Genomic DNA, 113,668 nt, shown 5'->3' with positions numbered 1-113,668 from the left:
GCCATCCCGCAACCCTCTGGCCGTGGGCGACCAAGCGATCCGAACATAGAAGCACGTATTCTGTCCGCGACGCTGGAATTGTACGGGAATCTTGGGTGGGCAAGATTGAATCTCGACCTAATTGCGCGACACGCCAAGGTTGGAAAAGCAGCCCTGTATCGACGATGGCAAACAAAAGAACAGATAATGACGGCTGCGTTGCGATCCAGCAAAATTACCGTCGCTGACTTCGATACCGGAACCCTTCGTGGAGATCTGGTTTTTGTTGGCCAAGTAACGGTAGAAAGTCTGCTCGGCGAGCATGGCTCAGCACGAATGCGAGCCATGATTGATGCAAAGATATACCCAGAATTATTTGAGGGTGAAATAGCCGAATTTCGAAATGAACGCATCGTTGGTGGTCGTGAAATTGTCTTTCGCGCAATCGAACGCGGCGAGATCGCGAAAGGCACATCGCCAGCCTTGATACTTGATGCCGTGGCAGGAACAATTGAGCACCATTTTTTAATGACCCCGATGTCGAAACTCAAAGAATTCGAATCCGGCGCCGCTAAATACATCGAATCAGTGGTCGACCTGGTTCTCGGCGGCATCAAGTTCAACAGCAGTTCTTCTGAATCATAATCTCGAGTTGTAAAAAAACTCGACCGAACCGGGAGCTGACCATGTCAGCCCCGCTTGGTCCAATCTCCGGTTAGCGTTGAGATCCGATCGTCGCCGACCCGCATGGCCGGTACAAAGAATTGAGTATACTGTGGAAACACCAAAGCACAGAAACGTCACACCACTGAGATGGTCAGTGAAAGAGTCATTGCTGCAATACGTTCGAGCACTTGGCGAGATTACATATGTGTCTGCCGTAGTCGAGGAGAATGACGAACTGATCTGGCCATTCCTCGCAGATCGTCATGAACCCGATGGGACTCGGATCGCCCAGTACAGCGGCGAGATCCACCTCCGCGCGCACGACGGACTCCTGGATATCGTCATCGCCGATCCTGAGGTTCGTTTGGCCGAGTCGCAAGGGCAACTGAGTGTACGGACTGCCCTTGACGGGTCGGAACGCATCGTGATTGCGACCCTCGACAGCGTCGAGAGCTCGGAATCAGCCGTGCGCGCCCAGGTTCGGGTGACTGCCGCAGGCTCGATGGTCTTCGGCGCCAATTATCCTTCAGGAACAAAGCTTTCGCCGTTGACAATCGAAGTTGGCCCGCGCTGACAGAGCGCGGGTGGTCACTGGGGCTCACCGATACCGTCCAGGACCAAGAACTCGATCTTCCGCAGTTCGTCGTCCGCGTCGAAGTCGTTGTCGCGGGCGGCGATTCGGCTGATCAATTCCACCATGGTCGAATGGATTGTCTGGAACAGGAATGCACGCGGGTCGGAAGCATTCATCACGTCGGCACTGTTCATCTGAATCTGCGCCGTTGTCGTACGTCGCCTCAGAAACACGCGCGGAACCCGAAGGCCGGTCGGGTCGGTCACCACGGTGATGTCTCCACCAACGACGACGAACAGGTCGAAGTCGTACTGGAACTCCACACTTCTCATTCGGTTCCGGAGCCGAACCAACTCCTCGATGAAGTCTGGCGGTATCGAGGGCCCACCGAACACCGTTCTGAACGAGATCCTGCGAGTATCCATGGTCGAAACACTAGGACATATCTGTGACCTGGCCTTCGAGCAAGCGCTCGCCGAAATCACCTGACGACGCTCCCCCGATTCCAACTCGAACTATCGATCCTGAGTTTCGGGATCGAGACCCATTCCACCCTCTTCTCCCGCGCCAAGTGCTTGGGCGTAGCCCGCGGCATACTGCTCCAACGCGACGGTCGCATCTGCTTCACCCGCCCACTGGTCCGGCACCTCGAGCCCGTCGCTCGTCGTTCGCGACACCCGCGCGGTGGAGAACTCGACGACGGTGCGGGTGAAGGAGCACCGCAGGAAGCTCGAGGATGGGGAGAATCGCGCGGCGCCGAAGGTGCAATCTACGAAAGACGTGTCCGAGAACTGCGCACCGGTCAGGTCCGCGCCGTCGAATATGCAGCGCTCGAACACAGTATTGGGCACTGACCTGAGCCGCAGTGCTTTCGCTCCGGTGAAATCGCAATCGACGATCTGCGGCCCCAGAGCCAGACGGGAGAGCGTGGCACCGCGGAAACTGCACCGCTCGAATCTGCGATTGATGCGCGGCTGACCGGTCAACATGGCGAAATCGAAACGGCAGTCGAATAGTTCGGACTCGAAGACTGACAGTGCACCCTTGACGAAGCTCAGGTCGATGCGTTCCAGAGTGAGGAATCTGATATCGATACCACCGCTACCTGCCGTCAGGCCACGCAAATCCACCAACCCGTCGGCAGTCTCCGTCCATGGCGAGGTGAGCGCGTGAGGTGGCTTGACGATCCGCGACTGATCAAGCAACTCTGCCCGTAATTTCTCGACATCCTCGTCTGACCAACGGCGGCGCAGAACATCGATGTCGGATCGCTTCACAGCGGTCCCGCTGAATGGAGTATCAATCGAGATCGACCTTCCGTACGTGCGTATTTGCCACATCAAGTTCGATTTCCTGTGCATTGGCTAATCGCAGCGTCGGCACAGGATCTCCCGTCGCGTCGTCGACCAACGTCGAAAATGGTTCACCGTCGTCGAACGCGTGGCGCTCGCCCCACTGACGCAAACTCACGATCACGGTGAACAGATCCGCGCCACGTGCGGTCAAGACGTACTCGTTCCTGGTCCCCTGTTCGTTTGCTCGAACCTCCAGGATCTCCTGTTCGACAAGGCTCCGCAGCCTGTCGGTCAGAATGTTCTTCGCGATGCCGAGGTTGCGCTGAAACTGACTGAATCTGCGCGCCCCGTCGAAGGCATCCCGCACGATCAGCAGCGACCAGCGGTCCCCGATGATGTCGGCTGCTCTAGCCACCGGGCAGTGAGAGTCCGTCCACTGCATGCGATCAACCATCAAATTCCTCTTTGGTTGCGTTTTGAAACCGATATGACATAGCCTTCAAATGGTATCAAAACGCAACCAAATGGAGTGAAAGTGGTCAATCATGCCGCACACGAGGCCGCGCCGACCAGGCACGGGATGCCTCACAGACTGCGCATCCTTTTGGCTGTCCTCTGCGGGGTCTCGGTAGCAAACATTTACTACGCACAGCCACTTCTCGGCCAAATCGGGGCGGACCTGTCACTTCCAGCGGCCGGTCTCGGACTAGTCGTTGCACTCGCCCAACTCGGCTACCTCGCAGGGCTGATTGTGCTGGTGCCACTGAGCGACCTGGTGGACCGCAGGAATCTGATCGCACTCCAGATAGGTGCTGCCGCAACGGGAATGATGCTTGTCGCATTTTCCACCACGAGTCTTCAACTGTTGATCGGCACCACCGTCGCAGGCGCATTCTCAGTCGTCGTCCAAGTCATAGTTGCCTACGCCGCAGCGATCAGCCACCCGGAGGAGCGGGGCGCAAACATCGGCGTCATCACCAGTGGCGTCGTGGTGGGCATCATCCTCGCCCGCACCGTGGCGGGACTGGTTGCCGATCTGGCCGGCTGGCGGGCGGTCTATTCGGGGTCTGCCGTTCTCTCTCTTCTGATCGCCGCGGTCGCTTTGGCGATGTTGCCGAAAGACGTGTGCCCACGACGGAAGAAGGGCAGTTACGCGCGGGCAGTCGGGTCAGTCGTGACATTGACAACTACGAACCGAGTATTCCGCACCCGGGCGCTGATCACACTGTTCCTCTTTGCGTCCTTCGGTGCATTGTGGAGCGGTATGACCCTGCCACTGAGCGAGGAACCGTGGCGATTGTCCACAACACAGATCGGGCTGTTCGGTATAGCCGGACTTGTCGGCGCACTGGGTGCAATCAGCGCCGGCCGATGGGCAGACGAAGGCAAGTCGCAGCGCGTCACCGGCTTGTCCCTGATCGTTCTCGTACTCTCGTGGGTGCTGAGCGCGCAGGCTACGCACTCTCTTGTTCTGCTCGCGATCGGCGTGATTGCATTGGACTTCGCCGTCCAGGCTGTACACGTCACAAGTCAGAATCTCATAGTCGCCCATGCACCGGAATCGGCCGGCCGCATCATCGGCAGCTACATGGTGTTCTATTCGCTGGGCAGCGCAATCGGAGCGATTTCCACCACCATGGTCTTCCATGCCGCGGGTTGGGGTGCTTCGAGCGCCGTCGGGGGCGGGTACGCTGCCGCTGCATTGATCGTCTGGATCGTCGACCTGACGCGCACATCGCGGGCACGAAAACAGCCGGGCCGCAACACGGCCCGGCTGCAGAGTCCTCACGCACCAACTGGGATTCAGAATGAACGCAACTACTGAACGTGATCGAATACCAGTCGTCTACCCTCACTCAGCATCGAATCCTCCACTCTTACAGAGCGATTACGTCGCCCACGAAGATCTGATCGGGATTGACGATCTGTGGGTTCATGTCCCAAACCTGTTGCCAGGTGAGCCCCCTTTCGGCACCGAGGCCGAACAACGTATCACCGGCCGCGACGATCACCGCTTCACCCGACGTCTGAGACGCAGACTCCGGAATGCTCTCTGCCGGTGAAGATTCGAACGTTGCAGACTCGACTACCGGATCCGGCACGGATTCGGGTACCACTTCAGGCTCGGGTTCAGGTTCAGGTGCAGGCGCAGGTGCAGGTGCAGGTGCAGGCGCAGGCGCAGGAACAATGCTCGAGCCGGTGTCGCATGCGCCGACCGAACTCAGGAAGGCCATGGGATCGACGGCGCCACCATTGTGAATCCGCAGATGCAGGTGTGGCCCGGTGGAACTACCGGTGTTGCCCGTTGCCCCGATCTGATCGCCTACCTCGACATGCTGCCCCACACCGACCCATGTTTCGGAGAGGTGACCCATCTGAATCTGCGCGCCCGAGTCCGCTTCCAACTGGATGTATGTCCCGTATCCACCCGGATCGTTCGGTCCTGCAACCGAAATCGTGCCCGACGTCGGTGCGTGGAGCACGGTGCCTACGTTTACGGCGAAGTCGACGCCGTCATGTCCTGCATGGAAGCCCTGTGACAGCGCCCCGTCTACCGGCCACTCCCAGTTACAACTCGCCGACCAACCTTGCGCACCGGCGATACCTGCATTGACGACCGCTCCGGCACCCACAAGAGCACTCACGCCCGCAGTGGCAGCGATGAATCGTTTCGTGTTGGAACGCATGGGTTTTCTGTGCTTACTCATTTTTTCCTTGACTGATGTGATCGGAGCAGGTGCAACGCTCTACCTGCGGGCAGCACTCGGTACGTGCTGAGCGGTACGGCAGACAGCACCGACTCCGTTGGAGTGAATTTTTCGGAATGCGCCCCGGTGATAACCAGAGCGGCAACTCTAGCGACAGCGGGACGCATGGGTACTGATCGAAATGTCGAGAATCCGACGAGCTCGTGGATCTTCGACGGCATGGTCTGTGGCACGGAAACGGCCACAACAGCGAACACCTGAGCGCGCTAGCTCGCATCACGGACCACACTGTGGTGCGCTCGTCCTGTGCCCCGCGGACTTGTCACGCGGGTGGACGGAGAGCAGGTCCGGAGACTATTCCGTCAGTACTGGTGAAAGCACTGTCAAAATCCCGAGCCAACTCGCGGCAGGGCGGGAACCGATCCTTGATCGTGGGCCACGAATGTCGCCACGCCGAACCGAAGGAATTTCGGTTGCAGATCGACAGGGCGGGTGTCTGCACGGGCGGTCGAGATTGGGGTGGAACATGCGGATCCTTGCGTTGCGGATGAGAATCACCCCATACGCTGTCGCTTCATGGTGCTCCACACGACGGTTGAATTACCTGGATACATACCTGTTTTTGCCAGGTCGACCCGACCGGTCGAAATTGCACCCGCCTCGACGTCACCTGAACGTCGAACGGGAGACCAGTGCATGTCCCGGTATCGGAACGTGCGCTGATCTCCCGTTCAGGTAGATCTGTTGTTCGGTAGAGCTACCGCTCTGCTGCGTGATGCGCGGCGATGTATCCGTAAACCAAGCCCTGGCCGATCGTCGCGCCAGCGCCCGGGTAAGAGTGTCCGAATGCGTTGGCCGCGGTATTGCCGATCGCGTACAGGCCGTCGATGACGCTGCCGTCCTCACGAAGCACGCGCGCTCGATCGTCGGCCTCCACGCCACCGCAGGTGCCGAGGTCGCTGAGCGTCATCTTCACCGCGTAGAGGGCACTCGTGTCGAGCTTCCTCAGGTTCGGGTTCGGGGACACTGTCGGGTCGCCGTAGTACCGATCGTATGCACTTCCGCCGCGACCGAATTCCGCATCGCTACCGGCAGCTGCGGCCTCGTTGAACTTCTCGAAGGACTCGGCAAAAGCATCCTCGGGAAGTCCGACCTTGCGGGCAAGCTCGGCCGGACTGCTCGCCTTGTGCGCGATACCGGACTCGAAGAACGCTGGTGGAAGGGGCTGACGCGGGAAGATGCCGCCTGCGAACACGTAACTGTTGCGGTACTCCTGGTCGAAAACGAACCACATGGACTCGGCAGGGTCGCCCGCCTTCTCCCTTTCGAGCACGCGCTGACCGAACGTCATGTAGTCGGTTGCCTCGTTGACGAATCGACGACCGGTGTGGTCGACGATGAACGAGCCAGGCAGCGCACGCTCCGCGAGCATCACCATTGGCGGTCGTCCCTTGATGCTCGCCACTGCGGGGAACCACCATGACTGATCCATCGAGCCGATACCCGCGCCCAACTCCTGGGCAGCCTCGATCGCCTCGCCGATGTTGCCCTCTGCGCCCAGGCTCTCGTGCTCTCCGAGGCTCTCCGACTGGTACTTGTGACGCCATTCCATGTTGTGGTCGAACCCGCCGGCGGCCAGAACGACACCGCGGCGGGCCGTCACTGTCACCTCGCGACCGTCTTGCACGACGATCGCACCGGTCACGCGGTCGCCCTCGGTGACGAGCCGAACCAACGACGTTTCCGTCCACACCGGGATACCTGCTTGCACCACACCGGCGAACAGGCCCGCTGCGAGCGCCTGACCGCCGGCGATGTATTCACGCTTGAGGACGTACTTACCGTAAACGCCCTGCGCCAAGCGACGGATGATGCGCGGAAAAGCCTTGGTCGGCTTCTTCACCATCAGGTTCATCCATTTGTAGTCCGCGCCAGTGACCGGCATCGGAAGCCCGGCTTCCATCAGGCCGGGGCGCAGGCGCCCGCGTTCGGCGCCCAGTACCGACGCGTCGAAGGGCTGGCACTCGCAAGTGCGGCCGGCCGCGCTGCCGCCCGGCAGTTCGGGGTGGTAATCGGAGTATTCCTTGGCCCAGAAAAACTTCATGGGCGTCGTGCGACTGAGCATGTCGACCGTGGCGGCACTGTTGTCGACGAACGCCTCACCACGTGCGGCGGGTGCCGTATCACCAACCGCCGCATGCACATAGGTCTTCGCGCGCGCAACGGTGTCGCCCGCACCGGCTTCCGCCAGTACCGCGTTGGCAGGCATCCAAAACGCCCCACCGGACCGCGCCGTCGAACCGCCAACGTACTGCGTCTTCTCCACGATCAGCGTGGACAAGCCGAGCTCGTTCGCGGTGAGGGCCGCAGCCATGCCGGTACCGGACCCGATCACAAGCAGGTCGACAGCGATGTCATGGGCTCGAGTCGCGGGGGGTGCCTGATTCTTAGCCATTGAACGAATCCCTTCACGTGGTTTATCGACGCAAACGCTAGGGCAGTCGCGGCGCAGTAGGGTCCGAATGCCCATTCAGCGGGACACTGCACGCGGGGTGCTCAAACAGCACCCGGTCACGGTTGACGCATTGCGGCGCTCACCGCAGGGTCCCGTCGATCGCATCATCGCCAATCTCTGAATTCTCCGATTCGAGCGGATATGGTGAGGCTGTCCCTTCGATCACGACAGTGTTGGAAAGTGGCCACTGCAAACGACATTGCTGGACGAGTTCCGGGCACACGAAGAACCGAGCTGTGCGTCGGGGAATGAACAACCTGGACATTGGAGATCTCTCGTGATGAATCTCGTTCGCCGACTGAGCGTCTGCGCATCTGTCGCGATCGTTTCGGCTCTGACGCCGGTAGCGCTCGCATCTGCAGCGGTAACCATTCCATTCCAGGTCAACCCTGCGCCGTACGGCAACCCGAACGGCAGCTTCGACGCGCCCGCAGTCCGCTGCGTAGCTGTGGTCGGCGACCAACCCGGCACGGTGACGATCACCGGCGGCAAGGAAGACCGGTGGGGATGCCTGCTCTCGTCCGAAGTGCGCTGGCTGAACCTCTCGACCGGGGCCTCCGGTTCCGCCCGACTCTCGGACGGCCTGCACGGATTCCCGGCAGAGGCGATCGTTCAGACCGGAACCGGCCAAGTCGCTGTCGCCGTCCTGTCCGTCACCGGAACGATCACCCCAGGCGTCGCATCGTTCTACGTGCCGTAAGCATCCGAACTCCGAATCACGGCCGCGATGGGACCTAGGTCGTGTTTGCCGACACGTCATCCCGGTTAGCCTGAAAAGACGCTACCGAGAGGACGCTCATGACCTCGACTGTGCACGAAACCGTCGCCGTGGATCCAAACCTGATCGACGTCTACAAGGACCTCCACAGCCACCCGGAGCTGGGGTTTCACGAGGATAGAACATCCAAGATCGTCGAAAAACATTTGGCAGCATTGGGATTCGACATCACAACCGGGGTCGGCTCGACCGGAGTCGTCGCCGTCCTGAAGAACGGAGCGGGACCTACTGCGCTACTGCGTGCGGACATGGACGCCCTCCCGGTTCGAGAAGAAACCGGCTTGGACTACGCCAGCACGGTGACGACCACCGACGATCAGGGGAAATCCGTCTCGGTCAGTCACGCGTGCGGCCATGACCTGCACACAACCTGTCTACTCGGTGCAGCCCGAATTCTTGCTCAGGACACGACGACCTGGTCCGGCACTCTCGTCCTCGTCTTCCAACCGGCCGAAGAACTTGGCGCAGGTGCGCAGGCCATGGTCGACGACGGACTGTTCGAGCGATTCCCGAAGCCCGACATCGTCCTCGGACAACACGTGGCTCCACTACCGGCAGGCACCATCGCCGGGCATGCTGGGCCTTCGTACGCGGGATCGGACTCGTTGCGTGTGCGACTGGTCGGAAAAGGCGCGCACGGATCGATGCCGGAGAACTCCGTCGATCCCGTGGTCATGGCAGCCGAAACCGTGCTCCGCCTGCAAACTGTCATTTCACGCGAAGTGCCGAGCACCGCGACGGCGGTCCTCACCGTCGGCTCCATTCATGCTGGAGATGCCGCCAACGTCATTCCCGGCGAAGCGGAACTCCAACTCAACATCCGTAGCTACGACGCCGGTGTGCGTCAACGAATCCTCGACAGTGTCGACCGCATCGTCCGGGGCGAGGCGGCCACTGCCGGCGCACCCACCCCACCGACTATCACCGAGACAGAGCACTTTCCCATCGTCGTCAATGATCCGGCAGCGCTGGACAAGACACTCGATGCCTTTGCCGAATGGCTGGGGAACAACAAGATTCTCGATCCTGGCGCAGGAGCGGGAAGTGAGGATGTCGGCATTCTCGCGACCAGCGCCGGTGCCCCACTGTCGTACTGGTTGCTCGGCGGCACCGACCCTTCCCTGTTCACGACAGGTGACATGACCGACCCAGCCCTGCGAACCGTGCCGTCGAACCATTCGCCGCACTACGCTCCCGTAATCGAGCCGACCCTGACAATCGGCGTGAACGCCTTGGTCGTCGCGGCCAGGACGTGGCTACCAATTCCCTGACGTCATCGCGTCTCCACTGGGCTCCCTCCATGTGAATTCAAGGGAGCGAGGCAGTTGACATTGCATGACGCTGCAGCAGACCGATCGATGGACGTGCACGATTCGAAGTACGCGCATACCCGAGCAATGACAGTCGATCCCGAGTTTTCTTGGCGCAGTTTCTCTGGATCGTCTTCGTCGTCATCGGCGGACAGACCGGATACTGATGATTCTGCGCGGTAAGTGGTTCCGACGAAGCTGAATCATTGCCGGTTCAACCGCACACCATCAATAGCCGCAAGTAAAGAACTTGACAAGCTTTACCCATCTCCGTCTTCGAGTTTCACACTATTTACCTCGAAGAAATTCAATTCCAGATAGGCCACTCCTGACTACAAAACACTCCGAAGTATTGACGGAGACCATCAGGTCTGAAGCCTTATCGCATCCAGGCCAACCCTTTCACGCACCCGGATCATAAAATTCCTCGATCATCGCCGGTAAACACTGATCAGCGTGTGACTCACGGCATTTTCCGATTTACCACGGGAAATCGTGATAATTCATCACCGGCCTTGAACTGGAAGAACTGCAAAAGTCCTAGATTCAACTAATTCCAAACCGCAGGGTTCTCTTCACTTTTCGCGGCATTTCAACTGGCAATGCTTGACATCGAATTGTCTTTCGTTCTCAATTAGCGATGCCCACTGACGTGATGCTCCTTCGTGCATCAACGCATTAATTCCGCTATCGAATCCAGTGAAGGGATCAGCCGCGAAAATGACGGTTGCCGAGAGCTTGAAAGATAGGAACCTGTACTCGAACCTCAGGCGTGCTGCCGATTTGAGCAACCCATTCTGGGATCGCGCAGTCGGCGAGGGCCTGGCAGATATCACCGCCGACCGCGTCGCAGGCTTCGAACACCGGACGACCGAAGGGTACGAATTCGAGAACTTCTCCACCTACTCGTATCTGGGTCTCGACACCGACGATCGGATTCGGTCGGGTGCAATCGCCGCTCTCGAGCGCGAACGAACGTTGAACAGTTCCATCTCACGGATGAGGGTTCACTCCCGTCTCCTCGACGACACCGAGGCCGCACTGAGCGAACTGTTGGACGCGCATGTTCTCACGCTCGGGTCCGCGGCCAACGCGGCGTGGAGTCTGCTCCCCCTCGTCGCATCCGGATTGCTCACCGGCGGCGAACCTCCCCTCATGGTGTTCGACAAGAACGCACACTTCTGCCTGAATGCAATGAAGGCGAGCGTCGCCGACGAAACGACGATCGTGACCATTCGACACGACGACGTCGATGAACTCGAAAGTCTCTGCCGCACAAATTCTCAGGTGGCATACGTGGCGGACACCGTCTACAGCACCGGTGGAAAGGCACCGCTTAACGAACTGTTCGCATTACAGGCCAAATACGGACTGATTCTCGTTCTCGACGAGGCGCACAGCACCTCGGTCCTCGGACACAACGGCCGTGGTGCAGTACTGGATCTCATTGGCAGCTTGAATGATCGAACATTCTTGCTGACATCGCTGAACAAGGGATTCGGCGCTTCCGGCGGCGCGATCGCACTCAGCCGCACCAGTGGCAGCCGAAATCGTGATCTAGCACTTCGCTACGGCGGCCCACTGACGTGGTCGCAACGTGTGAATGTAGCCGGGCTGGGCGCTATCGCAGCGTCCGTGGAACTTCACCACAGCGGAGAGGTCGACAAGCGCCAACGGCGACTGCAAACGGTTGTGGAACAGTTCGATTCACTCGTCGACACGCCGGCATCGGGCGATGGCCTCCCGATCCGGTTCGTCACACTCCACGAGGAAGAAAGAACCATCGCTGCAGCAAAGGAACTGCTGAAACGCGGTTTCTACACCTCGGCGGTCTTCTTTCCGGTCATCGGTCGAGGCAAAGCCGGGCTGAGATTGATGCTTCGCGCGGACTTGCCTTCGGCAACGATCGAGCGTTTCGCCGACGTCCTACGAAGTGTCACCGAATGAGCGAAGGCCGCACTGTCGCAGTGACACCGCTGGCTTGTGCCGTCGTGTTGACAGCACAGATGGCGACGACCATCTATCTCCCTTCACTGCCGAAGATCGCCGCGGATTTGGGCATCGCGGATTCCGTCGTCAAGTGGTCGGTGACTTTGTTCGTGATCAGTGCAGCACTACCGGTGGTCGTGTGGGGGCGGTTGGCCGATCGCCTCGGACGTAGGACCGCACTGTTGTCCAGCTTGGCCCTGTTCGTGATCGCCTGCGTTGCTCTGGCCTTGGTCCAGAGCGCCGCCGTTCTACTGATCGGCCGGATCGTGCAAGGCATCGGGGCCGGAGGCGCGGCCATCGTCGTGCGAATGATGGTGAAGGACAGGTTCACCGGTTCGGAGCTGGCCAGCCGATTGTCACTGTTGTCGATGGCATTTGTGGTGGCGCTGGGCGGTGGCCAACTGATCGGCGGCGCACTCGCGTCGTTCACCTCGTGGCGCGCCGGCTTCGGAGTCCTCGGGGCGTTCGGCGTAGCACTGGCTGCAGTGGCGGTGAATACCGAGAACACCACGGTCCGCGACAACAACGAACGCGTCGTTCGGTGGAATGCCATAGTGCTGACACCCAAGTTCTACAAGCCGGCCATTGCGGGAGGTTTGGGTTTCGGCGCGATCGTCCTGGTCCAGCAATCGAGTCCCTTCCTGTTCAGCGATCGATTCAATTTGCAACCGTGGGCGTTCGGGGCCTTCGGAATCCTCTACGGAGCCGCCTACTTCGGCGGCGCGTTGTACGTCAACCGCAGGGCCACGGCCGTTGGTTCGGAAAAGCTGATGCGCAGAGGTGCGTTATGCATGCTGGTTGCAGGTCTCGTCCTCATGCTCTGCTGGTATCCCCCGCTTGGTTCCATTCCGTTGCTCGTCGTCTTCCTGATCGGATACGTCGCACTGACATTCGGGCAATCGCTGCTCTTCCCGAACTCGGCTGCATCAGCAGTGACACATTTTGCGGAAGGTGGAGCCATCGCCGTCGCATACTGCGGCCTCGTGCAGCAGGGGATTGCCGGCATCGCCTCCGTCGTCGGACCTCTCGCGTCCGACGAACGCGTGTGGTCGGCAATCATCGCACTCATCACCGCAGCAGCGACGGCGCTCGTCTTCTCCCTCCGTACAGCTTCCTCCGAACCGACAGTAGGTACGTCCCATGCCCGTCATTGAACGCACCGCACAACTCGACCCCGGAACCCGGGAGCAAAACTTGTTGGCATACAAGATGATTCGTGAGCGAGTCGCGGGCGCGCAACACTTGTCCGTTCACGGGGCACCCGAGCGGTCCGTCGCCAAGCATCGTGCTCGCGGCAAATTGCCCGCTCGCGAACGCATCGACGCTCTTCTCGACGTGCAGTCCCCATTCTTCGAGATCGGCCAACTGGCCGGATTCGAGGTGTACGACGAACAACTCCCGTCGGCCGGTCTGGTCACGGGAGTAGGTCTCATCCGCGGCTCACTCTGCGCCATCTTCGCAAACGACGCCACTGTCAAAGGCGGCACCTACTACCCGCTGACCGTCAAGAAGCAACTGCGATTGCAAGCTGTCGCCCGTCGATTGAGGCTGCCGTGTGTCTATCTCGTCGACTCGGGAGGTGTTTTCCTCCCCATGCAGGATGAGATATTCCCCGACGAGCACCATTTCGGCGAGATGTTCAAGAACATCGCCGAAATGTCGGCAGACGGAATCGTTCAGATCGCAGCCGTCATGGGCTCTTGCACCGCGGGAGGTGCGTACATCCCGGCGATGTGCGACGAGACCGTCATCGTCCGAGGCACCGGCACTGTCTATCTCGGTGGTCCTCAGTTGGTCAAGGCTGCTACCGGTGTCGACGTCGAACCGCAGGAACTCGGCGGTGCCGACGTGCACGGGGTGATCAGCGGCGTCGTCGATCACATCGCCAACGACGACATCGAGGCACTGACAATGATCGCCGACATCGTCGCCCGAGGTGATCGACGGGAAGTACGGGCACCGTCACGATCTCCGCGACCGCCTCTCCATTCCCCCGAGGCGCTCGACACGGTGATCCCGGCTTCTTCCAAAACACCTATCGTCGCGCGCGACGTTCTGGCCCACCTACTCGACGCGAGCGAATTGGTCGAGTACCGAGCAAATTACGGCCGAACCATCGTCTGCGGCACAGGCCACATCGAGGGGTACACCGTCGGAGTCGTCATGAACGACGGGGTGCTCTTTTCGGAGGACTCCCTCAAAGCCGCCAACTTCGTCGAGCTGTGTTCACAGCGAGATATCCCACTGTTGTTCCTGCACAACGTCAACGGATTCATGGTCGGGAAGCAGTACGAAGCGGAAGGTATCGCCAAGCATGGAGCGAAACTGGTCAACGCCGTTGCCTGCGCGAGAGTTCCCAAGCTCAGCATCGTCATCGGTGGAAGCTACGGGGCGGGAAACCTCGCAATGTGCGGACGCTCGATAGGCCCTGACTTCATGGCCGTGTGGCCGAACGCCAAGACAACCGTAGTTGGTGCGGAACAAGCAGCATCGGTGATGGCCTTGATGAAGATCGAATCTGCGCGCACACGCGGAACTCCGCTCACAGAAGAGGAAATAGAGGAAATCAAGCGGCCGATCCGTGAAGGTTACGACCGGCAAGGGGAATCGGTTTACGTTGCGTCCAGGCTGTGGGTGGACGCGATCGTCGACCCGGTCGACACGCGATCCTGGGTTTCGCTCGCACTGTCCATGCTTCCCCGCAATCACGGAACAACGCGCTTCGGCGTATTCAGGATGTGAGCACAATGACTCGACTTCTCATCGCCAATCGAGGTGAAATCGTCACACGCATCGCGCGAACAGCCCGCCGCCTGGGCATGTCGGTAGTGACGATCTCCTCCCCCGTCGATTCACACGCACAGTGGCATCGCCTTGCCGATCGCACGGTAATCCTGGACGGAGACCTTCCGTCTGAGTCCTATACCAATTCGGATCAAATCATTGCGGCCGCCCTCGGCGCCGGGTGCGATGCCGTGCACCCGGGCTACGGATTCCTTTCCGAAGACTCCGATTTTGCTACCGCAGTCGTCGCTGCAGGGTTGACATTCGTCGGTCCGGCCGCTGAATCCATCGCAATGCTCGGCGACAAGGCGAGGGCGAAGAAGGCTGCCGCAGATGCCGGCATTCCGACGCTCAATGCGTGGGGTGAGGCAAGTGCCGATCCCGACATCATCGTCGGTCATGTTCAGTCTCTCGACGTTCCGGTGCTGCTGAAACCGGTGTTCGGTGGCGGAGGCAAGGGGATGGTCCGCCTGCATCCGGGTGATGATGCCCGTGAGGTCATCACCTCCGCAATCGGTTTGAACAAAAGGAACTTCGGTCGCGGCGACCTCATGATCGAGACACTGGTGGAGCGTCCGCGTCACGTCGAGGTGCAGGTGTTGTTCGATTCCTACGGCACGGGAGTTCACTTCTTCACCCGCGAATGCTCACTTCAGCGTAGAAATCAGAAGATCATCGAGCAGGCACCGGCTACTTCCGTGCCCGAATCAGTCCTGGGTTCCATGCAGCACGACGCTCTCCGTCTTCTCGCAGGCGTCGGTTACGTGAACGCGGCCACCGTGGAATTCTTGGTCGACGCCGAAAACCGCTACTACTTCCTCGAAGTCAACACGCGCCTGCAGGTCGAACATACGGTCACCGAAGAAGTGACGGGCGTCGATCTCGTCGAACTGCAACTTGACATCGCCCTCGGCGCGCGCTTGCCTCTACAGCAGCGCGACATCGCACTGCGAGGCTTCGCGGTGCAAGCGAGAATCTACGCCGAGGATCCGTCCAACGGGTTTCGGCCCGCACCTTCACATTCCGTGAAGGTCTCCTGGCCGTCGAAGGTCCGCGTCGACAGTGCTTTCGAGGGCGTCGGCGCCATTCCGCCGTTCTACGATCCGATGATCGCAAAGGTGATAGCGCGGGGGCTGACACGGTCAGCGGCGCTGGAGTCGTTGGACCGAGCTTTGGCCCATGCGAGTTACTTCGGCGGAGCCTCGAACATAGGCTTCCTCCGATTACTCTTGGCGACAACGGCTGTGCGGACGGATGACATTCACACTTCCTTCGTCGACGAGCACCTCACTCGATTGGTCCCGGATTCGGAGCAACTCCAGGCCACCGCCGCGGCTGTTGCATTGGTATGGACTTCGGTCGAGGAACAGTTGCCGGTCACTACGTCGTCCTGGACCGGCGCTCACGGACTACATCGAGCAGCATTGCGCAAAGCGGGATCCGATCCGATCGGACGCGAACTAGTAGCTGACGGCCGAGTCGTAACGACAACGGTCATCTCACAACGACGCGACCAGTGGATTGTGGACGCCGACGGCCGGAACATTTCCGTGCTCGTCAGGGGCGGAACCGAAAAAATGACCCTCAGTCTGGTCGCCGACGGATTGGCAACCACCGCTGGACGTCTCGGAGTCGGCACCGGCGCGTGGGTATGCGTCGGCGGTTGGACCGTTCCGGTGAGCGAGAAGATCTATACAGCAAAGGATTCCGAATCCGGGGACGGAGAGATCACTTCGAAGATGCCGGGAACTGTACTGGCTGTACTCCAGACTGGAACACGGGTATCGGAAGGTGATGTCGTTGCGGTCGTCGAAGCCATGAAGATGGAGACTGCCCTCCGCGCGTCCTCTCCTGGGACAGTCTCGGCGGTGAGTGTGACGGTAGGAGACGTCATTGATGCCGGGCAAGTGCTGGCAGCGGTTGCGCCGTGACCAAGGATTACCGCGATCGTGTGACTACCGTCGCGAAAACAACTGCTGGAAAGTATCTTTCATGACTTCGACAGAGGGCGGCGAGCGAGACTCGGTGATCGTATCCGCCCACGAACTTTTCAGATTGATTCGGTTGGGCCAGGCACCGGTCGTCATCACAGTTGTGCGCGAACAGACAACGAGTGCATCCGAGATCGTGAGTTCACCAAATCATGTCACTTTGTCGATCAGGGACTTTCAAGGCGAAGGTGGTGGAACTCGCGGAGATCGCCCCTTGCCTGATCTCGACATCCTCACGAAGACTCTCACAGATCGACACATAGGGGCCGACGCAGACATCGTCGTCTACAGTCCCGACGGCCCACTGCTGGCCGCGCGTGCGTGGTTCACTTTGCACTGGGCGGGAAGGTCGGTGCGCTATCTGGACGGCGGAGTGGCGGCGTGGATGGCTGCGATCGAGCGGCAGACAGACGCGGACGGTCCGATAACCAACGCGCCGACTCGTTCGGTAGAAGTATCGCCGGCCGACGCAGACGATGCCGCGCGCGCGGCAACGACCGGCGTCTTGCTCGATTCTCGCAGTCCGAGCAGTTTCCACTTTCAAGGCCATATTTCCGGAGCAGTATCAGCACCTGCTCTCGATGTACTGGACGAAAGCGGTTTTCTGCTTCCCGACGCCGAGCTGCGAGAGCACTTCCGTCAGTTCGGGATCGAGAGTGGTACACCCGTCGTGTCGTATTGCGGCGGCGGCGTTGCCGCTTCGCACAATGCACTGGCGCTGGCAGCGATCGGCATCAGCTCCGCGGTCTACATCGCATCGTGGTCGGGGTGGAGCGCCGACCCTGAACGACCCGTCTCCACTCGCATCCATCACACACCAAGGAATTTAGAGAAGCGATGACACGACAGATGATCCTCGGCGCCTACATGGTGTTCCCGAGCATGCACAGTGCAGGAATGTGGCGACATTCCTACTCGGAGAATTCCTTCGAGGACAGGCAATTGTACGAGCGATACGCACAGGCGGCCGAACGAGCAAAATTCGATCTGATACTGATACCTGAGCGAGTGCACTATGTCGACGGCCACACCAAATACGGTCTGCTGACCGGCTTTCAACATGATCCGACGCAACTTGCGGCGGTCGTGGCCGGAGCGACGAAACGAATTGGTCTCGGCGTGACGCTTTCGGCTAGTTTCAACAGTCCGTACAACTTGGCGAGGACCCTCGGCAGCCTCGACCTACTCAGCGGCGGACGCGCAGCATGGAACATCGTCATGACGGCACCTGGCCCCGCGAACGACAACTTCCCCGAGGTCGACCGACTGCCCCGAGAGGAGCTGTACGAACGCGGAGACGAGGTCCTCGAAGCAACCACCGCACTTTGGTCGTCGTGGGAAGATGATGCCGTTCTGGCTGATCGCGACAGCGGAATCTACGCAGATACGAGCAAGATTCATGCCGCCGATTACAAGGGCAAGTACCTGTCGGTACAGGGACCACTCACCCTGCCGCAATCACCTCAAGGCCGGCCGGTCTTCATCCAGGCGGGTGAATCCGACCGAGGGCGCGAGTTCGGTGGGCGGTGGGCAGATCTGGTCTTTGCGATCGACCCGTTGGAGGAAGATCTTCGAGCGAAGCGCACGGCAATTCGCGGCTACGCGGAAGAGGCCGGACGCGACCCTGATTCGGTGCGCCTCGTCGCCGCTGTGCAACCAATTGTCGGCGAGACGACGAGCATCGCGAAGGAACGGCAGGAGTATCTGCGATCCCTTATCCATCCGGATGCAGCAATCGAGTGGGTCTCCCACTCCGCAGGGCTCAACTTGTCGGAGTTCGATCCGACCACTCCGATCGCCGAGGTTCTCAACCGCGGTAAGGGCCCCTCACGTCGATTGGCACGCCTGATCGAATCCCGAAATCTCACCATCGCCGAAACCGCAGAGTTGTTCGCGCGCAATGATCTCACTCCTGAAATAGTCGGCTCGCCGCAGGAGGTAGCCGACGAGTTGACACACCTCTTCGAATCAGGAGCGGCCGACGGTTTCATCCTCACCGCGACCCACTTCCCCAGAGGGCTCGACGACTTCACCAGTTCTGTTGTGCCACTGCTGCAAAAGCGGGGCGTGTTCCGGCGCGAATACACCGGCACGACCCTGCGGTCCCACATCTTCGATTCCACTCGCACTTCCACACGATGAACGGAACTCGGTCCATGACGACGTCGCGGTTTTCATCCATACAGATCCGAGTCGCCATTCTGGCGTCGACGCTTGCAGTTGCGACGAGTTGCAGCACTGCAACACCAGCTGCGAGCGCCGACTCCGAACCCACTTCAGGGGGCGATCTGACCTTTGCGATCAATACTTTTCCGCCGTGCATCGACAAGACGTTGAACGGTCAGACCGCTACTGCGTTCCATCCCCTGTACGACAAACTCGTCGACCAGAACCTGGACACCGGGGAGATCGTGCCTTGGTTGGCGACGTCCTGGGAGGTCCAGAACGACGGTCGACGATTCGTCTTCGCTCTCCAGGACGGCGTGACCTTCAGCAACGGCGAGCGTCTGGATGCGCGGGTTGTCGCGGACAACTTCGAAAGCCAGAAGAGACTGGGAGACAGTGGCTTCGCGACCACTGCGAAGTCACATCTTGCAAACTTCACTGGAGCGGAGGTACTCGACGCTTCCACTGTCGCACTCAATTTCTCGGAACCGTCAGCGGGTTTCCTTCAAGCCGCACGCTCCGACACACTCGCCATCATCGCTCCGGAATCCTTGAAGAAGACGCCCGAAGAACGCTGCGCGCAGGGCGTTATCGCCTCGGGGCCGTTCGTGCAGAAGGAACTGGAGACCAATGCGAAGGTCGTTCTCGCTCGACGCGACGGCTATCGCTGGGGATCTTCACTCAACAAGAACAAGGGAGAGGCATATCTGGATTCGATCACCTTTTTGGTCGTCCCCGAGTCCTCGGTGCGGATCGGTGGCTTGACGTCAGGGCAACTGGACGCCGCGATCGACATTCCGAGCACAGACGTCGATCGCACACAGGCCTCCGGACTCACTGTCATTCCGTCAATAGCTGCTGGCATCAACGATTCGCTCTTGCTCAACCCCACGTTTGCGCCAGTGCTCGCGGACCTGAACGTGCGGCGTGCGTTGGTGAAGGGCATCGACACCCAACAGATCATCGACACCACTTACACGCCGAGTGACGAGATTGCACGAAGCATCCTGTCGGTGAAAGCGCCTGGATACACCGATCTCTCGTCCGACTACACGTATGAGCCGGAGGGTGCGAAGTCGCTACTGGAAGCCAGTGGATGGACAGTCGGCGGTGACGGACTTCGCACGAAGGGCGGTGAGAAGTTGACCGTGGAGTTGGCGTACCGCAACCACCTCCCACAATCGCAGTTCGAACTGATCCAGTCTCAGCTGCGTGACATCGGCGTCGCGGTGAACTTGCAACCTCGCTCGACTGCCGAGGACAACGCTGCACGAACCGATGGCACATGGGAATCGATCTACTTCCAGAGTTTGCGTGCAGACGGTGACGTACTGCTGGTGTTCAGCCCCACTCTCGGCTCGACCAAAGGCATCGCCTCGACGCCTGAGCTGAATACGTTGCTGATCAAACAATCTCGAACCGTAGACGTAGATGCGAGGAACGGCGTGTTGAAAGAGATTCAGGAGTTGATTGCCGACCAGGCATTGGCGATCCCGTTGCACGCCTCCTCGTTGATCTTCGCGACGACTCCCGCAGTTCACGACTTGCGTATCCAGGCCGATCTCTACTCGGTGGACTTCGTGGATACCTGGAAGAGCTAGCTCGCACTTCGTCAACACATCAGCCTGTTTCGACAAAACCTCTTTATGGAAGGAACCCCATGTTCACCCGCCCTCGCTCCGCGACGCTGTTGATCGCTACCCTGGCCACAGTTGTCCTCCTGGGTACCGCTTGCGGAAGCCCAGATGAACAATCGACTGAGCAGCACTCCGGTGCAACAACATCCGGCATAAACTTGTCTGCCGAGCAGAACCGAATCACCACCGAGAAGGTTGATTCGATCGCAGCGAAGGTCCCTCAGGAGTTCCGAGACCGCGGCACGATCCGCATCACAGGCAATGCCGGAACCGCTCCTCCCTTACGCTTCTACGCCGACGACGACAAGACAGTCATCGGTTCCGAGACCGACTTCGCGTACTTGATTGCCGAGGTGCTCGGGCTGAAAATCGATCTTCAAGTCGCGGATTGGGCGCAGAATTCGGTGCGGATCGATTCGGGAGATGCTGATGCATTCGTCTCGAACGTGACGGTCACCGAGGAACGCAAGGAGAAGTACGATTTCGCGACGTACCGCCTCGACACTCTCGCTTTCGAGGTCAGGAAAGACAAGAACATCTCGCTCGACAAGCCGCAGGACATCGCCGGGCTGAAGGTCGGTGTCGGCGCCGCCACCAATCAGGAAGCGTTGCTGGTGAAGTGGAACGAGGACAACGTGGCGGCCGGTCTGGCTCCCGCTGAAATCACCGTGTACCAGAAGACCACTGACTACTACCTTCCCCTCTCGTCGGGTCGAATCGACGCATACTTCGGTCCGAACCCGTCATCCCAGTTCCACGCCGCCCAGACCGGTGAAAACGAAGTGATCGGTCAGTTCTCCGGCGCTGGAGAGGCTGCGTTGGGCCAGATCGGTGTATTGGTAAAGAAGGACAACGGATTGGTTCAGCCGATCAGTGAGGCAATCGATCATCTGATCGAAAACGGCACGTACGCCCAGGTCCTCGAGCGCTGGAAGATCACCAACGAAGCAGTGGACAAATCACTGGTCAATCCGCCTGGCCTCCCGAAGACGAACAAATAGGGAAAGGCGCGCTCAAACTCGTCTCGGGGCGACTATCTCGCCTGAACCGCGAGATCGACGGCGGACCATCGTATGCCTCGCCCGCTCCGTCGACCCGAGACCGTGCGCAGCGTGCTCCACCGACTTCATCGCTTCATCGAACATCGCCACACCCTTCATTTGTTGGGGTGAAGCCCATTGCTTACGAGCTCGGTGTGGCAGCCCCAGCGGACACGCAGTACCAGCTGTCTCCAAGATGATTCGAATGCTGAACTGGGAAGAACGCAGCAAGACAATGGAATCCGACCAAGGTGGTCAACCGAGTGCTAGCTTGGAGTTCCCGATTCAGGTCAGAGCAGGAGCTTCATCCATGAAACTGGCAGAGGCACTCGCGCTACGCAGTGACACCACCCGCAAGGTTGCGCACTTGCGCGAGCGGATCGTCGACAATGCACGCCACCAGGAGGGAGAAATTCCCGCCGAAGACGCTGCCGTCCTTCTCGAAGAGCTGACGTCAACTCTGAGCGAACTCGAACGGTTGATGCGCGCGATCAATCGAACCAATGCGCAGGCAATCCTCGGAAACGGCACTGTCACAGATGCACTCGCCCATCGAGATGTGCTGCGCCTGAGACACTCTGCAGTCAATGCCGCTGCGGACGCCGCGTCCGGGCGCGAAGAGCGAGGTTACGGTCGTCAACTCCGATCAGAATTGGTCTATGTCGCGGCAGTTCCCGTCACCGAACTTCGGGCAATCGCGGACGACCTCGCCCGCGAGATTCGTGAGGTCGATACACAGATTCAACGAACGAACTGGGAGGTGGATCTGATCGAGTAAGCACGGCAGCGTTGGAGCAGGTAGTCGTTCGGCGAAGCGAGCACACACCGCGACCGGCGGTCTATCCGGTCACCTCTGAGCGCGGCGGGCAGCGCACATACACATTGCAGCCCTGCACGTTGTACAGGTAAAAGTGCACTACGCACACATCACCACCACGTGCTGATCGTCGATAGACGAGGGCGGGTTCGGGGCATCCAGCACTGTCGGCGACTGCAGGTCGGTGCGTCTTCGATTGGGATGCAGGATGCGCCTCAGTAGCGCGAATAGTGCTGCATCTCCTCGCGATCTGCAGCGCAGATGCACTTTCGATCGAGACCGCGGTCGGCAGTCACTGCGCAGAAGCGAACTCCGAGCGGATCGTGGGATTCCATACTGTGCTGACACGCCGGGCAGATTGACGGCGTTTTCTGATCCGCGTCAGTCGACTCGGATTGCCCTCGTGCATTCGACACATCGGACGGGTTCGACGCCATACAGGCGCTCCAGTTCTCGGCCGTTCGACCACAGACCGGGTTGGCGTCGAGGACGACATGGCTTGACCGCGCATATTCGAATGACCCTCGACGTACCCCACGCTACTCGCTTCGACACACCGGTTTGTACCAATTTCTGCCCACGCGACAATCCCGGTCGAGCAGGATAGAACTACTGCACGCACCATTTACGTGCAGGATTCGAATTCGTGCAACATTCGTCGCGAAAGGGCTTCTCGTGAACACTTTCCAACGTGTATCCGCCGCCGTGAACGTAGTGGTCCAACCGCTGATCGGCGCTCCGATCGTAGGCAAACTACTCGGCCGTTCGATGACCGTCATCACCTACGTCGGCCGCAAGTCCGGTCGCACCTTCAGCGCGCCCGTGTCCTACAAACGAAAAGGCGACCATGTGACGATCGGGGTTGCCATGCCGGACAAGAAGAGTTGGTGGCGCAATTTCTATCCGGAACATGGTCCGATCGTTCTCCAACTGGACGGTATCGATCGCCCCGGCGAGGCACTCGCACATCGAAAAGGCAAGGGTGTCTACGTCTCCGTCGAACTCGCTCCCGTCGACTGAGCGGATCGAACAGACACCGGCACAATCACATTCAGCGCACACCCGCTACCTCACGAGATCGGGGTGATTCAGATCTCGTGACGGTCGGGACCTTTGGCTCTGTGCAATCGAGACTCGGTCTCGCACCCTTCGACGCGGGTTTTTTGTCGGCCATCGGTCGGACAACCCGATCCTGTCGGGACATTACCGTCCGGTAACATCGACGACAGGCGTGAGCTGGAAGAGGTGACCACCGTGACGATCGGCATCTATCTGGTCGACGACCACGAGATCGTCCGTCGTGGATTGGCAGACCTGTTGAATCAGGTATCGGGATTCAACGTCGTGGGCGAGGCGTCGTGTGTTCGCGAAGCCTCGGTCGGGATACCCGAATGCCGACCCGACGTGGTTGTCATGGACGTCAGGCTTCCCGACGGCAACGGTGTGGAACTGTGCCGAGAACTGGCGTCGACCTATCCGAACGCGGCGACGTTGATGCTCACGTCCTACTCCGACGACGATGCCCTCCTCGACGCCCTGATCGCCGGCGCACGTGGATTCGTCCTCAAGAACATTCGCGGCCATGACCTCGTTTCGGCGATCCGTACGGTTGCTACCGGCAAATCGCTGTTGAATACGCAGGCGGTGATCGGTTTGGTGCGGCGCATCCGATCCGAGCAGGAATCGGGTACTGCGGCGGCCCTGTTGACCGATCAGGAACTATTGATCTTCGAGTTGATCGGCAAGGGACTGAGCAATCGAGAGATCAGCAAGCACGCAGAGCTCTCGGAGAAGACAGTCAAGAACTACGTCTCACGCATCCTCGAGAAACTGGGCCTCGAACGCCGAACGCAGGCTGCAGTCTTGGCAACAAAGCTTCGCGCAGGCACTTCTCACCCGGATCCTTCGGGCCAGGCGACTACTCACCTGCTGACGCCGTCAGGCTCGCCCTTCTCCGCGACCACTGGCACGCACCATGCCAGGTAGCCGCGACGCTCTCATGCTCAGCCTATTCGGCGATATCGCCGGAAGCGCCGAGCTGGCTGCCCTGAACCCGAGTGCGATTCCCAAACTGCTGAGCGCCGTGTTGACTGTCGGATCCACCCTCCAGCTCGACGAAACCCTGCAACAGATAGTCGACGTCGCGCGTCATCTCCTCGAAGCGGACTACGGAGCGCTCGGCGTGAAGTCGCCCGACGGGCGCTTGTCGCGGTTCATCCACTCGGGTTTGGACCAGGGTCAGGTTGCCAAGATCGGGCACCTTCCCGAAGGGCACGGACTGCTGGGCCTGGTCGTTCAGGAACCCTGCCCGGTTCGAACCGACCACATCTCCTCGCATCCGTCCTCGGCAGGGTTTCCCGCCAATCACCCACCGATGGACACGTTTCTCGGCGTTCCGATCTTTGTCAGGGGCGAGGTGTTCGGAAGCATCTACCTCGCGGACAGCTCGGACCGAGCTGCATTCGACGATCGCGACGAGGCCGTGCTCCAGATACTGGCAAACGCTGCGAGCATCGCCATCGACAACGCGCGCCTGTTCGAGGAATCCCGGACGCGGGAGGCCTGGCTCAAGGCAGTCGCCGCCGTCAATGCACGTCTTCTCAGTGGCGGATCGCGCGACGAGACGCTGGCCGAACTGGTTCGGACGACGAGGCATCTCACGGATGGAAATCTGGTGTGCGTCGTTCGCTACGACCTGGGCAGAGAGCCAGTAGTCCACGTCGCAGATACTGCCGATTCCCAGCCTTTCGCCGCGACCGACTCTGCCGTCAATCTGTCCGGGACCGTGATCGACGACGCAGCGCGCAGCAGGCGACCGATCTCTGCACCACAGGGCAGTCCCGTTCCGGCACTGAATGTTTCCGGTGACGAATCGGTGATCGCACTCCCCCTCTCCGGAACCTCGTTCGGCGGCGGCGTTCTCTTCGCGTCACGCCGCAGCGACCGCCCGTGGGGAACAGAGGAGATCGAGCAACTGACGGCAATGGCAGACATCGCCTCTGTCACTGTCGAATTCGCTGAACAGCAACGAAAGGAAAGACTGATCGACGTGCTCGAAGATCGTGACCGCATCGCGCGTGACCTCCACGACCACGTCATTCAACAGTTGTTCGCCACCGGATTGAGTTTGCAGGGAGTACTTCAACGTCCAGGCGACGAGGCCACCGTTCGAACCGTTTTGGACACCTCTGTCGATCAACTCGACCGGACAGTCCGCGAAATTCGCACCGCAGTCTTCGACCTCCACACGAGCGAGATGTCCACTCCCACAAGCCTACGGCGGCGACTCCTCGACGCCGTCAACGGCCTGTCCGGCCACTCGCCGATCACTCCCAGCGTCACTTTCGAGGGAACCATCGACAGTTCCGTCCCGGCTCGACTAGCCCCGCACGCCGAAGCCGTTGTGCGCGAAGGCTTGAGCAATGCTCTGCGACATGCCCATGCCGATGCCATCGACGTCACCATCCGTGCCACCGAGGAGCTTGTCATCAGCATCGTCGACGACGGTGTGGGTATCGACCAGGCAACCAGAATCCACGGTCTCGACAACCTTGCGACCCGCGCTCGTCAGTGCGGAGGCTCGAGCAACATCACCAGCGAGAACGGTGTCACCGAGTTGGTGTGGCGCGTTCCGCTGAGCCGAAGGCCGAGCCTGTTACCGAGTCACGATCGTTGAGCGTCAGAGCGGAGATAGTCGAGCCTTGAGCAGACAAAACTCATTACCTTCTGGGTCCGCTAGGACATGCCACTGCTCCTGCCCTGTCTGGCCGATGTCAGCCGGGCGCGCACCGAGACCCAGGAGTCGTTCGAGTTCGGCCTCCTGATCGCGATCGGTAGCGTTGACGTCGATATGCAGGCGAGGCTTACCCTTCTCCGGTTCGTCTCTGCGACTGAGGATGATCGTCGGCTGTGGACCGCCAAAGCCTTCGCGTGGGCCGATCTCCAACGAACCGTCGTCCATTCGATCGAGCACGACGAAGTCCAGGACCTCGCACCAGAACCGGCCCAGCACCTCGGGTTCCCGGCAACCGAGCACCAGTTCACTGATGCGACACGCCATGACGATCTCGCTTTCTTTCCGCCCGTGAAGACAACTCTCTCGACCGTACCGGACCACGTGATCTACGCCATGCCTCTGTTCCGATCCTAGGGACCTTTTCCCCTCGTCCGAGTTCCCGGTCGCCACGATCATTGCGTTATGTTCCACAGTCCCAGGCATTCTCGATATTTCGTCACGTCGATTCTCGTAGGCGGCCGTCGTGGTTGATCTAGCACCCCGGCCGGTAGGTGAGGTCGATACGCACGCCGATGCGATTCCCCGAACCGCTCCGAAGGGTTCGAAACTGGTCGAGATCCTCAGGACCACCGATCACAAGATGATCGGCCTGATGTACATCGTGACATCGTTTGCCTTCTTCTTGATCGGCGGACTGATGGCGCTACTCATGCGCATGGAATTGACCGTTCCGGGAATGCAATTCCTGTCCAACGAGCAGTACAACCAGTTGTTCACCATGCACGGAACGATCATGCTCCTGCTGTACGCGACCCCGGTCTTCTTCGGATTCGCCAACTACCTCATGCCACTGCAGATCGGGTCGCCGGATGTGTGTTTCCCGCGACTCAACGCATTCAGCTACTGGCTCTATCTCTTCGGCGGCCTGATCGCCTCCGCCGGATTCGTAACACCTGGTGGTGCGGCAGATTTCGGCTGGACCGCTTACGTGCCGCTCACCAGCGAACTCCACTCCCCCGGCATGGGCGCCGACCTGTGGATCATCGGTCTCACGCTCGGCGGCGTCGGCACCATTCTCGGCGCAGTCAACATCGTGTCGACGATCGTCTGCCTGCGTGCCCCTGGGATGACGATGTTCCGCATGCCGATCTTCACGTGGAATGCGCTGGTCGCCAGCATGCTGATTCTCCTCGTTTTTCCGCTGCTCGCTGCTGCCTTGATCGGGCTGTGGGTGGATCGTCATCTGGGTGCGCACCTGTTCGACCCCGCCACCGGTGGAGTCATGTTGTGGCAGCACCTGTTCTGGTTCTTCGGCCATCCCGAGGTCTACATTCTGGCGCTGCCCTTCTTCGGCATAGTCTCGGAGATCTTCCCCGTCTTCAGCCGCAAGCCGATCTTCGGATATACCGGGTTGGTCTACGCAACGCTGGGAATTGCGGCACTGTCGATCGCGGTGTGGGCACACCACATGTACGCAACCGGCGCCGTTCTCCTCCCGTACTTCTCGTTCATGACCTTCCTGATCGCAGTTCCCACCGGAGTCAAATTCTTCAACTGGATCGGAACGATGTGGAAGGGGCAGTTGACCTTCGAATCGCCCATGCTGTTCTCCGTCGGCTTCCTGGTCACATTCTTGTTCGGCGGACTCTCCGGCGTGATTCTTGCCAGCCCGCCCTTGGACTTTCATGTCACCGACTCGTACTTCGTCGTCGCACACTTCCATTACGTCCTCTTCGGAACGATCGCCTTCGCGACATACGCCGGAATCTATTTCTGGTTCCCGAAAATGACCGGCCGGATGTTGGACGAGAAGCTCGCCAAGATCCACTTTTGGTTGACCCTGATCGGCTTTCACGCAACATTTCTCGTCCAGCATTGGCTCGGCGCCCAGGGTATGCCTCGGCGGTACGCGGACTACCTGCCGTCGGACAATTTCACTCTTCTCAACACGATCTCGACCATCGGCGCGTTTGTGCTCGGAGCCTCGACGATTCCGTTCATCTGGAATGTTTTCAAGAGCTACCGCTACGGCCGAATTGTGACCGTCGACGATCCCTGGGGGTTCGGAAACTCGCTCGAATGGGCGACGTCCTGCCCGCCACCGCGACACAACTTCACCGAACTCCCCCGAATCCGCAGTGAGCGGCCCGCATTCGAACTGCACTACCCCCACATGGTCGAGAGAATGCGCGACGAAGCGCACGTCGGACTGCTTGGCCACAAGTCGGTTTCCGAGGTAGACACCAAGGTGAAACAACATGAATGACGGCACGAAGTACCGAGCCTGGGCAGAAAAGCAGCAACACGAACGCCGAGCGAAACCCGGCCATCTTCTCGCCCCGTTGCTTGTGCTCATGTTCGCTGTCACGACGCTCGTGTGGTTGCCCCTGACGACTGCCGCGTGCTCGATAGTCGTCTCAGGATTGCTGTTCGGCACTGTCCTGCAAGCTAGTTCGCATTCAACAGACACAGCTCGAGGAGTTCACGATGAAGCCCGAACTATCGACTGACCTCATCACCTCGGAGTGGTCCGCGGACGGAGCGGTGGTCGTGTGCATCGACGGATCCCCGCTGCGCCCCGACGTGATCACGTGGGCGGCCGAGTTCGCGCATCGCCACAGTCTCTGGATGCGAATAGTTTTCGTAGCCCCGTTCACCGCCGATCCGAACACCTCGGCGTCACCGACCGGCCTGTTCATGGAAGCCATTCAGATCGCCGAGTCGGTGTCGCCAGATCTTCGGATCCGGACCGATCTGATCTCCGGGGAGAACACCGCAATCCTCACCGCGTTGACGTCCGAGGCCGCCTTGATCGTCGCACCACAGGACGATCCCGCCGCACCTGGACCGACATGTTCGTTCGCAAGAGTCGGAACACCGCGTGAAAGCAGCGCTGCGGCAGCCTTGCCGGTTGTCGTCGGTTTGGACGGAAGCGCCTACAGCGAAAGCGCTTTGGCAATCGCATTCAAGGAAGCGGACGCAGTGAACACCGAACTTGTCGTCGTACATGCTGCCTCGCCCGAAGCCGAGCTGCGTCGAGACTTCGCATCCGGGCACGCGCCCCAGCACCCGACGCCGCTGACGTGGCAACTGTCAGGTTGGGCCTCGCTCTACCCTGGCGTCACCATCCGTCAGATCGAATTCGACGGCCCTTCGGTAGCGATTCTGGAACAACTCTCCACCGAGGCAAGGCTTCTCGTCGTAGGTCGGCGTGGTCGAGGCTCGTTCGACGACGCCGGTCTCGGCACGACGAGCAGTGCGATGATTCGAAAAGCACACTGCCCGGTCATCGTTGCGAGCGAAGCCTGAATCAGATACTCACCCGGTCAGAAGCCGTAGCTGTGGATGGGTGCGAGCTGACCGGTGTGGTGGGCTTCGATCACGAAACGCTCGTGGTCGACCAGCTTCTCCGGGAGTTCGTCAATCGGCCACCACCGCAGATCTGCAGATTTCAACGGCTCCATCCGGCGTGGTTCACCCGACCACGTACGGCATTCGTAGAAGAAGTCCACTCGATGATCCACTGGTTCAATCCCTGCCGCGTGACGGCGATGCAACACGGTCAGCGGTTTCAGTTCCGAGGAGAGCAACTCAACGCCAAGTTCTTCCGCAGCCTCCCGAATGGCAGCGTCGAGTGCCGACTCCCCCAGTTCGACGTGTCCTGCAGCCGCGTGAGCCCAGTATCCGTCCATGAATCCCGTGCCCTCGCGCAATTGCAACAGCACCTCCGGGCGTTGTGCCAGGTTGCTTCGACAGAACATCACGTACACCGCTGGTACCAGCGCAAATTGATCGGCCACACGACCACGCTATCGTGCGCGTGAAATGACGGCGCCCCGCGAGAACAAGCTCGCGGGGCGCCGTCGACGATCTGCTGGATCAGTTGACGTCGAACCGGTCGAGGTCCATCACCTTGGTCCAGGCGGCGGCGAAGTCCTCGGCGAACTTCTGCTTGGCGTCTTCGCTGGCGTACACCTCGGAGAGTGCGCGCAGTTGCGAATTCGATCCGAAGACGAGGTCCACTGCAGTTGCCGTGTACTTCGGGTTGCCCGTCGCACGATCAACCCCGTCGTAGACGTTTTCGTCCGTCTTCGACGGCTTCCACTCGGTACCCATGTCGAGAAGGTTGACGAAGAAATCGTTGGTCAAGGTCTCGGGACGGTCGGTGAACACCCCGTGGCCGGTCTTGCCGAAGTTCGCGTTCAGCGCGCGAAGTCCGCCAACCAGCACTGTCACCTCGGGTGGGGTCAGAGACAGCATGTACGCGCGGTCCACCAGCAGAATCTCTGCCGGAATCTTCTCCCCACCCTTGAGGTAGTTCCGGAATCCGTCGGCCCGAGGTTCGAGTACCTCGAACGAGTCGACGTCTGTCTGCTCCTGCGTTGCGTCAGTACGTCCCGGAGTGAACGAGACCGTGATGTCCTGTCCCGCGTTCTTCGCGGCCTGTTCGACGGCCGCTGTACCACCCAGAACGATCAAGTCGGCGAGTGAAACCTTGGCTCCACCAGCCTGGTTGAAGTCCTGCTGAACCCGCTCGAGAGTCTCAAGCACCGCGGCGAGGGCTGCGGGCTCGTTGACTTCCCAGTTCTTCTGCGGCTCCAGTCGAATTCGCGCACCGTTGGCGCCGCCGCGCATGTCGGTGCTGCGGAAGCTCGCAGCCGACGCCCACGCGGTCGACACCAACTGCGAAATGGACAGCCCGGAGTCGAGAAGTCGACTCTTGAGGATCGCGATGTCTGCGTCCCCGATCAGTTGATCATCGGCCGAGGGAACCGGGTCCTGCCACAGCTGCGGCTCGGGAACCCAAGGTCCCAGGTAGCGCGTGACCGGTCCCATGTCACGGTGAAGGAGCTTGTACCAGGCCTTGGCGAACTCTTCGGCAAATTCTTCCGGATGATCGAGCCAACGCCGGGTGATCTTCTCGTACGTCGGATCCAGGCGTAGGGAGAGGTCGGTCGTCAGCATCGTCGGTGTGCGTCCGGCCGACGAATCGAACGGGTCCGGGATCGTGCCCGCCCCCGCGCCGTCCTTCGGAATCCACTGCCACGCACCCGCCGGGCTCTTGGTCAGCTCCCAGTCGTAGCCGTACAGAATCTCCAAGAAGGTGTTGTCCCACTTCGTCGGAGTGGGAGTCCACACGACCTCGAGACCACTGGTGATCGCGTCCTTACCCACACCCGTGCCGAAGGCACTCTTCCAGCCCAGTCCCTGCTGCTCGATGGGTGCGCCTTCGGGTTCCGGTCCGACGAGGTCGGCCGGTCCGGCTCCGTGTGTCTTGCCGAAGGTGTGGCCGCCGGCGATCAGCGCGGCTGTCTCCACGTCGTTCATCGCCATGCGCGCGAATGTTTCTCGGATGTCGCGGGCGGCCGCTACCGGATCCGGTTGCCCGTTGGGCCCTTCGGGATTGACGTAGATCAAGCCCATCTGCACGGCGCCGAGCGGTCCGGACAGCTCACGGTCTCCGCTGTAACGCTCGTCGCCGAGCCAGGTGTCCTCAGGACCCCAGTAGATCTCCTCGGGTTCCCAGATGTCTTCTCGGCCGAATCCGAAGCCGAAGGTCTTGAACCCCATCGACTCCAGGGCGCAGTTGCCGGCGAACACCAGCAGGTCAGCCCAGGAAACCTGCTTTCCGTACTTCTGCTTCACGGGCCAGAGCAGGCGCCGTGCCTTGTCGAGGCTGGCGTTGTCCGGCCAACTGTTGAGCGGGGCGAAACGCTGAGCGCCTTGACCGCCGCCCCCGCGGCCGTCTGCAATGCGATAGGTGCCGGCAGCATGCCAGCTCATACGCACGAAGAGTCCGCCGTAGTGGCCGTAGTCGGCCGGCCACCAATCCTGCGACGCCGTCATCAACGCGATGACGTCGCGCTTGAGTGCCTCGACGTCGAGTTTGGCGAATTCCTGGGCGTAGTCGAAGTCTGCACCCATGGGATTCGACTTCGACGAATGTGAATGCAGGACAGAGAGATCCGGCTGATTCGGCCACCAGTCGCTGTTCGTTCTCGGACGGTTCCCGGTGGGTGTCGGCGACGGGATTGCGGGGTTTTCACTTTCGCTGGTGCTCTCGGTGTTTCCATCGTGAGCAACCGGGCAACTATCGGACACGGTAATCCCTCCATGAGCGAGTAGAACGGACTTCGATCACGTTTGTGATCGCAAACTCTGAGTTGTCGAACAGTCGGCACACAGGCCCCAGTAGATGACCTCGGCTTCATCGAGGACGAAGCCGTTGTGCGTCGACGGCGTCAAACACGGCGCTTCACCTACGGCGCAGTCGACGTCCTCGACGACGCCACACGACCTGCAGACCACGTGATGGTGGTTGTCACCGACGCGAGACTCGTACAGCGCCACCGATCCGGACGGTTGTATTCGCCGTATCAATCCGGCGTCGGTGAGAGCGTGCAACACGTCGTAGACCGCCTGCCGAGATACCCCTGGCAGAACCGCCCGCACAGCATCGAAAATCGTCTCGGTGGCTGCATGTGGGCGTGCATGCACAACCTCGAGCACCGTGACTCGGGGGCGAGTCACGCGAAGCTCAGCGTCACGCAATTGGGCTGCGTAATCCGGCGTCGAAGGCACCTTTCCACTATTGCGCAATCTTCTGGACTGAACCCAGACTTTCGCGAAATTCTTGCCCGATCGAGCTAATCGGCCCTGTGAACAATCCGTCCGGTCACCCGTCACCTCAACAGGTAAAAGGCGGGCTCGCCTGCGATCCCCGAGTTATCGTCCGACACCTGAACCTAATGCGACGGTGGTCGGGCAACTCCGTTCACCGTCGTGACTTCGCCGCATTCAGCGCAGCGACGGCGGTGTTCAAGACTTCATCGGGACCAGTTCTACGATCGGGATCGTGCGAGATGTCTTGTTCTGGTAGGCGGAGTATCGCCCCTTGTTCACGACGTCGAGTGTCGACCACCGTCGCGCGTAATCCGGATCGGTCGGCGGGGTGACGCGCGCGCGAACTCGTGTACTGCGTAAGCCGATCTGCATCTCGCACACAGGTTGTGCGGTGAGGTTGGCAAGCCAGTCGGGTGGCTTGGCTGCTCCTCCGGCGGAGGCGACCACCAGATAGGTTCCGCCATCGCGTGCGTAGGTCAATGCCGAAGTTCTCGGCAGACCGGATTTGCGACCGAGGGTGCGTATCAGAAGGGTGGGGTTGCCGAAGAGGAGACGATGCCCGACCAGTCCACCTGTACGCATGTAGATCCATTTGTGGGCACGCAAGATGTGACGATAGATATCGCTCATGACGGTCCTGAAGTTCTCTCGCAGAGGGATTCTGTAGGTGGCGGCAGCTCACGTTGATTTCCCGCGGGTGCGCTCGAGTATGTGAAGGTCACAGGACCCGCGGCCGTAGACGGCTGGTCGTGAACAACGGAGTAAGTGGGCGTACCGGGACAGGCGGCACCCACACGCCCGGCAGGTCGACGCGGTGCAGCCGCGCTTCGACCACCCGGCCGATTCCCATCTGATCCAGAGGGTCTCGTTCTGAGCCAAACACTTCCAGCGCGAATTCGTCGATGCGCCGTACCTCGAGCACGCTCTCACGTGGAGTGAAGGCGACCAACCAGGGCGGCAGCATGCCCGCGACGCCGACGACATTGCGGTGCGGTCGGGCGAGGATCGGCGGTGGGTCGGTGATGACGTCGCCCATGCGGCCGCTCATGGTGAGCAGCTTGTGCCCACGCCGGGTTGCCGCAGCGCGGATATCGGTATCGGTGACCGTCCACTCGATCTCACCCAGTTTCTTCGGGTAGCCAAGAAGCTCACGGCCGATGATCAGGGCTACGTCGTCGTCGAGAATCATCCACGGGCAGTGAATTCCGGTGCCCTGCACTGTCTTGATGTGAACGAACAGTCCGGCCTCGTGATAGCCGGGTGACTCGAAATTGTTGTCCGGGAAACAGGCGGTGAAAAGGTCGGCGCGCGCCGGTTCGGCCAACCGTACCCCCGCAGGAAGCCACTGCTTCATGATGTCGGGGTCGATTTCGACGGTGGCGCTGAAGTAGTGGGCGTCGCGGTAGAGGCTGCGCCGCGGATCGCCGAGTGTCAGTGTGCGGCGCAGGTCCGTCCAGAGTGAGCGACCCGCAGTCCTGACGGCCGGTTCCCAGCCCATCTCATTTGACCCTTCGGTAGACGGTACGCAGAATCGGCCCGATCAGCCCTCGCGGGGTGTATTGGCCACTGACGGTCTGCAGTTTGGCGAACGCGCCGGGGACCACGCGGCGGCGACCAGCCGCCAGCCCGACGATTGCTGCCGTTGCGGCTTGTTCGGCACTGACCCACAGCGGGCCCGGCAACAGGCGGTCGAGCTTCGGGACCTCGGCTACCTCGGCGTATTCCGTACGTACTGGGCCTGGCGCGAGTAGCGTACATTGCACTCCGGTGCCGACGAGCTCACTGTGCAGCGATTCGGCGAGGGTGTTCGCGAATGCCTTGCTCGCCGCGTAAGTAGCGTTGTTCGGTCCGGGTTGGTTGCCTGCGGTGGATCCGGTGATCAGAATCGCGCCCACGCCGCGCGCCAGCATGGGTGGCAGTACAGCGAGGATGAGGTCGTGCACTGCAACGGAATTCAGTTCCACCTGTTGGCGTTCCCGCTCCGGGTTCGCGGTCGCGAGCTCGCCGTAGGTGGCGAATCCGGCGTTGTTGCACAGTATTACGACATCTCTGGTCGCGAGCTCGTCACAGAGCTTCGCGCGCTCGGCACGGTCGGACAGATCGACGCTTCGGATCTCGACCTCGATGCCGTAACGCTGGGCCAACCGCGCGGCCAGCTCACGCAATCGATCCTCGCGGCGGGCTACCAGGATCAACGAGTATCCACGCCGCGCCAGGCCTTCGGCGAGGGCGAGACCGATACCGGAGGACGCACCGGTGACGACAGCTCGCGTGGTTGATGTGGGTGGGGGAAGGCTCATGGTTCGCTCCTCGGTGATCAGAATTGGGTGAGCGCGCGGGCAGTCACGGCGGTACCAGCAGCGATCAGAGTGCGAACTGCACCCGGTTCACGTACTTGCTCCCTGCCTGCCGCAATCCGGCGGAAATTCGCCGCATGCCAGGCGAGTTGGAGGTAGGAATTGATTGGTGTGGCGCCGGCCAGCGGAATGCGTGGCGCAGTCGGAAGCACCTGCGGCTCACTGGTCCCGGACAGCAGGTCGGCCGCGATCGTCGGCCGCACGGCGAATGGTCGGCCGAGCCCGATCACATCCACGACGCCCTGAGCGAGCACGTCGCGGATGAAGTCGCGGGTCCGTACACCGCCGGTCAACATGAGCGGCATAGCAGTACGGGCGCGCAGGCTTTCGGCGTAGCGCAGGAAGTAAGCCTCCCGGACTCGGGTGCTGTCCTGCACGACGCCGGTCATGGCTGGAGCTTCGTAGTTGCCGCCGGAGACCTCGAGCAGGTCGATGCCGGCCTTTTCCAAAGCGAGCGCGACATCGAGCGACTCGTCTTCCCCCAACCCGCCGTGCTGGAAGTCTGCCGAGTTGAGCTTGACCGACACAACGGCCTCCGGGCCGATGGCTGCGCGAACGTCAGCGATCACCTCGAGCAACAGGCGACGCCGGTTCTGCGGGCTTCCGCCGTAGCTGTCGGTGCGCTTGTTCGCGACAGGTGAGAGGAACTGCGACAGGAGGTATCCGTGTGCGGCATGGATTTGCACTCCCGAAAATCCGGCTGCCACGGCCAGTTCCGCGGTTCGGGCGTAGCGGCGACGCAGGAAGGCGATGTCGCCGAGCGAGAGTTCCCGGGGTTTGCGCAGATTGAATCCGAGCGCCTGCGGCCGCAGCGCTGACGGGCCGACCGGGCGTCGGTGCAGTGGTCCGACGGCAACTCGTCCGGGGTGGTTGATCTGCATGATCATCACCGCACCCTCCCGGGATCCTGCCCGGGCCCAGTTGCCGACGGCTTCGAGGTGGCGGTCGTCTTCGAGGGTCACGTTGCGTGGCTCGACGTAGGCGCGACGGTCGATCATGACGTTGCCGGTGATGAGCAGGCCTGCACCGCCTCGTCCCCAGGCGCTGTAGAGGCGGGTCAGGTTCTGGCTGGGTGAGCCGTCGATCGCGGCGAGTTGTTCACTCATCGCGGCCTTGGCGATGCGGTTGGGCAGGGTAACGCCGCATGGCAGCGTGAGTGAACTGGCAGCGGTAGCAGTGCGGGGTGCGTGTTTCTTGGGTGGCATGGTTACTCCTGTTGTCGTGGTGGAGAATTGGAGGTCAGGCGTTGCGGTGCGCGGCAGCGAGGATCGGTCGCCGGACGTTGCCGGGCACAACAGGTCGCGGCTCGGGAATTCTCCGCGCGGTCGGTGGGCCGGCGAGTGCACCGAGGAGCTTCGAGCGGAGTGTGGCCAGTTGGGTCATGATCCGGACCGACCACCGGCCGCGCCGCATTTCCCAGCGCAATTCGGGGCCACCGGCGAGGATTTCTCCGGATGGCTTGGACAGATACGAGTAGAGATCACCGACCGGTGTATGCAGTTGTTGCTGCAGTATCGCGGCCTCGGCGAGCAGGCGTGAACTGTTCATCAGCAGCATTCCTGCACCCGAGCGCGGGGCGACCAGTCCCGCGAAATACAAGTTGGCCAACCCCGGGGCGAAGGTGTGTGACACCAGGCGCGGTTGCCCGTTATCCCACGTGAGCAGTCCGTCGCCTAGGAAGGGGAAGGTGGTCTTGAAGCCGGTGGCCCAGACGATGGTGTCGTATTCGCCGCTGGTGCCGTCGGTGAAATGCACTGTACGTCCGTCGAACCGGGATATTTCCGGCCTGACTGCAATGCGGCCGTGTTTGAGGAAGTAAGGCAGTTGCTGGTTGACTACCAGATCTTGGTCGAAGATACGGTGCTTCGGCTTTTCCAGCCCGAAACTGCGAAAACTTCCCATTCCGACAGCAACGATCATTCGGAAGACTAGCTCCTGCAACACTTTTGGAACTGGGATCGAGCCCACGTCGAACTTGCTGCTAGGGACACCGAGGACGTACTTCGGAATGAACCAGTAGCTACGGCGCAGTGAAATCTCCGCGGTGCCGAAGGTCAGCGCGGCTTCTACCGCCAGGTCACAACCGGAGTTTCCCGCGCCGACCACCAACGTGCGCGAGCCGTCGAGGTCGGCAGGGCGCTTGTAGTTCTTGGAATGGATCTGTTTGCCGGTGAATTCGCCCGGATACGCGGGAATGTTGACATCCCAGTAGTGACCGTTGGCGATCACGACGCCGGCGTACTCGCGCACCGTGCCGTCTCCGAATTCCACCAGCCACCCGGCTCTTCCCGAAGTATCGAGTGGCGCCACATCGACAACCAGCGTGTTGAATTCGATCCGGTGATCCAGGCCGAACTCGGCAGCGAAGGCGCGCAGATACTCGCACATCTGTTTGGCGCTGGGAAAGTCCGGGTAGTCGTCGGGCATCGGATAGTCCGGATACCCGGTGACGTCCTTCGAACTGATCAGATGCGTGGAGTCGTACACCCCGTGCGACCAGTTTCCGCCGATCGCAACGGCGGTCTCGACGTGGTCGTAGTCCAAGCCGAGATCCGCGTAGGCCTTTGCCACCGCCAGCCCGGTGTATCCAGCTCCGATGATGCAGTACCGAGTCACGGTTGCAACCTTTCCTCAAAGCTACAGTCAGTGTAGCTACAGTCAGTGTAGTATTTGCCAAGGCGTTGTTGCATGTCAAGCAACGCGGTGACGGAGGGGCGGCAAACGATCATGACCGAACGACGGAACCGGGCGTATGCACCGCGAATGGCTCCTGAACAACGTCGGGAGCAGTTACTGGACGCAGTCCTGCGGGTGATCGTCGAACAAGGCGTCCACAAGGTGTCCATCGACACGGTGGCGAAGGAAGCGGGCGTCAGTCGCCCCGTCGTCTACGGCCACTTCGACGACTCCGACCAACTGCTGCGCGCTTGCCTCGACCGCGAGGAGAACGCAGCACTGACGCAACTCGCCAACGTGGTGCCTCTTCACACGCAGGACCCGATCCACGCGATGACAGAAAGCCTCGAAGTTTTCCTTACGGCCGTCCTGGCCGCACCCAACCGGTGGCGAGCAGTCTTCCAGCTCGCCGACTCGAGCACGCCAACCTTTCGTAAACGCCTCGAGCACGGCCGCCAGGCGCTCATCGCAGCACTGACGGACTTCGTACGAGCGGCAACACCTCCGGATCGACTTCCCGCCGTCGATGTCGACCTCACCGCCCGCACCATGTATGCACTTTTCTGGGAGGCCGGTCGCTTGGTTTTGGCGGAACCGAAATCCTTTCCACCACAGCGTATTCGCGACTATGCCGACCTCCTCATTCCTGCACTGCCCGCATTCCACGAACCGAACAGGACCCCTGAACGATCCGCATGAGGAAACGCGAGAACTCCGATCGAACGCCTCCTGGCCCTCGGGCGTCCCCGTTGCGTCTTCAGGCGTGTTACGTTCCGGCGGATTGAACAGTCAACTCAGGGGAGCGCGACAAGTGGAGTTCAGCAGTACCGAACCGGACGAACGACGCGAGAATCATTGCCAGGGGAATTCCGAGTTAGTACGCACCCGCGACGGCCGATACCTGCACACGATGGTGCTGCCAGGGCCTCGCAATCGGTCGGTCACCGTCGTCTTCGAAGCCGGTGCTGCGGCAAGCCGATCCGGGTGGGCTTTGGTTCAACCAGCGGTCGGAAACTGGGCTCGCGCCGTCGTCTACGACCGTTCCGGAATGGGACGCAGTGCCGTCGATGCGCAGCCGCGGACGCTACGGCGGATGGCAGACGATCTGGGCGACGTACTCGATCACTTCGGCCCGGGCCCGTTCGTCTTGGTCGGCCACAGCGCCGGCGGACCCATCGTCCGGGCTGCAGCGGCCGCTCGCCCCCAACGGATTGCGGGCGTCGTGCTTGTCGATCCGACTGACGAGGCTGCAGATCTGCTGTTCAGCCGGATGTTCCGTCTGATGGAGCGGGTGGCCATCGCAGCGAACATGGTCTTGGCCCGAACCAAACTGATGCCGCGACTGTACAAGTCGATGACCGACGCCTTGCCGGACGACGCGCGCAGAGATATGGAGTTGGAGGGATTTACCGTCACGATGGTCCGCACGCATGCCTCGCAAGCCGAAACCTTCATCGACGACTTGTACAAGTTCAGAGCTGACCCACCCGCGCTCGGCGGGATTCCGGTCACCGTCATCTCCGGCGCGCGAACAGGATCCGGCATGAATGCCACAGTCAGGGCGGCTGCGAATGCTTCCCACGAGTACCGGGCCGAACAATCTCCACAGGGCCGCCACGTCATCGCCGAGCGCTCCGGCCACTACGTCCCCATCACCGATCCGGAAATCATCGCCCAGGAAATACACCGCCTCGTCGATGGCACGCAAGAGTCCTGAACATTCGAGATCAGCGTTGCGTTGAAGCCTGTTGCCACCTCGCGGTTCCACAAATTCCGACAATCTTTCGTTTGTTCCATCTACCGTGAAAGGGAGAATCCGCCGAGGTCAGGAGTGATCGTGCCCAAATTGGAGATCAAGAGGAAGTCAGAACTCTCGCGCCAGGAAGTCGCCGACCGACTCATCGCCCTCGGCCAAGCGCTCGCCAGTGGATCGGAAGTGGAACTGGGATCTGGCGGGGACTCGATCGAAATCAGTGTTCCGGAGCAGGTTCGGTGGGAACTCGAGATCGAAGTCGACGGCAATGAAGTCGAGATAGAAATCGAGATCCACTGGCGCGACGACCCTCAGGAAGAATCGGAAGTGAAGTCTCCGCCTCCCGCCAAAGCCGTCCGTCGCAGCCGACCACGCAAGAGCACTGCCAAATAGGCCGACTCGAATTCGGTTGACAGGCACTTAAGGAGACGCCGACACCTCGAGAGATACTACGCGCAGCAGTGCCCGGAGATCCCTTTCGATTCGTCGAAACAGTTGGTAGACAACGATGAATCCGGCGATACCGCCCAAACACAGCGCGCGGACGGTTGCGTTGAGTTCCTCACCGGCACCCGAACCGACAAAACTGAGCCCTGCGATTCCCACCAGGGGAACCGAGGCTGCCACCGCGAGGTACCTCGTGCTGCTCCGACCCAGTGAACGAATATCGCGGCCGTCGTCGCTTCGTAACTCTCCGTGTGACAACAAGATCGGATACAGACATCGAACCGAGTAGTAGGTCAGAATGAAGAACGGATACGCGACCGCGACGGCGCCGCACACGGCCAGCGACGACATCAGGTGCACGTAGGCTCGCTGCGGAATACCGCCGGCCGCAATCTGCAACGCAACTGGATATGCGATACCGGCCAGCACCCACAGACCGAAAGCGATCACCACCGCACGGTGTCCGACGTTCAGCGTCGCGGTACGAGCCTTGTTCAAGACCTCCGCACTGTACGTCTGACCGTTACGCAGTCCGTGAGGCACGGTGAGCGCAAGCCGACACCAATACAGGATCGCCGCAGCCCCGAGAGAGAACGCAGCCACCCCGATGACCAGATGAACCTGCTCGAGATGCTGCTGAGCCTGCGGCGAGAGCCCCGAGATGATCAGCATCTTGTTGTAATAGTAGTTGTAACCCGCCGCAAGGAGATTCGGAATTCCAATCGCGGCCAGCAGAATCGGCAGTGCCCACTTCCACAACGTCGAACGCGGGCTCCCTTCCGGTGGGTCCACCAGATTGCGGGCAGACCGGTCCAGACACAGAGCGAACTGACGGGCCAGCTTTCGGCCACCAGACCACCTACCGTCTCTCTCCGGCGAGAGAGACTTCACCAGAACCCGACGCAGCGCCGGCGGACAGTCGTCCGGCAACCGGGCCTCGGCCGCTGGGTCCACTCCGCGCCGACGGGCCTCGAGCGCCTTCTTGGGCGACGGCGGGTTCTCCCCCGTTCCGTCGTCAGTGAAAGGCCTACTCCCGGTGAGGAGCTCCCACAGCATCACGCCGAGTGCATAGATGTCGCTGCGAGTGTCGAGTGTGCCGGGCGCACCCACCGCACAGGCCTCCAACTGCTCTGGAGACATGTAGGCAAGCGAACCCCCGACAAAACAAGCCGCGTCCTCGGTCGAGACCTCCTCGCTCGAGCTGACGTTGAAGTCGGCGAGTTTCGGGATGCCTTCGACACTGAGAAGTACGTTCGCTGGCTTGATGTCCCGATGTAGTACGCCGTGTTCACGCGCGTACTCGAGGGCGTCGGCCAGTCTCATTCCGATCCAGGCCACGGTCTCCGGCCACGACATCGCCGCGATCTCGCTCCGCAGGCTCGTCTCGCTCGGCTTCATCTCTCCCTTCTTCGCCAGTGTCTGATCGATGGCGTCGAGAAGGAGCTGTCCGGACCGCTGCGCCTGCGGTGTCACACGGACAAGTTTGACCACGTCGAGCAGCGTCCCGCCTGGCACGTATTCCATGAACAGAACTCGCAGTGCGCGTTCCTCGAGCAGCCGTTGATCAAATACCCGAACGATGTTGGGATGGTCGAGTTGGGCGAGAGTCTGCGGCTCGACTCCGACGTTGCGGGAAATCTTCAACGCAACCCACCGCTGCATCGAGAGCTGCCGAGCGAGGAACACTCGGGCAAACGCGCCGTGCCCAAGTTCCAACACCAGTTCGAAATCGTCGAGGTGCTGCCCGATTTCGAACTCGTCGAAACCCGAGAGACCCAACATCATGACGTCTTCGCGACCGGCCATCGAATCACGGTCGAACATCTGCTCGAAACTGTCTGCCTGCAAAGGGAACTCGGTGACATAATCGGCCGCCACGACGTCCTCGCCGCCCTGCTTCCGTAGCCGGAACTCCTCGTACAGGAGCTCGGCCGGTAGTGGTTCTTCGAGCAATTCCGGATACTCGACGCAATATTCCGTGAGCCGCTTCGGGCGATCGCTTTTCAGCCAGCGGTACTCCATGTCGATTCCGACCAGTTCGATCAGTGCGGCCCGGCGAATCTTGGCTGGATCGGGCAGATAATCGGTCAATTCGGAAGGGGTTCCCGCCTCCCAGTCTCCGACCAGGCGACCGAGCCCGTCGGCACCGTTGCGCCCGTCATACCCCACCGGCAGTGCGGACGGGCGCAACTCGGTGACGGTGCCCCGTTCGGTCAGGGGCCCGCTCGCGACTGTCGCGTCACTGGCCTGCGCACCACGTTCATTCATGACACTTCTGCTCCGCACCTCGAGCACGATGAATCGAGGTGACTCACTTCAGCGTAACCCCGGCGGTACCCCAGACCCCAGCGAATCTATTCGGGGTAAACGGCCAGCTTCGCGCCGATGCGGACAAGGTCTTCGCGATCTTTGATCTTGACGCGATCACGCCCGTGCCGCGCACCGAGGTCGCGTTCGGCAGCATCGATGCGAAGCCATCCGTCCCAATCGACGGGCAGTAATTTTCCGACCGCGAGTAGTGCAGCGATCCGGCTGCGGTCCGATCGACATTCGACATTCGAATCCAGCTGCCGCAGCATGGTTTCGACGGTTTGGCGAGCATCCGGCCGTGCCGCACCGATCAGCCCGACGGCACCTCGCTTCATCCATCCGGTCACGAACAGGCCCGTGATGGGAAGACCGCTCTCGTCGACCACCGCGCCGCTCCGGTGCGGAACCGTGCCGCGTCCGTGATCGAAGGGCACCCCGGCAAGCGGAGTGCCGCGAAATCCGATTGCCCGGTACACCGCTTGAACCGGATAGTCGGTATAGACCCCCGAAGCGGTGACGTGACCGTAGCCGTCGGGATCAGTCCGCTCGACGCGAAGTGCTTCGACTTTCCCGTTACCGAGAATCTCCGCCGGCTGTCGGTAAAAGTGCAGGTGAACTCGGCGCTGGGCGATTCGGTCGGCAGAAGCAGCGCCTGCGAAAGTGCGGAGCGTCTCGACAGCCAGTCGGGTATGCACCAACTGTTTGGTCATCCGCTCGATATGCCGATCCGGTGCGACATCGGCAGCGTCGACCACAACATCGACTCCGGGCAGTTCACCGAGAGCGCGCAACTCGTTCGGGGAGAATCGAGCGTCGGCGGGTCCGCGCCTGACGAAGATGTGCACCTCCCGAACGAGACTTTCGGCGATACTTTTCCGAACGTCGGCGGATACGTCCGTGGCCTCTAGCGATTGCTCCTCGGCGAGGATCATGCGCGCGACATCGAGTGCGACGTTGCCACCCCGATCACGGCGACCGAGTCGGCGTTCAGCGGCCACTGCGGCGAACTGTCCGGGTGATCGTTGTACCAACCGACAAAATCGGCGCCACCGAAAGAGCCTGGAAGGTCGACGCCGGGAATGTCGAGCGGCACATCCCTTGGCGCACCGGTTGCAATGATCACGGCGTCGTAGGAAGAACGTAGAACCTCGACGGAAAGGTCCTTTCCGATCTCTACGTTGCAGAACAGCCGGAAGTCACTGGCGCCCAGCGCGGTGTGCAGAGAATGGACGAACTTCTCGGACTCGGCGTGCCCTGGCGCGAGACCGTACCGCACGAGTCCGTACGGCGTGGGTAGACGCTCGAACACGTCTGTCTTGGTGCCGGGCGCCAGTTCAGCGAGAGCGCTCGCAGCGTGGATTCCCGCCGGCCCCGCTCCGACGATCGCAACACTGCGCGGAGGTGAGAAAACCCGGGGCGACGCAAGCGGGGATACCGCTCTCACACTGATCATGCACCGAGGCTAGGACCTCAACTGCGCTGGAGATCAAGTCCCCCGCTTTTCAGTCAGTAGCCCTGCTCTGCAGGCTTGTGCTCGGTTGTGTAGCGGTAGAACTCCGCGAGTTCGAGTTCACCGGCCGCTGCCTCGTCGACGATGACGGTCACGTGTGGATGCAGCTGAAGCACTGATGCCGGGCAGAACGCCGAGACCGGACCTTCGACCGCCGCCCGGACGGCGGGCGCTTTGCGTGCGCCGTCCGCGATCAGGACGAGATGCCTTGCATCACTGATGGTTCCGAGTCCTTGTGTGATCACATGATGCGGCACGTCGGCCGGGTCTGCGAAGAACCGTGCGTTGTCGGCGCGGGTCCTCTCGGTCAAGGTCTTCACTCGGGTGCGCGACGCAAGTGAAGAGGAGGGCTCGTTGAAACCGATGTGTCCGTTGAGGCCGATGCCGAGGATCTGCACGTCGACGGGACCGTTTTCGGCAATGGCAGCGTCGTAGCGCCGGGCAGCTTCACTGGGATCCGAGGCTCCGCCGTCGGGGCTGAAAACTCGCGCATTGTCGATGTCGAGGTGATCCACGAGTTCCGTGCGGATGGTGTGCGCGTAGGACTGTGGCTGATCGGACGTGAGACCTACGTACTCGTCGAGAAGATACGCGCTCATAGCCGCGAACGACACTCCCGATTCTCGATGCCGCCTGATCAGCTCTCGATACGTGTGCAGCGGTGACGATCCCGTTGCGAGGCCGAGCGTTCGCGCTCCGTTTTCCATTGCGCCGCAAACAATATCGGCAGCAATTCGCCCGCCGTCTTCCGGACTGGGAACGATGACGATTTCCATTCAGACTTCCTCACTGCTCTTGCCGGCTCCGACGATGGCATCGCGTACCGAACCCGAAGCGCGATCCAACAATTCGGTCGCTTCGGCGAAGTCGCATTCGGCCAACAACATGACGACCGCTGCCTTCACATGACCGTCGGCATTCTCGATGGTCTCCGAAGCGATCTCGGTATCCACTCCGGTGGCTGCCGCGACGATCCGGTTTGCACGATCGACAAGTTTGGCATTGGTCGGCCGAAGATCGACCATCAGATTGTGGAATGCCTTCCCGGATCGGACCATACTGGCCGTGGAGAGCATGTTGCACACCATCTTCTGCGCAGTCCCGGCCTTGAGCCTCGTCGATCCGGTGAGGATCTCGGGGCCGGTCTCCACTTCGATGGCCACGCCGGCGTGAGAACTCATTGCCGCACCCAGGTTGCACGAGACTGCCACTGTTGCGGCGCCGAGTTCGCGGGCATGATCGAGTCCCCCGATGACATAGGGAGTGCGACCACTGGCCGCCAAGCCCACGACGACGTCCGTGGCGTTCAACGAGATTGCGTCCAGGTCGCCCCCAGCCGCTCGCGGATCGTCCTCTGCTCCCTCGACTGCGTTCAGAAACGCTCCCGGGCCACCGGCGATGATTCCGATCACCTCACCCGGATCTGTCCCGAACGTCGGAGGGCATTCCACTGCGTCGAGCACTCCTAGACGCCCGCTTGTCCCGGCTCCCAGGTAGATCAGTCGACCACCTTGTGCCCGTGCGGCGACGATCAAGTCGACTGCGGCTTCGATGGCGGGTATTACCGCCGCGACGGCGTCGGCCACGATTGCGTCCTGCTGGTTCATCACCGTGAGCAGGTCTGACACCGACATGACGTCGAGATCGCGGGTGAGAGGGTTGGGTCTCTCGGTGGAGAGCATTTCCAATTGCATTGTGACGAGTCCTCCTAGATCAAATCTCACAGTGACGACTCCTCGTCAGTGTCGCTTCGAAGCGATTGCATCGTGGCTTCGTTGTAGAGCAGAGAGTGCGCTGGGCAGCGAGTGCGCCACCATCGCAAAAATTGTGTCGACTACCAACAGTTGGCCGGTGCGGCTTGCCATCGCAGCCGATCGGAAACCGAATTCTCTACCGGCAGTGAGTAGAACGTGGTGTGACTGCACGGCGAGCGTCGATCGCGCCCCACCGGTGATCGCAGCGGTCGACGCCCCGGTACGACGGGCAAGGGCAAGTGGCTCGACGACATCGGAAGTCTCACCTGAATGTGAGATGCCCACTGCGATGTCGTCCGGTCCGAGCAAGCTGGCACTGACCATCGCCGCGTCGCGGTCGAGATGAACCCGGCAATTGACGTCGATACGCGAGAGCTTCAACGTGAGGTCTTGCGCCACGATGCCTGACGCGCCGATGCCGTACACCTCGACGCGGCGGGCGGATCGAATCCGGGACACAACTTCTTCGAGCGCAGCAGGATCTGTCAATTGCGCCGTGCCCTTGAGTTGTTCGGATTCGAACTCGGCGAGCTTGGCCATCACCTCGCCGGCCGAGTCGGCAGCAACGATGTCCACTCCGAGGGGGATCGTGTCCCCGGCGCCGGACCCGCTGATGGCCGCCAGCGCGAGACGAAGCTGTGGATAGCCCTCGAAGCCGAGCCGTTTGGCTGTGCGGACCACTGTCGCCGTGCTTGTCGACGCCCGCTCGGCGAGATCATTGACCGTCAGGGTGGAGGCCAGACTGGGGTCGGCTTCGATGATTTCGGCGATCCGCAGCTCGGCAGGCGAGAGGCTGCTCAGTGATGCGCGAATACGAGCAAGCAGGTCGACGGACGCCGGAGCGTTCCGGTCCAAAGTCATAACGCCTCGATTCGCATCGTTCTCGGAGCTGACGGCACCGATGTGATTCTAGGCAGCCCACGGCTTCCTGGGGTCAGAGATCCGAGCACACTGGCGTGACGCGCACCGGTGCACGAAGCAATGCTTCCGGGCAATCCGTGTGCGGTGAGGAAGCCGAGAACCGCAAAAGCCAATGCTTCCTTGATGTCGGAGGTGACTCCGAGTTCGTCCGAAGAGACAAGCGCGATGTCGCCCAGTTCGTCACGGAGCATCGCCATCAACGTCGGGTTCTTGGTGCCACCACCTGATACCACCACTTCGGTGGCCGCGAGTGCTTTGACGGAATCGGCGACGGTCCGGGCGGTCAGTGCAGTCAGTGTCGCGACGATGTCAGCCAGAGACAAGGATTCGTAGCCCCGCAGAGCTGCGAGTAGATAGTCCCGATGGAACAATTCCTTGCCCGTGCTCTTGGGAGCGGGCTGCGCGTAATACGGTTCGCTCAGTAGATGTGCCAGCAGATCGACGTTCCGTGTGCCGGCTGCGCCCAGAGCCCCACCGAGATCGAACCACTGCTCCCCCGCCGTGAATTCGCTTACCGCAGCGTCGATCAGCGCATTTGCGGGGCCGGTGTCGAAGGCAATCGGTACTGCGGCTCCATCTGCCGTCGATGTCGGAGCGCCACCCGGAGCAGTGACGTTCGCGATGCCACCGAGATTGAGCGCGACGGAACCCGAAGTTCTTCCGTTGAGCCACAATACGTCGAACGCGCTGACCAGTGGCGCACCCTGACCACCGGTCGCCACGTCGCGAGAGCGCAGGTCCGACACAACCGTGCATCCGGTCTTCTCGGCTATCCAGGCCGGCTGCCCGAGCTGAAGAGTGCCCTTTACCTGCGCTCCTTCGACCCAGTGGAACATCGTCTGACCATGTGAGGAGATCAATTCCGCACTGCCACCGCACAGTTCCGCGTTCGCCCGCGCGGCGACGGCCGCAAATGCCTGTCCGATCTCGGTGTCGAGTTGGCAGATCTGACCGACAGTGGTGGACGCCTGCGGTACCGCAGCCGCCACCGCAGCCCGCAACTCACCGGAATACGGTTCGCTGACCATCCCCAGTGGGGTGAGCACAAGAGTGTCCCCGTCGATCCGGATGTCTGCTGCGGCAGCATCGATAGCGTCGTACGAAGTACCGGACATCAGACCGATGACTCTCATGAAATATCCCTTACTCGGATCGTTTCGGCATTCGGAAAAGCTGCGGTCAGTCGACGAGTGCCCGCTTGTGGGCATTTCCTCGCAAGGTACTCAAGGCGATTGCACTGACGGCGCACGTTGCCATCACGAAGTAGGCCGGAATATCGAGATTGGAAGTTTCCTTGATCAGCCACGTGATGATCAGACCGGCGCAGCCCGAAAAGACCGCGTTGGACAGGGAGTATGCGAGTCCCAATCCGGTGTACCGAACCGAAGTGGGGAACATCTCGGAGAGCATGGCGGGTCCGGGCCCGGCAACAAGTCCCACTGCGGCGCCGGCTGCAAACACTGCAAAGCCCTTGGCTGTCAGAGACGTCTGCTCGTTCTGCAGGACGTTGAGCAGCGGCAGAGCCAAGACCAGAATTATCACGGTGCCGGTGAGCATGACCGCGCGTCGTCCGATGCGATCGCTGAGTCCACCCGCGATCGGAATGGTCACCGCGAAGCCCGCATTCGCGAGCACGGAAGCGACAAGTGCCTGATGGAAAGTCGCGTTGAGCGAACTCTGAAGATAAGTCGGCATCACGACGAGGAACGTGTAACCGGCAGCAGACCACCCCATCAAACGCCCGATTCCGAGCAGAATCGCCCTGGCCGTCTCTCCGACAGTCGGCTGCACTACCGGCGCCGCTGCATCAGCTGTCGGTTCGGACTGGACTGATCGAGCACGCTCGAACGACGGCGTTTCTTCGAGCCGGAGCCTGAGCCACAGGGCAACCAGCCCCATCGGAAGTGCGAGGAGGAACGGGATGCGCCAGCCCCAGTCACTGAGCTGTGAAGGGTCGAGGACAGTAGCGAGAAGTGCTGCGATACCCGCACCGGCGAGCAGTCCGAGTGCGACGGTGAACGACTGCCACGAGCCGTACAGCCCACGTCGACCGGGCGGAGCGAACTCGGTCATCACCGACACTGCACCGCCGAACTCACCACCGGCCGACAATCCCTGCAGAATTCGAAGGACCGTCAAGAGAAGCGGTGCCAGAATTCCGACGCTCTCGTAGGTGGGGAGTACACCGATCAGGGTCGTCGCAGCCGACATCAGCAGAAGAACGATCACCAGGGTGGGGCGTCGGCCGATGCGGTCACCGAGTCGACCGAAGAGTGCGGCACCCACGGGGCGGAAGAAAAACGCCAACGCAAACGACGCATAGGTCTTGATCAAGCTTTCGAGGTCGCCGGAGCCATCGGCGCTGAAGAAGTTCGACGCGATGATCGTCGCGAAGAACCCGTACACACCGAACTCGTACCACTCGATGAAATTTCCGACGGAGCCGGCGACGAGCGCCCTGCGCCGTTTGAGCTGCGCACCATCGTTCCGTGTCTGCACTGTGATGCCCATGCCGTCCTCCGTTGACGAAACCCGAATATGCAACAAAGTTTCATCTGAACGGAGTATAAATGTCAAGAAGTTTCACGATTGGATCTTTGCGGCTCCGAAATCACTATGCTCCCGCGAACGTGAATGCCTCCGCCTGTTCGAACTGGCCAGTGGAATCACCGGAATAGACGGTGCTCTCGTTCGCGCCGAGCCCGAGCTTTCGGACAGGCGTCCCCTCCGCGAGATCCATCGACGCCACGTCCACCCAGAAAGTATTCGGTGTCATCGCCGACTCGAAGAAATAGAGCGTGCGTTTGTGATCGACGACCGTACGCCAACGGGTCGACGAGATGTTGGGCTCGTCGGGAGTCGAAATACCCAGGGGCACCGATACATTCCGAATAACACTGAAGGTGGATGCCAATGCCGACCGCGGATCGTCCGTCTGCGGTATCGCATCCACATAGAACGATGCCCGCGCGAATCTGTCAGCGGCACGGTTGGTTCCGGGCAGCATGACGGTTCCGTTGATCTGCTTCCAGTACTCGTTGACGGCGAGTTGCTGATCGAAGATCGGCGAATTGGTCATCACCTGGTACTCACGGCTGTGATGAATCGTCGGGCGCCCACCGACGTACTCGATGATCGCGCTGTCTCCCCCAGCGTCCGAGAGCGACATGTGCAGCGTTGCGAGGCGGTCTTCGCCGGGAACGGCAGCGGTCACTACCGTGAACGGTTCCGACGCGAGCACTTCGACCGCTTCCTGAACTGTCGCAAAGCGATCCAGGACGTATTGCGCCCACGCCGCGATAGACAATCCCGGGGTCGAACCGTCATACGTCGGGTACTCGGACTCGACCAACCACAAGAGATTGGCAGACAGCCCAGCCTCGTTGACCCCGTCGGTCGTGCACATGTCGTAGGCCGTCGCGACAACACTTCCATATTTCGACGTCCACTGTATCGAGTTCGGACCTGCGCAGCCCCCTCTGGTCATGCCGCGCGGGAAAGCCCAGAGGTTTGTTCCGAGATCGACCTTCCAATCCATCGATCGAGCAGTGATCACAGTGTCGTTGGGCCCCAAGTAGACCAAGCGTGTACACATCGAAAACTATCCCTTCGTTACGGCGTGACGATATTGAAACTGGGATCGAAGGTATCGAGCAACCCTCCCAGCGTCTCGAGCGCTGATTCGTCTCCGTCGAGCGAAATCTTCCCGGCCTTGGCCAGTTCGGCGGCCGCGCCCGGTTGCAGAAGCGCTCCCACGAGTGCCGCTTTCGGGCCCGAGACCGTCAGTTGTGTGTTCGGTGACGCGCCCTTACGTGCATTGAGGACGCCGCGCTTGACCCACGCAGTCCATGCCTCGTCGCCGCGATCGGTGAACACGAAATCGATCCGCAGTTCCGCGTCGGTGGCCTTGTCGCCGATGAGATGTATTGCGACGAAGTCGAAGAGGATGTCGATGGGCATCGCGAGGACACTGTCCTGGCTCGCGGTGACATAGGGGGCGGGCTGGGCGCCTTCACGGAGCTCCAGAGCGGCCGAGAGATAGATCCCACGCCACTGTGGCCCCTCGGCTTGATAGCCCATCTGCTCGTAGACGTCGGCTTGGAGGTTCCTCGCTTCGGTGTTCTCCGGTTGCGCGAACACCAACTTGTGCAGGATCTCTGCCGCCCATCGGTAGTCCGCGGCGTCGAATGCCCGCTTGCCCTCGTCCAGGATCTTCTGCGCGCCAAGGAGATCGACGAACCTCTTCGCCGATTCGACCGGCGGATGTGGATGAAGCGACACCGGATCGCCGTCCCACATTCCCAGTTCCTTGGTGTACACGGCGCGAACGTCGTGGTGCAGAGTTCCGTGATATCCGCGGTTGTACCACTTGCGCCCGAGTTCGTCCGGCAGTTCGATCACCTCGGCAGCTTCGAGCGGTGTGTACCCCTTGTTCGCGAGACGGAGCGCCTGGTCGTGAATGTACTTGTAAGTGTCCCTTTGCGATTCGATGAACGGCACCAGGTTCTCGTTACCCCACACCGGCCACGTGTGCGGTCCGTAGTGAACAGCCGCTTCGTCTCCCCATCGTTCGAGAGTCTCGTCCAGATACCGAGCGAAGTTCCGAGCGTCGCGAGTGCGCGCGCCTCTGAGGGTCTGGATGTTGTGGAGCGAATGATTGGCGTTCTCCGCACAGGTCAGCGCGGCGAGTTCGGGGATCCAGATGTGCATTTCCTCCGGGGCCTCGGTATCCGGCGCATACAGGAACTCGAATTCCAGACCGGCGATCTCACGCTTCGTTCCGGTCTCCGTGATGCTGTCGGTCGGCGAAATATACGAGATCTGAGGGCCTTTGGTGCTGAGCACACCGATTCCGCAGGAGACTGCCCCTTTCGGGCCGAGGTCGAGCAATCCACCGAAGGCATAGAAAGACCGCCGGGCCATGGCATTGCCGGCCACAACGTTCTCACCGATTGCGAACTTGTCGAACGATGCGATCGTGCCGGGTGCGATGATCGGCACCTTTCCCGACGCAACGTCCTCGACGTCGACGATTCCTTTAACGCCGCCGTAGTGGTCGATATGGGTGTGCGTGTAGATGATTGCCGCGACCGGCTTGTCGCTGACGTGCTCGCGAATCATCTTCATTCCCTGCCGTGCCGATTCGACTCCAGCCATACAGTCGATGACGATCAGTCCCTCGTCGCCCTCTACGACCGTCAGGTTCGCGATGTCGTTGTTGCGCACCTGGTAGAGGCGATCCGTCACCTGGTAAAGCCCACCTCGGCGTATGACCTGACTCTGGCGCCACAGGCTGGGGTTGACGGTGTCCGGCGCGGGAACGTCGTCACCGATGTACGCCAAAGCGTCCGGGTCGAAGACCACATGCCCGTCGTCGCCGAGAACGTTGCCCGGCAACGGAGCGATCAACCCTCGATCCGCGTCGGCAAAATCCTGCCGGTCATCCATGGCATACCGCGCGACTGCCTCGCGATTCGCCGTGACTGTGGCCGGTGTTGCGTCCTTAGGTGTCTGGCACATGGCACTCCCCGCTCGGATACGACGATCTGATACCCCATCATCTGTATCGGTTGGGCACGCGCTTGGAATCACCCGCGCAGGGTGAAGCTCGCACGAACACGCAAGGTGATCAGCCGGGGAGTTCCTCGGAATTCCGAGATGCGAGTGCAATTAACAGGACTGCGATCCCACATCCGGCAACCAGGATCCATCCCAGCCTCGATGCCTGCGCGACGTCTACCGGTGCACTGCCGCCGATAATGCCACCGGCCAGCGCCACACCGAGAGCGGCACCGAATTGGCGTGCACTGGAAGTTATTCCACCGGCAAGCCCCGCCTGCGATCTCGGCAGCCCGTTGACGGCGGTGTTGGTGATGGGGGCATTCGAGAACCCGAATCCGATACCGAGAAACAGGTAAGCGGCCAACAGCATCGGAATCGCCGTGTTGTTGTCGAGCGAGACCAGGCACAGTCCACCGAGCGTCGTGAAACTACCGGCGATCAGCAGCGGCCGCCGCGGGCCGAAGCGTCCGACGAGTATTCCGGACAACGGCGCGCAGACCGTTGCCGCAACAGCCATCGGGAGGGTGATCGCGCCGGCCAGGGCCGGACTCATACCGCGGGAGTGCTGCAAGTAGAACGTGCCGAGCAGTAGCGTCGCGTTCAACGCCACGAACACCACGACAGCGCCGATCACAGCCGACGAGAACGGTCTGCGGCGGAAGAGTGCGAGATCCATCAGTGGCTCGCGCTTGCGTGATTCGACGCGGATGAATGCGGCCAACGCTGCAGCAACAAGGACATACCCTGCCGTCGCCGCGGCAGAGAACCATCCGATTCGCGGACCCTCGATCAGAAGGGCGACCGCCCCGCCGACAAGAATCACCAGTAGCAACTGACCGGGAAGGTCGAGACGTCGCGACTGCTGCACTCGGGACTCCGGTACAAACACAGCAGTCAAGACGAGCACGGCGAAGATCACCGGCACGTTGATCCAGAAAACCGATCGCCAGCCGAAACTTTCGATGAGCACGCCGCCGACGATCGGCCCTGCCGCCATACTCAGGCCGAAGACCGCGGCCCACACCCCGATCGCCTTGGCCCGCTCCTTCGGGTCGGTCATCACGTTGACCACGATCGCCAAGGCAACCGGACTGAGCATCGACCCACCGACGCCTTGGACGACCCGCGCCGCGATCAGCACCTCCACGGACGGAGCGAGTGCGCAGGCAATCGACGCCACCCCGAAAACGACAAGCCCGATCTGAAAGACTCGTCTCCTGCCGAATCGATCGGCCACCGCTCCGGACGAGATCAGCAAGCTGGCCAGGACGAGTGTGTACGCGTTGACGACCCATTCCAGACCACGGGTTCCGACGCGAAATCCCTCACCGATCGTCGGCAGGGCTACGTTGACGATGGTCGTGTCCAACCCGACGACGAACAGGCTCGTGCAGCAGATCGCCAGGATGCCCCATCGCCGCCGTGCATCAAGTCCGATCACTTGCGGTTCGATCCCGCTCGAAGGTTTCATGGTCGGACTCCATCTCTCGAAGTGCTCTGCCGTACTCGACTGTCGAAAGGATCGTTGCTCTCCAGCGTCCGAAGTCGGTAAGAATTTTGCGGAAACTGCAAAGATGGGCGGCATGGATGCTGAATTCGAGCAGTTGATCACCGATATCGGACCGAGGCTGCGCACGCTTCGACGCGATCGCGGATTGACTCTCGAGGCGCTGTCCGAGGCCACCGGCATCTCCGTCAGCGCACTCTCACGCCTCGAATCGGGGAAGCGTCGTCCCACCCTCGATCTGCTGTTGCCGCTTGCCCGGGCGCACCGGGTCGCGCTGGACCAACTCGTCGGCGCTCCCGCTACGGGCGATCCCCGGGTTCACCTCACCCCGAGCCGACGCAAGAACGGCAGTGCCGTCGTTCCGTTGACGCGCTATCCCGGCCGCGTGCAGGTCTTCAAGCAGGTGATCGGTCCGCGTCCACCGAAGCTGGTCACCCACGCCGGCTACGAATGGCTCTACGTCCTCGCCGGGGATCTGCGTCTCATCCTGGGGGCGAGCGAGGTTCTCCTACGCCCCGGTGAAGTCGCGGAGTTCGACACTGCCGAGCCCCATTGGTTCGGGCCTGCCGATGAACAGGTGGTGGAAATCTTGCATCTTTTCGGCCCGCAAGGCGAGAAGGCACATGTGCGCACGAAGGCAAAAACTACTACTGCACAAGACCTGGTTCCCGAAAGTTAGGTCACTGCATGCGTTTTCAATCGGTTCGACAGTGTGTGAGCGTGCTCGAGGAGCAGCGTTCCCAACTCGGCATGACGCGCGGGCCGGAAGCGAGTTTCCACTCCGGTCAAGCTCAACGCCCAGGCCGGGCGACCGTTGCGGTCGAACACCGCGGCACCCATCCCCCAGCTTCCCTCGACGATGAGGGCTGGATTGACGGCGTAGCCGGTGACCCGCGTCGACTCGATTCGCTCTCGAATCGATGTCTCACTGTGGATCTCACCCCATTCCGAATCCAGATTCACCCGGGCGAAATAGTCGTCGACGTCCCGCGCCGGTAGGTGGCTCAAGATGGCAAGGCCGGCCGACGCGACTCCCAACGGGAAACGCTTCCCCTCGTGCAGCACGTGAGATCGCAGCGGAAAACTGCCTTCCTGACTCAGGATGCAGACAGTCTCGTCACCTCGACGTGCCGACAGGAATGCGCTCTCCCCCGTGACCCGGGCGAGTTCGTCGACGACGTCGCGAGCGCGGTCGGTGATGTCGTACCGATTTCCGGCCGCCGCCCCCAGGAGGTACAACTCCGGACCGAGCGACCACCGACCGGTTCGTGCGTCACGGTCGACCAGTCCTTCGGCAGCCAAGGACGTGAGCAGTCGGTGCGCGGTGGGCCGAGCGAGGCCGGTGAGCTTGCCCAATTCCGTGGTGGAAGCGCCCGTTGGTTCGGACGCGCCGAGGGCTCGCAGAAGTGCCGCCACCCGCGCGACCATGGCCGGCGATTGCTCGTGAGTTGGCATGCCTTCATCCTAGCGTCCATTCAGTGAACGAATTTTCTTCAGATGGTCAGTAGTCGATCAGTTCACTGTGGATGTTCGAGATTGCTTGAACCTGTGAACTGGAGATAGTTCACTGGATATTGAAGTGAGTGAGTGTCTACTCAATGAACGCCTGGCAGGGAGAGAACATGACAGCAAAGGTGTACGAGTCCGCAGCAGACGCGGTCGCCGACATCGTCGACGGCGCAACGCTGGCAGTCGGCGGATTCGGTTTGTGCGGCATCCCCGACGTGTTGATCGACGCGATCGCAGCTACGAGTGCAACCGACCTCGAGGTGTTCTCCAACAACTGCGGCGTCGACGATCACGGCCTCGGAATCTTGCTGAGCGCGGGACGTATCCGACGGGTGACCGCGTCGTACGTCGGTGAGAACAAGGAGTTCGCCCGGCAGTACCTGGCCGGCGAACTCGAAGTGGAACTGACGCCGCAGGGCACGCTCGCGGAGCGTCTTCGCGCCGGCGGCACCGGAATCCCGGCGTTCTTCACACCGGCCGGAGTGGGTAGCCCGATCTCCGACGGCGGAATGCCGTGGCGTTACGACGCCGACGGCTCGATCGCAATCGCCTCTCCCCCGAAGGAGACTCGCGTCTTCGGCACCAAGCGTTACGTGATGGAAGAGGCGATCAACGCCGACTACGCACTCGTGCACGCTGTTCTCGGAGACACCGACGGCAACCTCGTGTTCGACAAGACCGCGATGAACTTCAACCCCCTCGCTGCAATGGCCGGTCGCATCACGATCGCGCAGGTGGAACGCCTGGTCGAGCCCGGCGAGATCGATCCGGCGTCAGTGCATCTGCCTGGGGTCTTCGTCCAGCGCGTTGTCCACACCGGACCTCAGAACAAGCGAATCGAAAAGCGAACCGTCAGCGCTTCGGAAGGAACCACACGATGACCGCACCAGTGACAGTGACGGGTTGGACGCGCCAGCAGATGGCAGCGCGGGCGGCCGCAGAGATGATCGACGGCGAGTACGTCAACCTCGGAATCGGTCTTCCCACACTGATTCCCGGATACCTGGGCTCGGACGTTCGTGTGGTCCTGCACTCGGAGAACGGAATTCTCGGCACGGGACCGTATCCCACCGAGGACAACGTCGATCCTGACCTCATCAACGCCGGCAAGGAGACGGTCACCGTCAATCCCGGTGCGGCATATTTTGATTCAGCCCTCTCGTTCGGGATGATCCGCGGCGGCCACATCGACACCGCAGTCCTCGGCGGTATGCAGGTGTCGAAGACGGGCGACCTCGCCAACTGGATGGTGCCGGGCAAGATGGTCAAGGGCATGGGCGGCGCAATGGACCTGGTCCACGGCGCTCGACGCGTCATCGTCGTCATGGAGCACAACGACCGCGACGGCAACCCCAAGATCGTCGACGCCTGCACCCTGCCGCTCACCGGCCAGGGAGTGGTGAATCGGATCATCACCAACCTCGCCGTCATCGACGTGAGCGAAGACGGTCCACTCGTCTTGTGTGAACTCGCCCCCGATGTCAGCGTCGAAGACGTTGTCGCCGCAACCGGCACCGAACTGAAAGTAGAACTGGCATGACCGACACGACAACTGTGATTGTTGCGGGAGCTCGTACCCCGATGGGTCGACTCCTCGGATCGTTGAAGGACCTCTCCGGGTCCGACCTCGGCGGCATCGCCATCAAAGGCGCCCTCGACAAGTCCTCAGTCGCACCCGAGCAGGTCGAGTACGTCATCATGGGACAGGTCCTCACCGCCGGCGCCGGCCAGATGCCCGCCCGCCAAGCCGCCGTCGCCGCCGGCATCCCCATGAACGTGCCCGCCCTGAGCATCAACAAAGTGTGCCTGTCCGGCATCGACGCCATCGCCCTCGCCGACCAGATGATCCGCGCCGGCGAATTCGACATCGTCGTCGCCGGCGGGCAGGAATCGATGTCCCGCGCACCCCACATGCTCGAAAAAAGCCGCGAAGGCTTCAAATACGGCGACGTCACGATGCGCGACCACATGGCCTACGACGGCCTCCACGACATCTTCACCGACCAGGCCATGGGCCTGCTCACCGAACAGGTCAACCAACACGAGAGCGCCCACATCACCCGCGCCGAGCAGGACGCCTTCGCCGCCGCCTCACACCAGAACGCGGCCCGCGCCTGGAAAGACGGCTACTTCGACAACGAAGTCGTCCCCGTCTCCATCCCCCAACGCAAGGGCGACCCGATCGTCTTCGCCCAGGACGAAGGCATCCGCGCCGACACCACCACCGAATCCCTCGGCAAACTGCGTCCCGCGTTCAGCAAGGACGGCACCATCACCGCCGGCTCCGCCTCCCCGATCTCCGACGGCGCCGCCGCCGTCGTGGTGATGAGCAAAGCCAAGGCCGAAGAACTCGGCCTGACCTGGATCGCGGAAATCGGCGCCCACGGCGTCGTCGCCGGACCGGACTCCACCCTCCAGTCCCAGCCCGCCCGGGCCATCGCGAAGGCCTGCGCCAAGGAAGGTATCGACCCCACCGATCTCGACCTCGTCGAAATCAACGAAGCGTTCGCCGCCGTCGGGATCGCCTCCACCCGCGAACTGGGCCTCGACCCCGCCAAGGTCAACGTCAACGGCGGCGCCATCGCCGTCGGACACCCCCTGGGCATGTCCGGTGCCCGCATCGCCCTGCACCTCGCCCTCGAACTGCAACGCCGCGGCGGCGGCATCGGCGCAGCCGCACTCTGCGGCGGCGGCGGACAAGGCGACGCACTCATCATCCGCGTCCCCAAGGTGTAATCAGTTTCTGCTGACCAGACAGGTCGCCGAGCCCTCATCGTGCTCGGCGGCCTGTCTGATTCACGCCGGAGGTTACGTCGGGTCGAGTGTCGTCAAGCGGTTGCGCAACAACTTCTCGATCTCCGACCGTCGGTATCTCCGATGTCCGCCAAGCGTTCTCAGAGTTCCGACTTTGCCCTCCCTCGCCCATCTGGATACCGTGGTCCGGTCGACGTGGAACAGTGCCGCAACCTGTTTGGTCGTCAGCCACTCATCGACAGGTGCTGTGTGTTCTTCTTCTCGGCTCATTGACAGACATTCGTAGCCGCAGCCCGAAGGGACGGGTCCGATGACGAATTGGCTACCCCAGGTGCGCTGTGAAAGACTCGCTGCAAACCTTTACTATTCCTTGGGGAAACTATGCCGAAGTCGGTAACTCTGATCCGTTCCACATCACTCTCTTCAGTCGCTGAATATGCCTATGCTGCAACGGCTCCCGCCGAGGCTCGACTGATCTTTCTCGCAGGATCTTGCCCGTTGAACGAGGACGGTTCCACCGCCGCCGTCGGCGACTACGCGGGACAGGCAGCCAAGGCCGTCGACAACCTCAGAACCGCCCTCTCGGACGCCGGCGCGTCCATCACCGATGTGATCAACACCCGCGTTCTGGTGGCGTCGAGCAGTCAAGAAGACCTCGTTGCGGCGTGGGAAGTAGTCCGCGACGCGTTCGGCGATCATGACGCCCCGAGCACTCTGATGGGTGTGACCGTTCTCGGTTACGACGATCAGTTGGTCGAGATCGAGGCAATCGCGGCCGTCGTCGACTGAACTCGAACTGGCTGGACGTTCCTGCCGGGGATCTTCCCTACCGTGGATCTTCGTGAGCCAGGGCCCGGTAGCCCTTTGCTCCCGCACGATCAACGGCGGCGCGCACAACAGCGAAGATGGCGCCCTGCAGGGCAGCGGCGATCAGGACTTCCCTACTCGACCTGCTCAAGTCCTTGGGCTCGGGCGCATTCTTGTCGTCACCGATGCGCTTCCACACCTGTTGGAAAACTGCACCCGCCAAAATGCCGCCCAGGACGCTCGTGGCCAGCGAGAGTGGCTTGTACATCGCTTTCGATACTGCGCTCATTGCGCGGATCCTCCGTCGTTCGACACGTACCGCCTGAGCGGCTGACCGACTCTCACTACCCCGCAGGCGAGTTGTCGAAACATCGCAGCGGCGAGACGCGAAGTCGACTGTCGCACGTTATGTTCCACGGGTTTACCACTTCTCGAGCCGGGTAAGATCGTCTTAGCGAAAGAAGGTTGTGTAAGTCATGGAAAACTACAGAATCGAACTACCGGACGGTACAACGGTGATGGAAGATTTCGTCTCGGATCGCGCCGCGATCGCATACGCGGTCGATTTGAATCACGGTTGCAGCGAAAAAGTGTCGGTATTCCGTATCACCGACGAAGGGGAAACGATCCCGACTCGGATGTGCCCCAAGCCGAATCCTGGTTCGCGGCGTCACGCGCGAGCTGTCCGATAGAAGCCAGTCAAGAAGCGTCGAGCCGAGGGAAGAGAGTTTCCCTTGCGAGCAGCAGCAAGGCCGCAGCGACCGGAATTGCCAGCAACGCACCGACAATACCGAGCAACGCTCCGCCCAACAGAACCGCGACGACAGTCACCAGTGCCGGGACCGCCACCGTCTTCCCGATGATCTTCGGGACGAGAAGGTAGTCCTCGAGCAGGCGTAGTGCGACGAAGAACGCAACAGTCGCCAATGCCGTTGGGACAGAGACTGTCAGGGAGACCAGGGCGACGATAACCCCTGCGATCGTGGAACCGACTATCGGGATCAAATCGAGCAGAGCGACCAGCAGCGCCAAGATCAACGGATACGGCACGTCGAAGATCACCAACCAGGCGAAGGTGCATCCTGCGGTGATCACAGAGATCAGAACATTGCCCAGGACATACCCGCCCACACCTGCCAGTATCTGGTCACCGATGGCGATTGCTCGCGGCCGGCGCGAATGTGGCACCAGCCGATACAGATTCGTGCGGATTCGTGGATAGTCGATCAAGAAGTACGTCGTCAGTACAGCAACGATTCCGGCGTCGGCGACTGCGCTGAACACCGCCCGCCCCGCACCGAGCAAACCCGTCGCGAGTGCAGAACCCGAACCATCCAGTTGTGTCGTGAGGTGCTGCTCGAGGTGATACTTCTCGTCGAGGTCGCTCACGATCGGATACCGGTCACGAATGTGTGTCAGGAGTTCGGGAGCGTGCGATGCGAACTGGCGTCCCTGCTCGACCAGCGGAGTGATCGCAGCAACGAGGAACAGAGCCAACATCACGGCAATTCCGAGGAGCACCACGGTGACCGCGATCCAGCGTCGGAAATTTCTCCGCTCCAGCCAGACGATCACCGGTTCGATGCCCACCGCGAGAAACAATGCGACCACGATCAGGATCAACATGCCCCGCGCCGCAAGCAGCACCTCGATCACCGCGTACGTCACGGCAACTCCGGCCGCGGCGCTCAGTCCGATGAAGAACGGTGAACGACGATCGAATCTCGGTCCGGGTTCGCCCAGCGGCCGGACGGGCGTCGCCAATGCTGCGGCTTCACGTTCGGCTTCCGCCATCGGATCTATCGGTTGAACTCCGCTTTCGGAATCCGGTGATGTGTCCGCGGAACTGGGATCCATCCAAGCCACCTCACGATCCGCGCGACTTCCCGGCTCGAGGGTGAGTACCCGTGCCGCAGTCGGATCAACCTCGAGGCTTCTCCGCTCCGCTTCGTGTCAGCGCGAGCCCGGTTCCCACAACACCGATGATCGACACGGCGATGGCGATGCTCGGCCAACCGTCGCTCTGCCAGTAGACGTCGTCGAGAGTGATCAGTAGTGCGGCTTCGTCGACGATGAGTCCGAGCGCAATGCCCAGCGCGATGCCCATCCAGGTTCTTGCGCGAGGACTTCGGTCGACGAGTCCGAATATCGCTACTCCCGCCAACAGGAGAATTCCCCACAGGTAGTGATGCAGATGAGTGCCACCGGCGCTGATGTCGCCGACGTCCCTGGTATCGATCTGGATCAACCAGGTCACCAGACGTGCTCCGCCGAACGTCAGCGTGAAGGCCACCCACGCCAACACCAAACCGCGGCGCGATTCGTCAATTTGATTCCATCTGCGAGGGAATCTGAATCTCTCTGCAGATTTCTCTTCGTCCTGATCTCGAGAAAGCATCCTTCATGTTTACCCGACGCCATTCAGAGTCAGGTTTCGGGGTGGATGCACCGACACGTAAATCGAGAACGAAAAAAGCGGTACTCGATCTCCGAAGAGATCGGGTACCGCTTTCTCAGCTACTCGCGCAGTATCGATCAATACCAGACTTTTCGTCCGCCCACTGCACGCCCCGTAGCACCGAGGATAGACAGAACTGCACCTACGACGACCAAGATGATGCCGACAGTGGTCAGAATGCTCAACCCCGTGAAAAAGCCGATCAACGCCAGAATAATGCCGAGAACAATCATGTGAGAACCTCATCCGGTATGCGTATAAAAATGATCTACTCAACTGACGCTACTACAGAAACTTCGCAATCGATAAATCCGATAAATACATTCAAAAATACAAAACTCGTATTACTACCCAATAGTGTCGCTGTTAAAACATCAGCCTTTCTTTTACTTCTCCGTCACGGTTCCACGTCCTCTATCTTCGCCTCGACCGCCGGCGTGATGTGGCTCAATACGCAGCGCCAACGACCGTCTCGTCGCGCGAACACGTCGGTGGTCCACTCGTCGGCGTCGTACTGCCTGCCGTCGTAGTGCGCAGTATTGGTGATCCGAGTGGTGAACAGCGCGACGTCACCGAAGAAACTCACGCGAGCGCTCCCGACGCGGTCCATCGCCGAATGCGTCAGGTCGCCTGAGGCCACGAAGCCCAGAAACTCCGCTTTGGTCGATACCCCGGATTCCGAGACGATCACCCAGTCGTCTGCCATGAAGTCGCCGATCCGTTCGGCGTCGTTCGAGCACATCGCGACGTTCCACTCGTCTGCGACAGCGATCAACGCCGCACTCTCCTGATCCGACATGTCTTCTCCCTGTCGTCGGGGCGTCACCCCTGGCGGGTGATGCCCCGACGACAGGGTTCCCGCAAGGTGGACTTCGAACCGACGTGAACGACGAGAGGGCAGAGATGACCGACACCAGCCGCACCGAGCTTGCAGCTCAGGCGTACATCTACGGATTTCCCCTCGTTTTCAATCTCGATCAGGTCCATCGGTACGTTCACGACGGTGTCGGAGCGAACCCCGCCGCACCTTTCAACACCTTCAGTCACGCCCGCACACTCGCCGGCCCCGCAGACACTTTTGTCACGATCAACAACGACACCGTGTATTCCATGGCGCAGATCGATCTCTCTGTCGGCCCCGTTGCGCTGCACGTCCCCGATACCGATGGCCGTTACTACGTCCTCCAGTTCGTCGATGCCTGGACAAACAATTTCGCCTACGTCGGGCACCGTGCCACCGGTACGAAGAGCGGAGACTTCCTTCTCGTCCCACCCACCTGGACGGGAACACCGGCGGCCCAGACCACGGTGATCAGATTTCCCACGAACATTGCGTCCATCGTGGGCCGGTGGGCATGCGGTGGCGACGACGACCTCCCCGCAGTGCACGCCTTGCAGGACGCCACCACCCTGACCGTCGTCGACTCCACCGGGACCCCGGCCGGTCTCCCAGTCCCCGACGCCGGGGTAAGCCAGGACCTCCTGTTCCTCGAGAAACTCCGCATCTGGTCACAGGCCTTTCCGCCGGCCCCGCGCGATCGAGAACTCCAGGAATCGTTCTCGCCGATCGGCATCAACGAGCCCGGTGCTTCTCCCTATACCTCACACTCTGCCGACTCGCTCTCTGCCGACGAGGCAGCCGCGTTGGCTGACGGTTTGACGATCGGTGAGAAGAATCTGCTCGAGGCCCTCACGAAAGGCTCCAGCCCCGAAGTCAACGGATGGAAGCTCACATTCCACGCCTTCGACTACAACCTCGACTACTTCGAGGTCGGCACAATCGACGATCCACAATTCAAGATCGCCGATCCCAAGTTGCGCATCGTCGAACGCGCCGCGGCTGCCAAGGGCGGGCTGTGGGGTAACCACCCTTACGAAGCGGCGTACATCATGACCTACGTCGACGATCAGGGCGAGCAGTTGAACGGAACGCGTACCTACACAATCAGACTCGACCCCACTCCGCCGGTGAGCGCCTTCTGGTCGCTGACGATGTACTCGGTGCCGGACTTCTTCCTCGTGGCGAACCCCGTCGACCGATACTCGATCGGCGACCGCACTCCAGGAATCATCCACGACGCCGACGGTGCGTTGACGATCACGATCAGCCACGAGGAGCCGAAAGATCCCACGGCGAAGGCGAACTGGCTGCCCGCCCCGCGCGGGGATTTCCGACCGGTACTGAGAATGTACGAACCTTCGCCCGCCGTGCTCGATCAGTCCTACGTCGTCCCCGCCATCACTCGCTCGCGAGAATGACGGCTCGCGTCTGACGGCCTGCCTGGGGGTAGGCCGTCAGACGGACGCAGAATCAGGCGTGTGTGCCGCCGTCGACACGGATCTCCGTGCCCGTGATGAAGGCACCATCGTCGGATGCCAGCATCGCGATAACTCCCGCAACACTTTCCGGCCCGGCCATGGGGGCACCACCGGACTCCAGATCAGTGCTCAGAATCGGTGACAACTTGCCGAAGAGCGACCAGTCGGTGTCTTCCGGCAAGTACGACGCCGTGGTGTCGGTGATCCCGCTCTTCACACTGCCTGGAGCCACCGCGACGGCACGCAGACCCTGCTTGCCGTATTCGAGAGCCAGTGCGTGAGTGAAGGACTGGATTCCTCCCTTACTTGCGGCATACGCGGCCATGTACGGGTGCGCGAAGGCCGCGGAGGTGGAACTGAAATTCACCACGACTGCGTTGCCGGTGGCGAGGAGAGCCGGCAGTGCCTGACGAGTGACGAGGAAAGTGCCCGTCAAGTTCACGGCGAGCACCTGATTCCACAGGTCCAGCGAGGTCTCGTGGGTGTGCCCACCACGCAGTATCCCGGCGGCGTTGACCAGTACGTCCAATCCCCCGAGAGTCGAAATCGCCTGACCCACAACCTCGATGACGGAACTCTCGTCACCGATATCGACGACGACGGTGTCGAGACGACCCTCCGTCGAGGCATGTTCAGCCGACTTCCGTGTGTCTGCCAGACCCTGCTCGGAGATGTCGGCAGCGACCACTCGGCCACCTTCGGCGAGCAACCGCAGCGCGGTTGCCTGCCCGATTCCAGATCCTGCGCCGGTGACGAGAATACGACGACCTTCGAAACGATTCATTGCTGTGTACCTTTCACGAAAACGAGTTGGCTGGTAATCCAGGCTCGGTGGCGCCGACAGTCACAACTCACCCGCGAGAGTCTTCAGGTACGGGAAATACGCAGCACTGCAACAGGTGTGGCACTGCGAAATCTCGGCGAGGCTATGCCCGCAGAGGTGGCGAATGTCAGACGGATCCGGCCGGTGCGGCCAAGGCTCTTTCGATCCAGACGAGACCAGAGGGGCGGCGGTCGATCGCCTTACGCCCCCGTCGGAATGTCGCTACGCCGAATCGGGCCGTGCGCAGTGCACGGCCGGAAGCGAAAGAAGAGCGGCGTATGGACATCACAAGCACGGTAGCAGCGCGAGCACAGGTCGCTCAAACGCGTTGTTCGCGGAGCGTGTCGTTCCAGGTAAGCAGATGTCGCTTCTGGACAACTCCAACTACTTAGGCACACTAACCTGATGGCACTCGACAATCCGATCCAGGAGCACAACCGATGACACATGCAGACGCCACGAGTACAACAACTTCCCCGACGACCGTCCTACGCACCGCCGACCACAATCGCGGACTCAACGACGTTCTCGCGATCGTCGAGGCAATGGAGCGACCGAGCGACCACCTGCTGCGGATCACGGCTCACTTGAGCGATTCGACCGACGACCCGACCTGGTCACGCCCGAATGTGACCGTACGCATGAATCTCGGGCCGGCCTTCGACGACGCTTCGCGCGTGTACACGGTGCGTTCCTACGATTCAGCGAGCGGATCGATCGTCATCGACGTGGTCCTGCACGGACAGACCAGTCCGATGATGAGATGGGCGGCGGCGTTGACCGTCGGCGACACCTTCGGCCTCACCGGTCCGCGGCCACACTTCTTGATCCCTGATGTTCCCGGTCGACGTATCGCACTCTTTCTGGACGGCACCGCAATACCTGCGTTGCACTCGATCATCGAGCAGTTGCCTACCGACGTCGCCGGAATCGGCTGGGTCACAACAGATGACGAGGTCGCCTTCGCCGAACTACCCACCCTCCCCGGCCTGGAACTTCACCGCGTCAGCGTCGATCCCGCCGAGCCCGACGGCCCACTGACGACGCGGGCGCGCGAGCTCACCGATCCCGAGAGCTACGTCGTGTGGGGCGCCGGTGAACGCAGTGAGATGCGCGCAATACGGAAGCACTTTCGCTCGACCGTCGGACTCGACAAGGACGACGTTGCGATATTCGGGTACTGGAAGCAGGGCATCAGCAACACCGAGATCGACCTCCGTCGACGCGAGAACTACGAGCGCATCCTCGCCGACGGTGGAACCCTGACCGACATCGACGACCTGGCCATCGAGATCTGATTGCCTACACCGGCCGACCTGACCGGCAGTGCACTGCGGTGATAAGTTCCTCTGTGCCAGCAGACCTCCACACAGGGGGTCAGGGAATCCGGTGTGAATCCGGAACTGACGCGCAGCGGTGAGGGTGACCGCCCGGGCTTACGCCACTGGATGAGAATCTGGGAAGGCGCTCGGGTGGGGCGATCTCGAGTCCGAATACCGGCTGGCAGCAGGGGTCAACAGGCGCCTGTTCACACGGTAACGGGTTCCGCGTACGAGCCCCTGCGAGAACGAGATTCCATGCGTCTGTCCAGACTTCGCCTACCCGCCGCTGCCGTTGCAGCCCTGTTGGGCGCATCCTTGGTTGCCTGCTCCTCCGACGACAGTTCTGCCGAACAATCCAGCGCCTCAGTCCAGAACTGTGGCCGAGACGTCACGGTGGAGCGACCGATCGAACGGGCGATCGCGGTAAATCAGCCTGCGGCCGAAATGCTGTTCGCGCTGGGAGTGCAGGACCGGATGGCCGGCTACGCCATGAGCGATGACGACGTCCTCCCCGAACTGCGCGAGGCGCGTGGTCAGGTGAAGGCCTTCGACACCGAGTTCCCGTCATTCGAGAGTGTCCTCGAACGCGAACCCGACATGGTTTACACGACCTTCAACTACACGTTCACCTCGGAAGGCATCGCCGACCGGACCAAGTTCACCGACCTCGGTGTCGCGACATATCAGTCTCCCAGCGAGTGCACCGGTCAGGATGCCGAGCAGAGCAAGGCCCTCACGCTCGACGACTTGTACGACGAAATCGACGACGTGGCAACACTGTTCGATGTCAAGGACAAAGGCGTCGAGCTCACCGAGAGTTTGAAGGATCGCGCGGCCACCGCCACGGCGGCACTGGGAGCTGAGAACGTGACGCTGGCGTGGTGGTACGCAGCCACGAAGACTCCGTACTTCGCCGGGTGCTGCGGTGCACCGGGAATCATGACCGACGCGGTGGGTGCGAAGAACGCCTTCGACGACAACAAGCAGTACTGGCCCGAAATCGGTTGGGAGAGTGTGCTCGATCGAGACCCGACCGTGCTGGTGCTCGCAGATCTCGACCGCGGTGGAGACGGCGACAGTGCCGCAGACAAGATCGCGTTCCTCGAATCGGACCCGGTCGCCAGCAAGCTCACCGCAGTGAAGAACAAGCGTTACATCATCCTCGAAGGCACGACGATGGATCCCTCGATCCGCAATGTCGGTGGCATCGAACAGCTCTCCGACGGCCTGCGCCAGTTGGGTGTGGTCTAGATGTCCGCGGAGATCAGAGAACTGGTGCGTCAGTGGGACGACCAGCAAGCCGCATACATCGCCGATCGCGAGAAGCGCTTCGACGTGATTCTCGACGTTCTCGAATTGCAGCACGCGCACACCCCGTTCACGGTCGTCGACCTGGCCTGCGGGCCGGGTTCACTGAGCGCCCGGATTCTCGAGAAGTTCGAGCACGCGAGCGTTGTGGGGATCGATTACGACCCGATGCTGCTGGAGCTCGCCCGCCAGTCGTCGACTCGTTTCGGCGACCGACTGCAGCTGATCGACGCAGACCTCGCGGGAGCCGATTGGCCTACTACGGTCACTGCGCCGGTTCAGGCGATTGTGTCGACGACCGCACTGCACTGGTTGCAACCGCAGCAGCTCGTCGAGGTGTACCGGCAGTGCCGCGAACTGCTGAGCCCCGACGGTGTCCTGCTCAACGGTGACCACTTTCGCTTCGACAGCCGCTCCCCCGTCATGAGTCGATGGGCGAAAGCTCACGACGAGCAGACACAACGCTCCGCTTTTGCGACCGGTGCTCCCGAGTGGGACAGCTGGTGGGACGGGCTGCGGGCCACTCCCGGCATCGGGGCACTGACCGGCGAGCGTGAGCGCAGATTCGCCGGGCGCGACGCCACCGCGACCACTGCCGTCGACTTCCAGTTGGCGGCGCTCGCGCAGGCGGGTTTTCGGGAGTCGGGAACGGTCTGGCAACTGTTCGACGACTACGTGGTCTACGGCGTGAGATGACGACAAGCGTTCGGCTGCGTGACAACCCGAAAGCCGTCACCCTGCTGTGGGTGATCGGTGTTGTCGCGCTGGCCGGGTCGGCCGCCGTGGCGATCACGTTGGGGCCGGCCGGTCTGTCGGTCGGCGAGGTGGCCTCGATCGTCGTGGGCCATCTCGGCGGTACCGCGGCGGACGTCACCCCTATTCGCGACGGAATCGTGTGGGATCTCCGTCTGCCGCGTACTCTGCTCGCCGCGCTCTGCGGTGCCGGCCTCGGGTTGTGCGGAGCGATCATGCAGTCTCTGCTTCGTAATCCACTGGCCGATCCCTTTGTCCTCGGTATCTCGTCCGGCGCCTCGACCGGCGCCGTTCTGATCGTGATCCTCGGAGTGGGGTCAGGGGTGGTCGGACTGTCGAGCGGCGCCTTCATCGGCGCGGTGATCTCCTTCGCACTGGTGCTGCTGCTCGCCCATGCGGCCGGCGGCACACCGGATCGGGTGATCCTGGCCGGTGTCGCCGCGACCCAACTGTTCTCCGCGCTCACCTCGTTCATCGTCATCACCTCGGCTGATCCAGAGCAGACCCGCGGTGTGATGTTCTGGCTCCTAGGCTCACTCGGCGGCGCCGACTGGCTCGATGTCGCGCTCTGCGCAGCGGTGGTGGCAATCGGCCTGGTGGTCTGTCTGACTCACTCCCGTGCACTCGACGCGTTTGCCTTCGGTGAGGACGCCGCGTCGTCGCTGGGAGTGAACGTATGGCGGGTACGGCTGACCTTGCTACTGGCAACAGCTTTGATGACCGCAGTGATCGTGAGCGTCGCAGGCGCCATCGGCTTTGTTGGCCTCGTCCTCCCGCATGCGGCGCGCGCTCTCGTCGGTTCGAACCACCGCCGACTCCTGCCCGCATCGGCACTGATCGGCTCCATCTTCCTGGTCTGGGTCGACGCCGTGGCACGCACAGCCATTGCGCCGCAGGAACTCCCGGCCGGTGTGGTGACCGCACTGGTCGGTGTGCCTGCGTTTGCCGTCATCCTCTGGAGACGGAAGGCCAGGCCATGACGCTCGAAGCGACCGGTATCAGCTGGCGGGTCGGCGGGGCGCTCATAGTCGACGACATCGCCGTCTCCCCCACCACCGGAAGTACGGTGGGGCTCCTCGGCCCAAACGGTTCGGGAAAGTCGACGCTGCTGAAACTTCTTGCCGGGCAGAATCGTCCGACGTCCGGAATGGTGACCCTGGACCGAACTCCGTTGTCCGACTGGAAACGGCGCGACGTCGCGCGCCGAATCGCCACCGTCGACCAGCACAGCAACACCGAGATCGATCTGACTGTTGCCGAGGTCGTCGAACTCGGACGCACACCGCACCGCGGTCTGTGGGGCGGGCAGTCCGAGTCCGATCGTGACGCCGTCCGCGCAGCGATCGAACACACCGACCTCGCCGGCATGCTGGACCGGTCGTGGCACACCCTGTCAGGCGGGGAGCGACAGCGCGTCCAGATCGCACGCGCCCTCGCCCAGGAACCCCACGAGTTGCTACTCGACGAACCGACCAATCACCTGGACATCAACCACCAACTCGAATTGCTCGCGCTCGTGCGACGCCTGCCCACCACCACGATCATGGCGTTGCACGATCTGAATCTGGCCGCCATGTTCTGCGATTCGATAGTGATGCTGAACCGGGGATCCATCGTTGCCCACGGAAGCCCGACCGAGGTCCTCACTGCCGACCTGATCGCCGAGGTCTATCAGGTCGACGCCGAAGTACGCCTTGATGGTCCCGGGGGCGCACCCACCGTGCGATACCTTCCGCCTTGCCACATGTAACCGTTCCGAGTGCCAATATGGATACGTGACCCTCGATGATGTCGCCGACGAACTGTACGGGCTCGACCCCGGCGAGTTCGTCGAGGCGCGTACACATCATGTGAAGGCTGCCCGTGACGACAACGACCGCACATTGGCGACGGAGATCGGAAAACTTCGGAAGCCGACCACCGTGGGATGGTTGGTCAATCTCATTGCGCGCGATCTACCGGAAGATCTGGATGCGCTTCTCGCACTCGGCGAATCGCTACGCGACGCCCAGCGCCATCTGTCGGGCCCGGACCTGCGCCGACTGACGACTCAGAGGCAGCAGGTGGTGCGGAGTCTCGCGCACAAATCCGGTGAGATTGCTGCTTCACGCGGAAAGAGCGTCGGCGAGGATTTGTTGCGTGATGTCGCGCAGACGCTCAATGCCGCCCTGGCCGACGAGGAGACTGCCGCGCAGGTTCGACTCGGACGGGTGGTGACCGCCGCGAGTTACAGCGGTTTCGGACCCTCCGGGCTCGCCGTGGTGAAGGAGAAATCACCGCAGCACGCCGCGGTTGAGGAGCCGCAGACTCCGAAGTCGAAAACTCCGGACCTGAAGACCGAACGTGTCAGAGCAAAAGCAGAATTGAAGGAAGCCACGGCGCAAGCCGACGAGATCCGCCGCCGGGTGAAGGCAGAGACCGCCGAACTCGAGGAAGTCAGAACGACGATTTCAGACGTCGAGCGTCGTGTTGAAGAACTGCGCGCCGAACTCGAGCACGCTGAGCAGCAACGACAGTTCGCACGGAACGCCGAGAAGACCCGTGATGCTGCGGTTCGAGAATCCGAGAAAGAACTCCGTGGCGCAGAGCGTCGCGTCGACGAAGCAGAACAAAACCTCGCCGCAATCAATTCATAGACATCCTGTTCATTAATCGATAGTCTGCCATTTATTGATCAGGTTGATCATCCTGGAATCCAGCAGCTACGAACAACGTCATGCCGATGAGGGTTTGGCGCTATCGGCTACTGCCTCGACAGTCTTCGGAGTGTGAACATGGACAGTGACAACGCGCCGGAATGGAGTTTCTTACACGGCAAGCGCGTTCTCGACCTCTCTCGACTTCTGCCCGGCCCGTTTGCGACGACGCTGCTTGCAGATCTGGGCGCCGACGTGGTCAAGGTCGAGGACCCGAGCCGCCCTGATCCCACCCGTATTGCTGGTGAACGGATGGCCTCGTTGAACAGGAACAAACGGTCGATTGCGCTCGATCTCCGCCTCGAACCCGATCGCGAGACGTTCCTTCGACTGGTCGAGACTGCAGATGCAGTGGTCGAGGGGTTCCGACCGCAGGTACTGGCACACATGGGACTCGGCTATGACGTACTACGAAAAGCCAACCCACGCATCGTATTATGTTCGATCACCGGCTACGGGCAGTCCGGACCTTATGCCGACAAGCCTGGGCACGAATTGAACTTCCTCGGCCTTTCCGGCTTTTTCGCAGTTCCCGGGTGCACCGACGGAGTCGTCACCCGCCCTGGCATCCGGGCCGGCGATCTGGTGGGTTCGATGTACGCGGCACTGTCCATCTCGGTTGCTCTCGCCAGCGTGGACAAGCACGGACGCGGACAACACATAGACATTTCCCTCGCCGAGGCTGCAACCGCCTGGTGCGCGCCTTTCGCGCTCATGATCCGAGATATCGAGAACCCTACCGATTCACCAACTGTCCAGGGAGACAATGACATTTTCGAGACTTCCGACGGTTGTTTGCTTTCATTTGCCACTTTCGAAGACAAGTTCTGGATCGAGTTCCGCACAGCATTCAGCGCTGAGTTTCCGGCACTGACCACGCAGTGCTACGACGATCGACGGACTCGAACACAGCACAAGGAAGAGGTGCGGAAACTCCTGGTCACCACCATTGGTGCGCGAACATATGAGTGGTGGGAAACATCGTTGACTGCGATCAATGCCCCGTGGGCGCCGGTGTTCACCGACGCCGGACAACTGATGAGCGATCCCCATGTCGTCGCTCGAAACCTGTTCTGCGAGGTCTCGAACGACGATGGAGGAAGCTGGCCTCAGATGAGATTCCCGGCGCAATTCAGCTTGGGACTGAACAGTTTTCGACTTCCGACTCCGTACGTGGGCGAGCATACCGAGTCTGTTCTCAACGAAGCCTCCACGGAAGCGAACCGTGACAGCGACTAGTCCGCTTTCAATTCGCCATCGAAGCCCGAAGACCAGTAGCGACCCCGCAACGAAAGTTCGAGCAGCATCTCGGTGACTTCTTCCGGGGTCAGAGGTGGCGGGTCGGACTCGAGCCACCACTGCATGACCGCGATCTGTTCACCCACCCATGCCCGCGAGAGTACTTCGATGTCGATTCGCGGAGTCACTCCGAGCGCCTCCGCCCGTGCGGAAAATATCCGCACGGCGGCGACGCTGCGGTCTTCGACGAACTTTCGCAGCGCCTTGCCGTCCCCCTCACCACGCAGAATCACACGGTAGACGTCACGTTCCTCGGCCGCATGCCTGAACATCTCGAGCACGGGCTTGCCTGTGAATCCGATCGAAGACGCAGGAATGAGTGGACCGAGTCGCTCTTGTAAGTCATCGGCCAGATCGGACACGACTTGACCGAGCAGGTCGTCTTTGTCGGTGTAGTGGCTGTAAAACGTCGCGCGACCCAAATCTGCGCGGTCCGTGATGTCTTCGACGGTAATCCCCGCATATCCCCGTTCCAGAACGAGCGAGACCAAGGCATCCCGCAGCAATCGTCGGGTACGCCGGACGCGTCTGTCTTCTGGAGGCACTGGCTTCCCTTCCTTCGCACTGTTGTACGCAGCATAGTTCAACATTGACAGGACGATCGAATATAGACAGACTGTCCATTAACATTCGTGATGTCAATTTTCTCTGGAGTGTTCATGAACCTCGGTACTTATCTCGCCCGAAGCGCCAGCTTCTACCCCGATCTCGAAGCCCTTGTCTGCGGCGAAGGCCGGTGGACTTACAGCGAGCTCGATACGGCCGCAAACCGTCTCGCGTCCGCTCTCGCAGTGACCGGGGTACGGCCCGGACACATGGTCGGAACCTTTGCCGGAAACTGCGGGGAGCTCGTGGTGACCGAAATGGCCTTGTACAAGGGAGGGTTCGTCAGGGTTCCGATCAACGCACGACTGGGCGCCGACGAACTCGCGCATATCCTCGCCGACGCCGACGTGCGTGTTCTCTTCGTCGACCCCGCCCATGCCGACATGGCGCTGAAGGTCGTCGCCGACGCCGGGCTGCACTGCAGGGTCATCGACTACAGCACCTCAACTCCCGGCGCGGACAGTTATCACGAGCTGACGGCAAGGGGCAGCGAAGACAACGTCGAGGTGGACGTCGACATTGACGCCCCGGCTGTCCTCAACTACACATCCGGATCCACCGGCAAGCTCAAAGCTGCGGTCCAGAGTCACGGCAACCGCTTGGCGAACATGCGCAAGCGACTGATGAGTCCGGAGGGTGCGCCGACTGTTGGTGATCGCTACCTCGCCCCCGGCCCGATCACACACGCCTCCGGCATGGTGATGCTCGGAATGTTCGCCAGGGGCGCCGCAGTGGTGATCCTGCCGGCATGGGACACGAGGACGTTCCTGCAGACCATCGAACGTGAGCGGATCACCACCACCATGGTGGTCCCGACGATGCTCAACCTGCTGATGGACCATCCGTCGGTTACCGACGTCGACCTGAGCTCTCTGCGCTGCATCGGCGTAGGCGCCGCGCCTGTTTCTCCACAACGGCTGCGTGACGCGGTAAAGCTGTTCGGTCCCATCGTCATCCAGGGGTACGGGCTCGGCGAAACGACCAGCGTCGTCACTGTTTTGACCGCTGAAGACGTGGTGCGCGGTATCGAATCCGACCCCGAGCTTCTTCTCTCGTGTGGTCGGCCGGCATACGACACCGATGTTCGAGTGGTCGACGACAACGGCGTACAGGTCCCGGCCGGCACGATCGGCGAGATCGTCGCCAGGGGTCCGGACTGTGTCCGCGAATACTTCCGCGAACCCGAACTGTCGGCTCAGACGTTCAAGAACGGCTGGGTCCACACGGGCGATGTCGGCTATTTCCGCGAAGACGGCTACCTGTTCATTGTCGACCGCAAGAAGGACATGATCATCTCGGGCGGATTCAACATCTACTGCAGCGAGGTAGAGGCAGCCCTGTACGAACATCCTGCTGTTTCCGAAGTATGCGTAGTCGGAGTTCCCGATCCGAAATGGGGAGAAGCGGTCAAAGCCGTTGTCGTGACCCGCGATGGCATTGACACCACCGCAATGGAATTGATCGCGCACTGCTCGACCCGTCTGGCAAGCATGAAGAAGCCGCGTTCGGTCGACTTCGCAGATTCGTTGCCCGTCAACCGAAACGGCAAGATCGATCGCCGCGCGATTCGCGCAACCTATTGGACCACCGCTGACCGTCACGTCAACTGACAGGAAAAACACATGTCATTCGCTCTCACCCCTACCTACGAAGACAACCCAAGGCTTCAATCGCTCGTCGAGCGTCTACGCGACTATCTCGACGGCGAACTCGCCGAGTACGAAGCCGAATTGGGTCTCACTCAAGAATCCCACTACATCCGTGAGACGCTCGAGCCAGTGTGGAGACGCAGCCGCGAACTCGGCTTCTACGGGATCCACCTCCCAACTGAACTCGGCGGCCAGAACCTCACCTTTACGGAACTCGCCGCGCTCAAAGAAGAGGTCGGCGCATCGCCGCGGGTCCTCGCGACGTCCGTACTCGGAGACATGGGCGGTCCACTCCGCGCGGGGTCGATCTTTCAGTACGCCACCGAATACCAGTTGGAAAAGTACTTGATTCCGGTACTGCGCGGCGAGAAGGCGTGCTGCTTCTCCCTCACCGAGAACGATGCAGGTTCAGACGTTCGCGGCATGCTCACCACAGCAACCCCGGACGGTGCCGGATGGCGCCTGAACGGCCACAAGGTGTTCTCGTCCGCGGGTCCCTTCGCCGACTTTTCGGTCCTGATCGCAAAGATGGCATCCGACGGCGACGGCCCGGATTCGTACTCTGCCTTTCTGGTCGACCTGGATTCTCCCGGCTGCACAGTGGCGGACGGTGACGTCCCGATGTCCGGTCAGCACATCGAAGCGGACATCATCCTCGACGACTGCTACGTGGGGCCGGAACAGCTTCTCGGAAATGTGGGCGAAGGCTTGCGAATCGGACTCGGCCGAGTCACGGTCAACCGGTTGTTGCATTGCCCCACCGTCCTCGGCGGAGCCCGCCGAGCGCTGGAACTGTCGGTGGAGTACAGCAAGACTCGCCAGGTGCAGGGCGCTCCTCTTGCGATGCTGCAGTCCATTCAACACAAACTCGCCGACATGGCGACGGACTACTACGCCGCGCGCTCGATGACCTACGACGCACTCGCCGCACTCGACGCCGGTCGAAGTCCTCGAATCGAAGCATTCATGTGCAAACTGTTCGTTGCCGAGAAGGCCTTCACCATCGCCGACCACGCAGTTCAGATTCACGGAAAGGCCGGGGTCATACGTGGTTCGGAGATCGAATCACTGTTCCAGAGGTTGCGGATGTTCCGAATCCTCACCGGATCATCCGAGATTCAGAAGAATGGCATCGCGCGCCAATTACTCACCACCTGAACATCATTGATCCAAATGCGTATCCACTCCGTGCCCGCCAGGTCGTCTCCCGCTCGATGTGGCGGCCGGACGGGCACTCGACGCTCTAGAGGCAATCCCTGTGATCGAGAACGAACCGGACTACAGATTCAGCCTTGCCAACGAGCGAACTTTTCTGGCGTGGATTCGAACGGCGTTGGGGTTGTTGGCCGGCGGCGTCGCAGTCGGCCAATTCTACGGGTCTGAGAATGACAACAGCCTGAACAAAATTCTCGGAATCGTGTGCACTGTCGTGGCGTCAGCGATAGCGCTCGGCGCGCTCAGACATTGGAAAGCAGTCCAAACCGCAATGCGGCGTGATCAACCGCTCCCCAAGTCACCGATGATCGCGCTTGTCGTCGGCGGGGTGTGCCTGGTCGCCGGCCTGTGTGTAGGGATGACGGTGTTTTGACGGATAACGAGGTTGTGGCGGAGAACGAGCCGCCCGGATTGCAACCAGAGCGAACGGTGCTCGCCTGGCGACGCACCGCACTTTCCGCCTTGTCGGTGTCAGTGATTTCGGGCCGCGAAATCGTCCTGCACCCGTCAGTCCTATCCGTCGCAGTGTTCGTCACACTGCTCACCACGGCGGTCGGCGTCACAGTGGGCGCACGGGTGCGACATCGTCGATTCATTCTGAACCCCAGGGATTCTCGAGAAATGCCACTCGCCATCATGGCAACCCTGGCGGCCGGCATCGCGATTGCCGGACTCGGCTCCAGCCTTGTTATCCAACTTTGAACCACAGATAGACAGAGTGTTTATTTATGTATATTCTCTCCACTAATGCTCGCTGTGACTCAGTGCACAGTCGACCGCCGCGCGCAGCTACACCGCGCCACGAAATCATCGGCGTATTTCGAGAGGGAACCCATGACCACAGAAGTTGCGTCACCTACCCAGTTTCAACGCGGTCGCCGGGGAAAGAATCTCGCACTGCTGACCGGTTCGACGGCAATGGACAACGCCGAAAGCAGCGTGACGTCCGTGCTCTTCCCTCTCATGCGCGAGGCCATGGGATTGTCATCGGCGGCGCTCGGCACGATCGTTGCAGTGGCCAAGGCCGTCGGGGTCTTCACGGCAATCCCCTGGGCGTTCTTGGCCCGACGATATTCTCGTAAGTCGGTACTTGCCATCTGTTCAGGGTTCTGGGGTGTCTGGGTAATCCTGGCCGGATTGTCCGGCAGCTTCACTCAGTTTCTCGTCCTCTACGCGATCGGCGCCGCAGGTTTCGCCGGCGCCGGCTCGATTGCATTGTCCATCCTCGGAGATCTGTACGAGGACGCCAGGAGGGGCCGCGCAACGGGATTGGTATATGGCGGCGTCGCCGTCATCACCGGCGCGACCGCCCCGATATTCGGGCTTTTGTCGCGCTTCGAAGATGGATGGCGCTACGGATACATAATCACCGGTGCAATCTGCATCGCCATCGGTGTGCTGATCATGCTTTTCCTCGACGATCCTGAATCCGCCGACGCGCATACACAGACGACCGCCGACGATCTCGGTGCCAAAGCAAGATTCTGGCGTGAAGGGATACGAGAGCTACTCGCTGTCAAGACATTCCGATACATACTCGTACAACGCGTATTCTCCGGTCAGAACGTCATCATGAGCTTCAGCATCGTATTTCTCGTCGAGGAGCACGGATTCACGACCGCAACTGCTTCGATCATCGCACCGCCCTTCGCAATCGGGTACCTGCTCGGCACGTTCGTCGGCGGACGAGTCAACGACGCCGTACACGTCAAACGACCCCGAAGCGGCCGCATCATCATGCTGCAGGCCAGCCAACTCGGATTCGCGGCCGCAGCACTGATCGCTACGCAGATTTCCTGGAACAGCATCGGCGTCTACGCGGTCTTGTTCGGGATCGTGGGCGTCCTTCAAGGTCAGGTTCCAGTGGTCAATCGGCCGATCATCATGGCTGTAGTCCGTCCGGAACTGCGAGCCCTGGCCTTTGCGGTTTCCGTCTCGACAGTCGAAGCGCTGGCCTACGCCGGATACGCTGTCTTGGTCGGAACCCTCGGCGACAGAATCGGATTGCAAGGCGCACTCTTCATCGTCACCGTAGTGCTGACCACCGTCAACGGGGTCGCTTCAGGCGCACTGTATCGCCCGTACGCCCGCGACAGCGCAGCCCTACTCGCCAAGCCATCCGCCAACCCCCTACATGAACAGAATGCGCTTCGGCACTAGGCAATTCAGATCATCAACTGCGAACTCGGCAATCAACACTCCAACTCGGCAATCAAGACGGAAGAAGACCTCAGATGACACAAAACATCGCAACGGATGACATTCCCTGGGCGCGCGGATTCACCGACCCCGCCGATGTGCGCCAACAAGCCACAACCATACGAGAGATGGTTGCGACCCGCCGTGTGTGGCGCGGCGACGGACCCAAATGGACCCTCCCGACCGACGAAACGGATCTATCCGGTGTCACGTTGAACCTTCCGGATCAGCCGAAGCAGACGGTGTCCGAGTTCCTCGCGGGTGCGCATAGCGACGGTATCGCCGTGCTGCATCGAGGACGCATCGTGTACGAGAGCTACTTGCACGGTTGCAAACCGCACGAACCGCACCTCAATGCATCGATGGCGAAATCCTACGTCGGTTTGATGGCTGCACTGGTCGAAGCACAAGGATTGTTCGACCGCCAGGATCGGGCATCGAAGTTCATCCCCGAGTTGGCTGGAACTGCGTTCGGAGACAATCGGATTCAGGACCTTCTACACATGGGCACTGATGTAACGTACGGCGGTCGGCCGTTCTATCGCACCATCGAAGCCAGCCGTTTCTGGGCCGTAGTCGCCCCGAAGCTGCGCCCCGCAAATTACCGCGGACCGGAGACCATTCTCGAGCACCTCGCCACAGCACGCACCGCGGGCCCGACTGGCGTCGAATTCCGCTACGAGAACGGCAATGTCGAGACTGTCGGAGAAATACTGCGCCGCGTGACCGGAACTTCACTCGCCGAACTACTCAGTGAGCTGGTCTGGTCACGGATCGGGGCCGAAGAGGATGCGTTCTACATAGTGGACTCCGCCGGAACGGAGATGGCGGCAGGCGGATTCAGTGCGACCCTTCGAGACGTGGCCCGAGTGGGTGAGATGATCCGCTGTGACGGCGCCGTCGGGGACCGTCAGGTGATCCCGCCGAGTATTGCGCAATCTATGACCGCCGGTGTGCCCGCAGGCTATCCCTCGGAGGTCAGAAGCCCGCGTGCCGCTGTCGACTCACCCGCCACGATGAGCTACCACGACTACTGGTGGATTCTCAATGATCCGTTCGGATCGTTCATGGCAAGCGGAATCCATGGTCAGAGACTCTTGATCTCGCGCGACCTGGAATTCGTAGTCGCACATTTCGGAGCCCACATCCTTTCCCCCGCGATCGGCACTCCGGACTTCGTACCTGCGTTCCTTCAGATCGGCACTCATTTGGTGTCGAACGCTCGCGGAGAGGCCACCGCCGGCTGAGTTTCTCGTGCATTCAGCCTGCGGCAGATTCGAGCTCACCCAAGGATTCCTCGAGGTGACCTAGGAGTCGTTGCAAGTGGGGGACATTACGGCGGCAGCCGACCAGCCCGAACTGCATGGTGTCCGCGTAACCGATGACGGTGATGTTCATTGCCTGCCCGTCCAACGGAATCGACGCCGGATAGCAGCTCTCGAGCTTCGCGCCGTTCCAGTATCGTGTCGTCGTCGGGCCGGGGACGTTGGAAATCACCAAATTGAAAACCGGACGACCGGTGATCAGTCGCGAGGACCCAGGAATCAGCGGTAACCCGAGACCCGCGACGTTCAACGCACTGAGTGCCGTGATCTGCAGGGGCGTCAGGCCCGACATCAGGGACTTGGCGCTACTCATCGAATCGTGAACTCTCTGGAGTCGGGCCGCCGGATCCGCCAATTCGGTTGCCAGATCGCACAACACCGCACCTACGGCATTGCCGGAAGCCTCACCTGTTTCGCCTTTGCGAAGAGATACCGGCACCATCGCGATCAACGGTTTGTCCGGCAATTCGTCCAGTTCGATCAGATAGCGTCGTAGCGCGCCCGCGCACATGGCCAACACCGCATCATTGAGCGTCACGTCTGCAACGCAGCTGACCTTGCGCAGGCGCTCGATCGGCCACGACTGCGCGGCGACTCGCCTCGCTCCGGTGATCGGGACGTTGAAGATCGATTTCGGAGCAGCGAACGGCAACGGCGCTACGTGGTCCTTCACTGCCGAGGCAGCAGCGTTCACTATCGCGGGGCCCACCCCGACCACATCTTGCACGGTGTCGATCACCGAGCCCACCCGCCTCTGCAGGTCCAGCCCGCGACTGGCTCGGACCCGACCGGAAGACGGGCGCTGCGCCCACGGCGGCATCGAATGCCGATCGAGCGGATCCGACGAGAGGCTGCGGTACCACGCTTGAACAGCGGACACACCATCCATGAGCGCATGGTGTGTCTTCATGTACACGGCAACTCGGCCGTCGGCGAGGCCTTCGATGACGTACGCCTCCCATAGTGGCCGATGCCGATCGAGCAGCGTGCCGTGCAGCATCGAGGTCAGTTCCAACAACTCGCGGACTCGACCCGGCCTGGGCAGCGCAAGCAACCGGACGTGATATTCGAGATCGACGTCCTCGTCCTCCGTCCAACGCACCGGCGCAAAGTTCGACAGGAACTGCACCGGCTTGCGGCGAAAGAGGGGGCGGATCGACTCGACGTCGGTGAGCGAACGGTAAAGAGATCTGGCGAATTCGCCGTCGTCCCCTTCCGGTGGAACGAACAGTGACAGTCCACCGACGTGCATGGGGTGCTCCCGTGACTCCATCAGCAGGAACATCGAGTCGAGCGGCAGCATCAGCGTCATGGCGATCCGTTCTCTCAGGCGGCTGACCGGTGCACCGGTCAGCCGCTGTTCGACAAGTTACTCGCCCTGACTCCCCACATTGATGACTCTGGCAAAACATTGACTACTCGATTTTGGCGGGAGTCTGATGTTCCGGTCGACGAACGCTATTTCGGCCGAAGCATTTCACGTCGATTCGCGAGTGAATGATGAGACACATAGCACTGCAACGAATTTCAATGCCCACGCCCACAAGTAGTAGCGGAGCCGATCGTTGTCCTACTTTTGTCGGAATTGTTGCGGATTGTCTGTACATCCAAGTCACACGTGACTACCGTCACTGATCATCACAATCCGACTGGTCGCGACGTCGCGACTCACGAGGTTGCATCCTAAGGAGAATTACATGTCCCGACGTTCAACGTCGCGTGGGCCTTTCAGCGCGCTCGCCACCGCAACTGTGCTCGCCACCGTCACTGCGATGGGAGCCTTGTCAGCAGGTATTGCAGGCGCCGCCCCAACTGCGGAGACTCCCTTCGGCGGTTGGGATTCATGTCCGATCGACAATCCCGAGACCAGCACCTGCATGGACGTCACAGTCACCGGCGGGAACATGAAGATCGGCAAGCTCTCCGTCAGTATCCCCGCTGGGGCGATGCGCATCGCCGGCGGAGTTGCCTACCGGGAGAATCCGGAGGCTGAATTCGGATTCGACCAAGTATTCATCCCGCCGAACGACAACAGTCGGGGGATCTACGCCAAGCCCATCGAGATCCCCGGCGGCGCACTCGGAATCGACCTACCGTTCAACAATCTCTTCGGACTGAACAAGGCCTCGGCCACCGTCGAGTCGACTTCTGCACTCCCCACCGTGGATGCATTTCAGCTTGGTGTGAAGCTACCCGTCAAACTGAAGATCGCGAACCCCCTACTCGGCGGCAAGTGCTACCTGGGCTCGGACAGCAACCCCGTCCAGCTCAACCTGGATGTGACCGAATACGGTGTCCTCGAGGAAGTTCCAGGTTTCCCGGACACCGCGGTCGTTCGAAACACCGGACACACCGGACAGCCCTTCGCGGTCCCGACGGCTTCGGGATGTGGCCCGTTCGGCGTGCTGAATCCCATCGTGAACTGGCGCGCCGGGCTTCCCTCGTCCACCACCTCCAACTCCCTGACCACAACGAGTGACGTCTACAACATCGGTGCCGACAGCCTCAGGCCTCAGCCGGCCGGCTCACCCGAGCCCGCTGCCGTCATCGCCGAACGTAGTGCCAACTAGCAATCCACCTCCACCTCCCGACCAACCGGAACCGTCAGCGCCGAAAGATTTCTCACCCCGAACGGAGCTCACTTGTCCATGCGCACAATACGATTCAGAGCCGTGCTCGCTGTCGTCGCAGCAGGAGTCCTCACTCTCGGGGCGGTGTCAACCGCGACGGCGGCTCCGCTGCCCAACGCACCGTTCGGAGGTTGGGGAAAGTGCCCGATTGCCAATCCGGAGACAAGCACCTGCGTCGACGTCGTCGTCAAAGGCGGCGAAATGAACATCAACGGACTCAAAGTACCGATTCCTTCCGGCTCGTTGAATATCGCCGGCGGTGTCGCCTATCGCGAGAACCCCGACGCAGAATTCGGGTTCGACCAGATCTTCATTCCTCCCGCTGACGGCACCAAAGGCGTCTATTCGACCCCCATCGAGGTGCCGGGCGGGATCTTCGGACTCGGTATACCGTTTCCCGGCGGCCTGACCACTATCAAGGCGACTGTCGAGCCGGTCGCGTTGCCGACAGTCGACGCATTCCAACTCGGCGTCACACTTCCGGCCAGATTGAAGATTTCCAACCCTTTGCTCGGGGGAAACTGCTATCTGGGTTCTGCGAGTAACCCGATCATGTTCAAACTCGGAGTGTCCGAAAATGGTGTCCTCGAGGAAGTCCCAGGATTTCCGGATACCGCCGCCGTCAGAAACGTGATGCACGCCGACGAGACTTTCGCAGTACCGGGCGCATCTGGCTGCGGATTGTTCGGCGCATTGAATTGGGCCGTCAATCTTCGCGCGAACGTTCCGTCTTCAAGTGGTCACAACTCTTTGACCACCACAAGCGATGTGTTCAACATCGGCGCCGACAGCCTGCGGACGCAGTAGAGCAAGCACCGGCGACTCACGAAGTATCACCGACAACAAGGAGATATCGATGTCCCATGCAGTTCGCCGCACCACCTTCGTCACAGCTGCCGCAGCAGCCGCGATTGCAGTCGCAGCCGGCACCGCTCTGGCTTCGACCGTCGTCACTCCAGCGGGTCAAGCCGTGACTGCTTCGAGTAGCAATCTCAGCATCAAGACAGGAACGATCACACTTACCTGCTCCAGTACGACGGGCTCCGGAACCATCCCAGCGGCACCGGGTAACGCCAACACCGGCACCGGCGGGGTCAACGTCAATATCGGCACCCCCAGTCTGACCGGATGCAAAGCCAACGGTCTACCCGCCGTGGTCACGACCTCGGGCTCGTGGCTGTTGAACGTCTCGGCAGACACCGGATCGGCTCAGGGATCCCTCGTCATTCCTGCTGGAGGCGCAGTCGTCACGATGCCTGGATCAACATGCACAGTTACCGTCGGTGCCAGCACCATCGGACCGCTGCCGTTCGATGTTCCCAACCAGCGCGTCGTGGCAAGCAACACCGGCACTGTGAACTACACGCGTACCGGCACCGGGCCCGTCTGCCCCGCCGCAGCCACTGGCACGGCAACCATGTCCGGCACACTGCAGTTCGCGTCGGCCTCGCCGATCAACGTGACACCGTGAGGATCGACAGGTAGACAGCAAATCTCGTTGGGGGATCGACGCTTCCGTCGGTCCCCCAACGAGCGTCCGACGGCGCGGATCCGCACACGACCACCATCGGTTGCGCTTCGAAGTGGATCAGGGCGTTATTCATCTCCGGCTTCGGTGGCGTCGAGTAGCGCACCGAGGGCGCGGTGAAGTTCGGCAAGCTCACGTCCGCCGGTTTTTGTCAGTACGCGAGTATTTTCCGCGTCCAATTCGCGGACAATGTCTTTGGCGAGCACGATAACCCGTTTTCCCTCGTCGCTGAGATCGAGGCAAACGGCGCGAGCATCGCGACTGTCACGTTCGCTGACAACAAATCCGCCCTTCTCCAAAGCTCGCACGAGCTTGGATATGTAGATTCTCTGCAACCCTGTCTGTGCGGCAAGTTCTCGCTGACTTGGCCTCTCCCCCTCACTTACGAGACCGTGGAGTGACGCAAGCACCGAATACTGGGCGTGAGTCAACCCGAGATGCGCGATCGCTCTGTCAACTCCCGCCCGCCAGCGAAGGGCAAGATGCCACACCAGCGACCCTGTAGTCCATGTTTCTCGATCTTGCATACATATAGAGTACATGGCTACTATCTCAATTAGAGTATATGGAAACTATTTGAGGAGTCGCAATGCCCACAATTTCCGTGCTCGACTCGACCATGGCTTACAGCTCGTGCGGCGAAGGCGCACCCTTCGTGCTGATCCACGGAAATCCCACATCTTCCTATGTGTGGCGAAACATACTGCCACACATAGGAAATACCGGCCGCGCACTTGCTCCCGACCTCATCGGAATGGGCGCGTCCGGCAAGCCCGCAATCGACTACGGTTTCCTCGATACCGCCCGCTACCTCGATGCCTGGTTCGACGCGATGGAGCTCGACGACGTCGTACTCGTCGGGCACGACTGGGGTGGAGCACTCGCACTCGACTGGGCTACCCGTCACCCCGATCGCGTCCGAGGTGTGGCACTCTTCGAAACGATCCTGCGTCCGATGACCTGGGACGAGCACTTCCCGGGAGACGCACGAGCACGGATCGAGGCGCTGAGAGCCCCCGGGACCGGCGAGACGAAGGTACTCGACGAGAACTTCTTCCTCGAAATCGCGCTTCACAGAACAGTTCTCGGCGGCCTGTCCGAAACAGACGTCGACGCCTATCGTGCCCCTTACCCCTCACGTGAGAGCCGCCGGCCCCTTCTCGCGTGGCCACGATCCTTCCCCATCGAAGGAAGTCCCGCTGAAGTGGATGCACGTGTGTCGGCGTACAGCGAATGGCTCGCGGAAAGCACCGAGGTACCCAAACTCCTTCTCACCTTCAGCGGCCCCGCCGAACTTCTCATGATCGGACCCGACGAAGTCGCGTGGAGTCGATCGAACATCGCGAACCTCGAGGTGACCGAGTGCGGTCCCGCAGGGCATCTCGCCCCCGAGGATCAGCCCTCGGCAATCGCCGCGGCAATCACCGAATGGACACAGCGGCAACACCGTTTCAGCCGCGAGTGACCGGACTCCGTCGCCCAAGCGCTCCGAGCGTCGTTTCGCCAACGCGTGCGGTAGCGACCCAGACCTTGCTCCGAAATGTGGGACCGACACCACCTCCGCCGGATTTGTCCGATATAACTAACTGGCGAGTACGCCGGTTGGGACGAGGTCGAGAACGAGGGGGCGTGGGTGGTAAGTGAGGACGGGCTGGGACAGACCTCGGAATCGGGGGCCCCACACAGAGTGGGCGGGTTTCTCTATCACCGAAGCGGCGATCGGTGGGAGTGGTCGGACGAAGTTGCGCGGATTCACGGCTACGAACCCGGACAAGTAGACCCTACGACTGAATTGATGCTCTCGCACAAGCATCCTGACGACCGAAGTCACGTTGCCCAGACACTGCTCGCCATCCGCACTTCAGGCGGCCCGTTCAGTAGCCGGCACCGCATCATCGACACTGCCGGGGACACGCACTCGGTAATCGTCGTCGGAGACAGCGTCGTGGCCGAGTCAGGTCAAGTGGTGGGTAGCTCCGGCTTCTACATCGACGTCACCGAAACCCTGGACAGCACAGTGAAAGCATCGGTCGACGTACTGGTCAACGAAATCACCGCTTCTCGCGCAGTGATCGAGCAAGCCAAAGGCATGCTCATGCTGATCTACGGAATTTCGGCCGACCGCGCCTTCGACATCCTCGTGTGGCGTTCTCAAGAGACCAACGTGAAACTGAGGGACGTTGCGGAGCAGTTGATAGTGCGAACGCTGGACGAATTCCGGGTACCGACACCATTGCGGACCCGATTCGATCACTTGCTGTTACAGGGTTGAACGACAACAGGGTTGAATGTCGACTGGGCTGAGGGATCTGTCCAAGGCGGTTCCCGTGGCTGGCTGCTCAACCTCGAGGAACCTCGCCCGCATTGATTCCGGGACGGTCCGATGCGGCCTATCCCCGTTGTTACCCAACACGGAGTAAAAGGAAACTACTTGTCGCCAGACTTCTTGTCGGAGGTCTCCTCGACCAGTTCAGGTGCTTGTTCGCGAGTTGCCATTCCGCCGTCACCGCCCTTGTCGACGGGCCCTGGGTGCCCGCCCTTGGGTGACTGGTCGTTATTGTCCTTCTCGGTCATGCGGTCATCCCCGTCATCTGGTCGTGTCAGTCATCTGGTCGTGTCAGTCATACGGCGCGCGGCCTTGCAAGAACGTCAAGCCCACCGCCCTCTCAATCTAACGCTCTCAGCACTTCTCGCAACCCTCACCGATTTGTTTGCATTTCAGCACTTTCGGGCAGGTGACAGCGAACAGCATTTCCACGATGAGAGGTCGATCCCAGTGCGCGCAGTGACTTGGCAAGGCAAACGGAAAGTAAGCGTCGATACGGTTCCGGACCCCACGATCATCGAGCCCACCGACGCGATCATCAAGGTCACCACGACGAACATCTGCGGATCGGATCTGCATCTGTACGAGACTCTGGGTGCCTTCATGAATGCGGGCGACATTCTCGGTCACGAACCGATGGGCATCGTCGAAGAAGTCGGATCGGATGTCACGAATCTCGAGATAGGCGATCGCGTCGTGATCCCGTTCCAGATCTCGTGCGGCAATTGCTTCATGTGCGATTCGAGTCTCTACACCCAGTGCGAGACCACGCAGGTCCGCGATCAGGGGACGGGCGCAGCGCTGTTCGGCTTCTCCGAGCTGTACGGATCGGTGCCAGGTGGTCAGGCTGAATACCTACGAGTCCCGCAGGCACACTTCACACACATCAAAGTCCCCGAAGGTCCGGCAGATTCACGATTCGTCTATCTCTCCGACGTGCTTCCCACTGCCTGGCAGTCAGTCGAATACGCCGACATCCCGCCGGGTGGATCCGTGACAATCCTCGGCCTCGGACCGATCGGCGACATGGCTGCTCGCATCGCGCACCACAAGGGATTTCGGGTGATCGGCGTGGATCGTGTACCCGAACGCCTTGCGCGCGTTGCCGAACGCGGTATCGAGACCCTCAACCTGGACGACTACGGCAGCAAGATCGGCGATGCTGTCAGAGACGCGACAAACGGACGCGGAACCGATTCGGTGATCGACGCTGTCGGCATGGAAGCGCACGGGTCTCCGATCGGAAAGCTCGCGCAGCAGTTCGTCGGACTCCTTCCCGATGCTCTTGCCGCGCCTGCGATGCGCACCGCAGGGATCGATCGCCTCGGTGCCGTCTATTCGGCCATCGACATCGTTCGGCGCGGGGGAACCATTTCTCTGATCGGTGTCTACGGCGGAATGGTTGATCCACTGCCGCTGATGACCATGTTCGACAAGCAGATTCAGCTCAGGATGGGCCAGGCGAACGTCAAGAAGTGGGTAGACGACATCATGCCCTTGCTCGCTGACGACGACCCACTCGGCGTCGACACTTTTTCCACTCATCAGCTCCCGCTCGATCAGGCGCCACACGCCTACGAGATCTTCCAGAAGAAGCAGGAAGGCGCGGTCAAGATCCAACTGAAACCGCACGGTTAATCCAACTCCGCAGTATTGTCGCCCGATATGCCGTATTTGGATCGCGTCGGAGAAGTATTTGTCCTCCACCTGGGTAATGAAGGCGAGCCGGATACGCCGAATCCGTTCAACCCCCGGTGGCTCGACGAGGTCGAGGAACTCCTCACCGAAGTCGAGAACTTCGACGGTCCGGGAGCGCTGGTCACGACAGCTGAGGGCAAGTTCTATTCCACTGGGCTGGATACAGATTGGATTCTGCACAACGCCGATCAGGTCAACGGGTACATCGACCGCGTTCAAACCTTGTTCGCGCGACTGTTGACGTTTGCGATGCCCACCGTCGCCGCGATTCCGGGACATACCTTCGGCGGCGGTGCAATTCTGGCCGCCGCGCACGATCACATCGTGATGCGTGAGGATCGCGGATTCTTCTGCCTGCCAGGGATCACTATAGGCGCGAGTTACGCACCCGGAAGCATCGCTCTACTGGCATCACGTCTTCCGACACGCACAGTCCACGACGCGCTCGTCACAGGTAGGCGGTACGGCGGAATCGAGGCAATGTCAGCAGGATTCGTAGATCAAGTCGCGGCTGCGGACGATGTACTTTCGACAGCCGTCGACTACGCACGCACGTTGACTCGAACTCGTGGACGCACACTCCACGAGATCAAGGAACTGCTGTATGCCGAGCCGTTGGCCCTCCTACGATCGCCAGTAGTCGGCATCGACAAGCAAGTAATACTGAAAGACAACTGACCGATACCACCGATCGTCGTACTCGCTTCACACACGCTCGACAGAAAGAAACTGAAACCGAAATGGCTCGCGAACTCACCGTCTCCGACAGCGTCGTCGTCAACGCTGACGCACTTTCCCTCTACGAGCTCATCAGCGATCCCACTCGTATGGGTGCCTGGAGTCCCGAAAACACAGGCGCAACCTTGCGAGGAGACAGCGAAAGCGCTTTCCTGGGCATGGAGTTCGACGGGCACAACAAGCGTGGGCGCGCGCAGTGGACCACGAGATGCACAGTTACCGCTGCCAACGCCGGGAAGCTCTTCGAATTCCGTGTCCACAAGATCGGCCTCGGCACTCCCCGGATCCCCGCCTCCATCGCAACCTGGCAGTACCGATTTTCACCGATGCCCGACGGAACCCGAGTTACCGAAACGTGGACCGACGACAGACGCGGCTGGCCGGACTTCGCCGCCGACATTTTCGACAAAATTGCCACCGGAGGAAAAACGTTCGCCGACTTTCAGCGCGGCAACATCCGCAAGACGCTCCTGAACCTCAAGAACGCAGTTGAGCAGGAGTTTTCCGGCGTCGAAGGTAACGCCGGCTGACCAGCCAACACCATTTGTGGCAGTTTCTGCCACTTTTGGTACAGTGCGGATATGGCAACAGCCCGCCGCACCGCACTGCTTCTCCGCGTCTCGCAGAGTTGTGCTGCCGCTTTCGTCGAACGCGGTGACACTTCGACAACCATCGCCGAGCTCGCGGAGCGCGCGGAAATCTCCGAGCGAACGTTCTACCGCTGCTTCGCCACCAAAGAGGAGAGCATCTGGCCGATGCTCGACGACGGGAACCGGAGTCTCGCCGCTGCACTCGGTGAGCAGCCACGCGATTCTGGACTGGCGCGGGCTGTCCGGAACGCCTTCGTCGCCTCGGTCGGTGAGTCTTTCGAAGAAATGACTCGATCCCTGATGCCGATCATCTTCGGTGATGCCGCACTCCGGAGGGTGTGGGAATCAGCGACTTTCGAGACGATGGAGCTCATTCGCCCCGAAGTGGCCCGGCTGATCGATCGACCGGAAACCTCGCTCGACACCACTGCAGCGGCGGGTCAATCGACGCTCGCTGTGGTCGCAGCACTGCGGGAGATGGCAGACCGCCGAACACCTGCACTCACGGCAATCAACCGCGCGCTCGACGCGTTTTCGACGTCGTATCTCGCGCACCCAACAGGTAAGGAATAATCATGACTCAAGATCTCTCCGGAAAAATCGTTCTCGTCACAGGTGGCGCCCGCGGCCTCGGTGAAGCGTTTGCGCGCGGCATCGTCGCAGGCAACGGGCGCGTGGTCATCGGCGACATTCTGGATGACGACGGCCGAGCGGTAGCAGAATCTCTCGGCGAGGCAGCGCGTTACGTTCATCTCGATGTCACCGACCCGGCATCGTGGAAGTCCGCCGCCGAGTTCGCCGTGTCCGAGTTCGGCGCAATCAACGGACTGGTCAACAACGCGGGAATCTCCGCTTCCGGCCAGACTGTCACCGACGAGCCCCTCGAAACGTTCCAACGGATCATCCAGATCAACCTGGTGTCCGTACACACCGGCATCCACACGGTGGTCCCGTTCATGAAGGCCGCCGGTGGCGGATCCATCGTGAACATCTCCTCGGCCGCAGGCCTGATGGGCATGGCTCTGACCAGCGGTTACGGCGCAGCCAAGTGGGGCGTGCGAGGACTGAGCAAGATTGCTGCCGTCGAACTCGGTCGCGACAAGATCCGGGTCAACTCGGTTCACCCCGGCATGGTCCTGACGCCCATGACTGCACCGACGGGCATCAGCCTCGAAGAAGGCGCATTCCCCAACAATCCGTATCGCCGCGTCGGTCGCCCGGAAGAGTTGGTCGGGGCGGTCACGTACCTTCTTTCCGACGATGCCTCGTACACAACGGGTTCCGAGATCGCCGTCGACGGTGGCTGGACTGCCGGACCGTCGATCGAATACATCGCCGGCCAGTAAGGACGGGTTCCGTTCCCGCCTGAATCTGCGCACTCCGACTACCCTCAGGTTGACACCAACATCTCCCTGATTGCATTCGGAGAAGGCAACTTTCGCAGTCGCTGGAGCGCACGATGCAGGTCGAGTGACACCTGGTCGGTCGAACGGGCAAGCGATGTTGCAGTCTCCTCGTTGTCGAGGCCGACGATCAACCGCAACACCAGGACGTCGCGCTCGACAACCGGAAGCGTTGTCGGAGGCGGGAGCGGCCCGACGGCGAAACCGTCGGATACCGCACGAGCAATCGCGACGCTCGTACTCGCGTACAGCAGACGCAAGAAGGGCTGATTCGTCTCCGATCCGTCGCACACTGCCGTGAGAACCGCGACGCACGCGGCATCCGCGGCGGAGTCGGAGACGGCCCGATCAAGCTCGGCGCGGCACCGCAGCACAACCATCGGACGAAACGCCGCATACAAACTGGCCATGGACTCACGGTTACCGCTCCGCGCCGCGGTGGCAAGCCCATCCAGCGAGCCTTCCTTCAACATGGGCTCACATTCTCTCTTTCTCGACGGGAAATTCGTTGTGCAGTCCGAGGGATCAACTACAACCGAATAGTCCGGCGAAGGGGTTCACAGTCGGCGCGGGTACCTGATCTTGCCGGCCTTGCCATTGGTCTCTCGCTGTCCCGATTGGCGCACTCACCAGTGAAGTCCTACATCCTTGCCGCCCACTGGCACTAACCTGGCAACTTCCTGGCAGGTGGCTTTTCAAACCGAACGCCTTGCACTGCAGAATTTTTCGATCTAACCAGCTTGTATTTTCTGCTCCAGGTCCGACCGTTCCGTTCCAGGCGGCGAGGGGTCACACGGGCGTAAGGTCGAGAGAGTTCGGCTCAGTCGTCAAGAGCGGAAGGACACCCAGACAATGCGGAGCGACGGAGATACGTGGGACATCGTCAGTAGCGTTGGACTCACCGCACTGGCAGTGGCAACATTTCGCGCATTGGAGAGCACCCGTCCGGATGCGATCATCGAAGACAAGTTCGCATCGTGGTTCGTAGAAGCCGCAGCAGAGCCACATTTCACAGCTCTGCTGAAAGATCCTGAACTCCTCGACGACACACCCTTCGGCGGTTTCATGGGCTTGCGAACCAGATTCTTCGACGAATTCTTCTTGTCGTCAACTGAATCCGGCGTTGCACAGGCGGTCATCGTCGCGGCAGGCTTGGATTCGCGTGCGTACCGACTGGAATGGGCGTCCGGATCGACAGTCTTCGAAGTAGATCAGCCAAAGGTATTGGAGTTCAAGGCCGAAGTGCTCGCGGCACACGACGCCCAGCCGAAAACCGATCGACGCGCTGTAGCCACCGATCTGCGAAACGACTGGCCGACCGCACTCGAGGAAGCTGGCTTCGATCCGCACAACCCCACCGCCTGGTCGGCGGAAGGCCTGCTCGCCTATCTCCCCGGCCCTGCCCACGACGCCCTGTTCGAACGGATCGACGAACTCTCGACCACCGGTAGTCGGTTGGCGGTGAACGACTTTCCGGCCGGCACCGACCCGAGCAAGCTTGCGGCCATCAGATCCAAGTACTTCGCCAAGAACCTGTTCGGCGACCTGGACATTTCGCAACTGTTCTACAGCGACACACGATCCGATCCGGGTCAGTGGTTAGCTGAACACAATTGGACCGTCCGTCGCTTCAGTTCGGTCGAGTTGGCAGAACTCTACGATCGCCGGATCCCCGAACTCCCCGAAGAAATCGCGGCACTGTCGGCGCAACCGTCTTTCCTGGCCGCGACCAAGAACTAACTCTCGCAGTCCTCACGAAAGCGCCTCGGGTGCAGCATTTCTCCCTTTTGTCCAGCTTCACCCTGCGTGTCACCACTACGAGCCGTAGACGGTACTCGAGGATGAACCGATTCAGTACTTCAGGCTGAGAATGTCTACACCTCAGACGGACGCGCGCCGGCGAAGATACTGATGAAATGAGTCCATGAAACTCGAACACACACGCAGGAAGAGTCGCCCACTCACGTTGGTGGCACTTGCCTCCGCAGCGGTATTCGCCCTTGCCGCATGTACTTCCGGGACCGATTCCGCACAAACCTCCGAAAACAGCACAAAGGTCTCCGCCACCGAGGCACCCGCAACGGTCACGATCCCTGACAGCGCCGTCGGCAAGCAGATCACCTGGCTTCTCAGCGCGGTCAACACGAGCACACCCTTGACCCAAGAAGGAATCGCCGAGCATTTCGGGCCCACCGCACCTGTTGTCCTGACACCTCCGGACTTCGACTCCATCCGAGCCGGACAGCCATGGACCACAGTGAATTACAGGGGAGGCGACACCGACGGCACTGTTTCCATCACCAGCACCACCGGCGGTGCGTTCGACATCAACGTCGTCGTCGACGGCAGCGGGCTGATCCTGGGAATGGCGATCACACCGACCAAGACCGATCATGTGCCGGCCGCATCGTGGCCAGAGCTCGAGGCAGTTGTCAAAGCGCTTCCCGCGCCGACCAATCTGACCGTCACCGAGGTCACCGGCGGAAAGAACGCCGCAGTCTTCAGTGTCGGTGACACCGCACCCCAGCCGACAGGGTCGACGATCAAGCTGTACGTTCTCGGCGCGGTCGCGACGGCTGTCAAGAACGGGACACTCTCCTGGGATCAGAAGCTCACGATCACCGACGACCTCAAATCGATGCCCGGTGGGACCCTGCAGGATCTGCCATCGGGAACTGAAGTCACGGTCCGGGAAACCGCCGGCAAGATGATCTCGATCAGCGACAACACCGCCACCGACATGTTGATCGCTGCTGTCGGGCGCGAGCAGGTCGAAGCCGAATTCGCGCCGATGGGCATGGCGGATCCTTCCCTCAACATCCCGCTCAAGCCGACCCGCGCACTGTTCCAACTCGGCTGGGGTGACGAAGGCGCACAACGTATCGCTTGGCGCGACGGAACTCCTGATGAGCGTCGAGCGATACTCGCGGCGCTGCCGGGTGGTCTGGTGGACATCCCGGCGTCAGCATTCACCACCCCCGCATGGCCTTTCGACATCGACTGGTTCGCCTCGCCCGCCGACCTGCGTTCCGCGTTGGTCTCGTTACAAGAGATGGCGAAGACCGAGAGCGGCGCACCTGTTCGAGACATACTCGCCGAAGATCCGGCGCTCAGCGACGAGTCCGCGAAATGGTTCACCTACGGCGGATTCAAGGGCGGCAGCTCCATCGGGGTCCTCGCGGGTGCCTATTACGTGGAACACGACGATCGTGCCTGGGTTGTCACCATGCAAACTCATGGTGACGAGGCTGCATCGGTTGCCGATCCGGCTCTGTACTTCGATCCGGTCGACGACGCGATGCTCTTGATCCAGAAGGATGCAACCAGCTAGAGCGCACTTCACAGCTCGACCACATATCACCGAAAGGCCTGTCCCGACAAAGCGAATCGTTGGGGCAGGCCTTGTCATCCCTCAGGAAAGTACGACGCTCTCGAGTCTGTCAGCGATCGCTTTGCCGACGCCCCAGTCGAGTGCTGCGCACCCGACCGACTTGAACACCGTGCGACCGCGACGCTCCACGCCGGATTCCATTACCGCGCCCAATGATCGGAGGGCGGAGATGGGAAACCGCCGCTCGATTGCCGACCGGACTTCACCCGACCCCTCCAGACATCCGGCTACATCGTCGAGAACGGTGACCGTCGAAGCATCGATGAGCCCGGCAGGAAGTTCCGTCATCGACGGACGGAAAGATCCGACTGCATTGACATGGACGCTTGCCGGGAGTGCCTCCAGGTCGAACAACGGTGACGTGGCGCCGGTCGCGCAACACACCACGTCAGCATTTCCGACGCATTCGTTTGCCGATCCTGCTATAGAGAACCGGAGTCCTGGATGCCTCACTTTTGCTTCGTCGACAAATCGTTGTGCATGCGCGAGAGTCCGGCTGTATACCGAGATCTCCTCGAATTCCCGCACTGCGCAGCAGGAATCAAGTTGTGTCGCGGCCTGGGCGCCGGAGCCGAGGATCGCCAGACGCCTGACCCTTTCCGGCGCCAGGACGTCCGTTGCCACGCCCGAAACCGCACCGGTTCGCAGCGCGGTGAACCGGTGGGCTTCCACACTGAACCGCGGAAGTCCGGTGGCTCCGTCGTACCAGAGCACAGTGCCTTCGATGCGCCTGCTTCCGTCGATGTCGTAGATCGTCAACGTCTTGACAACGGCGTCTCGGGTGGTCCGATGCAGCGCAGACATCACGAGCAACTGGCCGTCCGCCACTACCGTTCGCGGCGGCTGTTCGAGCCGCCCCTCGTGAAGTTCGGTGATGGCACCGGCCACCGCTGCGACGGCGACCCCGACCGGAATCAGCGAGTCGAGCCTGGCGAGGTCGATGTGTGGAGCCGGTGGAGCCACTGCATGATCTTCGATTTCCATCGTTATTCGATTCCGTTTCTCGGGGTGTACTTCAGGGCTAGTTCACTGAAATTCCTTGACATCCAATCGGTAAGGTATTACACCTAATGCATCCTCGCAAGGCTCCGTACGAACCCGCCGTTCCGAACGAACGGCCCGAAGGTGGATCTGATGGACAAAACAATGACGCGGTTCTCGAGGCGTACCGCTCTGGTGGGAACTGCAACTGCACTCGCACTGGTTCTCGGTGGTTGTTCAGGCGCAGCTAAAGACGCAGGCGCCTCGTCCGAGCCCGCCGGCGAGCCGCAGCGGGGCGGTGAACTGCGAGTTTCGATCGGCGCAGAACCGATTGCACCTGCGTTCGACATGGGAACAATGGCCGTCACCTCGGTGGGTACAGCATCGATCGCCACCCTCGCGTACAACGGTCTGGTCGACTTCAAGGACGGTCAACCGGTACCCGAACTCGCTACGTCCTGGAAGCAGACCTCCCCCACCCAGTACGTCTTCACCCTCCGCGACGGTGTGAAGTTCACCGACGGAACGCCGTTCGATGCCGAAGCCGTCAAATTCAATCTCGATCGATTGCTCGACCCGAACGGAACCGGTGCGAACCTGCCGCCGTCTTTGGAATCGGTTGAGGTCAGCGCACCCCATGAAGTAACCATGAATCTCTCGACCCCCGCCGGTGGATTTGTCGCCTCGTTGCGCCGTGGACGGGTGATGATGATGTCCCCCACCGCCGTGACGCAGTACGCCAAGACCGACCCGTTCAAAGCTTCGGTGGGCACCGGTCCGTACAAGTTCGAGGAGTACAAGACCGGTCAGTACATCAGGCTCGTCCGCAACGACGACTACTGGGCTGACGACAACTACCTGGATTCGATCAAGATCTCGATCCTTCCCGACCCGACCACCTCGATGCAGGCATTCGTCAACGGGGAACTCGATGTTCTCGGTGTGACACCGGCCCAACTCGCACAAGTCAAAAGCAGAGGCAACTCGGTCATCAAGACGTCGATCAGCAACACGTTCAACTACGTCAGTTTCAATCAGGCGGTCAAGCCTTTCGACAACGTCGACGTCCGCCGTGGATTCTCTGCGGCGATCAACCGCGACGGTATTGCACAGGGCATCTACCAGGGATACGCCGATCCGGCGAGTGGGCCACTCAGCCCGAAAATCGGCGATGCATACTCGGACCTCTCCGGCCTTGCCTCGCAGACGTTTTCAACAGAGAAGGCGAAGGAATTCCTGAAGACCGGAAACTTCGACTTCGGTACGACGATTCCGTTCAGCACGTTCACCCAGGCCCCGTTCTCGACAGAGGCTGATGCGGTTGCCGAACAGTTCCAGAATGTCGGAGTCAAAGTCGACATGAGCAAAGAAGAGTTCGGATCCTGGGCTCAGAAGATCTACACAGCAAAGAATTTCACGGTCATGAACAGCGGCCAGACCACGGCCACCGTCGATCCCGACGAGATTCTCTACCCTTTGTTCCACAGTAAGGGCGATCTGAACGCCTCTTCGATCAACGACCCCGAGCTCGACAAGCTGCTCGACGATGCTCGCGCCGAACAGGATCCGCAGCAACGAGCACAGATGTACCAGCAGGCGTCCAAGCTGATCGCGGACAAAGCTTACGCAGCGTTCACCGTGTACCCGCAGAAGATCGCCGCAACCAGCCCGTCGGTCGGTGGATACGAATTCACGGAAGGTGGCACCAATCCGCTCTCGAGGGTTTGGCTCGCCAAGTGAGCGTGATCGAAGCGGTACCTGACTCCGATATGCCGCCGAAGGCGACAGAGCCCGCGCCCTCGTCCGGGCGGCTGCGCCGAATCGCGCGAACCCTGTTGATCAACGCTGCACAACTGGGAATCGTCGGACTCGCCGCAACTTTCCTGATGTTCGTACTTCTTCGGACAATCCCCGGTGACCCGGCTCGCACGGTCAGCGGGCCCGGTGGGTCCGTCAGTCCAGAGCAGATCGCGCGTATTCGTTCCGAACTCGGCCTCGACAAGCCCGTGGTGGTCCAGTATTTCGACTGGCTGTCCGCAGCGGCCCGTGGCGACCTCGGAAAGTCCTTGGTGCTCAACGACTCGGTGACCACCTTGCTGTCCGACCGAATCGTCGTAACACTCCAACTGGGTATGTACGCGCTTGCCTTCGCATTGTTGGTGGCGGTACCGCTGAGCGTCCTCGCGTCGAGGTTCACCAGCGATCGCGCGAACCGGAGTGTGCGACTGGTCGGAACGCTGGGTATCGCAGTACCCAGCTTCTGGTTGGCTCTCCTGTTGATCATCGCGTTCCAGAACGTCTTACCGACGTTTGGATACTCCTCGATCAGCGACGGTATCGGTGCACATTTCCAACACATGATTCTTCCGACCATCGCGTTGGGTGTCGGTATGTCGACTCTGCTCTTCGAAACCACGCGTGCGTCCTTGATCGGCACACTCAACTCCGATTACGTCCGCACAGCAAGGTCATTCGGGATCCCCGAGCGCCGCGTCTACTCCCGATACGCACTACGGAACGCACTGCTTCCCACCGTGACCATCGCAGGACTGGAGATGGGAGCGCTGATGGGTGGAGCGCTACTCGTCGAAAACGCTTTTGCCGTTCCCGGTATGGGCCGACTCCTCGTTCAATCCGTCTTGGCTCGCGACTACACAGTGGTGCAGGGTTGCATCCTCGTGCTGGTCATCGTCGTCGTATCCGTCAATCTTCTGATGGATGTCGTCTATTCCTTCATCGATCCCAGAGTCAGGACCGACAATGACTGAGTCATTCGGGGCTGCGTCATCCCCGATCGCGCGGAGCACACGTCATCGGCGTCGATTCATGGCCCGCATTCTCTCTTTACCCGGACAGAAGCTGGCATGGAGCATTCTGTTCGTACTGGTGTCGGCTGCCGTGCTCGCGCCTCTTCTCGCGCCGCACTCCCCCAACGTCCAAGATCTCACGTCGACGCTCGCTCCACCCAGCGGTGAGCATCTCCTCGGCACCGATGACCTGGGTCGAGATCAGTTGAGCCGTCTACTGTTCGGACTCCGCACCTCACTCGCCATCAGTGCTGCCGTGACGTTGGGCGTCATGATCATCGGGCTACCGCTCGGAATGCTGGCAGGTTTCACCCGGGGAATTGCGAATACCGTCATTGCCCGGCTCATCGACGTCGGGTTGGCTTTGCCATCGTTGCTGCTCGCACTCGCGCTCATCGCCGCAATGGGAGCCGGGGTCACCAGTACGGTCATCGCTCTCGTTGCGGGCTACACGCCGTATCTCGCACGGGTTACCCGCAGTGTCGTACTCAGGATTCGTGAAGAGGAATATATCGACAGCGCAGCCGTGAGCGGAGTTCCGACCTGGCGCATCATCATTCGGCACGTCACGCCGAACATGATCGAATCAGTATCGGTTCAGCTGACCCTGATCTTCGCCTTCACCGTTATCGCCGAGGCCGGGCTCAGCTTCGTCGGCCTCGGTATCCAGCCACCGACCTCGTCTCTGGGCAACATGCTCGCCCTCGGCTCGACCCACAGCATCGACCTACCTTTGATGTCGGTAGTCCCCGGATGCACCATCGCCCTCGTCGTCATCACTTTGCTGGTCTGTGGAGACGGCCTTCGCCACGCGCTCGACCCGAGGAGCAACCGATGACGAAACCACTACTGTCGATCACGGATCTCCGTGTAACACTGGCTGACAATCCCGCACTGCGGCCTGTGGACGGAGTCAGCTTCCACATAGATTCGGGTGAGAGCGTCGCTTTGGTCGGTGAAAGCGGTTGCGGCAAATCAGTGACGTCGTACTCCGTACTCGGTCTCCTCGAAGGCTCCCTGGCAGCGCACGGAGAGATGGTCTTCGACGGCCGGCGATTCGACATGTCTGACAGTGTTGCGCTGGCCCCACTTCGAGGCACCTCCATTGCGATGATCCCCCAGGACCCCGGAACCTCGCTGAATCCGGTGGTGAGCATCGAACGACAACTCGGCGATCTCGTCCGCATCCACCACAAGCTCACCAAACGCATTGCAGCCAAACGAGTACGCGAACTGCTGGCCCGAGTCGGAATTCCGGCGCCGGATCGGGTCGCCGGTGCGTTTCCTTTCGAACTGTCCGGTGGCATGCGCCAACGTGTACTCATCGCAATGGCTCTGGCCTGCGAACCGACGATGCTGATCGCCGATGAGCCGACCACCGCACTGGACACAACAGTGCAAGCGCAGATCATGGATCTTTTGCACAGTCTCATCGCAGACGAGGGAATGTCCATGATGTTCATCTCCCACGATCTCGGACTGGTTGCACAACACTGCAACCGGGCGTACGTGATGTACGCGGGCAAGATCGTCGAATTCGGATCGGTCGACAACGTACTGCGGGAACCGGAGCATCCGTACACGCATGCGCTGGTCGACTGTTTGGAAAGCATGAACTCGGGTGCTCGACGCTTGAAGACGGTACGAGGGATCGTGCCGTCGTTGTCTGACCGAAACCACGGTTGCCACTTCGCCCCTCGCTGCGACCGCGCGGGCAACGAATGCCTCTCAGGCTCACCCGAACTCGAAAGAAGCGGACACAATTTCGCGGCCTGCCTGCACCCGATGACAGGCTCACATCAGCGCGTCTTGGCAAGTGAGGTGGCTCGGTGACTACACACCAGTTCGTTTCCACACACGAAGTGGCCCGATTGGAAGGGATCACCCATTCCTTCCGGACACGTCTGGGCGGCCGCGCCGTGCAAGCACTTCGGGGCGTCGACCTGTCGATCCAGGCAGGACGGTCTCTTGGACTCGTCGGTGAAAGCGGAAGCGGCAAGTCCACTCTCGGTCGGGTCGTGACCGGCCTGCTCGAGCCGTCCGGCGGCAACCTGGAAATACTGGGGCAGCGTGTCACCGGCCAGTCCTCTCGCAAGCGAACCCCGGGATCTGTGCAAATGATCTTCCAGAACCCGCGCGCATCGATAGATCCGAAGCTACCGATCTGGCGGGCGATCGCCGAACCACTACGCATAGGCGGGCATTCGGCGCGACGTCAGGACGTCGACGACTTGCTGGACCGCGCCGGACTGAGTGCGTCGTACGGAGACATGTACGCGCACCAACTTTCGGGTGGGCAGTGCCAGCGAGTGGCGATCGCACGCGCAGTCGCAGCGAAACCGCAACTCATCGTTGCCGACGAACCTGTCTCCGCACTGGACGTTTCGGTGCAGGCACAGATCCTCAACCTCCTCAAGGATATTCAAGAGGACTCCGGAACATCCTTCCTTTTCATCAGCCACGATCTAGGCGTCGTTCGATTCTTCTGCGACGAGGTTGCCGTCCTGTATCTGGGTCAGGTGCAGGAGTACGGTTCGACCGAGAGCATTCTGACCGAACCTGCACACCCGTACACGCGGGCATTGGCCTCGGCATCGCCGACGTTGTTCTCCGAAGCTGCGCGAGAGCGAATCATCCTCGCGGGCGAGCCTCCGAAGCCTGACAACCCGCCCAGCGGCTGTGTCTTTCACGAGAGATGTCACCTGCGCATCGGCGCGATCTGCGACACGGTCTCGCCCCCGACCTATTCCACGCCTTCAGGTGAGGCGCGTTGTCATCTTTACGCCCCGACTCTTTCCTCGAGTTCGTGATCACGTCACTGCGTTGATCGAAACATTCGCCTTTCCAACAACTACCCGGAACGGAAGACCATGAGCACCAATCCCCTCAGGATCCTCGCCTCCATCGCCGACGTGTGCGACGACGCAAACGCCTCCGTCGCGTTTCACGTCCGCAGTCTCGACGGGAAGTTCGAAATCGGTTCCGCCGCTGATGCGCGTTCGGTAACCGCCTCGACCTACAAAGTTCCCGTCATGCTCGAGGTCGCCGCCCAGGCATCCGAGGGACGCTTACAACTGGCCGACCGAATCAAGGTCCCTGCAGACAGGCGCACCATCGGGCCGTCCGGGATTTCAGCGATGACGGACGACGTCGAAGTATCCATCCGGGATCTGGCGCTACTCATGATGCAGGTCAGCGACAACACCGCCACCGACATCCTGCAAGAGATGGTCGGTACCGAGAGCATCATGCGTCGACTGCGCTCGCTCGGACTGAACTCGACCGACATCACCACCGACTGCGAAGGCATCATTTCGCTTGCTCTCCAGGAACTCTCGACCGAGAAATACGCAACATTGCAGAACACGTCCACCGGTAACCCGTTCGGGCTGCCCGAAGACGAGTTCGTCGCGGCAATCGCAGCAGGCGAATCGTTGAACGCGCGCGGCGGAAACACCAGCACCCCGCGCGAGATGACCGAACTGCTCAGCCTCATCTGGACGGACAAGGCCGCTGACGCCGAAGCCTGTGCCGAAGTGCGGCGAGTAATGGGACTGCAGTTCGCGCCTCACCGACTCTCCTCCGCGTACGTCGACGGCCCGACGATCTCCGGCAAGACCGGCACGTTCCTGGCCGGCGTTCGCAACGAGGTGGGTGTCGTCGACTTCGGCGACGGGGACGTCTACGTTGTAGCCATTTTCCTGAGGGACAAGAACAACAACATGCGTAACAGCAAGGTGGACGCGGCAATCGGGAAGATCGCCGCACTTGCGATCGACAGTCTTCGGAACGCAAGCCGAGACGCCGCTGCGACAGCGGTAACAGCCTGATGACCGTCATGCTCGGCGCACCCCCCTCGATGGCGGAGATGACGTGGACCAAGATGCAAGAGACGATGAACGACGGGATCCGCAACGTCATCTTCGCAGTGGGAGCGACCGAACAACACGGCCCGCACCTGCCCCTGTCCACCGACACCCTGATCGGCACTGCCACTTCGCTTGCCGTCGCCGCACGGATCGGGGCGACGATGGTGGCGCCCACCATCGCATTCGGGGTTTCCCCGCACCACATGTCCTTCCCCGGAACGGTCTCCCTACGCGAAGCAACCTTTCTCGACGTGGTCGAAGACTATGTTCGCAGTCTCGCCGCTCATGGGTTCGACAATATCCTCGTCATCTCGAGCCACGGAGGTAACTTCGAACCCCTCGCGCATCTGATCGAGAGAGTCGGGCCCCGGATCGGCGAGACACGGATTCATGCACACACCGACCTTCTCCAGTTGCTCGCGGCTTTCGAAGCAGTGGCTGACCAGGATTCGATCTCTCCCGAAGCCTGCGGTTCTCATGCCGGCGATTTCGAAACATCGATAGTCCTCGCACTGCGACCCGACCTCGTCGACATGACCGCCGCCGAGCCCGGATTCCTCGGACGCTTCGACAAGGACACTGCCGCCGCGTTGTTCGACGGCGGGACAAAAGCATTGTCGGTGAACGGCATTCTGGGCGACCCCGCCGCCGCACTGGCGTCACGCGGCGAACGGTATCTCGAATCACTGACCACCGTTGTCTCGGAATACTTTTGTACCGAGATCGCAAAGTACGAAGGACGCGAAAGATGACTGTCGACGTACAGCGGGTGGTGCAGGCCGAGCTCGACGCAATGGTCAGCGCAGACACCCAACTCGGCATCCAGGTGGCGGTGTACCAGCATGGTCAGCTGGTCGTCGATGCCTGGTCCGGACACACCGAACCCACTCGAAATGCGCCTGTCCGAAGTGACACCCTGTTCCCGATCTTCTCGTGCAGCAAAGGTCTGATGTATACGACGGTGCATCTGCTGGCCGAAAGCGGCGAACTCGACTACGACGCACGGGTGAGCGACTATTGGCCGGAGTTCGGACAGAACGGCAAGAGAGAGGCAACCATTCGACAGGTCCTCGTACACACCTCCGGAGTCCAAGACATCACACACGACTTTCACCTCGACGACTGGGACGGCACCTGCGCTCGCCTGGCCGAGTCCGAGGCCATGTGGATTCCGGGTAGCGAGACCGCGTACCGCGGACTGTCTTCCGGATTCGTTCTCGGCGAGGTAGCAAGTCGCGTGTACGGAAAGCCCTTCGGCCAGATCGTCACCGAACTGATCTGCGAGCCTTTAGGTATCACGGATCTGTTCTTCGGCGTTCCCGCTTCGGTGAAGGACCGCATCGCAGTTCTCGCGAATGACGAATCAGTTCTGACCGGTCCCGCGTCGAGCCCCGATACTCGGATCATGGCCGAACTCTTCAACACCCCGTCGATTCAGGCATCCGCGGTACCTGCCGGAGGCGCCATCACCTCCGCCCGATCGTTGGCGAGACACTACGCGTCGTTGATCGGCGATGGTGTGGACGGAGTGCGTCTACTCCCGCCGGCGCGGACCACTCTTACAACGACGTTGGAAACCGATGCGTACGATCAAACGCACAAGGCGCCGGTCCGCAAGGGTTTGGGTTATCTACTGGGCGACAAAGGGATTGCGATGGGCGGACGGTCGAATTCATTCGGCCACAGCGGGTTCGGCGGTTCGTACGGGTTCGCCGATCCGGACTACGGTTTGAGTTTCGCGCTCACGAAGAATCGACTGGTTGCCACGACGCCTCCCGAGGTGCCTGCCTCGATCGTCCTGGCGAATACGGTACGAGAAGCTTTGTCCATCCCGAACGGTTGACCACCTCGGACCGAGTAGTCGCGAAGACAATCGACAGACGGAGAGTCTCACTATGCACGTTTACATTTCGGTGGACATGGAAGGCATCGCAGGAATCGCGACGCTCGACCAGATAGTTCGTGGAGGTCACGGATACCAATGTGCGCAAGCACTGATGACAGCCGAGGCCAACGCAGCAATCGCCGGAGCATTCGACGCGGGCGCGCAATCGGTGCTCGTCAACGACAGTCATGGAACGATGGACAATCTGCTGCACGCCGAACTGGATCCGCGGGCGCGGGTTCTGTTCGGATCGCCGAAGCTGCAGTGCATGGCAGAGGGTCTCACCACTGAACACGACGTGGCTCTTTTTGTCGGCTACCACGCTCCTGCGGGTGGTCCGGGTGTGCTGGCACATACGTTCTCGGCTCTGTTCACGGATGTTCGCCTCGACGGCAGGACCGTGTCGGAAAGCGATGTGAACTCGCTCTACGCGGCTACCCACGGCGTGCCGGTCGGCTTGGTCACTGGAGACGACGTGATCTGCGGGTTGGTCAGCGCTACATCTCCTTCGACCGAAACCGTCGTGGTGAAACAAGCGCACGGGTGGTCGGCTACCAACTCACTGCCGCCGACTCTGGCGTGCGCAGCCATTCGCGATGCATCCAGACGAGCTGTGCAACAGTGTGACTCGTTGAAGCCGACGGAGTTGCGCGACGAGTGGGTACTCGAAATCGTTCACCCGACAACAACTGCTGCGGAGATGGCGGAGGGTGTCCCAGGTTCTCGGCGAACGTCAGATCGAACCATCGAGCATCGCTTGGACACCGTCGACGACATCATCGGACTGATCACCGTCAACTATCAATTGGCATCTGCCGGCCTCCGCGGGCAGATGACGATCGCCAACCGTCAGTAGAGGGCAAATTTCTATGAGAGTGACCGTTATCGGTGCGGGTTCGATCGGGTTGTGCTCGGCGCTGGCCTTAGCTGCCGAAGGAGCCGAGGTCTGTGTCGTCGACGCGAGGACTGCAGGAGCCGGCGCATCGCGACACAATGCCGGGTGGGTCGTCCCGAGCATGTCAGCACCCGTCCCCGCGCCCGGAGTACTGACCCAATCGCTGAAGTGGATTCTGCGTCCTGACAGCCCACTGTACATCCGCCCTAGCCGTGACCCTCGCTTCGTCTCCTTCATGATTGCGATGCTTCGCAACTGCACTACAACGAAATTCGAATCCGGTCTGCGAAATCTGATGGCACTCAATCATCGGACTTTCGAGCTTTTCGACGAACTCGAGCGCTCCGGGCTGCAGTTCGAGAACCACCGATCCGGGTTGGTGCAGCTGTTTCGTACACAGAAGTCGCTCGATTCTCACGCCGAAGAAATGACGCTGGTGCGAGCACTCGGCGGTGACGAATTCGACGTACTGACCAGTGCCCGAACGGCTCAGATGATGCCGGGACTCTCGAACTCGGTTCTCGGTGGGATCGTCTGTCCCAACGAAAGATTCCTCGACCCTGCAGCTTTCATCGAGAGCTTGATCGCGCAATGCGAGAGCCTGGGAGTCGAGATCATGGAAGGCACCGAACTCACGCTGTCGGCAGACTTCACAGGTAACGTGACGGCGTCTGGGGCAGACAGGCCGATGACGTCGGATCATTTTGTGGTCGCCGCGGGCGCCTGGAGCGCAGACGTGGTCCGTGCCCTCGGGTACACGCTCCCCGTCCAATCGGGCAAAGGCTATGGTTTTGATGTTCCACCGATGTTCCCCGCTGGAGTTCGGGCGTCGTATCTATCGGAAGCCAAAGTTGCCGTCACGCCGTTGTCCGGCGCGACCCGACTGGCCGGCACCATGGGATTCGGTGGCCGAAGTGAACACATCGACAGGCGAAGGGCCGGAGGAATACTGACCTCGGCGGCCGACTATTTCGACAACTGGGAACGTCCGCAGAACGCAGTCCCGTGGTCGGGGCTACGTCCGATGACACCGGACGGAATGCCCGTCATCGGTCGCTTAACTCACCATCCGAATGTCACCGTCGCGACCGGCCACGCGATGCTGGGTATAACCCTCGGCCCCGTCACCGGAGAGTTGGTCGCTCGCAGCGTGTTCGGCCGAAGCCTCCCCGCCTATGCTGGTGCGTTCGGGGTGGACCGCTTCAGTCGGACTTTTCGGCACGTCCGGCCCACAATCCGCTGACGTGGTGGAGGTGTGCAGTCATGACAGCTTCGGCCGCAACCGGGTCTCGCGACTCCAACGCCTTCAGGAGTTGATCGTGCTCTCGCGCGGACCCGACCAGATCCTTGCTGCCCGCAATGCCTTTGAGCCCGGACAGTCGGGTCTGATCGCGCAACTGCTCCACCACCTTGACCAGCCGTGCGTTACCCAGTGCAGCCAACAGTTCCAGGTGAAAGTCCTTGTCGAGGGTCAGGAAGGAGACCAGATCCCCCTCAGCCGCGGCGTTCTCGACGCGCTTGCTCAGCGTCCAGAGATCGGTGAGATCCAACGGGGGTTCGAGCACAGCAACCTTCGCCATTGCAGGTGGCTCGAGCATCAACCGAACTTCGACGATCTCCTCGAGTTCGTCATCCGTCAGTTCGACGATGCGAAAGCCGCGGTTCCTCACCATCTCGATGAGACCTTGGCTCTTCAGATCGAGTAGAGCCTCGCGTACCGGAGTGGGCGAGACTTCGAGCTGCGCAGCGATGTCTCCAATCGCGTAGAGCCGGCCGGACTCGAGTTCACCGCTCGAGATCCGAGCCCGAAGCAGTCTCGTGGCATCGCTGCGCAAGCTGGTCCGTGCCAGTGGTTGGAATACGGCACTCTGCTTTTCGTCGCGGGTACTACGATCTGCGCTTGAACCGGCCGGCTGCTTCGTCCCCATACCTGCACCCTAATACCGATCGATGTCCAATATGTAATACCTAACATTTTATGTGACAAAGATCGTTCCAGCTCGCGGTTACGCAGGTTCCCACCACGGCCGGACGACAGAGGGAGGCGCGTCGGCGCCGGAGGTGCTCGACGTGCCGATCGCAGTCTCCGGCCGGATCGGCAGATGAGAGCCGGATACGGAGAACCGCTGCGCATCCGGTGTCACCAGGATGCGCAGCGGCTTCGGTAAGTCTTAGCCCGTGGGAGGGTCAGTCTCGTCCGACGAGAATCCGTCGAAGAATGCGATGACCTTCTGAAGAAGTGTCGCGATGTCGAAATCTTCCAAGCTACCCATTGCGTTCGTCCTTTCGTTTAACACTGGAGGATGAAACGTGCATCTTGCAATTCCCAATGTAAAGCATCAATGGGATTTTTTCTCGACCAGGCAACACTTCGACTGCAAATTCCCCATTCAGCAAGATGTGAGCAAATTGCCGCAAATAACAGCCCTACAAGCAATATTCCCCTCATCCACGACCTACGAATAGTTCCCAATTCACAGGTGGGTAATCTTTGAGAAAAATTTCTGGTCGCGTCGATTTCCATAGATATTCCTGGCGAAAGCCTGAATCAGAGACTGCAAGGTAGACGAAGTTTCGACATAGAAGGTATGCAGTTCTGTCGGACATTCGACCGCGATAACGAATCGATTGCACCACTATCCTTGACACCTCTCCACATCTTTGGAATTCACATGTAACCACTAGTGATTCCCGCTGATCGAACGCAATACCAGTTCAAGAATTCGAGAGCTTCAATTGATACTGTGCGCGCGATTAACTGATCGCGCCTGCACTAAGTCACCGAGCGCGCATGCTCCACCAAAATTTCATATCCAATTGTTGGACGTTAGTTTAGATGAGTTCACATTTCTCCGAAATCGGCCCGATAACTGGCCGACTCCACGGACAGAACCGAGGCTGCCCCACGGCAGTACGCCAGGACATGATCCGCGACTCGACCACAGGTGTGCGGGCGTACGGGCAAGCTCACCCGAGGGTGAAATAGGGGGTGAGACATGCCTGGGGGTCTCGTTTTACCGAGTCCGGCACAGTACGTTTTCCCAGGCACGCCAGTCCCCAGATTCACACGGTGTGCAAGGGCTCGTTGACGCTTCCGAGATGTTGGCAAGACCGACCACAGGCCCCGTTCTCCCGACGAGAACGGGGCTTCCTCGTGTCTGTTTCCGCCTTCCACCGACCGGGTAGACGCGAGCATGAGCGCCACCTGCTCGACGGGATCCACCGCCGGCCGCTACGAATCGACGACCCCAACCATCGGCGTCGAAGAAGAATTCATCCTCGTCGACCCGACATCGTGGTTGCCGTCCACCGACAATGCCGCGGTTGCGGAAACCGCGTCGACACTGGGTTTGGATCTTCAGCTCGAACTGTCCCGCTGCCAAGTCGAGACCAACTCTCCCGTGTGCCAGGGCATCGACGAGCTCCGAACCCACCTGATCGACATGCGTCAGCTCGCGGGGAAGGCGGCCGAGTTGAACGGCTGCAGGCTGTTGGCCGTCGGCGCACCGCTTTCGGGACCTTCCCGTTTCGAGATAAGCGACTCGCCTCGCTACCGGCAGATGGGGCAACACTTCGGCGCCCTCGCTGCCGAACAGAGCATCTGCGGTTGCCACATCCATGTAGGCGTCGCTGATCAAGCTCAGGCAGTGCAGGTCTGCAATCACGTGCGCATCTGGCTACCGGCCTTGCTTGCCCTGAGCGCCAATTCCCGTATCCACCAAGGAGTCGACACAGAATTCGCGAGTTGGCGAGCGGTTCAGTGGTCCAGGTGGCCCGTGGCCGGACCGCCGCCGTACTTCGAGACCGCCGAGGACTTCGACACCGCGGTCGCGATGATGGTGGATTGCGGAGTGATGCTCGACAAGCGGATGGCCTACTGGGATATCCGACCGTCCTGCCACCTACCTACCGTCGAGATCCGGGTCTGCGACGTTCAACCGACGGTCGACGACGCCGTGCTGCTTGCGACACTTGTGCGTGCTCTGGTCGCCACTGCGCTGCGCGCCGTAGACAAAGGCGTGCCCGCACCGCGCGCTTCTCTCGAGAGTCTCCGCATCGCGACATGGGTGTCCGCGAAGGAGGGCATCCTGGGAACACTGATCGATCCGGTTACCGCACAAAGAATTTCGGCCACGGAGCTGTTTCGCCGACTCCTGATCCATCTCCGCGACTCACTCCACGAGACGGGTGAGTACGCGAGTGTGGAGTCGGCGCTGCGCCACAAGTTGGTCACCGGTAGCGGCAGCGACTGGCAACATCGAACGCTGCGCCAGGTCTGCCTTCGGGAACTGATCGCGCGTGCCGTTCGACGCACCCTCCCGACCGCGCCGGCGGGCATGGATGCGCATGGCGGCCCGCCTCCGGATCAGTAGTAATGCCGCCGACCACCGATGGCATGCCCGGCCGCGCCCAGCGCGTACAGGATGATTCCGATCACCAGCAAGACGACACCAATCGTCCACAGGATCGGAATGTTCACCACGAAGCCGATTATCAGCAGGATTACGCCGAGGATGATCATGACAAGCTCCTTCAGTGCGTTCACTCGGGCGGATACGCCCGCCTCGAGCCGCATACACCGTGGATACCCGTCAGTCGAGCGTTTCATACCCACTCTGACCGGGTATTTCGCTGGGCACCACAATATTTGAAGAATCGAGCACGCCATGATGAGAATTGTGACTCTGATCGTTCTGATCTGGCTGATCGTCGGGGCCGTCGCGGCCGGCCAGCGCGGCTACTACAGCAGTTCGCCGACCAACTGCGCCGGGGTCGGGACCATCGCGCTCACCGTCGTCGCCGGCCCGCTGAACTATTTCGGCGTCAATCCCAAAGTGACGGATTGCACGCTTCCTCAACCGACCGAATGAACTGCCGAAAATCCACGCTAAACCGACTAGTCGTTACCCTGGAGGTGAGTCGACACACATCGAAGTGAGGGGCCACCATGACCACTGCACCAGATCGCACCCGAATCGAGTTCCCGGACATCAGCTCGCGTGCGTGGGAACACCCAGCCGATCGGGCTGCATTGGTGACGCTCCGGACGCTTCGGGGGTTCGACACCGTTCTGCGGACGCTGTCCGGTCTGCTCCAAGAACGTCAGCATCGCCTCATGTATCTCGCCACGTCCGTGCGAGTCGACGAACGCCAGTTCAGCGACCTCAACGACCTGCGACGCGACTGCGTCGACATTCTGCAGGCCGACGAGACACCAGAGTTGTTCGTGCTCCAAACCCCGATGGTCAACGCCTTCACCATCGGCATGGACAAGCCGTTCATGGTGGTCACAACCGGCTTACTGGACGTGATGAACTACGAGGAACAGCGGTTCATCATCGGCCACGAGCTTGGCCACGCGCTGTCCGGTCATGCTGTGTATCGGACCATCCTGATGCATTTGATGCGACTGGCCGGAACCATCGGCTGGTTGCCCGTCGGCGGGTGGGCGCTGCGCGCGATCATCGCGGCCCTCATGGAGTGGCAGCGCAAGTCCGAACTGTCCGGAGATCGCGCCGGACTGCTGTGCGGGCAAGACGTCCACACCGCGATCCGCGTCCAGATGAAATTGGCGGGCGGATCCCGAGTCAGTGAAATCGACATCGACGCATTCTTGGCCCAGGCCGCCGAGTACGACGCCAGCGGCGACCTCCGCGACGGTGTACTCAAGCTCCTCAACATCGAACTGCTCTCGCACCCGTTCTCGGTACTTCGCGCCGCAGAACTCAAGCAGTGGGTGGACAGTGGAGGCTACGCCGCAATTCTGCGCGGAAACTACCCGCGGCGAGGAGAAGACGACGGAGCGAAGATCAGCGACGAGTTCAAGAATGCGGCCAAGACCTACAAGCAGAACTTCGACGAATCAGAAGACCCTTTGATCCGAATGGTGCGCGACATCGGCAGCGGACTGGGCGGCGCGGTGGGCGCCGTCGGAAACGGCGTCGGCGATGTGGCGTCGGATATCAAGGAACGATTTACCCACTGGCGCAAGAGTTCCGACAGATCAAAGGGCGCCGACGACGCCGAGTGAACAGAATCGGGACCTGCCACCGAAGGCAGTCGGCGGCAGGTCCCGGGTTCTTGGCGTGAAGGTGATGCAGGCTTCCCTCTGCACCACCCTCACGTTCACAGACAGTACCAGCAGTCGAACAAACGTGCGAACTGAAAGCAGTCGTGTCGAATCACCAGTTGTCGGGTACGCGGCATAGGACCACTACAGAAGGGAGCCGACATGCATGCTGGGCGACTGAAGAAGGTCGGTTCGAGTGACGGCCCGTTTGCCTCCGTGTACTTCGAGGACGTTCGCAACCGGGAGGATGCGCGCGAGCGCTTCGAACTCGAATGGCGCTCGATGCGCAATCAACTCTCGAAGCAGGGCGCATCCGAATCACTGATCGCACGGCTGGACGAGGTGAAGGACAACCATCACGGAATCTCGGGACGCGCCGGGCGGGCGATCGTCGCCACGCCGGAGGCCGTGCTGATCGACGACATTCTGCTCGAACCTGCCGGATCGACCATCGCAACCTTGGGCGAGTTGCCCTACCTGATTCCACTGATCGCGCATGGATACGACACCGAGCCGTTCCTCATCGCCAAGGTCGACCACACCGGCGCGGACCTGTGCGTACGCGATGCGCGCGGGCGTGACGTGTACGGCGAATCGGTCGACGGCGACGGCTTCCCGGTCCACAAGGCACACGTCGGCGGTCAGGAGCGGTACACCGACAGCCAAGGCCTCGTGGAGGAGAACATCCGGAAGAACCTGACTCTGGCCGTGGAGCGCGCGGCGGCGCTCGCCCGTGAACACAAGGTTGCGCTGGTAGTCGTGATCGGAGAAGTACAGTCACGCAAAGCTTTTGCTCAGCTCCTACCGTCGACGCTACGAGTGGTGGACGTCGAAAAGGGTTCGCGTTCAGTCGGTTCGACACCCGCAGAGGTGTCGAAGTCGATTCGTGAACTGATCGACACGCAGCGGCTGCGCAGAATGGATACGGAAACCGAACGCTACGTCGCAGAGCAGGGACGGGACTCCGGTCTCTCCATCGACGGGACCGCACGCGTCCTCGACGCACTCGAGCAGGGCAAGGTCGAAACGCTGCTGCTCACCGACCCCGACGACAAGGAAGTCACGAGCGGAAAGCTGATCGGGCCCGCCGATCGCGTACTCCCCTACATCGCAATCGGGACCGGTACCGAATTGGTACAGATCGACGAACGCCTGGTTCTCGCCGACGGCTACGGCGCAATACTTCGGCACCCCTGAACAACGACCTCTGATCAGATTCGGGGGCGAGCACCCTCAGCGAGAAGCGTGCTTGCCCACCGAGTCCGGAAAACCATCGGCAATCGCTGCCACGAGCTCCAGATATGCCCGCGCAGTGCGCTTGTTCAACAACTTCAAGTCGATCGGACCGCCCTCGCCGAGGTGATCGTCGTAGGGCAGGGTCTTGACCGCGCGCACCCCTCGCTGAGCGAAAACGTCCTCGAGCTGGTCGAGATCGAGCGAAGACGAACCCGGCCGCGTCGAATTGATCGCCACAACCGACCTGCTCACCAGATCTGCGTATCCATGTTTGGTCAGCCAACTGAGCGTTGCTGCTGCACTACGGGCACCGTCCTGCGCCGTCGGGCTGACGACAACCAGGGCATCTGCTTCGTCGAGAATTCCGTACATGGCCGAGTGCATGATTCCGGTGCCACAGTCGGTGATGACGATATTGTAGTGCACCTCGAGAATCCGCAGGGTATCGAGGTAGTCCTGCTCGTTGAACGACTCCGAAGTTTCCGGATCTGCTTCACTCGCAAGGATTTCGAGCCGGCTGTCACCTTGCGACGTGTAGTAGCGAACATCGCTGTAGGTACGAATGTCGCCGTCAGCCAACAGATCACGAACGGTCAGATGATGTTCACGTCGTTCACGATCAGCCAGAGTCCCCAGGTCGGGATTGGCGTCGATGGCTACGATCCGATCGCCACGGATCGAGGCGAACGTGGATCCGACGGTCTTGGCCGCCGTGGTTTTTCCCACTCCGCCCTTGAGCGAGATGAAAGCGATCTTGTACACGCCGCGCACCGTGCGGTTGGCACGGCGCACCAGAGCTTGGTGTTCGAGTTCGGCAGCCGACTGCCCAGTGTTGATGCGACCGCCGGTGAGTTTGAACAACACACTGCCCAAACCGCGTTCAGGTGGACGCTTCGCCCGCTTGATGATGTCCAGGTCGTCGACGGAGGTCATAGGCCTGGGCGTCGAGGTTCGAAAATCGGTGGGCTCTTCACGACGTTGCTGGCGCATCCGCTGGCTGGGCAACGGTTTTGCGGCTGGTTCGTCGAATTGCGGTGTGAACGTGACAGTTCGAATCGAGGTTGAGTAGCCGTCGTCGGACGCGTCGAAAAGGCCGTCGCCTCTAGTCGTTCCCGAGTTGTTCCCCAGGACTCCGCCATTCGAACCGTTGTTATCGCTGCGCACCGTTTTCCTAGGTCGAGGTCGGAATCAATTCGGACATAGCCTCTCGGACGCTATCACTCTGGCGGGCTTGCCGTTCTCTGCTCAATACCGTCACAGCACTTCAGACCGTTACACCCGCCTTTCGATGACTTTGGTCCCCCCGCTGGCGCCATTCTCAGCAAATACGAACGCCGTAACGATATGCGGCACATATATCTTCATCTGCCGCTGAAAACAGCTCTCCGCAATGCCAGGGCAAATCCCTTGGTACCAAACGAGAAAAGGGAGGGTGATCGCCTGGGCGATCACCCTCCCTTCATGGACAAGTGTTCAGCTGCTGCAGGATTCCAGGCTTCCGAGCGAAGTGCCCGCCCCTTCGGCTTCCTGCCAGTCCGACCGGATCACTCTTACCATTCGACCTTCATCACGGGCAAAGCACACTCTTCACGTATGCAGCACTCGGCTTGACGGTGCCGTCCGACCTCACTGCACCGAAATACGACTCTCGATCCGTCGTTGCTCCGTATGGCGCGTAGTCGTTGAGCCGGTAGAAGATGAGCGGCCCCAACCATGGCTTGGTTTGCTTGTCCGCCATCGCCGACTGATAGATCTCGAGCTGACGCGCTTCGCTGACGCTGTCCGGAGTCCCACTTGTCGGCGCCCCGAACTCGGTAATCCAAATCTTTTTTGCAGAATCTCCGTTGGCAGTCATGATTCCGCGAAGGCTCGGCCGAACGATCCCGCCGCCCGCGAACGACTCGACACTCATCTGAGACCACGAGTTCCAGTCATGTTCGTCTGTAGGCAGCGCCGGATACGAATACGGATGATGCCCGACAGCGTTGAACGATGACCGTGCACCATTCGTATACAGGGATTGTAAGAATGTGAGCGGCGCGACCTGGCTGCCGTCGGCAGCGTCCGTGGCAGGTGACATACCGCCGCTGATGATCGTGATCGAAGGATTCGCCAAGCGGGCCGAGGTAGCAGCCGCTTTCAGCAATTGTGCGTATCGCACGGGATTAGGCTTCGGATTAGCAACCGAGTCCTTCCAGAACATACTGATATTCGGTTCGTTCCAGATCTCGTAAGACATGATGCCTTTAGGTGCATAGCGTGCAACAAGCTTGTTCACGAACGTCGCATATTTGGAAATGTCGGCCGGTGCGTACTTGTCGTCCGCAGGAGCACCTGCAGGTCGAGCCCACGCCGGCGTTGTATGTGGCAGGAGAATGATCTTCTTTCCGTGAGCGATAGCCTCGTTCACGACCGTGTCGAGCGGACCCCAGCTATAGGAATTAACGCCCCCGGATTGAATCTGCGACCAAAACGCATCGATACGAACCCAACTCACGCCTGCGCTGTCGATCAGGTTCAGCGCAGCTTCACGCACCGCTGGGGCGGACGATTGATTCGCGTAGACGATGCCGTAGTCACTGACCGGACAGACCGTTGGCGCGGCAGTCACAGATGGTGGGTTGATCAAAAATGACATCAACCCCAGAACTGCTGACACGGCAAATAATCTCATTCTGGACATTTCACTCCCCCATTGAAACCTGAATGTCTGCCGAACGTAACGGCGTCCGTCGACGGCGTCAATCCGATGCGCCGGACTCGACTACTAGCCGTCGTAGTAGCTGCCTGTATCCTTTCGCGTATGACGCCGGGTCCGAAAGATGTCGCGCAGCTGCGCGGCGCCTTCGTGGGCGGCACATCCGGCGCGGTCTCTGTCGCGGCCCACGCCCTCGGTGGCGGCGGCATGGCCCCGTCCGAAAGCGCGGTGGTGTTGTTGATCCTCGCGTGCGCGAGCGTCGGCGCGGTGGTCACGTCCATCGACACCCGTCGCTCCCCCGCGCTCTTGCTTGCCCTCATGCTCGCTGCGGGTCAGGCCATCGGTCACGCGACTTTGACCATCGCTTCGGATCATCAGCACGGACTGCTCCTGTCCCTTCCGATGCTGGCGGCGCACATCGCTGCCGTCGGAGTGTGCGCAGTGCTGATTCGCGGCGCAGAACGCGGGTACGTCG

The 113,668-nt window shown here is 60.9% G+C and carries 114 protein-coding genes and 1 riboswitch (2 of these 115 running past the window's edge); of the genes, 70 read left to right on the top strand and 44 right to left on the bottom strand.

Going from position 1 to position 113,668, the window contains the following annotated elements; genetic code table 11:
* Both ACFQ6Y_RS17700 and ACFQ6Y_RS17695 read left to right on the top strand, forming a co-directional pair.
* A protein-coding gene (locus tag ACFQ6Y_RS17700; RefSeq protein WP_378635255.1) for a TetR/AcrR family transcriptional regulator crosses the window boundary here: on the top strand, positions 1-624 show its 3' portion. The gene continues 9 nt to the left of window position 1, outside the view; 624 of the gene's 633 nt are visible here — the last part of the coding sequence; its start codon lies beyond the left edge, outside the window; its stop codon occupies positions 622-624.
* Between the two features lie 130 nt (positions 625-754).
* On the top strand, positions 755-1,219 hold the full coding sequence (locus tag ACFQ6Y_RS17695; protein ID WP_378635697.1) for an HtaA domain-containing protein: 465 nt from the start codon (positions 755-757) through the stop codon (positions 1,217-1,219).
* Positions 1,220-1,233: 14 nt separating this feature from the next.
* Here ACFQ6Y_RS17695 and ACFQ6Y_RS17690 read toward each other — a convergent pair whose 3' ends face one another.
* From ACFQ6Y_RS17690 to ACFQ6Y_RS17680, 3 genes are all read right to left on the bottom strand, one after another.
* Positions 1,234-1,644, bottom strand: a complete 411-nt coding sequence (locus tag ACFQ6Y_RS17690) for a hypothetical protein (RefSeq protein ID WP_378635250.1) — start codon at positions 1,642-1,644, stop codon at positions 1,234-1,236.
* Between the two features lie 90 nt (positions 1,645-1,734).
* Positions 1,735-2,496 carry a pentapeptide repeat-containing protein gene (locus tag ACFQ6Y_RS17685; protein ID WP_378635247.1) on the bottom strand — a complete coding sequence of 254 codons (762 nt, stop codon included), beginning with the start codon at positions 2,494-2,496 and terminating at the stop codon, positions 1,735-1,737.
* Positions 2,497-2,518: 22 nt separating this feature from the next.
* Positions 2,519-2,968, bottom strand: a complete 450-nt coding sequence (locus ACFQ6Y_RS17680; RefSeq protein WP_378635243.1) for a winged helix-turn-helix transcriptional regulator — start codon at positions 2,966-2,968, stop codon at positions 2,519-2,521.
* Between the two features lie 81 nt (positions 2,969-3,049).
* Between ACFQ6Y_RS17680 and ACFQ6Y_RS17675 the strand changes: the two genes are divergently transcribed.
* On the top strand, positions 3,050-4,339 hold the full coding sequence (locus ACFQ6Y_RS17675) for an MFS transporter (protein ID WP_378635238.1): 1,290 nt from the start codon (positions 3,050-3,052) through the stop codon (positions 4,337-4,339).
* Between the two features lie 52 nt (positions 4,340-4,391).
* Here ACFQ6Y_RS17675 and ACFQ6Y_RS17670 read toward each other — a convergent pair whose 3' ends face one another.
* Complete coding sequence (locus ACFQ6Y_RS17670) at positions 4,392-5,201, bottom strand: peptidoglycan DD-metalloendopeptidase family protein (RefSeq protein WP_378635234.1); 810 nt, start codon at positions 5,199-5,201, stop codon at positions 4,392-4,394.
* A gap of 778 nt (positions 5,202-5,979) precedes the next feature.
* The gene (locus ACFQ6Y_RS17665) at positions 5,980-7,677 is read right to left on the bottom strand and encodes a 3-ketosteroid-delta-1-dehydrogenase (protein ID WP_378635230.1); all 1,698 of its coding nucleotides are present in this window, start codon (positions 7,675-7,677) and stop codon (positions 5,980-5,982) included.
* A gap of 340 nt (positions 7,678-8,017) precedes the next feature.
* Here ACFQ6Y_RS17665 and ACFQ6Y_RS17660 point away from each other — a divergent pair, with 340 nt between their 5' ends.
* The 11 genes from ACFQ6Y_RS17660 (at position 8,018) to ACFQ6Y_RS17610 (ending at position 22,210) form a co-directional block, all read left to right on the top strand.
* On the top strand, positions 8,018-8,437 hold the full coding sequence (locus ACFQ6Y_RS17660; protein WP_378635694.1) for a hypothetical protein: 420 nt from the start codon (positions 8,018-8,020) through the stop codon (positions 8,435-8,437).
* Between the two features lie 98 nt (positions 8,438-8,535).
* Positions 8,536-9,786 (top strand): amidohydrolase, encoded by a 1,251-nt coding sequence (locus ACFQ6Y_RS17655; protein WP_378635226.1) that lies wholly within the window; start codon positions 8,536-8,538, stop codon positions 9,784-9,786.
* An 822-nt stretch (positions 9,787-10,608) separates the two neighbouring features.
* Positions 10,609-11,772: an aminotransferase class I/II-fold pyridoxal phosphate-dependent enzyme gene (locus tag ACFQ6Y_RS17650; RefSeq protein ID WP_378635222.1), complete on the top strand. Its 1,164-nt coding sequence runs from the start codon at positions 10,609-10,611 to the stop codon at positions 11,770-11,772.
* Positions 11,769-12,968 carry an MFS transporter gene (locus tag ACFQ6Y_RS17645; protein ID WP_378535721.1) on the top strand — a complete coding sequence of 400 codons (1,200 nt, stop codon included), beginning with the start codon at positions 11,769-11,771 and terminating at the stop codon, positions 12,966-12,968. The genes ACFQ6Y_RS17650 and ACFQ6Y_RS17645 overlap by 4 nt, the downstream gene beginning before the upstream one ends.
* Positions 12,955-14,556, top strand: coding sequence for a carboxyl transferase domain-containing protein (locus ACFQ6Y_RS17640; RefSeq protein ID WP_378635218.1), 1,602 nt, complete (start codon positions 12,955-12,957; stop codon positions 14,554-14,556). The genes ACFQ6Y_RS17645 and ACFQ6Y_RS17640 overlap by 14 nt, the downstream gene beginning before the upstream one ends.
* Before the next feature lie 5 nt (positions 14,557-14,561).
* A complete protein-coding gene (locus ACFQ6Y_RS17635) occupies positions 14,562-16,529 on the top strand; it encodes an acetyl/propionyl/methylcrotonyl-CoA carboxylase subunit alpha (RefSeq protein ID WP_378635214.1) in 1,968 nt (655 codons plus the stop codon).
* A gap of 61 nt (positions 16,530-16,590) precedes the next feature.
* Positions 16,591-17,430 (top strand): sulfurtransferase, encoded by an 840-nt coding sequence (locus ACFQ6Y_RS17630; protein WP_378635210.1) that lies wholly within the window; start codon positions 16,591-16,593, stop codon positions 17,428-17,430.
* Positions 17,427-18,731 (top strand): NtaA/DmoA family FMN-dependent monooxygenase, encoded by a 1,305-nt coding sequence (locus ACFQ6Y_RS17625; protein WP_378635206.1) that lies wholly within the window; start codon positions 17,427-17,429, stop codon positions 18,729-18,731. The genes ACFQ6Y_RS17630 and ACFQ6Y_RS17625 overlap by 4 nt, the downstream gene beginning before the upstream one ends.
* A 14-nt stretch (positions 18,732-18,745) precedes the next feature.
* Entirely contained in the window at positions 18,746-20,356 is a 1,611-nt protein-coding gene (locus ACFQ6Y_RS17620; RefSeq protein WP_378635201.1) for an ABC transporter substrate-binding protein, read from the top strand.
* Between the two features lie 59 nt (positions 20,357-20,415).
* Entirely contained in the window at positions 20,416-21,393 is a 978-nt protein-coding gene (locus ACFQ6Y_RS17615) for an ABC transporter substrate-binding protein (protein WP_378635196.1), read from the top strand.
* A gap of 349 nt (positions 21,394-21,742) precedes the next feature.
* Complete coding sequence (locus ACFQ6Y_RS17610; RefSeq protein WP_378535709.1) at positions 21,743-22,210, top strand: DIP1984 family protein; 468 nt, start codon at positions 21,743-21,745, stop codon at positions 22,208-22,210.
* 254 nt (positions 22,211-22,464) lie between these two features.
* Here ACFQ6Y_RS17610 and ACFQ6Y_RS17605 read toward each other — a convergent pair whose 3' ends face one another.
* Entirely contained in the window at positions 22,465-22,686 is a 222-nt protein-coding gene (locus ACFQ6Y_RS17605) for an RGCVC family protein (RefSeq protein WP_378635193.1), read from the bottom strand.
* 238 nt (positions 22,687-22,924) lie between these two features.
* Here ACFQ6Y_RS17605 and ACFQ6Y_RS17600 point away from each other — a divergent pair, with 238 nt between their 5' ends.
* The 3 genes from ACFQ6Y_RS17600 (at position 22,925) to ACFQ6Y_RS17590 (ending at position 25,925) form a co-directional block, all read left to right on the top strand.
* A complete protein-coding gene (locus ACFQ6Y_RS17600) occupies positions 22,925-23,269 on the top strand; it encodes a hypothetical protein (protein WP_378535705.1) in 345 nt (114 codons plus the stop codon).
* Positions 23,270-23,503: 234 nt separating this feature from the next.
* Positions 23,504-24,235: a response regulator gene (locus ACFQ6Y_RS17595; RefSeq protein WP_378635190.1), complete on the top strand. Its 732-nt coding sequence runs from the start codon at positions 23,504-23,506 to the stop codon at positions 24,233-24,235.
* Between the two features lie 13 nt (positions 24,236-24,248).
* Positions 24,249-25,925: a GAF domain-containing protein gene (locus ACFQ6Y_RS17590; RefSeq protein WP_378635187.1), complete on the top strand. Its 1,677-nt coding sequence runs from the start codon at positions 24,249-24,251 to the stop codon at positions 25,923-25,925.
* 3 nt (positions 25,926-25,928) lie between these two features.
* Here ACFQ6Y_RS17590 and ACFQ6Y_RS17585 read toward each other — a convergent pair whose 3' ends face one another.
* Positions 25,929-26,309: a VOC family protein gene (locus ACFQ6Y_RS17585; RefSeq protein ID WP_378535699.1), complete on the bottom strand. Its 381-nt coding sequence runs from the start codon at positions 26,307-26,309 to the stop codon at positions 25,929-25,931.
* 199 nt (positions 26,310-26,508) lie between these two features.
* Here ACFQ6Y_RS17585 and ctaD point away from each other — a divergent pair, with 199 nt between their 5' ends.
* Genes ctaD through ACFQ6Y_RS17570 form a run of 3 tightly spaced genes read left to right on the top strand, consistent with a single transcriptional unit; the run spans position 26,509 to position 29,294 of the window.
* Positions 26,509-28,251, top strand: coding sequence for a cytochrome c oxidase subunit I (gene ctaD, locus ACFQ6Y_RS17580; RefSeq protein WP_378635182.1), 1,743 nt, complete (start codon positions 26,509-26,511; stop codon positions 28,249-28,251).
* On the top strand, positions 28,244-28,495 hold the full coding sequence (locus ACFQ6Y_RS17575) for a hypothetical protein (protein ID WP_378635178.1): 252 nt from the start codon (positions 28,244-28,246) through the stop codon (positions 28,493-28,495). The genes ctaD and ACFQ6Y_RS17575 overlap by 8 nt, the downstream gene beginning before the upstream one ends.
* Positions 28,473-29,294 (top strand): universal stress protein, encoded by an 822-nt coding sequence (locus tag ACFQ6Y_RS17570; RefSeq protein WP_378635175.1) that lies wholly within the window; start codon positions 28,473-28,475, stop codon positions 29,292-29,294. Before ACFQ6Y_RS17575 ends, ACFQ6Y_RS17570 begins: the two co-directional genes overlap by 23 nt.
* 17 nt (positions 29,295-29,311) lie before the next feature.
* Here the strand turns inward: ACFQ6Y_RS17570 and ACFQ6Y_RS17565 are convergent, their stop codons facing one another.
* The 8 genes from ACFQ6Y_RS17565 to ACFQ6Y_RS17530 all read right to left on the bottom strand — a co-directional run bounded on the left by ACFQ6Y_RS17565 (position 29,312) and on the right by ACFQ6Y_RS17530 (position 37,582).
* Complete coding sequence (locus tag ACFQ6Y_RS17565; RefSeq protein WP_378635172.1) at positions 29,312-29,785, bottom strand: NUDIX domain-containing protein; 474 nt, start codon at positions 29,783-29,785, stop codon at positions 29,312-29,314.
* A 79-nt stretch (positions 29,786-29,864) separates the two neighbouring features.
* On the bottom strand, positions 29,865-32,087 hold the full coding sequence (katG, locus tag ACFQ6Y_RS17560; protein WP_378635168.1) for a catalase/peroxidase HPI: 2,223 nt from the start codon (positions 32,085-32,087) through the stop codon (positions 29,865-29,867).
* A 36-nt stretch (positions 32,088-32,123) separates the two neighbouring features.
* On the bottom strand, positions 32,124-32,567 hold the full coding sequence (locus tag ACFQ6Y_RS17555) for a Fur family transcriptional regulator (RefSeq protein WP_378535689.1): 444 nt from the start codon (positions 32,565-32,567) through the stop codon (positions 32,124-32,126).
* A gap of 237 nt (positions 32,568-32,804) precedes the next feature.
* Positions 32,805-33,239, bottom strand: a complete 435-nt coding sequence (locus tag ACFQ6Y_RS17550) for a nitroreductase/quinone reductase family protein (RefSeq protein WP_378635163.1) — start codon at positions 33,237-33,239, stop codon at positions 32,805-32,807.
* A gap of 88 nt (positions 33,240-33,327) precedes the next feature.
* Positions 33,328-34,107, bottom strand: a complete 780-nt coding sequence (locus ACFQ6Y_RS17545; RefSeq protein ID WP_378635159.1) for an acetoacetate decarboxylase family protein — start codon at positions 34,105-34,107, stop codon at positions 33,328-33,330.
* A 1-nt stretch (position 34,108) separates the two neighbouring features.
* Positions 34,109-34,909 (bottom strand): SDR family NAD(P)-dependent oxidoreductase, encoded by an 801-nt coding sequence (locus tag ACFQ6Y_RS17540; RefSeq protein WP_378535681.1) that lies wholly within the window; start codon positions 34,907-34,909, stop codon positions 34,109-34,111.
* A 17-nt stretch (positions 34,910-34,926) separates the two neighbouring features.
* Positions 34,927-36,171, bottom strand: coding sequence for an NADH:flavin oxidoreductase/NADH oxidase family protein (locus ACFQ6Y_RS17535; RefSeq protein WP_378635155.1), 1,245 nt, complete (start codon positions 36,169-36,171; stop codon positions 34,927-34,929).
* Between the two features lie 34 nt (positions 36,172-36,205).
* Entirely contained in the window at positions 36,206-37,582 is a 1,377-nt protein-coding gene (locus tag ACFQ6Y_RS17530) for a flavin-containing monooxygenase (protein WP_378635152.1), read from the bottom strand.
* Between the two features lie 72 nt (positions 37,583-37,654).
* Between ACFQ6Y_RS17530 and ACFQ6Y_RS17525 the strand changes: the two genes are divergently transcribed.
* From ACFQ6Y_RS17525 to ACFQ6Y_RS17515, 3 genes are all read left to right on the top strand, one after another.
* The gene (locus ACFQ6Y_RS17525; RefSeq protein WP_378635147.1) at positions 37,655-38,341 is read left to right on the top strand and encodes a TetR/AcrR family transcriptional regulator; all 687 of its coding nucleotides are present in this window, start codon (positions 37,655-37,657) and stop codon (positions 38,339-38,341) included.
* A 112-nt stretch (positions 38,342-38,453) separates the two neighbouring features.
* Positions 38,454-39,359, top strand: coding sequence for an alpha/beta fold hydrolase (locus ACFQ6Y_RS17520; RefSeq protein ID WP_378635142.1), 906 nt, complete (start codon positions 38,454-38,456; stop codon positions 39,357-39,359).
* 120 nt (positions 39,360-39,479) lie between these two features.
* On the top strand, positions 39,480-39,788 hold the full coding sequence (locus ACFQ6Y_RS17515) for an amphi-Trp domain-containing protein (RefSeq protein ID WP_378635137.1): 309 nt from the start codon (positions 39,480-39,482) through the stop codon (positions 39,786-39,788).
* A gap of 27 nt (positions 39,789-39,815) precedes the next feature.
* Here ACFQ6Y_RS17515 and ACFQ6Y_RS17510 read toward each other — a convergent pair whose 3' ends face one another.
* The 11 genes from ACFQ6Y_RS17510 to ACFQ6Y_RS17460 all read right to left on the bottom strand — a co-directional run bounded on the left by ACFQ6Y_RS17510 (position 39,816) and on the right by ACFQ6Y_RS17460 (position 53,370).
* Positions 39,816-42,110 (bottom strand): serine/threonine-protein kinase, encoded by a 2,295-nt coding sequence (locus ACFQ6Y_RS17510; RefSeq protein WP_378635133.1) that lies wholly within the window; start codon positions 42,108-42,110, stop codon positions 39,816-39,818.
* Between the two features lie 86 nt (positions 42,111-42,196).
* Positions 42,197-43,150, bottom strand: a complete 954-nt coding sequence (locus tag ACFQ6Y_RS17505; protein ID WP_378635129.1) for a hypothetical protein — start codon at positions 43,148-43,150, stop codon at positions 42,197-42,199.
* A complete protein-coding gene (locus ACFQ6Y_RS17500) occupies positions 43,081-43,605 on the bottom strand; it encodes an FAD-dependent oxidoreductase (RefSeq protein WP_378635124.1) in 525 nt (174 codons plus the stop codon). The genes ACFQ6Y_RS17505 and ACFQ6Y_RS17500 overlap by 70 nt, the downstream gene beginning before the upstream one ends.
* A gap of 53 nt (positions 43,606-43,658) precedes the next feature.
* A complete protein-coding gene (gene nagB, locus ACFQ6Y_RS17495) occupies positions 43,659-44,438 on the bottom strand; it encodes a glucosamine-6-phosphate deaminase (protein ID WP_378635120.1) in 780 nt (259 codons plus the stop codon).
* Positions 44,439-45,356, bottom strand: coding sequence for an N-acetylmuramic acid 6-phosphate etherase (gene murQ / locus ACFQ6Y_RS17490; protein WP_378635116.1), 918 nt, complete (start codon positions 45,354-45,356; stop codon positions 44,439-44,441). It abuts the gene before it with no gap.
* Positions 45,357-45,401: 45 nt separating this feature from the next.
* Complete coding sequence (locus ACFQ6Y_RS17485; protein ID WP_378635112.1) at positions 45,402-46,277, bottom strand: MurR/RpiR family transcriptional regulator; 876 nt, start codon at positions 46,275-46,277, stop codon at positions 45,402-45,404.
* Positions 46,274-47,470 (bottom strand): anhydro-N-acetylmuramic acid kinase, encoded by a 1,197-nt coding sequence (locus tag ACFQ6Y_RS17480; protein ID WP_378635107.1) that lies wholly within the window; start codon positions 47,468-47,470, stop codon positions 46,274-46,276. Before ACFQ6Y_RS17480 ends, ACFQ6Y_RS17485 begins: the two co-directional genes overlap by 4 nt.
* 46 nt (positions 47,471-47,516) lie before the next feature.
* Positions 47,517-48,848: an MFS transporter gene (locus ACFQ6Y_RS17475; RefSeq protein ID WP_378635103.1), complete on the bottom strand. Its 1,332-nt coding sequence runs from the start codon at positions 48,846-48,848 to the stop codon at positions 47,517-47,519.
* A gap of 103 nt (positions 48,849-48,951) precedes the next feature.
* Positions 48,952-49,932: a linear amide C-N hydrolase gene (locus tag ACFQ6Y_RS17470; RefSeq protein WP_378448704.1), complete on the bottom strand. Its 981-nt coding sequence runs from the start codon at positions 49,930-49,932 to the stop codon at positions 48,952-48,954.
* 17 nt (positions 49,933-49,949) lie between these two features.
* Entirely contained in the window at positions 49,950-51,857 is a 1,908-nt protein-coding gene (locus tag ACFQ6Y_RS17465) for an alkyl/aryl-sulfatase (RefSeq protein ID WP_210378069.1), read from the bottom strand.
* A gap of 109 nt (positions 51,858-51,966) precedes the next feature.
* Positions 51,967-53,370, bottom strand: coding sequence for an MFS transporter (locus ACFQ6Y_RS17460; RefSeq protein WP_378635100.1), 1,404 nt, complete (start codon positions 53,368-53,370; stop codon positions 51,967-51,969).
* A 112-nt stretch (positions 53,371-53,482) separates the two neighbouring features.
* On the opposite strand from ACFQ6Y_RS17460, the gene ACFQ6Y_RS17455 reads away from it, so the two are divergent.
* Entirely contained in the window at positions 53,483-54,085 is a 603-nt protein-coding gene (locus ACFQ6Y_RS17455) for a helix-turn-helix domain-containing protein (RefSeq protein WP_378635097.1), read from the top strand.
* Here the strand turns inward: ACFQ6Y_RS17455 and ACFQ6Y_RS17450 are convergent.
* Positions 54,082-54,861 (bottom strand): IclR family transcriptional regulator, encoded by a 780-nt coding sequence (locus ACFQ6Y_RS17450; RefSeq protein WP_378635095.1) that lies wholly within the window; start codon positions 54,859-54,861, stop codon positions 54,082-54,084. The two genes, ACFQ6Y_RS17455 and ACFQ6Y_RS17450, sit on opposite strands and share 4 nt — an antisense overlap.
* 167 nt (positions 54,862-55,028) lie before the next feature.
* Between ACFQ6Y_RS17450 and ACFQ6Y_RS17445 the strand changes: the two genes are divergently transcribed.
* From ACFQ6Y_RS17445 to ACFQ6Y_RS17435, 3 genes are read left to right on the top strand one after another with little or no spacing between them, the layout of a single operon-like run.
* Entirely contained in the window at positions 55,029-55,796 is a 768-nt protein-coding gene (locus ACFQ6Y_RS17445; RefSeq protein WP_172436629.1) for a CoA transferase subunit A, read from the top strand.
* On the top strand, positions 55,793-56,455 hold the full coding sequence (locus tag ACFQ6Y_RS17440; RefSeq protein ID WP_378635092.1) for a 3-oxoacid CoA-transferase subunit B: 663 nt from the start codon (positions 55,793-55,795) through the stop codon (positions 56,453-56,455). The genes ACFQ6Y_RS17445 and ACFQ6Y_RS17440 overlap by 4 nt, the downstream gene beginning before the upstream one ends.
* On the top strand, positions 56,452-57,651 hold the full coding sequence (locus ACFQ6Y_RS17435; protein ID WP_378635089.1) for an acetyl-CoA C-acetyltransferase: 1,200 nt from the start codon (positions 56,452-56,454) through the stop codon (positions 57,649-57,651). Before ACFQ6Y_RS17440 ends, ACFQ6Y_RS17435 begins: the two co-directional genes overlap by 4 nt.
* A gap of 72 nt (positions 57,652-57,723) precedes the next feature.
* Here the strand turns inward: ACFQ6Y_RS17435 and ACFQ6Y_RS17430 are convergent, their stop codons facing one another.
* Entirely contained in the window at positions 57,724-57,939 is a 216-nt protein-coding gene (locus tag ACFQ6Y_RS17430; RefSeq protein WP_317551308.1) for a BldC family transcriptional regulator, read from the bottom strand.
* Positions 57,940-58,050: 111 nt separating this feature from the next.
* Here ACFQ6Y_RS17430 and ACFQ6Y_RS17425 point away from each other — a divergent pair, with 111 nt between their 5' ends.
* Positions 58,051-58,458 carry a RidA family protein gene (locus tag ACFQ6Y_RS17425; protein ID WP_378535644.1) on the top strand — a complete coding sequence of 136 codons (408 nt, stop codon included), beginning with the start codon at positions 58,051-58,053 and terminating at the stop codon, positions 58,456-58,458.
* A 37-nt stretch (positions 58,459-58,495) separates the two neighbouring features.
* Here the strand turns inward: ACFQ6Y_RS17425 and ACFQ6Y_RS17420 are convergent, their stop codons facing one another.
* A complete protein-coding gene (locus ACFQ6Y_RS17420; protein WP_209448388.1) occupies positions 58,496-58,765 on the bottom strand; it encodes a DUF4235 domain-containing protein in 270 nt (89 codons plus the stop codon).
* Between the two features lie 187 nt (positions 58,766-58,952).
* Between ACFQ6Y_RS17420 and ACFQ6Y_RS17415 the strand changes: the two genes are divergently transcribed.
* Positions 58,953-59,168 carry a hypothetical protein gene (locus ACFQ6Y_RS17415; protein WP_283306092.1) on the top strand — a complete coding sequence of 72 codons (216 nt, stop codon included), beginning with the start codon at positions 58,953-58,955 and terminating at the stop codon, positions 59,166-59,168.
* A gap of 7 nt (positions 59,169-59,175) precedes the next feature.
* Here the strand turns inward: ACFQ6Y_RS17415 and ACFQ6Y_RS17410 are convergent, their stop codons facing one another.
* The 4 genes from ACFQ6Y_RS17410 to ACFQ6Y_RS17395 all read right to left on the bottom strand — a co-directional run bounded on the left by ACFQ6Y_RS17410 (position 59,176) and on the right by ACFQ6Y_RS17395 (position 61,733).
* Entirely contained in the window at positions 59,176-60,333 is a 1,158-nt protein-coding gene (locus ACFQ6Y_RS17410; protein ID WP_378635086.1) for an AI-2E family transporter, read from the bottom strand.
* Between the two features lie 64 nt (positions 60,334-60,397).
* Complete coding sequence (locus tag ACFQ6Y_RS17405; RefSeq protein WP_378448717.1) at positions 60,398-60,874, bottom strand: hypothetical protein; 477 nt, start codon at positions 60,872-60,874, stop codon at positions 60,398-60,400.
* A gap of 137 nt (positions 60,875-61,011) precedes the next feature.
* Complete coding sequence (locus ACFQ6Y_RS17400; RefSeq protein ID WP_003945564.1) at positions 61,012-61,167, bottom strand: DUF6131 family protein; 156 nt, start codon at positions 61,165-61,167, stop codon at positions 61,012-61,014.
* A 164-nt stretch (positions 61,168-61,331) separates the two neighbouring features.
* Positions 61,332-61,733: a nuclear transport factor 2 family protein gene (locus ACFQ6Y_RS17395; protein ID WP_378635083.1), complete on the bottom strand. Its 402-nt coding sequence runs from the start codon at positions 61,731-61,733 to the stop codon at positions 61,332-61,334.
* Positions 61,734-61,837: 104 nt separating this feature from the next.
* Between ACFQ6Y_RS17395 and ACFQ6Y_RS17390 the strand changes: the two genes are divergently transcribed.
* Entirely contained in the window at positions 61,838-63,193 is a 1,356-nt protein-coding gene (locus ACFQ6Y_RS17390; protein WP_378635080.1) for a DUF1254 domain-containing protein, read from the top strand.
* A gap of 52 nt (positions 63,194-63,245) precedes the next feature.
* On the opposite strand, the gene ACFQ6Y_RS17385 is transcribed toward ACFQ6Y_RS17390, so the two are convergent.
* Positions 63,246-64,037, bottom strand: coding sequence for an SDR family NAD(P)-dependent oxidoreductase (locus tag ACFQ6Y_RS17385; protein WP_378635077.1), 792 nt, complete (start codon positions 64,035-64,037; stop codon positions 63,246-63,248).
* A gap of 479 nt (positions 64,038-64,516) precedes the next feature.
* Between ACFQ6Y_RS17385 and ACFQ6Y_RS17380 the strand changes: the two genes are divergently transcribed.
* The 7 genes from ACFQ6Y_RS17380 (at position 64,517) to ACFQ6Y_RS17350 (ending at position 71,394) form a co-directional block, all read left to right on the top strand.
* A complete protein-coding gene (locus ACFQ6Y_RS17380; RefSeq protein WP_378635074.1) occupies positions 64,517-65,374 on the top strand; it encodes a siderophore-interacting protein in 858 nt (285 codons plus the stop codon).
* 40 nt (positions 65,375-65,414) lie between these two features.
* Positions 65,415-65,596: riboswitch (cobalamin riboswitch) on the top strand.
* A 57-nt stretch (positions 65,597-65,653) separates the two neighbouring features.
* Entirely contained in the window at positions 65,654-66,649 is a 996-nt protein-coding gene (locus ACFQ6Y_RS17375) for an ABC transporter substrate-binding protein (RefSeq protein WP_378635071.1), read from the top strand.
* Positions 66,650-67,402 carry a class I SAM-dependent methyltransferase gene (locus ACFQ6Y_RS17370; RefSeq protein ID WP_378635068.1) on the top strand — a complete coding sequence of 251 codons (753 nt, stop codon included), beginning with the start codon at positions 66,650-66,652 and terminating at the stop codon, positions 67,400-67,402. It begins immediately after the preceding gene.
* Positions 67,399-68,439, top strand: coding sequence for a FecCD family ABC transporter permease (locus ACFQ6Y_RS17365; RefSeq protein WP_378547358.1), 1,041 nt, complete (start codon positions 67,399-67,401; stop codon positions 68,437-68,439). Before ACFQ6Y_RS17370 ends, ACFQ6Y_RS17365 begins: the two co-directional genes overlap by 4 nt.
* Positions 68,436-69,209: an ABC transporter ATP-binding protein gene (locus ACFQ6Y_RS17360; RefSeq protein WP_378635065.1), complete on the top strand. Its 774-nt coding sequence runs from the start codon at positions 68,436-68,438 to the stop codon at positions 69,207-69,209. Before ACFQ6Y_RS17365 ends, ACFQ6Y_RS17360 begins: the two co-directional genes overlap by 4 nt.
* A 25-nt stretch (positions 69,210-69,234) precedes the next feature.
* Positions 69,235-70,095 carry a hypothetical protein gene (locus ACFQ6Y_RS17355; RefSeq protein WP_378635062.1) on the top strand — a complete coding sequence of 287 codons (861 nt, stop codon included), beginning with the start codon at positions 69,235-69,237 and terminating at the stop codon, positions 70,093-70,095.
* 138 nt (positions 70,096-70,233) lie between these two features.
* Positions 70,234-71,394, top strand: coding sequence for a CaiB/BaiF CoA transferase family protein (locus ACFQ6Y_RS17350; RefSeq protein WP_378535619.1), 1,161 nt, complete (start codon positions 70,234-70,236; stop codon positions 71,392-71,394).
* Here the strand turns inward: ACFQ6Y_RS17350 and ACFQ6Y_RS17345 are convergent.
* Positions 71,391-71,999 (bottom strand): TetR/AcrR family transcriptional regulator, encoded by a 609-nt coding sequence (locus ACFQ6Y_RS17345; protein ID WP_378535617.1) that lies wholly within the window; start codon positions 71,997-71,999, stop codon positions 71,391-71,393. The two genes, ACFQ6Y_RS17350 and ACFQ6Y_RS17345, sit on opposite strands and share 4 nt — an antisense overlap.
* Before the next feature lie 114 nt (positions 72,000-72,113).
* Here ACFQ6Y_RS17345 and ACFQ6Y_RS17340 point away from each other — a divergent pair, with 114 nt between their 5' ends.
* The 6 genes from ACFQ6Y_RS17340 (at position 72,114) to ACFQ6Y_RS17315 (ending at position 78,370) form a co-directional block, all read left to right on the top strand.
* The gene (locus tag ACFQ6Y_RS17340) at positions 72,114-73,670 is read left to right on the top strand and encodes a long-chain fatty acid--CoA ligase (protein WP_378635059.1); all 1,557 of its coding nucleotides are present in this window, start codon (positions 72,114-72,116) and stop codon (positions 73,668-73,670) included.
* 12 nt (positions 73,671-73,682) lie between these two features.
* Positions 73,683-74,867, top strand: coding sequence for an acyl-CoA dehydrogenase family protein (locus ACFQ6Y_RS17335; protein ID WP_378535613.1), 1,185 nt, complete (start codon positions 73,683-73,685; stop codon positions 74,865-74,867).
* A 100-nt stretch (positions 74,868-74,967) separates the two neighbouring features.
* Positions 74,968-75,297: a YidH family protein gene (locus tag ACFQ6Y_RS17330; RefSeq protein ID WP_378547370.1), complete on the top strand. Its 330-nt coding sequence runs from the start codon at positions 74,968-74,970 to the stop codon at positions 75,295-75,297.
* Positions 75,294-75,626: a DUF202 domain-containing protein gene (locus ACFQ6Y_RS17325; RefSeq protein WP_378547373.1), complete on the top strand. Its 333-nt coding sequence runs from the start codon at positions 75,294-75,296 to the stop codon at positions 75,624-75,626. The genes ACFQ6Y_RS17330 and ACFQ6Y_RS17325 overlap by 4 nt, the downstream gene beginning before the upstream one ends.
* A gap of 132 nt (positions 75,627-75,758) precedes the next feature.
* Entirely contained in the window at positions 75,759-77,084 is a 1,326-nt protein-coding gene (locus ACFQ6Y_RS17320) for an MFS transporter (RefSeq protein ID WP_378635056.1), read from the top strand.
* 74 nt (positions 77,085-77,158) lie between these two features.
* The gene (locus tag ACFQ6Y_RS17315) at positions 77,159-78,370 is read left to right on the top strand and encodes a serine hydrolase domain-containing protein (protein WP_378635053.1); all 1,212 of its coding nucleotides are present in this window, start codon (positions 77,159-77,161) and stop codon (positions 78,368-78,370) included.
* Positions 78,371-78,383: 13 nt separating this feature from the next.
* On the opposite strand, the gene ACFQ6Y_RS17310 is transcribed toward ACFQ6Y_RS17315, so the two are convergent.
* The gene (locus ACFQ6Y_RS17310; protein WP_378635049.1) at positions 78,384-79,760 is read right to left on the bottom strand and encodes a wax ester/triacylglycerol synthase family O-acyltransferase; all 1,377 of its coding nucleotides are present in this window, start codon (positions 79,758-79,760) and stop codon (positions 78,384-78,386) included.
* Positions 79,761-80,145: 385 nt separating this feature from the next.
* Here ACFQ6Y_RS17310 and ACFQ6Y_RS17305 point away from each other — a divergent pair, with 385 nt between their 5' ends.
* From ACFQ6Y_RS17305 to ACFQ6Y_RS17295, 3 genes are all read left to right on the top strand, one after another.
* Positions 80,146-81,018, top strand: a complete 873-nt coding sequence (locus ACFQ6Y_RS17305) for a hypothetical protein (RefSeq protein WP_378635045.1) — start codon at positions 80,146-80,148, stop codon at positions 81,016-81,018.
* A gap of 78 nt (positions 81,019-81,096) precedes the next feature.
* A complete protein-coding gene (locus tag ACFQ6Y_RS17300; protein ID WP_378535598.1) occupies positions 81,097-81,885 on the top strand; it encodes a hypothetical protein in 789 nt (262 codons plus the stop codon).
* Between the two features lie 49 nt (positions 81,886-81,934).
* Positions 81,935-82,549 carry a hypothetical protein gene (locus ACFQ6Y_RS17295; RefSeq protein ID WP_378535596.1) on the top strand — a complete coding sequence of 205 codons (615 nt, stop codon included), beginning with the start codon at positions 81,935-81,937 and terminating at the stop codon, positions 82,547-82,549.
* A gap of 125 nt (positions 82,550-82,674) precedes the next feature.
* Here the strand turns inward: ACFQ6Y_RS17295 and ACFQ6Y_RS17290 are convergent, their stop codons facing one another.
* Positions 82,675-83,133 carry a MarR family winged helix-turn-helix transcriptional regulator gene (locus ACFQ6Y_RS17290; protein ID WP_378535592.1) on the bottom strand — a complete coding sequence of 153 codons (459 nt, stop codon included), beginning with the start codon at positions 83,131-83,133 and terminating at the stop codon, positions 82,675-82,677.
* Between the two features lie 62 nt (positions 83,134-83,195).
* On the opposite strand from ACFQ6Y_RS17290, the gene ACFQ6Y_RS17285 reads away from it, so the two are divergent.
* Entirely contained in the window at positions 83,196-84,071 is an 876-nt protein-coding gene (locus tag ACFQ6Y_RS17285) for a haloalkane dehalogenase (protein WP_378535590.1), read from the top strand.
* A 168-nt stretch (positions 84,072-84,239) separates the two neighbouring features.
* Positions 84,240-84,878, top strand: coding sequence for a PAS and ANTAR domain-containing protein (locus ACFQ6Y_RS17280; protein WP_378547390.1), 639 nt, complete (start codon positions 84,240-84,242; stop codon positions 84,876-84,878).
* A gap of 155 nt (positions 84,879-85,033) precedes the next feature.
* On the opposite strand, the gene ACFQ6Y_RS17275 is transcribed toward ACFQ6Y_RS17280, so the two are convergent.
* Positions 85,034-85,180 (bottom strand): hypothetical protein, encoded by a 147-nt coding sequence (locus ACFQ6Y_RS17275; protein WP_378547393.1) that lies wholly within the window; start codon positions 85,178-85,180, stop codon positions 85,034-85,036.
* A gap of 202 nt (positions 85,181-85,382) precedes the next feature.
* On the opposite strand from ACFQ6Y_RS17275, the gene ACFQ6Y_RS17270 reads away from it, so the two are divergent.
* From ACFQ6Y_RS17270 to ACFQ6Y_RS17250, 5 genes are all read left to right on the top strand, one after another.
* Positions 85,383-86,570, top strand: a complete 1,188-nt coding sequence (locus ACFQ6Y_RS17270; protein ID WP_378535584.1) for a zinc-dependent alcohol dehydrogenase — start codon at positions 85,383-85,385, stop codon at positions 86,568-86,570.
* A 27-nt stretch (positions 86,571-86,597) separates the two neighbouring features.
* Complete coding sequence (locus ACFQ6Y_RS17265; RefSeq protein ID WP_378635038.1) at positions 86,598-87,308, top strand: enoyl-CoA hydratase/isomerase family protein; 711 nt, start codon at positions 86,598-86,600, stop codon at positions 87,306-87,308.
* A 62-nt stretch (positions 87,309-87,370) separates the two neighbouring features.
* Positions 87,371-87,898 (top strand): SRPBCC family protein, encoded by a 528-nt coding sequence (locus ACFQ6Y_RS17260; RefSeq protein ID WP_378635035.1) that lies wholly within the window; start codon positions 87,371-87,373, stop codon positions 87,896-87,898.
* Between the two features lie 51 nt (positions 87,899-87,949).
* Positions 87,950-88,531, top strand: coding sequence for a TetR/AcrR family transcriptional regulator (locus ACFQ6Y_RS17255; RefSeq protein WP_378635031.1), 582 nt, complete (start codon positions 87,950-87,952; stop codon positions 88,529-88,531).
* Positions 88,532-88,533: 2 nt separating this feature from the next.
* Positions 88,534-89,304, top strand: coding sequence for an SDR family oxidoreductase (locus ACFQ6Y_RS17250; protein WP_378635027.1), 771 nt, complete (start codon positions 88,534-88,536; stop codon positions 89,302-89,304).
* Between the two features lie 44 nt (positions 89,305-89,348).
* On the opposite strand, the gene ACFQ6Y_RS17245 is transcribed toward ACFQ6Y_RS17250, so the two are convergent.
* Positions 89,349-89,834 (bottom strand): RNA polymerase subunit sigma, encoded by a 486-nt coding sequence (locus ACFQ6Y_RS17245; RefSeq protein ID WP_378635023.1) that lies wholly within the window; start codon positions 89,832-89,834, stop codon positions 89,349-89,351.
* 379 nt (positions 89,835-90,213) lie between these two features.
* On the opposite strand from ACFQ6Y_RS17245, the gene ACFQ6Y_RS17240 reads away from it, so the two are divergent.
* Both ACFQ6Y_RS17240 and ACFQ6Y_RS17235 read left to right on the top strand, forming a co-directional pair.
* Positions 90,214-91,101 (top strand): SAM-dependent methyltransferase, encoded by an 888-nt coding sequence (locus tag ACFQ6Y_RS17240; protein WP_378635020.1) that lies wholly within the window; start codon positions 90,214-90,216, stop codon positions 91,099-91,101.
* A 184-nt stretch (positions 91,102-91,285) separates the two neighbouring features.
* Positions 91,286-92,692 carry a serine hydrolase gene (locus tag ACFQ6Y_RS17235; RefSeq protein ID WP_378635015.1) on the top strand — a complete coding sequence of 469 codons (1,407 nt, stop codon included), beginning with the start codon at positions 91,286-91,288 and terminating at the stop codon, positions 92,690-92,692.
* Between the two features lie 81 nt (positions 92,693-92,773).
* Here the strand turns inward: ACFQ6Y_RS17235 and ACFQ6Y_RS17230 are convergent, their stop codons facing one another.
* A complete protein-coding gene (locus tag ACFQ6Y_RS17230; RefSeq protein WP_378635011.1) occupies positions 92,774-93,736 on the bottom strand; it encodes an ornithine cyclodeaminase family protein in 963 nt (320 codons plus the stop codon).
* A 150-nt stretch (positions 93,737-93,886) separates the two neighbouring features.
* Between ACFQ6Y_RS17230 and ACFQ6Y_RS17225 the strand changes: the two genes are divergently transcribed.
* The 10 genes from ACFQ6Y_RS17225 to ACFQ6Y_RS17180 are packed head-to-tail and all read left to right on the top strand — an operon-like array spanning position 93,887 to position 104,432.
* Entirely contained in the window at positions 93,887-95,473 is a 1,587-nt protein-coding gene (locus tag ACFQ6Y_RS17225; protein WP_378635008.1) for an ABC transporter substrate-binding protein, read from the top strand.
* Positions 95,470-96,501 (top strand): ABC transporter permease, encoded by a 1,032-nt coding sequence (locus ACFQ6Y_RS17220; protein WP_378635003.1) that lies wholly within the window; start codon positions 95,470-95,472, stop codon positions 96,499-96,501. Before ACFQ6Y_RS17225 ends, ACFQ6Y_RS17220 begins: the two co-directional genes overlap by 4 nt.
* Positions 96,494-97,378 (top strand): ABC transporter permease, encoded by an 885-nt coding sequence (locus ACFQ6Y_RS17215; protein ID WP_378635000.1) that lies wholly within the window; start codon positions 96,494-96,496, stop codon positions 97,376-97,378. Before ACFQ6Y_RS17220 ends, ACFQ6Y_RS17215 begins: the two co-directional genes overlap by 8 nt.
* On the top strand, positions 97,375-98,373 hold the full coding sequence (locus ACFQ6Y_RS17210; protein ID WP_378634995.1) for an ABC transporter ATP-binding protein: 999 nt from the start codon (positions 97,375-97,377) through the stop codon (positions 98,371-98,373). Before ACFQ6Y_RS17215 ends, ACFQ6Y_RS17210 begins: the two co-directional genes overlap by 4 nt.
* Positions 98,370-99,350 carry an oligopeptide/dipeptide ABC transporter ATP-binding protein gene (locus tag ACFQ6Y_RS17205; protein ID WP_378634991.1) on the top strand — a complete coding sequence of 327 codons (981 nt, stop codon included), beginning with the start codon at positions 98,370-98,372 and terminating at the stop codon, positions 99,348-99,350. The genes ACFQ6Y_RS17210 and ACFQ6Y_RS17205 overlap by 4 nt, the downstream gene beginning before the upstream one ends.
* 60 nt (positions 99,351-99,410) lie before the next feature.
* Positions 99,411-100,370 carry a serine hydrolase gene (locus ACFQ6Y_RS17200; RefSeq protein WP_378634986.1) on the top strand — a complete coding sequence of 320 codons (960 nt, stop codon included), beginning with the start codon at positions 99,411-99,413 and terminating at the stop codon, positions 100,368-100,370.
* The gene (locus ACFQ6Y_RS17195; protein WP_378634982.1) at positions 100,370-101,161 is read left to right on the top strand and encodes a creatininase family protein; all 792 of its coding nucleotides are present in this window, start codon (positions 100,370-100,372) and stop codon (positions 101,159-101,161) included. Before ACFQ6Y_RS17200 ends, ACFQ6Y_RS17195 begins: the two co-directional genes overlap by 1 nt.
* Positions 101,158-102,252 (top strand): serine hydrolase domain-containing protein, encoded by a 1,095-nt coding sequence (locus ACFQ6Y_RS17190; protein WP_378634979.1) that lies wholly within the window; start codon positions 101,158-101,160, stop codon positions 102,250-102,252. The genes ACFQ6Y_RS17195 and ACFQ6Y_RS17190 overlap by 4 nt, the downstream gene beginning before the upstream one ends.
* A gap of 52 nt (positions 102,253-102,304) precedes the next feature.
* Complete coding sequence (locus ACFQ6Y_RS17185; RefSeq protein ID WP_378634974.1) at positions 102,305-103,150, top strand: M55 family metallopeptidase; 846 nt, start codon at positions 102,305-102,307, stop codon at positions 103,148-103,150.
* A 13-nt stretch (positions 103,151-103,163) separates the two neighbouring features.
* Positions 103,164-104,432 (top strand): NAD(P)/FAD-dependent oxidoreductase, encoded by a 1,269-nt coding sequence (locus tag ACFQ6Y_RS17180; RefSeq protein ID WP_378634971.1) that lies wholly within the window; start codon positions 103,164-103,166, stop codon positions 104,430-104,432.
* Here ACFQ6Y_RS17180 and ACFQ6Y_RS17175 read toward each other — a convergent pair.
* Entirely contained in the window at positions 104,392-105,117 is a 726-nt protein-coding gene (locus ACFQ6Y_RS17175; protein ID WP_378634968.1) for a GntR family transcriptional regulator, read from the bottom strand. The genes ACFQ6Y_RS17180 and ACFQ6Y_RS17175 overlap by 41 nt on opposite strands.
* A gap of 1,266 nt (positions 105,118-106,383) precedes the next feature.
* Between ACFQ6Y_RS17175 and ACFQ6Y_RS17170 the strand changes: the two genes are divergently transcribed.
* On the top strand, positions 106,384-107,562 hold the full coding sequence (locus tag ACFQ6Y_RS17170) for a glutamate--cysteine ligase (RefSeq protein WP_378634963.1): 1,179 nt from the start codon (positions 106,384-106,386) through the stop codon (positions 107,560-107,562).
* On the opposite strand, the gene ACFQ6Y_RS17165 is transcribed toward ACFQ6Y_RS17170, so the two are convergent.
* Positions 107,556-107,711: a DUF6131 family protein gene (locus ACFQ6Y_RS17165; protein WP_003945912.1), complete on the bottom strand. Its 156-nt coding sequence runs from the start codon at positions 107,709-107,711 to the stop codon at positions 107,556-107,558. The two genes, ACFQ6Y_RS17170 and ACFQ6Y_RS17165, sit on opposite strands and share 7 nt — an antisense overlap.
* A 145-nt stretch (positions 107,712-107,856) precedes the next feature.
* On the opposite strand from ACFQ6Y_RS17165, the gene ACFQ6Y_RS17160 reads away from it, so the two are divergent.
* The 3 genes from ACFQ6Y_RS17160 (at position 107,857) to ACFQ6Y_RS17150 (ending at position 110,456) form a co-directional block, all read left to right on the top strand.
* Positions 107,857-108,060, top strand: coding sequence for a hypothetical protein (locus tag ACFQ6Y_RS17160; RefSeq protein ID WP_378448744.1), 204 nt, complete (start codon positions 107,857-107,859; stop codon positions 108,058-108,060).
* Positions 108,061-108,137: 77 nt separating this feature from the next.
* Positions 108,138-109,220 carry a M48 family metallopeptidase gene (locus tag ACFQ6Y_RS17155; protein ID WP_378634958.1) on the top strand — a complete coding sequence of 361 codons (1,083 nt, stop codon included), beginning with the start codon at positions 108,138-108,140 and terminating at the stop codon, positions 109,218-109,220.
* A gap of 201 nt (positions 109,221-109,421) precedes the next feature.
* Positions 109,422-110,456, top strand: coding sequence for a hypothetical protein (locus tag ACFQ6Y_RS17150; protein ID WP_378634954.1), 1,035 nt, complete (start codon positions 109,422-109,424; stop codon positions 110,454-110,456).
* 36 nt (positions 110,457-110,492) lie between these two features.
* On the opposite strand, the gene ACFQ6Y_RS17145 is transcribed toward ACFQ6Y_RS17150, so the two are convergent.
* Together ACFQ6Y_RS17145 and ACFQ6Y_RS17140 are read right to left on the bottom strand one after the other, a co-directional pair.
* Positions 110,493-111,659: a MinD/ParA family protein gene (locus tag ACFQ6Y_RS17145; RefSeq protein ID WP_378535562.1), complete on the bottom strand. Its 1,167-nt coding sequence runs from the start codon at positions 111,657-111,659 to the stop codon at positions 110,493-110,495.
* 403 nt (positions 111,660-112,062) lie between these two features.
* The gene (locus tag ACFQ6Y_RS17140) at positions 112,063-113,106 is read right to left on the bottom strand and encodes a cellulase family glycosylhydrolase (protein ID WP_378634950.1); all 1,044 of its coding nucleotides are present in this window, start codon (positions 113,104-113,106) and stop codon (positions 112,063-112,065) included.
* Positions 113,107-113,298: 192 nt separating this feature from the next.
* Between ACFQ6Y_RS17140 and ACFQ6Y_RS17135 the strand changes: the two genes are divergently transcribed.
* On the top strand, positions 113,299-113,668 hold the 5' portion of the coding sequence (locus tag ACFQ6Y_RS17135) for a hypothetical protein (protein ID WP_029254615.1). 161 nt of this gene lie beyond the right edge of the window; 370 of the gene's 531 nt are visible here — the first part of the coding sequence; the start codon lies at positions 113,299-113,301; its stop codon lies off the right edge, out of view.

It is taken from the genome of Rhodococcus sp. NPDC056516, assembly GCF_042794655.1.
In the GTDB taxonomy this organism is placed as follows: domain Bacteria; phylum Actinomycetota; class Actinomycetes; order Mycobacteriales; family Mycobacteriaceae; genus Rhodococcus_F.
This window is presented reverse-complemented; position numbering and strand designations above follow the sequence as displayed.

Bases quoted from the DNA above. Each gene is read 5' to 3' on its own strand.
- ACFQ6Y_RS17690 (WP_378635250.1), bottom strand. From the start codon at position 1,644: ATGGATACTCGCAGGATCTCGTTCAGAACGGTGTTCGGTGGGCCCTCG.
- ACFQ6Y_RS17680 (WP_378635243.1), bottom strand. From the start codon at position 2,968: ATGGTTGATCGCATGCAGTGGACGGACTCTCACTGCCCGGTGGCTAGA.
- ACFQ6Y_RS17670 (WP_378635234.1), bottom strand. From the start codon at position 5,201: ATGCGTTCCAACACGAAACGATTCATCGCTGCCACTGCGGGCGTGAGT.
- ACFQ6Y_RS17665 (WP_378635230.1), bottom strand. From the start codon at position 7,677: ATGGCTAAGAATCAGGCACCCCCCGCGACTCGAGCCCATGACATCGCT.
- ACFQ6Y_RS17660 (WP_378635694.1), top strand. From the start codon at position 8,018: ATGAATCTCGTTCGCCGACTGAGCGTCTGCGCATCTGTCGCGATCGTT.
- ACFQ6Y_RS17655 (WP_378635226.1), top strand. From the start codon at position 8,536: ATGACCTCGACTGTGCACGAAACCGTCGCCGTGGATCCAAACCTGATC.
- ACFQ6Y_RS17645 (WP_378535721.1), top strand. From the start codon at position 11,769: ATGAGCGAAGGCCGCACTGTCGCAGTGACACCGCTGGCTTGTGCCGTC.
- ACFQ6Y_RS17640 (WP_378635218.1), top strand. From the start codon at position 12,955: ATGCCCGTCATTGAACGCACCGCACAACTCGACCCCGGAACCCGGGAG.
- ACFQ6Y_RS17635 (WP_378635214.1), top strand. From the start codon at position 14,562: ATGACTCGACTTCTCATCGCCAATCGAGGTGAAATCGTCACACGCATC.
- ACFQ6Y_RS17630 (WP_378635210.1), top strand. From the start codon at position 16,591: ATGACTTCGACAGAGGGCGGCGAGCGAGACTCGGTGATCGTATCCGCC.
- ACFQ6Y_RS17625 (WP_378635206.1), top strand. From the start codon at position 17,427: ATGACACGACAGATGATCCTCGGCGCCTACATGGTGTTCCCGAGCATG.
- ACFQ6Y_RS17620 (WP_378635201.1), top strand. From the start codon at position 18,746: ATGACGACGTCGCGGTTTTCATCCATACAGATCCGAGTCGCCATTCTG.
- ACFQ6Y_RS17615 (WP_378635196.1), top strand. From the start codon at position 20,416: ATGTTCACCCGCCCTCGCTCCGCGACGCTGTTGATCGCTACCCTGGCC.
- ACFQ6Y_RS17610 (WP_378535709.1), top strand. From the start codon at position 21,743: ATGAAACTGGCAGAGGCACTCGCGCTACGCAGTGACACCACCCGCAAG.
- ACFQ6Y_RS17605 (WP_378635193.1), bottom strand. From the start codon at position 22,686: ATGGCGTCGAACCCGTCCGATGTGTCGAATGCACGAGGGCAATCCGAG.
- ACFQ6Y_RS17590 (WP_378635187.1), top strand. From the start codon at position 24,249: ATGCTCAGCCTATTCGGCGATATCGCCGGAAGCGCCGAGCTGGCTGCC.
- ACFQ6Y_RS17585 (WP_378535699.1), bottom strand. From the start codon at position 26,309: ATGGCGTGTCGCATCAGTGAACTGGTGCTCGGTTGCCGGGAACCCGAG.
- ACFQ6Y_RS17575 (WP_378635178.1), top strand. From the start codon at position 28,244: ATGAATGACGGCACGAAGTACCGAGCCTGGGCAGAAAAGCAGCAACAC.
- ACFQ6Y_RS17570 (WP_378635175.1), top strand. From the start codon at position 28,473: ATGAAGCCCGAACTATCGACTGACCTCATCACCTCGGAGTGGTCCGCG.
- ACFQ6Y_RS17550 (WP_378635163.1), bottom strand. From the start codon at position 33,239: ATGAGCGATATCTATCGTCACATCTTGCGTGCCCACAAATGGATCTAC.
- ACFQ6Y_RS17545 (WP_378635159.1), bottom strand. From the start codon at position 34,107: ATGGGCTGGGAACCGGCCGTCAGGACTGCGGGTCGCTCACTCTGGACG.
- ACFQ6Y_RS17540 (WP_378535681.1), bottom strand. From the start codon at position 34,909: ATGAGCCTTCCCCCACCCACATCAACCACGCGAGCTGTCGTCACCGGT.
- ACFQ6Y_RS17535 (WP_378635155.1), bottom strand. From the start codon at position 36,171: ATGCCACCCAAGAAACACGCACCCCGCACTGCTACCGCTGCCAGTTCA.
- ACFQ6Y_RS17525 (WP_378635147.1), top strand. From the start codon at position 37,655: ATGTCAAGCAACGCGGTGACGGAGGGGCGGCAAACGATCATGACCGAA.
- ACFQ6Y_RS17510 (WP_378635133.1), bottom strand. From the start codon at position 42,110: ATGAATGAACGTGGTGCGCAGGCCAGTGACGCGACAGTCGCGAGCGGG.
- ACFQ6Y_RS17500 (WP_378635124.1), bottom strand. From the start codon at position 43,605: ATGATCAGTGTGAGAGCGGTATCCCCGCTTGCGTCGCCCCGGGTTTTC.
- nagB (WP_378635120.1), bottom strand. From the start codon at position 44,438: ATGGAAATCGTCATCGTTCCCAGTCCGGAAGACGGCGGGCGAATTGCT.
- murQ (WP_378635116.1), bottom strand. From the start codon at position 45,356: ATGCAATTGGAAATGCTCTCCACCGAGAGACCCAACCCTCTCACCCGC.
- ACFQ6Y_RS17485 (WP_378635112.1), bottom strand. From the start codon at position 46,277: ATGACTTTGGACCGGAACGCTCCGGCGTCCGTCGACCTGCTTGCTCGT.
- ACFQ6Y_RS17480 (WP_378635107.1), bottom strand. From the start codon at position 47,470: ATGAGAGTCATCGGTCTGATGTCCGGTACTTCGTACGACGCTATCGAT.
- ACFQ6Y_RS17475 (WP_378635103.1), bottom strand. From the start codon at position 48,848: ATGGGCATCACAGTGCAGACACGGAACGATGGTGCGCAGCTCAAACGG.
- ACFQ6Y_RS17470 (WP_378448704.1), bottom strand. From the start codon at position 49,932: ATGTGTACACGCTTGGTCTACTTGGGGCCCAACGACACTGTGATCACT.
- ACFQ6Y_RS17465 (WP_210378069.1), bottom strand. From the start codon at position 51,857: ATGTGCCAGACACCTAAGGACGCAACACCGGCCACAGTCACGGCGAAT.
- ACFQ6Y_RS17460 (WP_378635100.1), bottom strand. From the start codon at position 53,370: ATGAAACCTTCGAGCGGGATCGAACCGCAAGTGATCGGACTTGATGCA.
- ACFQ6Y_RS17455 (WP_378635097.1), top strand. From the start codon at position 53,483: ATGGATGCTGAATTCGAGCAGTTGATCACCGATATCGGACCGAGGCTG.
- ACFQ6Y_RS17450 (WP_378635095.1), bottom strand. From the start codon at position 54,861: ATGCCAACTCACGAGCAATCGCCGGCCATGGTCGCGCGGGTGGCGGCA.
- ACFQ6Y_RS17445 (WP_172436629.1), top strand. From the start codon at position 55,029: ATGACAGCAAAGGTGTACGAGTCCGCAGCAGACGCGGTCGCCGACATC.
- ACFQ6Y_RS17440 (WP_378635092.1), top strand. From the start codon at position 55,793: ATGACCGCACCAGTGACAGTGACGGGTTGGACGCGCCAGCAGATGGCA.
- ACFQ6Y_RS17435 (WP_378635089.1), top strand. From the start codon at position 56,452: ATGACCGACACGACAACTGTGATTGTTGCGGGAGCTCGTACCCCGATG.
- ACFQ6Y_RS17430 (WP_317551308.1), bottom strand. From the start codon at position 57,939: ATGAGCCGAGAAGAAGAACACACAGCACCTGTCGATGAGTGGCTGACG.
- ACFQ6Y_RS17425 (WP_378535644.1), top strand. From the start codon at position 58,051: ATGCCGAAGTCGGTAACTCTGATCCGTTCCACATCACTCTCTTCAGTC.
- ACFQ6Y_RS17420 (WP_209448388.1), bottom strand. From the start codon at position 58,765: ATGAGCGCAGTATCGAAAGCGATGTACAAGCCACTCTCGCTGGCCACG.
- ACFQ6Y_RS17415 (WP_283306092.1), top strand. From the start codon at position 58,953: ATGGAAAACTACAGAATCGAACTACCGGACGGTACAACGGTGATGGAA.
- ACFQ6Y_RS17410 (WP_378635086.1), bottom strand. From the start codon at position 60,333: ATGGATCCCAGTTCCGCGGACACATCACCGGATTCCGAAAGCGGAGTT.
- ACFQ6Y_RS17405 (WP_378448717.1), bottom strand. From the start codon at position 60,874: ATGCTTTCTCGAGATCAGGACGAAGAGAAATCTGCAGAGAGATTCAGA.
- ACFQ6Y_RS17400 (WP_003945564.1), bottom strand. From the start codon at position 61,167: ATGATTGTTCTCGGCATTATTCTGGCGTTGATCGGCTTTTTCACGGGG.
- ACFQ6Y_RS17395 (WP_378635083.1), bottom strand. From the start codon at position 61,733: ATGTCGGATCAGGAGAGTGCGGCGTTGATCGCTGTCGCAGACGAGTGG.
- ACFQ6Y_RS17390 (WP_378635080.1), top strand. From the start codon at position 61,838: ATGACCGACACCAGCCGCACCGAGCTTGCAGCTCAGGCGTACATCTAC.
- ACFQ6Y_RS17385 (WP_378635077.1), bottom strand. From the start codon at position 64,037: ATGAATCGTTTCGAAGGTCGTCGTATTCTCGTCACCGGCGCAGGATCT.
- ACFQ6Y_RS17380 (WP_378635074.1), top strand. From the start codon at position 64,517: ATGACACATGCAGACGCCACGAGTACAACAACTTCCCCGACGACCGTC.
- ACFQ6Y_RS17375 (WP_378635071.1), top strand. From the start codon at position 65,654: ATGCGTCTGTCCAGACTTCGCCTACCCGCCGCTGCCGTTGCAGCCCTG.
- ACFQ6Y_RS17370 (WP_378635068.1), top strand. From the start codon at position 66,650: ATGTCCGCGGAGATCAGAGAACTGGTGCGTCAGTGGGACGACCAGCAA.
- ACFQ6Y_RS17365 (WP_378547358.1), top strand. From the start codon at position 67,399: ATGACGACAAGCGTTCGGCTGCGTGACAACCCGAAAGCCGTCACCCTG.
- ACFQ6Y_RS17360 (WP_378635065.1), top strand. From the start codon at position 68,436: ATGACGCTCGAAGCGACCGGTATCAGCTGGCGGGTCGGCGGGGCGCTC.
- ACFQ6Y_RS17350 (WP_378535619.1), top strand. From the start codon at position 70,234: ATGGACAGTGACAACGCGCCGGAATGGAGTTTCTTACACGGCAAGCGC.
- ACFQ6Y_RS17340 (WP_378635059.1), top strand. From the start codon at position 72,114: ATGAACCTCGGTACTTATCTCGCCCGAAGCGCCAGCTTCTACCCCGAT.
- ACFQ6Y_RS17335 (WP_378535613.1), top strand. From the start codon at position 73,683: ATGTCATTCGCTCTCACCCCTACCTACGAAGACAACCCAAGGCTTCAA.
- ACFQ6Y_RS17320 (WP_378635056.1), top strand. From the start codon at position 75,759: ATGACCACAGAAGTTGCGTCACCTACCCAGTTTCAACGCGGTCGCCGG.
- ACFQ6Y_RS17315 (WP_378635053.1), top strand. From the start codon at position 77,159: ATGACACAAAACATCGCAACGGATGACATTCCCTGGGCGCGCGGATTC.
- ACFQ6Y_RS17310 (WP_378635049.1), bottom strand. From the start codon at position 79,760: ATGACGCTGATGCTGCCGCTCGACTCGATGTTCCTGCTGATGGAGTCA.
- ACFQ6Y_RS17305 (WP_378635045.1), top strand. From the start codon at position 80,146: ATGTCCCGACGTTCAACGTCGCGTGGGCCTTTCAGCGCGCTCGCCACC.
- ACFQ6Y_RS17300 (WP_378535598.1), top strand. From the start codon at position 81,097: ATGCGCACAATACGATTCAGAGCCGTGCTCGCTGTCGTCGCAGCAGGA.
- ACFQ6Y_RS17295 (WP_378535596.1), top strand. From the start codon at position 81,935: ATGTCCCATGCAGTTCGCCGCACCACCTTCGTCACAGCTGCCGCAGCA.
- ACFQ6Y_RS17290 (WP_378535592.1), bottom strand. From the start codon at position 83,133: ATGCAAGATCGAGAAACATGGACTACAGGGTCGCTGGTGTGGCATCTT.
- ACFQ6Y_RS17285 (WP_378535590.1), top strand. From the start codon at position 83,196: ATGCCCACAATTTCCGTGCTCGACTCGACCATGGCTTACAGCTCGTGC.
- ACFQ6Y_RS17275 (WP_378547393.1), bottom strand. From the start codon at position 85,180: ATGACCGAGAAGGACAATAACGACCAGTCACCCAAGGGCGGGCACCCA.
- ACFQ6Y_RS17265 (WP_378635038.1), top strand. From the start codon at position 86,598: ATGCCGTATTTGGATCGCGTCGGAGAAGTATTTGTCCTCCACCTGGGT.
- ACFQ6Y_RS17260 (WP_378635035.1), top strand. From the start codon at position 87,371: ATGGCTCGCGAACTCACCGTCTCCGACAGCGTCGTCGTCAACGCTGAC.
- ACFQ6Y_RS17255 (WP_378635031.1), top strand. From the start codon at position 87,950: ATGGCAACAGCCCGCCGCACCGCACTGCTTCTCCGCGTCTCGCAGAGT.
- ACFQ6Y_RS17250 (WP_378635027.1), top strand. From the start codon at position 88,534: ATGACTCAAGATCTCTCCGGAAAAATCGTTCTCGTCACAGGTGGCGCC.
- ACFQ6Y_RS17245 (WP_378635023.1), bottom strand. From the start codon at position 89,834: ATGTTGAAGGAAGGCTCGCTGGATGGGCTTGCCACCGCGGCGCGGAGC.
- ACFQ6Y_RS17240 (WP_378635020.1), top strand. From the start codon at position 90,214: ATGCGGAGCGACGGAGATACGTGGGACATCGTCAGTAGCGTTGGACTC.
- ACFQ6Y_RS17235 (WP_378635015.1), top strand. From the start codon at position 91,286: ATGAAACTCGAACACACACGCAGGAAGAGTCGCCCACTCACGTTGGTG.
- ACFQ6Y_RS17230 (WP_378635011.1), bottom strand. From the start codon at position 93,736: ATGGAAATCGAAGATCATGCAGTGGCTCCACCGGCTCCACACATCGAC.
- ACFQ6Y_RS17225 (WP_378635008.1), top strand. From the start codon at position 93,887: ATGGACAAAACAATGACGCGGTTCTCGAGGCGTACCGCTCTGGTGGGA.
- ACFQ6Y_RS17215 (WP_378635000.1), top strand. From the start codon at position 96,494: ATGACTGAGTCATTCGGGGCTGCGTCATCCCCGATCGCGCGGAGCACA.
- ACFQ6Y_RS17210 (WP_378634995.1), top strand. From the start codon at position 97,375: ATGACGAAACCACTACTGTCGATCACGGATCTCCGTGTAACACTGGCT.
- ACFQ6Y_RS17200 (WP_378634986.1), top strand. From the start codon at position 99,411: ATGAGCACCAATCCCCTCAGGATCCTCGCCTCCATCGCCGACGTGTGC.
- ACFQ6Y_RS17195 (WP_378634982.1), top strand. From the start codon at position 100,370: ATGACCGTCATGCTCGGCGCACCCCCCTCGATGGCGGAGATGACGTGG.
- ACFQ6Y_RS17190 (WP_378634979.1), top strand. From the start codon at position 101,158: ATGACTGTCGACGTACAGCGGGTGGTGCAGGCCGAGCTCGACGCAATG.
- ACFQ6Y_RS17185 (WP_378634974.1), top strand. From the start codon at position 102,305: ATGCACGTTTACATTTCGGTGGACATGGAAGGCATCGCAGGAATCGCG.
- ACFQ6Y_RS17180 (WP_378634971.1), top strand. From the start codon at position 103,164: ATGAGAGTGACCGTTATCGGTGCGGGTTCGATCGGGTTGTGCTCGGCG.
- ACFQ6Y_RS17175 (WP_378634968.1), bottom strand. From the start codon at position 105,117: ATGGGGACGAAGCAGCCGGCCGGTTCAAGCGCAGATCGTAGTACCCGC.
- ACFQ6Y_RS17170 (WP_378634963.1), top strand. From the start codon at position 106,384: ATGAGCGCCACCTGCTCGACGGGATCCACCGCCGGCCGCTACGAATCG.
- ACFQ6Y_RS17165 (WP_003945912.1), bottom strand. From the start codon at position 107,711: ATGATCATCCTCGGCGTAATCCTGCTGATAATCGGCTTCGTGGTGAAC.
- ACFQ6Y_RS17160 (WP_378448744.1), top strand. From the start codon at position 107,857: ATGATGAGAATTGTGACTCTGATCGTTCTGATCTGGCTGATCGTCGGG.
- ACFQ6Y_RS17155 (WP_378634958.1), top strand. From the start codon at position 108,138: ATGACCACTGCACCAGATCGCACCCGAATCGAGTTCCCGGACATCAGC.
- ACFQ6Y_RS17150 (WP_378634954.1), top strand. From the start codon at position 109,422: ATGCATGCTGGGCGACTGAAGAAGGTCGGTTCGAGTGACGGCCCGTTT.